The 104,130-nt window shown below is 63.6% G+C and carries 114 protein-coding genes, 2 pseudogenes and 1 riboswitch; of the genes and pseudogenes, 69 read left to right on the top strand and 47 right to left on the bottom strand.

Features of this window, described 5'->3' with window-relative positions; all coding sequences use genetic code 11:
* Positions 1-10: 10 nt before the first annotated feature.
* The 16 genes from DEIPE_RS21440 to DEIPE_RS21370 form a co-directional block, all read right to left on the bottom strand.
* Entirely contained in the window at positions 11-1,600 is a 1,590-nt protein-coding gene (locus tag DEIPE_RS21440; protein WP_015231629.1) for a PQQ-dependent sugar dehydrogenase, read from the bottom strand.
* A 10-nt stretch (positions 1,601-1,610) separates the two neighbouring features.
* Positions 1,611-2,936, bottom strand: coding sequence for a PQQ-dependent sugar dehydrogenase (locus DEIPE_RS21435; protein WP_015231628.1), 1,326 nt, complete (start codon positions 2,934-2,936; stop codon positions 1,611-1,613).
* Positions 2,920-3,465: a DUF1440 domain-containing protein gene (locus tag DEIPE_RS21430; protein ID WP_245557667.1), complete on the bottom strand. Its 546-nt coding sequence runs from the start codon at positions 3,463-3,465 to the stop codon at positions 2,920-2,922. The genes DEIPE_RS21435 and DEIPE_RS21430 overlap by 17 nt, the downstream gene beginning before the upstream one ends.
* A gap of 258 nt (positions 3,466-3,723) precedes the next feature.
* Positions 3,724-4,206, bottom strand: coding sequence for a hypothetical protein (locus tag DEIPE_RS21425; protein ID WP_015231626.1), 483 nt, complete (start codon positions 4,204-4,206; stop codon positions 3,724-3,726).
* 287 nt (positions 4,207-4,493) lie between these two features.
* Positions 4,494-4,673 (bottom strand): hypothetical protein, encoded by a 180-nt coding sequence (locus DEIPE_RS24580; protein WP_169316632.1) that lies wholly within the window; start codon positions 4,671-4,673, stop codon positions 4,494-4,496.
* Between the two features lie 92 nt (positions 4,674-4,765).
* Complete coding sequence (locus DEIPE_RS21415; RefSeq protein ID WP_041231859.1) at positions 4,766-5,014, bottom strand: DUF305 domain-containing protein; 249 nt, start codon at positions 5,012-5,014, stop codon at positions 4,766-4,768.
* Between the two features lie 18 nt (positions 5,015-5,032).
* The gene (locus DEIPE_RS21410) at positions 5,033-5,350 is read right to left on the bottom strand and encodes a DUF305 domain-containing protein (protein WP_157449136.1); all 318 of its coding nucleotides are present in this window, start codon (positions 5,348-5,350) and stop codon (positions 5,033-5,035) included.
* 291 nt (positions 5,351-5,641) lie between these two features.
* Positions 5,642-6,505: an urease accessory protein UreH domain-containing protein gene (locus DEIPE_RS21405; protein ID WP_245557666.1), complete on the bottom strand. Its 864-nt coding sequence runs from the start codon at positions 6,503-6,505 to the stop codon at positions 5,642-5,644.
* Positions 6,493-7,383 carry a WD40/YVTN/BNR-like repeat-containing protein gene (locus DEIPE_RS21400; protein WP_015231624.1) on the bottom strand — a complete coding sequence of 297 codons (891 nt, stop codon included), beginning with the start codon at positions 7,381-7,383 and terminating at the stop codon, positions 6,493-6,495. Before DEIPE_RS21400 ends, DEIPE_RS21405 begins: the two co-directional genes overlap by 13 nt.
* 3 nt (positions 7,384-7,386) lie before the next feature.
* The gene (locus tag DEIPE_RS21395; RefSeq protein WP_015231623.1) at positions 7,387-7,797 is read right to left on the bottom strand and encodes a DUF2933 domain-containing protein; all 411 of its coding nucleotides are present in this window, start codon (positions 7,795-7,797) and stop codon (positions 7,387-7,389) included.
* A complete protein-coding gene (locus DEIPE_RS21390) occupies positions 7,794-8,096 on the bottom strand; it encodes a hypothetical protein (RefSeq protein WP_015231622.1) in 303 nt (100 codons plus the stop codon). The genes DEIPE_RS21395 and DEIPE_RS21390 overlap by 4 nt, the downstream gene beginning before the upstream one ends.
* A 121-nt stretch (positions 8,097-8,217) precedes the next feature.
* Positions 8,218-9,153: a cation diffusion facilitator family transporter gene (locus tag DEIPE_RS21385; RefSeq protein WP_015231621.1), complete on the bottom strand. Its 936-nt coding sequence runs from the start codon at positions 9,151-9,153 to the stop codon at positions 8,218-8,220.
* 324 nt (positions 9,154-9,477) lie between these two features.
* A complete protein-coding gene (locus DEIPE_RS21380) occupies positions 9,478-9,726 on the bottom strand; it encodes a DUF2171 domain-containing protein (RefSeq protein WP_015231620.1) in 249 nt (82 codons plus the stop codon).
* A gap of 145 nt (positions 9,727-9,871) precedes the next feature.
* A complete protein-coding gene (locus DEIPE_RS24355) occupies positions 9,872-10,036 on the bottom strand; it encodes a hypothetical protein (RefSeq protein ID WP_015231619.1) in 165 nt (54 codons plus the stop codon).
* 69 nt (positions 10,037-10,105) lie between these two features.
* On the bottom strand, positions 10,106-11,248 hold the full coding sequence (locus DEIPE_RS21375; RefSeq protein WP_015231618.1) for a sensor histidine kinase: 1,143 nt from the start codon (positions 11,246-11,248) through the stop codon (positions 10,106-10,108).
* A complete protein-coding gene (locus DEIPE_RS21370; protein WP_015231617.1) occupies positions 11,245-11,928 on the bottom strand; it encodes a response regulator transcription factor in 684 nt (227 codons plus the stop codon). Before DEIPE_RS21370 ends, DEIPE_RS21375 begins: the two co-directional genes overlap by 4 nt.
* A gap of 230 nt (positions 11,929-12,158) precedes the next feature.
* Between DEIPE_RS21370 and DEIPE_RS21365 the strand changes: the two genes are divergently transcribed.
* The 5 genes from DEIPE_RS21365 to DEIPE_RS21345 all read left to right on the top strand — a co-directional run bounded on the left by DEIPE_RS21365 (position 12,159) and on the right by DEIPE_RS21345 (position 17,952).
* Entirely contained in the window at positions 12,159-12,896 is a 738-nt protein-coding gene (locus DEIPE_RS21365) for an MBL fold metallo-hydrolase (protein WP_015231616.1), read from the top strand.
* 2 nt (positions 12,897-12,898) lie between these two features.
* On the top strand, positions 12,899-14,170 hold the full coding sequence (locus DEIPE_RS21360; RefSeq protein WP_015231615.1) for an MFS transporter: 1,272 nt from the start codon (positions 12,899-12,901) through the stop codon (positions 14,168-14,170).
* On the top strand, positions 14,167-14,826 hold the full coding sequence (locus DEIPE_RS21355) for an ArsR/SmtB family transcription factor (protein ID WP_015231614.1): 660 nt from the start codon (positions 14,167-14,169) through the stop codon (positions 14,824-14,826). The genes DEIPE_RS21360 and DEIPE_RS21355 overlap by 4 nt, the downstream gene beginning before the upstream one ends.
* 101 nt (positions 14,827-14,927) lie before the next feature.
* Positions 14,928-15,983, top strand: coding sequence for a flavin-containing monooxygenase (locus DEIPE_RS21350; RefSeq protein ID WP_015231613.1), 1,056 nt, complete (start codon positions 14,928-14,930; stop codon positions 15,981-15,983).
* Between the two features lie 46 nt (positions 15,984-16,029).
* Complete coding sequence (locus tag DEIPE_RS21345) at positions 16,030-17,952, top strand: copper resistance CopC/CopD family protein (RefSeq protein ID WP_015231612.1); 1,923 nt, start codon at positions 16,030-16,032, stop codon at positions 17,950-17,952.
* A 328-nt stretch (positions 17,953-18,280) separates the two neighbouring features.
* Here the strand turns inward: DEIPE_RS21345 and DEIPE_RS25680 are convergent.
* From DEIPE_RS25680 to DEIPE_RS21325, 5 genes and pseudogenes are all read right to left on the bottom strand, one after another.
* Positions 18,281-18,436 (bottom strand): annotated as a pseudogene (locus tag DEIPE_RS25680) (FAD-dependent oxidoreductase); the annotation flags it as partial.
* Between the two features lie 8 nt (positions 18,437-18,444).
* A complete protein-coding gene (locus tag DEIPE_RS25360) occupies positions 18,445-18,636 on the bottom strand; it encodes an NAD-binding protein (protein WP_052326874.1) in 192 nt (63 codons plus the stop codon).
* 600 nt (positions 18,637-19,236) lie between these two features.
* Complete coding sequence (locus tag DEIPE_RS21335; RefSeq protein ID WP_015231611.1) at positions 19,237-19,542, bottom strand: hypothetical protein; 306 nt, start codon at positions 19,540-19,542, stop codon at positions 19,237-19,239.
* Positions 19,539-20,018, bottom strand: a complete 480-nt coding sequence (locus tag DEIPE_RS21330; protein WP_015231610.1) for a putative iron-sulfur cluster-binding metallochaperone — start codon at positions 20,016-20,018, stop codon at positions 19,539-19,541. Before DEIPE_RS21330 ends, DEIPE_RS21335 begins: the two co-directional genes overlap by 4 nt.
* Positions 20,019-20,059: 41 nt before the next feature.
* Entirely contained in the window at positions 20,060-20,473 is a 414-nt protein-coding gene (locus tag DEIPE_RS21325; protein ID WP_015231609.1) for a MerR family DNA-binding protein, read from the bottom strand.
* Between the two features lie 47 nt (positions 20,474-20,520).
* Between DEIPE_RS21325 and DEIPE_RS24770 the strand changes: the two genes are divergently transcribed.
* From DEIPE_RS24770 to DEIPE_RS21255, 15 genes are all read left to right on the top strand, one after another.
* Positions 20,521-20,850: a hypothetical protein gene (locus DEIPE_RS24770; RefSeq protein WP_041231856.1), complete on the top strand. Its 330-nt coding sequence runs from the start codon at positions 20,521-20,523 to the stop codon at positions 20,848-20,850.
* 40 nt (positions 20,851-20,890) lie between these two features.
* A complete protein-coding gene (locus DEIPE_RS21315) occupies positions 20,891-23,401 on the top strand; it encodes a heavy metal translocating P-type ATPase (protein WP_015231608.1) in 2,511 nt (836 codons plus the stop codon).
* On the top strand, positions 23,398-23,778 hold the full coding sequence (locus DEIPE_RS21310; protein WP_015231607.1) for a cupredoxin domain-containing protein: 381 nt from the start codon (positions 23,398-23,400) through the stop codon (positions 23,776-23,778). The genes DEIPE_RS21315 and DEIPE_RS21310 overlap by 4 nt, the downstream gene beginning before the upstream one ends.
* 4 nt (positions 23,779-23,782) lie before the next feature.
* The gene (locus DEIPE_RS21305; protein WP_015231606.1) at positions 23,783-24,010 is read left to right on the top strand and encodes an SHOCT domain-containing protein; all 228 of its coding nucleotides are present in this window, start codon (positions 23,783-23,785) and stop codon (positions 24,008-24,010) included.
* Positions 24,011-24,089: 79 nt separating this feature from the next.
* The gene (locus DEIPE_RS21300; protein ID WP_425387754.1) at positions 24,090-24,614 is read left to right on the top strand and encodes a TlpA family protein disulfide reductase; all 525 of its coding nucleotides are present in this window, start codon (positions 24,090-24,092) and stop codon (positions 24,612-24,614) included.
* Positions 24,615-24,727: 113 nt separating this feature from the next.
* Entirely contained in the window at positions 24,728-24,925 is a 198-nt protein-coding gene (locus DEIPE_RS21295) for a hypothetical protein (RefSeq protein ID WP_015231604.1), read from the top strand.
* A gap of 70 nt (positions 24,926-24,995) precedes the next feature.
* Positions 24,996-25,337 (top strand): urease accessory protein UreH domain-containing protein, encoded by a 342-nt coding sequence (locus DEIPE_RS25355; RefSeq protein WP_157449135.1) that lies wholly within the window; start codon positions 24,996-24,998, stop codon positions 25,335-25,337.
* Entirely contained in the window at positions 25,334-25,645 is a 312-nt protein-coding gene (locus DEIPE_RS25350) for a sulfite exporter TauE/SafE family protein (protein ID WP_052326872.1), read from the top strand. Before DEIPE_RS25355 ends, DEIPE_RS25350 begins: the two co-directional genes overlap by 4 nt.
* A gap of 367 nt (positions 25,646-26,012) precedes the next feature.
* Positions 26,013-27,614: a PQQ-dependent sugar dehydrogenase gene (locus tag DEIPE_RS21285; protein ID WP_015231603.1), complete on the top strand. Its 1,602-nt coding sequence runs from the start codon at positions 26,013-26,015 to the stop codon at positions 27,612-27,614.
* Positions 27,615-27,698: 84 nt separating this feature from the next.
* A complete protein-coding gene (locus tag DEIPE_RS25190) occupies positions 27,699-28,295 on the top strand; it encodes an SDR family NAD(P)-dependent oxidoreductase (protein ID WP_015231602.1) in 597 nt (198 codons plus the stop codon).
* A gap of 96 nt (positions 28,296-28,391) precedes the next feature.
* Positions 28,392-28,967 (top strand): DUF1684 domain-containing protein, encoded by a 576-nt coding sequence (locus tag DEIPE_RS21275; RefSeq protein WP_245557665.1) that lies wholly within the window; start codon positions 28,392-28,394, stop codon positions 28,965-28,967.
* A gap of 114 nt (positions 28,968-29,081) precedes the next feature.
* Positions 29,082-29,993 (top strand): ABC transporter substrate-binding protein, encoded by a 912-nt coding sequence (locus DEIPE_RS21270; RefSeq protein WP_015231600.1) that lies wholly within the window; start codon positions 29,082-29,084, stop codon positions 29,991-29,993.
* Positions 29,994-30,019: 26 nt separating this feature from the next.
* The gene (locus tag DEIPE_RS21265) at positions 30,020-31,180 is read left to right on the top strand and encodes an ABC transporter permease (RefSeq protein ID WP_245557664.1); all 1,161 of its coding nucleotides are present in this window, start codon (positions 30,020-30,022) and stop codon (positions 31,178-31,180) included.
* Positions 31,181-31,211: 31 nt separating this feature from the next.
* Complete coding sequence (locus DEIPE_RS21260) at positions 31,212-32,141, top strand: ABC transporter ATP-binding protein (protein WP_015231598.1); 930 nt, start codon at positions 31,212-31,214, stop codon at positions 32,139-32,141.
* A gap of 59 nt (positions 32,142-32,200) precedes the next feature.
* Positions 32,201-32,914 (top strand): ABC transporter permease, encoded by a 714-nt coding sequence (locus DEIPE_RS21255; protein WP_015231597.1) that lies wholly within the window; start codon positions 32,201-32,203, stop codon positions 32,912-32,914.
* Positions 32,915-32,997: 83 nt separating this feature from the next.
* On the opposite strand, the gene DEIPE_RS24330 is transcribed toward DEIPE_RS21255, so the two are convergent.
* Complete coding sequence (locus DEIPE_RS24330) at positions 32,998-33,201, bottom strand: hypothetical protein (RefSeq protein WP_041231855.1); 204 nt, start codon at positions 33,199-33,201, stop codon at positions 32,998-33,000.
* A gap of 16 nt (positions 33,202-33,217) precedes the next feature.
* Here DEIPE_RS24330 and DEIPE_RS21245 point away from each other — a divergent pair, with 16 nt between their 5' ends.
* Positions 33,218-33,547 carry a hypothetical protein gene (locus DEIPE_RS21245; protein WP_015231595.1) on the top strand — a complete coding sequence of 110 codons (330 nt, stop codon included), beginning with the start codon at positions 33,218-33,220 and terminating at the stop codon, positions 33,545-33,547.
* Positions 33,548-33,722: 175 nt separating this feature from the next.
* Here DEIPE_RS21245 and DEIPE_RS21240 read toward each other — a convergent pair whose 3' ends face one another.
* Both DEIPE_RS21240 and DEIPE_RS21235 read right to left on the bottom strand, forming a co-directional pair.
* Positions 33,723-34,181: a hypothetical protein gene (locus DEIPE_RS21240; protein WP_015231594.1), complete on the bottom strand. Its 459-nt coding sequence runs from the start codon at positions 34,179-34,181 to the stop codon at positions 33,723-33,725.
* A 110-nt stretch (positions 34,182-34,291) separates the two neighbouring features.
* Positions 34,292-34,750 (bottom strand): hypothetical protein, encoded by a 459-nt coding sequence (locus tag DEIPE_RS21235; protein ID WP_015231593.1) that lies wholly within the window; start codon positions 34,748-34,750, stop codon positions 34,292-34,294.
* A 927-nt stretch (positions 34,751-35,677) separates the two neighbouring features.
* On the opposite strand from DEIPE_RS21235, the gene DEIPE_RS22830 reads away from it, so the two are divergent.
* The 3 genes from DEIPE_RS22830 (at position 35,678) to DEIPE_RS21215 (ending at position 37,095) form a co-directional block, all read left to right on the top strand.
* Entirely contained in the window at positions 35,678-36,157 is a 480-nt protein-coding gene (locus DEIPE_RS22830) for a DUF1440 domain-containing protein (protein WP_157449133.1), read from the top strand.
* A gap of 126 nt (positions 36,158-36,283) precedes the next feature.
* Positions 36,284-36,571, top strand: coding sequence for a hypothetical protein (locus DEIPE_RS21220; RefSeq protein WP_015231590.1), 288 nt, complete (start codon positions 36,284-36,286; stop codon positions 36,569-36,571).
* Entirely contained in the window at positions 36,568-37,095 is a 528-nt protein-coding gene (locus DEIPE_RS21215; RefSeq protein WP_015231589.1) for a DUF1360 domain-containing protein, read from the top strand. Before DEIPE_RS21220 ends, DEIPE_RS21215 begins: the two co-directional genes overlap by 4 nt.
* Positions 37,096-37,432: 337 nt before the next feature.
* Here the strand turns inward: DEIPE_RS21215 and DEIPE_RS21210 are convergent, their stop codons facing one another.
* The 3 genes from DEIPE_RS21210 to DEIPE_RS24325 form a co-directional block, all read right to left on the bottom strand.
* Positions 37,433-37,765, bottom strand: coding sequence for a YnfA family protein (locus tag DEIPE_RS21210; RefSeq protein WP_015231588.1), 333 nt, complete (start codon positions 37,763-37,765; stop codon positions 37,433-37,435).
* A gap of 51 nt (positions 37,766-37,816) precedes the next feature.
* Complete coding sequence (locus DEIPE_RS21205) at positions 37,817-38,536, bottom strand: Crp/Fnr family transcriptional regulator (protein WP_015231587.1); 720 nt, start codon at positions 38,534-38,536, stop codon at positions 37,817-37,819.
* Positions 38,537-38,756: 220 nt separating this feature from the next.
* Positions 38,757-39,047 carry a hypothetical protein gene (locus DEIPE_RS24325; RefSeq protein ID WP_041231853.1) on the bottom strand — a complete coding sequence of 97 codons (291 nt, stop codon included), beginning with the start codon at positions 39,045-39,047 and terminating at the stop codon, positions 38,757-38,759.
* 24 nt (positions 39,048-39,071) lie between these two features.
* Here DEIPE_RS24325 and DEIPE_RS21195 point away from each other — a divergent pair, with 24 nt between their 5' ends.
* The 7 genes from DEIPE_RS21195 to DEIPE_RS21165 all read left to right on the top strand — a co-directional run bounded on the left by DEIPE_RS21195 (position 39,072) and on the right by DEIPE_RS21165 (position 46,203).
* Positions 39,072-39,905 carry an SDR family NAD(P)-dependent oxidoreductase gene (locus DEIPE_RS21195; protein ID WP_015231585.1) on the top strand — a complete coding sequence of 278 codons (834 nt, stop codon included), beginning with the start codon at positions 39,072-39,074 and terminating at the stop codon, positions 39,903-39,905.
* Positions 39,906-39,917: 12 nt separating this feature from the next.
* Positions 39,918-41,675 (top strand): glycoside hydrolase family 15 protein, encoded by a 1,758-nt coding sequence (locus DEIPE_RS21190; RefSeq protein ID WP_015231584.1) that lies wholly within the window; start codon positions 39,918-39,920, stop codon positions 41,673-41,675.
* Positions 41,672-42,037 carry a hypothetical protein gene (locus DEIPE_RS21185; protein ID WP_041231851.1) on the top strand — a complete coding sequence of 122 codons (366 nt, stop codon included), beginning with the start codon at positions 41,672-41,674 and terminating at the stop codon, positions 42,035-42,037. The genes DEIPE_RS21190 and DEIPE_RS21185 overlap by 4 nt, the downstream gene beginning before the upstream one ends.
* A 363-nt stretch (positions 42,038-42,400) precedes the next feature.
* A complete protein-coding gene (locus DEIPE_RS21180; RefSeq protein ID WP_015231583.1) occupies positions 42,401-42,685 on the top strand; it encodes a DUF427 domain-containing protein in 285 nt (94 codons plus the stop codon).
* 319 nt (positions 42,686-43,004) lie between these two features.
* The gene (locus tag DEIPE_RS21175) at positions 43,005-43,214 is read left to right on the top strand and encodes a hypothetical protein (protein ID WP_041231850.1); all 210 of its coding nucleotides are present in this window, start codon (positions 43,005-43,007) and stop codon (positions 43,212-43,214) included.
* Between the two features lie 66 nt (positions 43,215-43,280).
* Entirely contained in the window at positions 43,281-44,819 is a 1,539-nt protein-coding gene (lpdA, locus tag DEIPE_RS21170; protein WP_015231581.1) for a dihydrolipoyl dehydrogenase, read from the top strand.
* A gap of 28 nt (positions 44,820-44,847) precedes the next feature.
* Complete coding sequence (locus DEIPE_RS21165) at positions 44,848-46,203, top strand: FAD-dependent oxidoreductase (protein WP_015231580.1); 1,356 nt, start codon at positions 44,848-44,850, stop codon at positions 46,201-46,203.
* Between the two features lie 627 nt (positions 46,204-46,830).
* On the opposite strand, the gene DEIPE_RS21155 is transcribed toward DEIPE_RS21165, so the two are convergent.
* Both DEIPE_RS21155 and DEIPE_RS21150 read right to left on the bottom strand, forming a co-directional pair.
* Positions 46,831-48,045 (bottom strand): MFS transporter, encoded by a 1,215-nt coding sequence (locus tag DEIPE_RS21155; protein ID WP_015231579.1) that lies wholly within the window; start codon positions 48,043-48,045, stop codon positions 46,831-46,833.
* 165 nt (positions 48,046-48,210) lie between these two features.
* Complete coding sequence (locus DEIPE_RS21150; protein WP_015231578.1) at positions 48,211-49,158, bottom strand: succinylglutamate desuccinylase/aspartoacylase family protein; 948 nt, start codon at positions 49,156-49,158, stop codon at positions 48,211-48,213.
* A gap of 323 nt (positions 49,159-49,481) precedes the next feature.
* Here DEIPE_RS21150 and DEIPE_RS21145 point away from each other — a divergent pair, with 323 nt between their 5' ends.
* The 16 genes from DEIPE_RS21145 to DEIPE_RS21070 all read left to right on the top strand — a co-directional run bounded on the left by DEIPE_RS21145 (position 49,482) and on the right by DEIPE_RS21070 (position 66,003).
* Positions 49,482-51,053, top strand: a complete 1,572-nt coding sequence (locus DEIPE_RS21145; protein ID WP_015231577.1) for an ABC transporter substrate-binding protein — start codon at positions 49,482-49,484, stop codon at positions 51,051-51,053.
* Positions 51,054-51,118: 65 nt separating this feature from the next.
* A complete protein-coding gene (locus tag DEIPE_RS21140; RefSeq protein WP_015231576.1) occupies positions 51,119-52,057 on the top strand; it encodes an ABC transporter permease in 939 nt (312 codons plus the stop codon).
* Between the two features lie 109 nt (positions 52,058-52,166).
* Positions 52,167-52,967: an ABC transporter permease gene (locus tag DEIPE_RS21135; RefSeq protein WP_085931743.1), complete on the top strand. Its 801-nt coding sequence runs from the start codon at positions 52,167-52,169 to the stop codon at positions 52,965-52,967.
* Positions 52,964-53,965 (top strand): ABC transporter ATP-binding protein, encoded by a 1,002-nt coding sequence (locus DEIPE_RS21130; protein WP_015231574.1) that lies wholly within the window; start codon positions 52,964-52,966, stop codon positions 53,963-53,965. Before DEIPE_RS21135 ends, DEIPE_RS21130 begins: the two co-directional genes overlap by 4 nt.
* Positions 53,962-55,047 carry an ABC transporter ATP-binding protein gene (locus DEIPE_RS21125; RefSeq protein ID WP_015231573.1) on the top strand — a complete coding sequence of 362 codons (1,086 nt, stop codon included), beginning with the start codon at positions 53,962-53,964 and terminating at the stop codon, positions 55,045-55,047. The genes DEIPE_RS21130 and DEIPE_RS21125 overlap by 4 nt, the downstream gene beginning before the upstream one ends.
* Positions 55,040-56,050, top strand: coding sequence for a GntR family transcriptional regulator (locus tag DEIPE_RS21120; RefSeq protein WP_015231572.1), 1,011 nt, complete (start codon positions 55,040-55,042; stop codon positions 56,048-56,050). The genes DEIPE_RS21125 and DEIPE_RS21120 overlap by 8 nt, the downstream gene beginning before the upstream one ends.
* Positions 56,047-56,775: a creatininase family protein gene (locus DEIPE_RS21115; protein ID WP_015231571.1), complete on the top strand. Its 729-nt coding sequence runs from the start codon at positions 56,047-56,049 to the stop codon at positions 56,773-56,775. Before DEIPE_RS21120 ends, DEIPE_RS21115 begins: the two co-directional genes overlap by 4 nt.
* The gene (locus tag DEIPE_RS21110; protein WP_015231570.1) at positions 56,772-57,815 is read left to right on the top strand and encodes a ketopantoate reductase family protein; all 1,044 of its coding nucleotides are present in this window, start codon (positions 56,772-56,774) and stop codon (positions 57,813-57,815) included. Before DEIPE_RS21115 ends, DEIPE_RS21110 begins: the two co-directional genes overlap by 4 nt.
* Complete coding sequence (locus tag DEIPE_RS21105) at positions 57,812-58,579, top strand: SDR family NAD(P)-dependent oxidoreductase (protein WP_015231569.1); 768 nt, start codon at positions 57,812-57,814, stop codon at positions 58,577-58,579. Before DEIPE_RS21110 ends, DEIPE_RS21105 begins: the two co-directional genes overlap by 4 nt.
* Positions 58,576-59,967 (top strand): dipeptidase, encoded by a 1,392-nt coding sequence (locus DEIPE_RS21100; protein ID WP_015231568.1) that lies wholly within the window; start codon positions 58,576-58,578, stop codon positions 59,965-59,967. Before DEIPE_RS21105 ends, DEIPE_RS21100 begins: the two co-directional genes overlap by 4 nt.
* A complete protein-coding gene (locus DEIPE_RS21095; RefSeq protein ID WP_015231567.1) occupies positions 59,964-60,590 on the top strand; it encodes an RraA family protein in 627 nt (208 codons plus the stop codon). Before DEIPE_RS21100 ends, DEIPE_RS21095 begins: the two co-directional genes overlap by 4 nt.
* A 20-nt stretch (positions 60,591-60,610) precedes the next feature.
* On the top strand, positions 60,611-62,131 hold the full coding sequence (locus tag DEIPE_RS21090; protein WP_015231566.1) for a carboxypeptidase M32: 1,521 nt from the start codon (positions 60,611-60,613) through the stop codon (positions 62,129-62,131).
* Entirely contained in the window at positions 62,128-62,883 is a 756-nt protein-coding gene (locus DEIPE_RS21085) for an SDR family oxidoreductase (RefSeq protein ID WP_015231565.1), read from the top strand. The genes DEIPE_RS21090 and DEIPE_RS21085 overlap by 4 nt, the downstream gene beginning before the upstream one ends.
* Before the next feature lie 19 nt (positions 62,884-62,902).
* Positions 62,903-64,381: an ABC transporter substrate-binding protein gene (locus tag DEIPE_RS21080; protein ID WP_015231564.1), complete on the top strand. Its 1,479-nt coding sequence runs from the start codon at positions 62,903-62,905 to the stop codon at positions 64,379-64,381.
* Positions 64,382-64,484: 103 nt separating this feature from the next.
* Complete coding sequence (locus tag DEIPE_RS21075) at positions 64,485-64,682, top strand: hypothetical protein (protein ID WP_015231563.1); 198 nt, start codon at positions 64,485-64,487, stop codon at positions 64,680-64,682.
* Complete coding sequence (locus DEIPE_RS21070; protein WP_015231562.1) at positions 64,675-66,003, top strand: amidase; 1,329 nt, start codon at positions 64,675-64,677, stop codon at positions 66,001-66,003. Before DEIPE_RS21075 ends, DEIPE_RS21070 begins: the two co-directional genes overlap by 8 nt.
* 74 nt (positions 66,004-66,077) lie before the next feature.
* Here the strand turns inward: DEIPE_RS21070 and DEIPE_RS21065 are convergent, their stop codons facing one another.
* Both DEIPE_RS21065 and DEIPE_RS21060 read right to left on the bottom strand, forming a co-directional pair.
* Positions 66,078-66,899: an SDR family NAD(P)-dependent oxidoreductase gene (locus tag DEIPE_RS21065; RefSeq protein ID WP_169316631.1), complete on the bottom strand. Its 822-nt coding sequence runs from the start codon at positions 66,897-66,899 to the stop codon at positions 66,078-66,080.
* Positions 66,900-67,157: 258 nt separating this feature from the next.
* On the bottom strand, positions 67,158-67,841 hold the full coding sequence (locus tag DEIPE_RS21060; protein ID WP_015231560.1) for a tyrosine-type recombinase/integrase: 684 nt from the start codon (positions 67,839-67,841) through the stop codon (positions 67,158-67,160).
* Between the two features lie 2 nt (positions 67,842-67,843).
* Between DEIPE_RS21060 and DEIPE_RS21055 the strand changes: the two genes are divergently transcribed.
* From DEIPE_RS21055 to DEIPE_RS24315, 4 genes are all read left to right on the top strand, one after another.
* Positions 67,844-68,599 (top strand): ATP-binding cassette domain-containing protein, encoded by a 756-nt coding sequence (locus tag DEIPE_RS21055; protein WP_342663292.1) that lies wholly within the window; start codon positions 67,844-67,846, stop codon positions 68,597-68,599.
* Between the two features lie 65 nt (positions 68,600-68,664).
* Positions 68,665-69,861 carry a hypothetical protein gene (locus tag DEIPE_RS21050; RefSeq protein WP_041231848.1) on the top strand — a complete coding sequence of 399 codons (1,197 nt, stop codon included), beginning with the start codon at positions 68,665-68,667 and terminating at the stop codon, positions 69,859-69,861.
* Positions 69,858-70,052: a hypothetical protein gene (locus tag DEIPE_RS21045; RefSeq protein ID WP_015231557.1), complete on the top strand. Its 195-nt coding sequence runs from the start codon at positions 69,858-69,860 to the stop codon at positions 70,050-70,052. The genes DEIPE_RS21050 and DEIPE_RS21045 overlap by 4 nt, the downstream gene beginning before the upstream one ends.
* A gap of 210 nt (positions 70,053-70,262) precedes the next feature.
* Positions 70,263-70,466, top strand: a complete 204-nt coding sequence (locus DEIPE_RS24315; protein ID WP_041231846.1) for a hypothetical protein — start codon at positions 70,263-70,265, stop codon at positions 70,464-70,466.
* Positions 70,467-70,581: 115 nt separating this feature from the next.
* On the opposite strand, the gene DEIPE_RS24310 is transcribed toward DEIPE_RS24315, so the two are convergent.
* Entirely contained in the window at positions 70,582-70,728 is a 147-nt protein-coding gene (locus tag DEIPE_RS24310) for a hypothetical protein (protein ID WP_157449132.1), read from the bottom strand.
* 343 nt (positions 70,729-71,071) lie between these two features.
* Between DEIPE_RS24310 and DEIPE_RS21035 the strand changes: the two genes are divergently transcribed.
* From DEIPE_RS21035 to DEIPE_RS20990, 10 genes are all read left to right on the top strand, one after another.
* Positions 71,072-71,641 carry a hypothetical protein gene (locus DEIPE_RS21035; protein WP_015231554.1) on the top strand — a complete coding sequence of 190 codons (570 nt, stop codon included), beginning with the start codon at positions 71,072-71,074 and terminating at the stop codon, positions 71,639-71,641.
* A gap of 85 nt (positions 71,642-71,726) precedes the next feature.
* A complete protein-coding gene (locus DEIPE_RS21030) occupies positions 71,727-72,410 on the top strand; it encodes a metal-dependent transcriptional regulator (protein ID WP_041231972.1) in 684 nt (227 codons plus the stop codon).
* Between the two features lie 246 nt (positions 72,411-72,656).
* Positions 72,657-73,622 carry a metal ABC transporter solute-binding protein, Zn/Mn family gene (locus DEIPE_RS21025; protein WP_015231552.1) on the top strand — a complete coding sequence of 322 codons (966 nt, stop codon included), beginning with the start codon at positions 72,657-72,659 and terminating at the stop codon, positions 73,620-73,622.
* A 9-nt stretch (positions 73,623-73,631) separates the two neighbouring features.
* The gene (locus DEIPE_RS21020) at positions 73,632-74,387 is read left to right on the top strand and encodes a metal ABC transporter ATP-binding protein (protein WP_015231551.1); all 756 of its coding nucleotides are present in this window, start codon (positions 73,632-73,634) and stop codon (positions 74,385-74,387) included.
* Positions 74,384-75,340 carry a metal ABC transporter permease gene (locus DEIPE_RS21015; RefSeq protein ID WP_015231550.1) on the top strand — a complete coding sequence of 319 codons (957 nt, stop codon included), beginning with the start codon at positions 74,384-74,386 and terminating at the stop codon, positions 75,338-75,340. Before DEIPE_RS21020 ends, DEIPE_RS21015 begins: the two co-directional genes overlap by 4 nt.
* Positions 75,330-76,421, top strand: coding sequence for a metal ABC transporter permease (locus tag DEIPE_RS21010; RefSeq protein WP_015231549.1), 1,092 nt, complete (start codon positions 75,330-75,332; stop codon positions 76,419-76,421). Before DEIPE_RS21015 ends, DEIPE_RS21010 begins: the two co-directional genes overlap by 11 nt.
* Positions 76,408-76,803 carry a metal-dependent transcriptional regulator gene (locus DEIPE_RS21005; RefSeq protein ID WP_015231548.1) on the top strand — a complete coding sequence of 132 codons (396 nt, stop codon included), beginning with the start codon at positions 76,408-76,410 and terminating at the stop codon, positions 76,801-76,803. Before DEIPE_RS21010 ends, DEIPE_RS21005 begins: the two co-directional genes overlap by 14 nt.
* Positions 76,804-77,441: 638 nt before the next feature.
* Positions 77,442-77,565: riboswitch (SAM riboswitch) on the top strand.
* 208 nt (positions 77,566-77,773) lie between these two features.
* Positions 77,774-79,054, top strand: coding sequence for a carboxylate--amine ligase (locus tag DEIPE_RS21000; RefSeq protein WP_015231547.1), 1,281 nt, complete (start codon positions 77,774-77,776; stop codon positions 79,052-79,054).
* Between the two features lie 19 nt (positions 79,055-79,073).
* Entirely contained in the window at positions 79,074-80,114 is a 1,041-nt protein-coding gene (locus DEIPE_RS20995; protein ID WP_015231546.1) for an LLM class flavin-dependent oxidoreductase, read from the top strand.
* A 240-nt stretch (positions 80,115-80,354) separates the two neighbouring features.
* The gene (locus DEIPE_RS20990; RefSeq protein WP_015231545.1) at positions 80,355-81,284 is read left to right on the top strand and encodes an NAD-dependent epimerase/dehydratase family protein; all 930 of its coding nucleotides are present in this window, start codon (positions 80,355-80,357) and stop codon (positions 81,282-81,284) included.
* A 49-nt stretch (positions 81,285-81,333) separates the two neighbouring features.
* Here DEIPE_RS20990 and DEIPE_RS20985 read toward each other — a convergent pair whose 3' ends face one another.
* The 9 genes from DEIPE_RS20985 to DEIPE_RS20955 all read right to left on the bottom strand — a co-directional run bounded on the left by DEIPE_RS20985 (position 81,334) and on the right by DEIPE_RS20955 (position 89,098).
* Entirely contained in the window at positions 81,334-82,359 is a 1,026-nt protein-coding gene (locus DEIPE_RS20985) for a hypothetical protein (RefSeq protein WP_015231544.1), read from the bottom strand.
* A 712-nt stretch (positions 82,360-83,071) separates the two neighbouring features.
* Positions 83,072-85,576: a heavy metal translocating P-type ATPase gene (locus DEIPE_RS20980; RefSeq protein WP_157449131.1), complete on the bottom strand. Its 2,505-nt coding sequence runs from the start codon at positions 85,574-85,576 to the stop codon at positions 83,072-83,074.
* A 12-nt stretch (positions 85,577-85,588) separates the two neighbouring features.
* Positions 85,589-85,912, bottom strand: a complete 324-nt coding sequence (locus DEIPE_RS20975; RefSeq protein WP_015231542.1) for a hypothetical protein — start codon at positions 85,910-85,912, stop codon at positions 85,589-85,591.
* A 528-nt stretch (positions 85,913-86,440) separates the two neighbouring features.
* Complete coding sequence (gene msrB / locus DEIPE_RS20970; protein WP_015231540.1) at positions 86,441-86,866, bottom strand: peptide-methionine (R)-S-oxide reductase MsrB; 426 nt, start codon at positions 86,864-86,866, stop codon at positions 86,441-86,443.
* Between the two features lie 141 nt (positions 86,867-87,007).
* Positions 87,008-87,364: a hypothetical protein gene (locus DEIPE_RS20965; RefSeq protein WP_015231539.1), complete on the bottom strand. Its 357-nt coding sequence runs from the start codon at positions 87,362-87,364 to the stop codon at positions 87,008-87,010.
* Between the two features lie 127 nt (positions 87,365-87,491).
* Positions 87,492-87,914 (bottom strand): hypothetical protein, encoded by a 423-nt coding sequence (locus DEIPE_RS20960; RefSeq protein WP_015231538.1) that lies wholly within the window; start codon positions 87,912-87,914, stop codon positions 87,492-87,494.
* A gap of 162 nt (positions 87,915-88,076) precedes the next feature.
* Positions 88,077-88,244 (bottom strand): hypothetical protein, encoded by a 168-nt coding sequence (locus DEIPE_RS24305; protein WP_425387753.1) that lies wholly within the window; start codon positions 88,242-88,244, stop codon positions 88,077-88,079.
* Between the two features lie 68 nt (positions 88,245-88,312).
* On the bottom strand, positions 88,313-88,459 hold the full coding sequence (locus DEIPE_RS24300) for a hypothetical protein (protein WP_015231537.1): 147 nt from the start codon (positions 88,457-88,459) through the stop codon (positions 88,313-88,315).
* Positions 88,460-88,621: 162 nt separating this feature from the next.
* Positions 88,622-89,098, bottom strand: a complete 477-nt coding sequence (locus DEIPE_RS20955) for a hypothetical protein (RefSeq protein ID WP_015231536.1) — start codon at positions 89,096-89,098, stop codon at positions 88,622-88,624.
* 164 nt (positions 89,099-89,262) lie between these two features.
* On the opposite strand from DEIPE_RS20955, the gene DEIPE_RS20950 reads away from it, so the two are divergent.
* The 4 genes and pseudogenes from DEIPE_RS20950 (at position 89,263) to DEIPE_RS20930 (ending at position 92,749) form a co-directional block, all read left to right on the top strand.
* A complete protein-coding gene (locus tag DEIPE_RS20950; protein WP_015231535.1) occupies positions 89,263-89,865 on the top strand; it encodes a TetR/AcrR family transcriptional regulator in 603 nt (200 codons plus the stop codon).
* A 438-nt stretch (positions 89,866-90,303) separates the two neighbouring features.
* Positions 90,304-90,564: pseudogene (locus DEIPE_RS22825) on the top strand (transposase); the annotation flags it as partial.
* A 595-nt stretch (positions 90,565-91,159) separates the two neighbouring features.
* Positions 91,160-91,840 carry a hypothetical protein gene (locus DEIPE_RS24635; RefSeq protein ID WP_015231534.1) on the top strand — a complete coding sequence of 227 codons (681 nt, stop codon included), beginning with the start codon at positions 91,160-91,162 and terminating at the stop codon, positions 91,838-91,840.
* Positions 91,841-92,440: 600 nt separating this feature from the next.
* Entirely contained in the window at positions 92,441-92,749 is a 309-nt protein-coding gene (locus DEIPE_RS20930) for a hypothetical protein (protein WP_015231533.1), read from the top strand.
* A 198-nt stretch (positions 92,750-92,947) separates the two neighbouring features.
* Here DEIPE_RS20930 and DEIPE_RS25675 read toward each other — a convergent pair whose 3' ends face one another.
* The 4 genes from DEIPE_RS25675 to DEIPE_RS20915 all read right to left on the bottom strand — a co-directional run bounded on the left by DEIPE_RS25675 (position 92,948) and on the right by DEIPE_RS20915 (position 98,927).
* On the bottom strand, positions 92,948-93,211 hold the full coding sequence (locus DEIPE_RS25675) for an IS630 transposase-related protein (RefSeq protein WP_083865926.1): 264 nt from the start codon (positions 93,209-93,211) through the stop codon (positions 92,948-92,950).
* Between the two features lie 86 nt (positions 93,212-93,297).
* Positions 93,298-95,061: a discoidin domain-containing protein gene (locus tag DEIPE_RS20925; RefSeq protein WP_015231532.1), complete on the bottom strand. Its 1,764-nt coding sequence runs from the start codon at positions 95,059-95,061 to the stop codon at positions 93,298-93,300.
* 791 nt (positions 95,062-95,852) lie between these two features.
* A complete protein-coding gene (locus tag DEIPE_RS20920; RefSeq protein ID WP_015231531.1) occupies positions 95,853-98,219 on the bottom strand; it encodes an IPT/TIG domain-containing protein in 2,367 nt (788 codons plus the stop codon).
* A 204-nt stretch (positions 98,220-98,423) separates the two neighbouring features.
* A complete protein-coding gene (locus tag DEIPE_RS20915) occupies positions 98,424-98,927 on the bottom strand; it encodes a hypothetical protein (RefSeq protein ID WP_015231530.1) in 504 nt (167 codons plus the stop codon).
* 567 nt (positions 98,928-99,494) lie between these two features.
* Here DEIPE_RS20915 and DEIPE_RS24295 point away from each other — a divergent pair.
* The gene (locus DEIPE_RS24295; protein ID WP_041231840.1) at positions 99,495-99,791 is read left to right on the top strand and encodes a hypothetical protein; all 297 of its coding nucleotides are present in this window, start codon (positions 99,495-99,497) and stop codon (positions 99,789-99,791) included.
* 601 nt (positions 99,792-100,392) lie between these two features.
* Here DEIPE_RS24295 and DEIPE_RS20905 read toward each other — a convergent pair.
* Positions 100,393-100,650, bottom strand: a complete 258-nt coding sequence (locus DEIPE_RS20905) for a hypothetical protein (protein WP_015231528.1) — start codon at positions 100,648-100,650, stop codon at positions 100,393-100,395.
* A gap of 497 nt (positions 100,651-101,147) precedes the next feature.
* Here DEIPE_RS20905 and DEIPE_RS22820 point away from each other — a divergent pair, with 497 nt between their 5' ends.
* Together DEIPE_RS22820 and DEIPE_RS20895 are read left to right on the top strand one after the other, a co-directional pair.
* On the top strand, positions 101,148-101,915 hold the full coding sequence (locus tag DEIPE_RS22820; protein ID WP_015231527.1) for a hypothetical protein: 768 nt from the start codon (positions 101,148-101,150) through the stop codon (positions 101,913-101,915).
* A 197-nt stretch (positions 101,916-102,112) separates the two neighbouring features.
* Positions 102,113-102,703, top strand: coding sequence for a TetR/AcrR family transcriptional regulator (locus DEIPE_RS20895; protein ID WP_052326869.1), 591 nt, complete (start codon positions 102,113-102,115; stop codon positions 102,701-102,703).
* An 88-nt stretch (positions 102,704-102,791) separates the two neighbouring features.
* Here DEIPE_RS20895 and DEIPE_RS20890 read toward each other — a convergent pair whose 3' ends face one another.
* Entirely contained in the window at positions 102,792-102,983 is a 192-nt protein-coding gene (locus tag DEIPE_RS20890; RefSeq protein WP_015231525.1) for a hypothetical protein, read from the bottom strand.
* A gap of 365 nt (positions 102,984-103,348) precedes the next feature.
* Here DEIPE_RS20890 and DEIPE_RS25670 point away from each other — a divergent pair, with 365 nt between their 5' ends.
* Positions 103,349-104,122 carry an ISL3 family transposase gene (locus DEIPE_RS25670; protein ID WP_083865925.1) on the top strand — a complete coding sequence of 258 codons (774 nt, stop codon included), beginning with the start codon at positions 103,349-103,351 and terminating at the stop codon, positions 104,120-104,122.
* Positions 104,123-104,130: the final 8 nt, after the last annotated feature.

Genomic DNA, 104,130 nt, shown 5'->3' with positions numbered 1-104,130 from the left:
TACATTCCACTTACCTTCTTGCTCGCAGCGCCCAGCGCACCAGCCCCACGCCGACCGCAACGCCTGCCGCGAGGGCTCCGTAGATAACCGCGTTACGCGTTATGTACGAGATCTCCCTGGGTGCCTGCGGTTGCTCTCCCCGTGGCCCTTGCGTCCGCCGGACGCGCCACAGGGCGCCAGTGTGGAGGGGCATACGAATCCCACCCACTTCAGGCGCGATCTGAATCTGGCCCCAGTCCACGATGTACAATGCGCCGTCCGGTCCGAACTGACAGTGCGAAGGGCGTTCCAGACCCAGCTGCGGGAATTTCGAGGCGGGACCGGCGATCTTGTTCACCGCGAAGTCAAACACGCGTCCGGTATTCATCTCAACCCGCACGACCTTGAAACCGCGCGGTGAGGGCGAGCGGGCCGTGACGGGTGCAATGTCCCCGAACAGCGCGATGAACGCATCCCCGTAAAACCCGAAGCGTTCATCCCGGCAGAAGTCCAGGCCGTTCACGCCCGCGTGATCATCGAACGTCGCAAAGGGCTTGGGCGGGTTCGGATTCGGGTGGTTCGCAATCACCGGCTCTTGGCCCCGCCCCCTGAAGCGCGGGTCGTCCAGGCGAACACCCCCCGCGAAGTCCGGCCAGCCGTACCACTCGCCCTGCTTCACTTCGTACAGGTCCTCGGTGTCCCCGATGATCTGCCGGCGGCTGCGCTCGTCGATGTTGTGCTCCGTCGCGAACAGCCGTCCATCCGGGTGGAAGGCGACCCCGTACGGATTGCGGAAACCCCAGGCGACCAGTTCGAGGTTGCTGCCGTCCGGATCACAGCGCAGGACGGAGCCGTTGCACTTCACGGTGCCCTTGATCACCTGCCCGGGGTGGGTTTCCGTCCCGTAGGGCACGTACGCGCCAGTCTTCACGGTTTCCCGCAGGCTCCCCAGCACGTTCTGGGACTCGTAGTTCTGCCCGGTCAGGATGATGTCCGCGCCGGGGCGGTCGTGGAAGTCGGGGAAGAGCCTGAGCCACTCGTACGCGTAGTCATCCGGGCCGACCACCGCGAGGTTCGTCGCGGTGCCCTGACCGAAGTAGATCTTGCCATCCGGCCCGACCACCGGGTAGTTGGCCTGGTGATCGCCGCGTCCCGGCAGGTCCGTCACGAGGTCCTCGATGCTGCCGTCCTCACCCAGCCGTGAGAAGGTGTCAGTGTTCATGAAGTAAAAGCGGCCCTGATGCCAGCACGCGCCGGTGAAAGCGCCCGTCTTGATCCAGCGTTCCTCTGGCAGGTCGAAGAACGTCTCGTACTCCCCGGTCTGCGTGTTCACCTTCAGCACGCGAGGTTTCGAGTCGACCTTGTGTCCCGCCTCGCTCACGTAGCAGTTGCCCTGCTCATCGAAGCAGCAGTGCACGGGGGCATTGAACCCAGTGGCGACAACCTCCGCTTCGAATCCTTCCGGCAGCAGGATGTCTTCCGGGTTGTAGCGGCGATTCCCTTTGCGGGTGATGTGGATCTTGCTGAGGATCGGGTTCGCCGTCTTGCCCACGTACGCGAGGAGCGTGTCGACCATGGGAACCGTGGGGCTCAGGGGGCTGGGCTGCTTGCTGGTCGGCATGAATTCCTCCTCAGGGGCTTCCCGCGGTGAGTGGCACACGCCACAGCTTCCCGCTGCCCGCCAGGGCGTTCACGCCCTGCTCGCTCATTTCGAACTGCCCAAAATCCAGCACGTACAGCGCATCCCCACTCGGGTGGAAGCGCACGTCGATCGGGCGGGATAGGGATTCTTCTACGAATGGGTGCAGGCTCCAGTCGCTGGGGTCGACCCGAGCAACAGACCGGCCGGCTTTCGGTCCAGGCGGGGCGGTCATGGGCGCCTCGTCGCCAAACAGCGCAATGAAGAGTTGCCCGGCGAACTGCGGAGCGTGGGCGGGCGCGACGTCGAACTTCACCGCAGAGGTGTGGGTGGGGAAGTGCAGCAGGGGCGCTTCTGGTGGGGGGAACTCGTGATGGTTGGCGAGGACGAACTGCGGCGCTGGACCACGCGTGGGGTGGAACTTCGGGTCCGTGATGGGTTCATTCCCGATGTAGTCCGGCCATCCGTACCAGGCGCCCGGCCTCACTTCGATCAGGAGTTCAGGAACGTTCCCGACCGGCCGGCTGCCCCGGTCGTCCGCGCCCTGGTCCGTGGCGATGAGGCGCCCATCGGGGAGGAAGCCCAGACCGTAGGCGTTGCGAACACCCCACGCCACGAGTTCCAGTTCACTGCCGTCAGGGTTGCAGCGCATCACCGCGGCCGTGCAGGGCAGCCCGGCGGGAACGCGCTGTCCCGCGTGGCTGGATGTGCCGAAAGGCCGGAACGCGCCGGTCGTGGCGCGCGCACCGTTGCCTTCGAGGGGATTTTCGGTTTCGACGTTCACGCCGGCGAGGGTCACGTCGTACCCGGGGATGTCACGCGCGTGGGGAAGGCGTTTGAGCCAGCCGATCTCGTACGCGTCCAGCCCGATGATGCCGGTGTTGGTCATGGCACCCTGGCTGAAGTAGAGTTTTCCGTCCGGTCCGACCGCGACCATGTTGGTGTGGTAGTTGCCGGGACCGGGGAGGTTATCGAGGATAACCTCCCAGTCGCCATCCGGGCTGAGGCGGCTGAGGCGGCCCGGCTCGCCGGGAGAGCCGCCCTCGGCAATGTACAGGTTTCCCTCGTGGAACGTGAGGCCGTTGACGGGTGGGCGCAGATCACCCAGCAGCAGGGTTCTCCTGCCGTCCTGTTCCAGACGCAGAATCCGCCCGCCTCTCGGTACGCCACCCCAGGGCAGGCCGGATTCCGCGATGTAGGCCGTGCCGTCATCACCGAACGTCAGGCTCGTCGGAAAGGACAGACCTTCGGCGACCAGTTCCGCTTGCGGGTGATCTTTGACGCCTGCCTGCCCTGAAGCTTCAGTAGCGGGCCGCACTTCTGGCTCCCGCGGTCTGCGTGATGTCGTGCGGCTGGGGTGGATGGAGTTCACGGTCCATGACACGCAGCACGGCGTCGGTGACCATTCCCAGGACGACGTGCTCGACCAGACCACGCGCGTGCGCCTGCCAGGGATAGGCGCGTGGACCGCCGGACAGCTTCAGGAGCGGATTGGCGATTTCATCATTCATCATGAACAGACTCAGCCCGTACACAACGCCTTGCCCTTGCGATAACGTCGGCAGCCGGTGACGCAGCACCCCGTACAGCGCACCGGGCATCACACCAAGCGCAAAATGCACGACGATGCCCCATGGATTCGGCTGCTGTGGAATGAGTTGCTTGCCCAGGGCGTTCGCAAGTCGGTTGGCGATGACATGCGCGGGGTCCAGTCCGCCGGGGCGCGCTTCGATTTCCCGTTGCAGCGCGCTTTCGTCTTCCCGCAGGTACATGTACCAGCCGATACGGTCCATCACCCAGACGCCTGCGGCACCGGCGACGGCACCCTTGATCGCTTCATTCAGCACGTGTGTTCCTGCTGGCTGCATAGGCTCCTCGTTTCTCTGCCTTCGTTGGCCCCCGGATGACTTCAAAGTCAGCCCTTCGCCGTGATGCACCGGCCCCCGCAGGTTCAGGTTTCACCGTATGTGTCACCGGCATGGATCTTGTGTAGACGCCGTAAAGCGCGGTTTATTGAACTGGCTGACCTGGCGCTTCGCGTGGTGACCGGGCAAGCCCCTGGATTGCTCACCCGGTTCTCTCATCACGCGGCAGGAACTGTCACCTTATGAGGGACGTTCCGGGTCGAGCAGGTGATCGAAAATGACGCTGGTCGCGAGCACCTGCACGAACTTGTCAACGAGGTCAATCACCCACTCCTGGCGCGACCACTTCCACGGCTTGGCGAGACCAAGCAGGGTGATGTTGACCACGTCACTCGTGTAAATCGCGGCGAACGTCACCGCGATGGCCGGCATCCCACGCAACCCCTTGTACGCCGCGACCCCATAGGCCGCGCCCCACATCGCTCCAAGCGAGGTGTGGGCGGCGTAGTTGAGGCGCCAGCGTTCCTTGTCGTTTTTGGGTTCGATCGGAAGCAGCCTCTGGGCGAGCTGCGCGGGGGCGTAACTGTCCTCCCGCTTCGTGATGGGCATCTCGACCAGCTTCTGGAAGGCGGTCATCACCACGCTGCCAGCGATACCGGCAAGCACGGCTCGGCCCAACATCTGCGTCAAGGACGCGTTGTCACCCTGGTACGCATGTTTCATCGGTTGATCCCCCTCGGCGAGTCGTTTCGGCCATGAATCGGCTTCTGGCTTGGGCTTCTTTCACGGTGGCGAGCCACGGTCTTCTGGTGTTTCATGGTGAGCTCGTTTCTCCCAGTACGCTTGTCTCGACGTCCCCTCAAACTTCAGTTGGTCCTCTGACTAAGACTAAGCAGAAGCTCTCCCCGTGTTATCCGATCACGCTTCATGCCATCTTGAGCGCCAGCAGGGGAGGCGTGCTGCGCAGCAAACGAGAGCAGGTCATCACCACCACCTCCAGCTGTACCGGATCAGAGGTGTGTGCATGACCACCCTGAAAGACGTCGCGCGAACAGGAATGCGATCCGGAAAGCCGCTCGGGAATCTTCGCGTGAGACGCGCCGCCACGCCAGCGGCAAGGGCGCCAGGAAGGACCACGCGAGCGGCAGGAACACCAGGGCGAGCGTCACGCCAAACACGAGGGAAGTCATCTGGAACGCCATGCGGCCTGGCGTAGCGTTCTCTGGTGGTGACTGGGGGAGTACCTGCATGGGCGTGCCTGGCTGCTCAATCTTGCTGGGGGTTACTGGCGCTTCAGCCAGGCTTTCATGTCGATGATTTCGCGGGACTGCTCCACCAGGATGTTCCGCGCGATTTGCAGGACGCGCGCGTCATTCGATTTGCGCACCACGAGGTTCGCCATGTCCAGGCCGTTCGCGTGATACTCGATCAGCCGCTCGATGTACGCGCGTTGCGGGTCACCACCCTGCGTACCCTGCGGTGCTGGCCCGTCCATGACGCCATTCCCCTGCCCGTCCATCATCTGGCCCATTGCGCCCGCTCCGCCCATTCAGCCCGTCTGACCGGCGTTGGTGCTTGCATCGAGTGCTTCGGGCAGCTCGCGTAACTGCTGAATCTCCGTGCGTTGTGACTTCACGATGCCCACCGCCCACGCGCGCACTTTCGGGTCCTGCGCGCTGCCGGCGAGTTGCTCGCTGGGCGCGATGACGTCCCGGTGATGCTGAATCATTTGCCGTGCGACCGCCGGGTCAAATTCCCGCCCTGACACGTTCGCCAGTCCACCGGCGTGCATGCCGGAGCCGTGCATCATCTGCATCATGTCCTGCATGGTCCACGCGCCCATCGGCTTGGTCATCATGCCGCGCATGCGCATACCCCAGACGCTGAGTGCGGGTTCGTCTGCGCGAACACCACCCCACCCAGCGTCACTCCTGCCGTCAGTACCGCAAGCAGTGTCTTTTTCATTTGATCACCTCGCCGGGAGTCTGGGCAGGCGCTGTCAAATGCCGATAATGCTGCACCCCGGGGAGCCCCGAAGGCGCACAGCTCAAAGAAGCCCTTCCCGGTACGCGTTGTGAAGCGCACCCTGCTCGGGATGAGAGGCGCCACCCGTGTGAACGTGCGGTTCTGCGGTTCGCGCCTCGTTGGTCCCTCACCTTCACAGCAGCCAGTACACGAACGTGTCGTACAGGCCGGCCAGCAGGAACACCCCGCCCGCAATCGGGGTGGCGAGGCGGCGCCAGGTGCGCACGGCACGCAGGTACCGGCCCTGCCCTTGTGCGTTCCCGCCGGGCAGGAACGCCGCGAAGCCCAGCAGCGGGAGTGTCATGCCCAGCGCGAACACCGCGGGGTACAAAAACCCCAGGGATGAAGTCAGCGCGAGCGGCACCGTCAACCCGAAAAACAACAGAAACAGCGTCGGGCAGAACGCGAAGCTGAACGCGAGGCCCAACGCGAACGCCCCACCGTTCCCCGGCAGGGTCCGCGCGCGGTTCTCCAGGCGGGCGGACAGGCGCGCGCCGAACTCGAAGCGGGGCCGCAACCAGCCCAGCAGGACCAGGCCGATGATCAGCGTGAGTGGCCCGAGGACTTTCCGCACGCCCAGCAGGACAGGCCCGGGCGCTTCGAACTGACCACCGAGGGCGTACATCACGAACGCCCCGACCACGGCGTAGAACACCACCCGCGCGCCCAGGTACGCGCCCGCACTGGCGAGGGGGCTGCGTGAGTCACGGCTGACATACGCGAGGGCCGCGGCGCCCGTGGAGAGCTGGCAGGGTGCGGTGGCGGCCATCAAGCCCAGCAGCAGTGGCGCGAGAAGTGGCACGGTCGTGGTGAGGCGCAGGCTGTTCAGGGGCGTGGCCACCAGCGCGTTCAGGCCGCTGCCTTGCTGGTACAGCCAAAGCGCCGCGCCCCGCAACTGCGGGTGCAAGGACGGCCAGGCCAGCAGCACAGCGACGAGCAGGCCACTCGCCAGCCACCAGGCCAACGGGACGCGCCTCCAGCGGCTTACTTGATCCAAGTGCTCCCCCCATCGGTGCTGCGCTGCACCCTGCCACTTTCACCCACCGCAAAGAGTTGCTGCTCGTCCTGCGGGTCTGCCGTCACCAGCCGCGCACCTTCCGGGAAGGACAGGTCCTGCCAGGTGGCTCCCTTGTTCTCTGAGCGTGCCACGCCGTTCGGGCCGGCGATGTACACGTTGCCACTGACCGGGTGAACATCAAGCCCAGCCGCAGCGGCAGGTGGAGCTTCGCTGGCGGTCATCCAGCGGACACCGTCATCGGACACGATCAGGCCCTGGTTCATGGTCAGAGCATACAGGCGTGGCGTCTCGCCGGGACCAGCGGCGAGCGACATCGCGCTCGCTGTACCAGACGACAAGAACTGCCAGTCCTGCGCGTTCTCACTGCGGTACAAGCCGCGACCCGCGATGTTCGCGTACCACACGTGCGGCTTGCTCGGCGCGACCGTGAAGCCGTGAATGTCGGTGCCGGGCAGGTTCCCGAAGCTCACTTTCCGCCACGTCTCCCCGCCGTCCTCACTGACGTTGAAGACATCATGTCCGGCCATCACGATCTTCTCGGGCACCACCGGGGAGGTGCTGATGGCCATCGCGTCACCGATCCCGTTCGATTCGCTCCAAGTGCGGCCGCCGTCCTCGCTGATCGAGACTCCCGCGTGCTCGCCATACAGCAGCTTCCCGTCAGGAAGGACGCGCAGGGCGTGATAATCCCCGCCGAGTACCCCGACACTGGAAGTCGAGCCGGGGTCTTCACTGCTTGCCACCCAGACAGCACCGCCGGTAATGCCGACGACGGTGATGGCGAGGACGCCGAGAAGTAACTTGTTGTTCTTCGGCGGCCTAATGCTCCCCTGGCGCTTGGTGTTCTTCGTCGTCATGCCTTACTCCCGTCCGATGGCCATGGCCACCGGCGTGGCAAGGGCGGTTTCTTGCCTGGGGCTGTTCAACTCACGGAGTTGCGCGGTGAGGCGCTCCTGTTGTGACTGCATGTCCTGCAACTGCACGTGCAGCTGCGCGATCTGCTCTTCCCTGGAAAGGGTCTTGCCGGGCGCGCAGCAGGAGTTCTGCGTGGTGCCTGCTGATCCGGCAGCGGCAGCGTTGGCTTGCGCGTTCTGCTGCATTTTCCCCATGCCTTTCATCATCAGCAGCATCGACAGGGGGCAGATGGCGGCCACCAGGAACGGCAGTGCAGCCACGGCCACTGCCGGGGAGACGAGGACGAACAGTCCGGCGGCGACCACCGCGAGTCCGACCATGACTTTCCAGTTCAGGCATTTCTTGAAGATATTCATGCTTGCTCCTTGCGGTTTCCTCGTTCATCGGGGCGTTGCAGGGCGGCGAGTTGGCGCGCCACGTCTTCCTGCCGGGCGTTCAGGTCCTCAATTTTCGCGCGCAGTTCTGCGGGCATCACCCCGGTGGCGCCTTGCCTTGGGATGAATTGACGGTGCTCGGGGTCGCGGTGGAGCCGGGCTTCCCGCGCTTTGTCAAACCAGGTGGTCAGGTTCGGCCAGAACCAGATGAGCAGCATTCCGACGATGAAATACGGAACGTGGTGCGCGAGCGCGAACTGCCAGAGTTCTCCTGCACTCATGGGGCCTCCTTGATCGCGCACTGTAGGCAAATCGTGTTAAATGCCGATAAAGCGGGTGGGACCGCGAGGTGCTTCTCCATTCACTGATCCGCGGCGGGTACCCGCGCCTGCGGCTGGGCGCTCAAGCGTGCAGGACGTCACGCACTTCGCAGAGCTGGCCGTTCACTTCAAGTTGCAGCGTAACGTGCGTGATGCCGTACTGCTCGCTCAGTTCACGCTGCGCCTGGATCAGCACCTGGGTCGCGTCAGCGCGACCTTCGATTTCCAAGTGGGCCGTGAGGAGCGGCTGTCCAGCGGTGATCGCCCAGACGTGCAGGTCGTGCACGTCCAAGACCTGGGGGAGGCTTTTCAGCGTGGAGCGCACGGCGCGCACGTCCGTACCTTTGGGCGCACCTTCCAGGAGCACGTTCAGGCTCTCGTTGAGCAGGATCCAGGCACTGCGGATGATCAGCAGGCCGATCAACGCGCTCACGATGGGGTCGGCGATGGCGAGGCCGGTAAACAGCACCAGCAGGGACGCGATGATCGCCCCGACCGATCCGAGCAGGTCGCCCAGGACGTGCAGAAACGCGCCGCGCACGTTCAGGTTGTCCTGCTGTCCGCCGTGCAGGACGTAGGCACTCACCAAGTTGGCAATCAGCCCGGCGACGGCCACGGCGAGCATCACGCCACCCTGCACTTCGGGAGGCTCGGAGAGGCGCTGGTACGCTTCCAGCAGGATCCAGGCGGTGAGGATCAGCAGCGTTGCCGCGTTCACGAACGCCGCGAGGATCTCCACTCGGTAAAAGCCGTACGTCCGCTGGGGTGTGGCGGGCTTGCGAGCGAACCACAGCGCGAACAGGCTGAGCGCCAGCGCGGCCACGTCGCTCGCCATGTGGCCCGCGTCCGACAGCAGGGCCAGGCTGTTGGAGATGAGCCCGCCGATGATTTCAGCGATCATGAAGGTCGCCGTGATAATCAAGGCGACGGTGAGGCGTTTCTGGTCGGCACGATGAGCGTGCCCTCCCGGGCCGTGGTTGTGAGGGTGAGCGTCGTGATCGTGCGGGTGGTCGCTCATCGCTCCTCCTGACAGGATGGTGGGCGTTTCATTTGGTGCTTCCGTCACTCAGTACATTGTTCGCCCACTGTAATTGAACGGCGACGCAGAGGTAAGTCAGGTAGGAGCAGGAGGGATTCATACACCGCACGGTGGCGCCTTGCACCATCAGTAACCAACAGGCGCTGGACCCGAGGAACACCTGCTCAGCCAGGCAAAGGAGGCGAGACCGCCCAGGGACCCTGTCGATCCGCCGAACACGCCCTTCACCAGAACACCCTGAACATGCCGAGCGGTCCCCTGGTGGGACGGCTCGGCATTCGAAGTGGCAGCAGGCGTGGGCTGTTACGACTGGCGGTGCTGCGGGTGAGGGTCCTGGCTCAGCCACTGCTGGTGAAGCTGCTCGTGGTTGAGTTTCAGGTGCACGTGCTCGTCCACGTGATCCACGGCGCTGAGGGGCAGCCAATGGTGCTGACCGTGCTCATCACGGGTGACCTTGATGTACTCGCCGTCGATGCGGTCCACCAGGCCATGATCTTTGTTGTCGGCGCATTTGATCGGCATGTGCTCACGGATCGCGTTGTTCATCGTCATGAAGCACCTCCTTCGCGGCTTACGCTACCGCCGCGACTTTAGAAAGACGTGACCACAACCCAAAGAAATCTTGCCGAGGCGCTCCACTGGGCTTCAGCTTCGCAAGGACCCTGAACCTCACTGCCCAGCGTTCACTCCGGCAACGTCAACGGCCCTGCCCGCACGTGACCTCCTGGTCCTCACCGGAGCTCGCCTCCCACCTTTCGTGCTGTCGCGGTCCCGCGTCCCACAGCGCCCACAGCAGCGCCAGGAACCCCACCAGGAACAGCAGCGCGCACAACACGAACGCCGCGTTCACGAGCAGCTCCATGTCATCCGGCGGTTCGTCATGCTGCGCAGAGTAACGGGCACGTGTTAAACGCCGGTAAACGCCGCATGGTCACGCGGTCCGCTGGAGGGGAAGGTGCACCGTAAAAGTCGTTCCGGTATTCCGCTCGCTGCGCACGTGAATCTCACCGTTCATCGCTTCCAGCAGGTGCCGGCTGATGGTGAGGCCCACACCCGCACCCAGCGATTCCTCAGCATCCCGCGCACGCGACTTGTCCGAACGGTAAAACCGCTCGAACACGTGCGGCAGGTCGGACTCGGTAATACCCTCTCCGGTGTCGGTGACCTCCAGCACTCCCCAGGGCCCGCGCGTCTCGATCCTGACTGTCACACCCCCACTCACGGTGTGCCGCAGCGCGTTCGACAGCAGATTCACCAGCACCTGTGTGAACCGGTCCGGGTCGGCCAGCACCAGCACCTCCTCGGGCGCGTGCACGCTCAGCGTGAGGCTCTTGCGCTCGAAGGACCGCGCCAGCTGCGCGACCGTCGCGCGCGCCACCTCATTCAGGCTGACCGACTGCACGTGAATGGGAATGGCGCGGTCCTCCGCGCGGGTGACCAGCGACAGGTCGTCCACCAGCCGCTCCAGCCTCCGGATTTCACGGATGATGTCCGGCCCGGCCTCCTGAATTTCGAACACGCCGTCGAGCAGGCCTTCGGTGTATCCACGCATGCCTGCCAGGGGCGTGCGCAGTTCGTGTGCGACCGTGCCGATCAGTTCCCGCCGGCGGGCCTCGGTCGCTTCGAGCGCCGCGGCCATCTGGTTGAAACCACGGGTGAGTTCCCCAAGCTCGTCGTGGTCCCCTTCCGGAAGGCGCTCTCCGTAGTGCCCCGCGGCAATGCGGGTGCTCGCCTGGCTCACGCGCCGCACCGGTTCGATGATGCGGCGGCTCACGAAAAAACTCACCAGGAAGGCCAGCAGCAGCGTCACCAGACTCGCGACGACCAGCGCGCTGCCGAACGCGCCGTTGAAGCCTGCGGTGAGTTGCCGGCGCATCTCCGGGATGTTCTGGATGCCGAAGGTCTGCACCATCTCGTCGATGTGCTGCCGGTAGAAGAGCGGCGCGGTCAGCTGCGCGATCAGGATCAGCATCGCCGCGGCGAGCGCGATCACCGCCAGGTACGACAGCAGCAGTTTCAGACGCAAACTCAGGCCTGAAAGCCGCGTCCTCACCTCGCGCTGCGGTCTGTTCATCCTTCCGGGATGGAGAAACGGTAGCCGATGGTGCGGACCGTGTGAATGAAGCGGGGCGCGTCTCCCCGCTCGCCCAGCTTGCGCCGCAGACTTACCATGTGGACGTCCACCACGCGGTCCACGCCCGGAAAGTCATTCCCCCAGACGCGGCGGATCAGCTCGTCACGCGAAAAGACCTTCTCCGGTTGCTGCGCGAGGGTGTAGAGCAGATCGAACTCGATGGCGCTGAGGTCCACCCGTTGGTCGCCCACGTGCACCGCACGCGTCACCGGGTCCACGCGGAGGTCGGCATGCTGGAGGGACGCGGGTTCCTCCTCGCCGGCCGTGCGGCGCAGAATGGCCTTGACGCGCGCGACCAGCTCACGCGGGCTGAAGGGCTTGACCACGTAATCGTCTGCGCCGAGTTCGAGGCCCAGTACCCGCTCGAACTCCTCGCCACGTGCGGTGAGCATCAGGATCGGTACGTTCGATTTCTCGCGCACGCGCCGGCACACTTCGTAGCCGTCGAGCTTGGGCAGCATCAGGTCCAGTACGATCAACGACGGGCGACCCGAGGCAAACTCCTCGAGCGCCTGCTCCCCGTCCACAGCGGTCCGCACGGCAAAGCCTTCGCGTTCAAGGTACGCCGTGGCGATCTTGCGGACGCTCGGCTCGTCATCCACCACCAGCACACGGGTCACGCGGTGATGATATCGCGCTGGAGACACTGTCGGCGGTCACGCTGAGAGTTGGGTTTTGAGCGGGTGCGCGGCAGGTGTGCCGGACACTCGAAAATGGTCTTCGGGCGGGTTGCAGTGTCGTGCCCAGGCCTCGTAGTTGCGTTCCATGCAATAGGCTTGAGAACTTGACAACAGTATTCAAATAGTTTATTGAATATAAGAACAAGGTGAAACCTGGCAAGGAGTTCCGCATGTTCCTCCGCACCTACCCCCACCACGACCCCATCGGCATCTCCTACCTCTTCGGCTGCGTCGGCAAAGGACAAGCCGCCGTCATCGACCCCATCCACCCACCCCAGCACTACCTTCAGCAAGCCGCTGGACTCGGCGTGACCATCAAGTACGTGATCGACACCCACCTCCACGCCGACCACCGCAGCACCGCCCGCGACCTCGCCGCCGCGTGCGGCGCCCAGTACGTCCTGCACCAAAGCGCCACCACGAGCTTCACCTTCCATGCCGTTCGGGACGGCAGCATCCTTGAGCTCGGCAACGTCACCGTGCAAACCTGGCACACCCCCGGCCACACACCCGAGCACCTCACCCTGCTCGTCACCGACTACACCCGCGCCCCCGAACCCTGGCTGGCCTTCACCGGGCACACCCTGATGGTCGGCGATCTCGGCCGTACCGAACTCGCCAGCGATCCCGAAAGCGGTGCCCGCGCCCTCTACCACAGCGCTCAGCGACTCAAGACCCTGCCGGACTACGTGCAGATTTATCCGGGTGCGTTCAGCGGCAGCGTCTGCGGCCGCAAACTCAGCGGGAATCCCATCAGCACCATCGGCTTCGAGCGACGACACAACCAGGCGCTCAGCATCGACAACGAGGACGCCTTCGTCCGCCTGATGCTGCAAGACATCCCACCGCGTCCCGCGAACTTCGAACGCGTCCGCGCGCACTACAGCGGTCTCACAGTGGTCTCTTGAGCATGCGCACCACGAGCGCAGTCCCCCTGCGGCTCGGCCTCAGTGCGAACGCCCGGCAGTTCTGGCTGCTCGTCGCCGTGAATGCCTTCGTCGGAGCGATGATCGGCCTGGAGCGCACCGTTCCACCCCTCATCGCCGAACAGGAATTCAACCTCACTTCCAGCAGCCTGATCCTGTCGTTCGTTGCCGCGTTCGGCCTCGTCAAGGCCATCACAAACCTCTTCGCCGGGCGCCTCGGGGACAAGTACGGACGCCGGCCCGTTCTGCTCGCCGGTTGGCTGCTCGCCCTGCCCGTCCCCCTGATGATCATGCTCGCCCCCTCCTGGTCGTGGATCATCGCGGCAAACCTCTTGCTCGGCGCCAGCCAGGGCCTTACCTGGAGCACCACCGTCATCATGAAAATCGACCTGGTCGGACCGCAAGGCCGAGGCTTCGCGATGGGCCTCAACGAAGCCGCCGGGTACCTAGCCGTCGCCGCGTCCGCGTACCTGACCAGCGTCATCGCCGCGAATTACGGCCTGCGACCCGAGCCGTTTTACCTCGGCGTGGCGTTCGCCGCCGCCGGACTCGCCCTCACCGCCTTGTTCGTTCGGGAAACCCTGCCGTACACTCGTCTTGAGGCCGCCCACTACCGCGTTGCAAATGCACCCGCCGGGGCTACACCTTCACTGCTGACGCTCCTCAGGGAAGGCGTCTGGAGGAACCGCGCGCTTGCCAGTGCCAATCAGGCCGGCCTGGTGAACAACCTGAACGACGGCGTCGCCTGGGGCCTGCTGCCGGTGTACTTCGCCGCGCAGGGCGTGCCGCTCGTACAGGTCGGCCTCATCGCTGCCACGTACCCGGCCGTGTGGGGCTTCGCCCAGTTGCTCACCGGCGCCCTCAGCGACTCGTGGGGACGCAAGGGCCTCATCGTCACCGGGATGCTCGTGCAGGGTGTCGCTTTGCTCGGGATCGCCCTGCTGAACGGCTTCGTGCCCTGGATGCTGTCCGCCGCCCTCCTCGGTGTGGGCACTGCCATGGTGTACCCGACCCTGCTCGCCGCCGTGGCTGACGCCTCGTACCCCACCTGGCGCGGCACGGCTGTTGGCGCGTACCGCCTGTGGCGAGACGGAGGGCTCGCGGTTGGAGCGATCCTCGGCGGACTGCTCGCCGACGCCCTCAGCATTCCTGCCGCCGTGCTGATCGTCGCTGTGCTGACCGCCGCTTCAGGGTTGCTGGTTGCCGTCCGCATGCCCGAGACCCTTCCGCGTCCAGTACCATCGGAGGTGTCGTGAGCGATCACCGTCCTTTCAAGCGGGACCTGTACGAGCAATTTGCCCAGGTCGGCAAGGCCCTCGCCAGCCCCGCGCGCCTCGAACTGCTCGACCTGCTCGCCCAGAGTGAACGCACCGTGGAGGAACTCGCGCGTGAAGCGGGCCTCAGCGTCGCAAACGCCAGCCAGCACTTGCAAGTACTCCGTCAGGCGCGCCTCGTCGACGTCCGCCGTGAAGGCACCTTCGCGCATTACCGCCTTGCCGGCCGGGAAGCCTTCCAGGTATGGCAGTCCCTGCGGAACTTCGGGGACGCCCGAGTCGCGGAGATCCGGCAGGTCGTCCGGACGTACTTGAGCCAGCGCGACACGCTCGAAGCGGTCACCATCGACGAACTGCGTGAGCGTCTCGACGACGTCGTGATCCTGGATGTCCGACCGGAAACGGAGTTCCAGGCGGGTCACATTCCAGGGGCGCGTTCCGTGCCCGTCGAGCAGCTTGAGGATGTCCTGCCGGAACTCCCTCGTGAAGGCGTCATCGTGGCGTATTGCCGCGGTCCGTACTGCGTGTACTCGGACGAGGCCGTGAATCTGCTCCGGCAGCGGGGGTTCGACGCGCGGAGGCTCGACGTCGGCCTGCCGGACTGGCGGGCGGCGGGACTTCCCGTCGAAGTAAACTGACTGACCACGAGTGCGAGGGCAGGAAGACCTTCCTGAAGTGGAAGCAGCCTTCCTCGCGTGCCCTTTGGTGCAGTGGCCGGTCACGGGCTTAGAGTGACTGAATGAGCGATCTCCTGGATGTGCTCGTCATCGGCGCTGGGCAGGCCGGTCTCGCCGCCGGGTATTTCCTGCGTCACACGAACCTGCGCTTCCAACTGGTGGACGCCGCGCCGGAAATCGGTCACGTGTGGCAGACGCGCTACGATTCCCTGCGGCTCTTCACTCCCGCCAAACGCAATGCTCTGCCCGGCCTGCCCTTTCCGGGTGACCCCGAACACTACCCCGGCAAGGATGACGTCGCCGGGTACTTGCGCGCGTACGCGCGGACCTTCGCGTTGCCCGTGCAGCTTGCCACCCGCGTGACGCGACTGCACGCGCGTGACGGCACGTTCACCGCGGTGACCGACCGTGGGGCGCTGCGTGCCCGCCAGGTGGTGATCGCGGTGGGGGCGTTCGGCGTGCCGTTCATTCCACCGTTCGCGCGTCACCTCGACCCGGGCGTACTTCAGCTGCACTCCAGCGCGTACCGCCATCCCGCGCAGCTGCCTGCTGGGCGGGTGCTGGTAGTTGGCTGTGGGAACAGCGGCGCGCAGATCGCCGAGGAGCTGACGCGTACGCACCAGGTGACCGTTGCGCTCGGGCGCAGGCAGCCGCGCTTGCCGCAGCGTCTGCTGGGCCGTGACATTTTCGACTGGAGTGACCGGGTGAGGTTGTTCGACCGTTCCGTGGACACCCCACTGGGCGCGTTCCTGCGCGGGCATGACCCGCTGATCGGCACCAACCTGACGGCCCGGAAACTGAAGGTCAGACCACGCGTGACCGGCGCGGTCGGGCGCGTGGTGCACTTCGAGGACGGGACCGTAGCGTCCTTTGGCGCGGTCGTGTGGGCCACCGGCTACCGCGGGGGGTACGCATGGCTGGACCTGCCCGTCCTCAACGATCGGGGCGAGCCGCTGCACGCGCGGGGCGTGACGAGCGTGCCCGGCGTGTACTTCCTGGGATTGTCCTGGCAGCACACCCGCTCGTCGGCGCTGCTCGGCGGGGTAGGGCGCGACGCCGAGTACCTCGCTGAGCGGATTTTCGAAGAGCACCACCGCCGGTCCGCGCGCGACGGGTGAAGCACGGCTTTACCCGCATTTAACAGGGTCGTTCTAAAGTCAGCGTGTGCTGCTCGTGTCTCTCTCGACCCTCCTGCCGCGCGAAGTGCTGCCCTGGCTGGTACGGGTGGTGGTGCTGCTCGCCGTGCTGGGCATGCAGGTGTCCGCGCACGCGTTCCTGGTGGACACCGACCCGCGCGGCGGCGCGCGCAAGCCCGTCGGTCCGCCACAGGTGCTGCTGACCTTCAGCGAACCGTTCGCGGTGAACTCCCAGCGCGTGCGCCTGCGCACGTTGAGTGGGAAGGAGGTACCCTTGCCCCCCGCGCAACCCACCTCGGGCGGGCGGGAGCTCACCGCGCCCCTTCCGCCGCTGGACGAGGGTGTGTACGTGGTGGAGTGGCAGGTGCTGGCGTCCGACGGGCACCTCTCCGCGGGTGAGTTCGCCTTCGGCGTAGGGAACGCCGGAGCGGTTCCCACCGAAGCGCTCAGCAACGCGCAGCGCGTTCCCTGGCCTCCCGTGGTGGCCAAGGCGCTGCTGTTCCTGGGGCTCAGTTTGGCGCTGGGCGGGTTGATCAGCGAGCGCTTCGTGTGGCACGGCGCGCGTACGAGGCTGCCTCCGGCGTTCGTGGCTGCCGGGCTATTTCTCGCCGTGATCGGCGCGGTCGTCCAGCTGACCCTGCTGCTCAACGCGGAGGGAGTCGGTGGAGACGTGGGGTGGCGGGTGCTGTCCACTCACGCCGGGCGGGTCACGCTCCTGACGCTGGCCTGCACGGTCGTCGCGTTCCTGCCGCGCGGTCAGCAGCGGGCGTGGCCGGTTCTCGCTGCGTCCGTCGCGGCCAGTCTGGGTGGTCACGCCGGACAGCAGGGAGGCGTTCAGGCACTGCTGGCGACCGTTCACTTCCTGGCGGGGGCAGTGTGGCTCGGCGCACTCGCGCACTTCGCGCGCGTGATGGGCGCGCTGCGCGCCGGTGCATGGCAGGCGGACCTGCCGGGCCTGATTGCCCGGTACGCCCGGCTGGCCGGCTGGACGCTGGCGCCTCTGCTGCTCGCGGGGGTACTGCTCGGCGTCAGGCAGTTCACGACACCCGGTGAGCTGCTCGGCACGGCCTACGGGCGGACGCTGCTGGTCAAGCTCGGCGTGGTCCTCGGTGTGCTGCTCCTCGCGTTGATCGCGCGCCTGCGCGCCCTGCCCGCCTCACCTGGCAGATTGACACTGCTGCGCACCGTGACCTGGAGTGAAGCGCTGCTGCTGGGCGGGGTGGTGGTACTCAGCGCCACGCTCGTGACCGCCTCACCACCCAGGACCCTCGCGAGCGCGTACACGCTGGGCGCCCCGCCCCTGGAAGGACCGGCCGTGCGCGTCGCCGGCGGGGCAGGCTTCCTGACCGTGTACGCCGCGGCGACCGAACGTCAGCTTCAGGTGCAGGTGCTCAGCCCGCTCGGGATACCCGCGGAAGACGCGCGCGTCAGCATCGACGGACGCCGCCCGGACGGCCGGGGCCTCACCCTGTACCCTCGCTCATGCGGCCGCGGGTGCTTCGAAGTCACGTACGACTGGCCGGACGGGACGACGCAGCTGACCATTCACGCCAACGACCCGCAGGGCCAGGGCGGTCGTGCAGACCTGGCCGTGCCGTGGCCGCCGTCCGCGGACGCGAACGCGCGCCTGGAACGGATGGTGAGAACCCTGCGGCGCCAGGAGCGTCTGATCGTGCACGAGCAGGCGACCAGCGGCCCAAACCGGCGGTCTTACTCGTACCCGATTCACGTGCGGGATTTCCTGGCCTCCGATGCGCACGCCGGCGGGGGCGGAGTGGACGTGCGCGAACTGCCAGGCGGCGGCGCCCTGACGCGACTGTCGTTGTTCGTGCCCGGTTCGAACTTATGGTACGAATTTCAGGTGGATGACCACGACCGGCTGCGGCGGCAGGTGATCGTCGCGCCCGGCAACCAGTTCGAGCGTCGTATCGAGTACCCTGACGAGCGGTAAGCGGCACGCGGCTGCCGCGCCCGGTGACGTCGAACTCACCGTTCACGTGGGTGCTCCTGGCGGTACGTTTCGGGCTTCCCGATAACAGAAAAGGAAGGGATTCACGTCGTCCGGGCCTCTTCAGCTTGAAGCCCGCCTGACGGGCTTCCCGTTCGGACAGACCTACCCAACCGAGCTGCGGGTCGGTGAACACTCCCCACGGAGCCACCCGACCCTTGATGCTGAGGTCGGCATGCCTGATGACGTTCTGGTAGATGATGCGTGAATCATCCCGCGCGGTATGCGTGAACATCGGTCCGCCCCGCACGTCACCCAACGCCCAGAGACCCGGAGCGGTGGTTTGCAGCCGGTCGTTGATCTTGATGAAGCCACGCCCGTCGAGGTCCACGCCCGTGTGATCCAGCCCCAGCCCGTCGGTGTTGGGAACGCGGCCTGTGGCGATCAGCAAATGGGTGTGACTGAAGCTGCGGTCCTCGCCGTTCACGCTGGCACTCACTTCACGTGTCCTGCGCTGCCTTCCGCGCGTATGGCGCGAGCGTTCGCGATTACTTCGATGCCTTCAGCTTCCAGTGCTTCCTGGAGAGCTTCAGCAATGTCCTCGTCCTCACTGGCCAGCAGGTGCGGCGCGCTTTGCAGTATCGTGACGCGGCTGCCGAAACGGCGGTACATCTGCGCGAATTCCACCCCGATGTAGCCCCTCCGACAATTACCAGCGGCGGGAGGTCACGGAGTTCCACGGCGCTGGTGGAATCCAGAAATAGAACATGCTCCAGACCTTCACTCTGCGGGACACTGTTGCGCGTTTCCACGAATCAAAGTGACGTTTCGGTTCTGCGCGACATTGCGTTCCGACCCCTTGCGGACGCTGCGTACCAGCTCATCCTTGCGGCCTACCACTCGGCCGAGGTTCACGAGCACGTCGGGTGTTTCCACGCCCCACCGCTCGCTCAGGTATGCCTGATGCGCGACGCGCGGAAGCGATTATGGTTTTGGTGGAGATGGAGCGTCGAGTGAGACAGGTTCCTCCCAGCTCCGCCCGTTCGATCAACGCGACCCGCAGGCCCTTGGAGGCGAGGCGGTGCGCGAGCGGCACGCTGGCCACGCCGTCCCCTCAGACGATCGCGCCATAGTGTGCACCGCTTGCTGACCAAGGGCCTCCCTGCTTCTGCGCGTCCACCTCGCCGATTGGGCCGCTGGGACGGGCAACGGCTCCGAAGGTAGCTTGATCGCGGTATCCTTCGGTCTTGTTCACGTCAGGCAGAGGTGAGCGTAAATCGTCGCTGGTCATTCGGATCTGCTGGAACGCGAGGCGAGTGAGGCGTGTGGAACAGGAGCGCAGCAGTCGCCTGAATGATTCGCTGCTGGCTGGGGCGCCCGATCCTCCTTTTGGAGCAGGCGCGTACCAAACCACATGGCAAGTATGAAATACAAGCTCGCCAGCGCCATCGTCCAGGCCATGTTCTGACTGAGGAAAGTGACGACGGCGCCCCCACCCAGTCCACCGGCAAGCAAGGCGATCAATACGGGCAGATGGCAGGGGCACAGCAGCAACGCACTGCCGAGCAGCAGGGAGCGATGCAAGCGCTTCATTCCTGCGCCCTCAAAGGTGGTGGTTTGGCTTCTCGCAGCCGGGTGAGTGCTTTGTTCACGTTCCCGAGGCAGCAGGAGCCTTGCGGATTGTTCACTTCACAGCCGCAACGTCCTGCTTTGATGTGGTCCTGGATGACGCGCGGAATCTCGTGCGTCGACTCGTCGTGCGCGGCCAGTTCGAGGTTCCTTCTGGTGTACGCGAAGCAGTAGCAGACCGGGACGCTGTCGCCTGGATCCTTCTGGTAGACCGGTACCTTCACGTCCGCTCGACTGTACGCGCGGTGGTCGCTGAAGTACGTGACCTCGCATGCCGCGTCAGGGCAGAAGCGGTAGTGCTCGGCGGGTTCGAGGGTGGTGAGCGCGTGAGGGAGCAGGAGCGCCTTGAGGGTGATGAGCTTGATGGTTTTTCCTCTCGCACCACACGCCGGACAGCTTGTCAGCGCCTCGCTGGTGGTGCAGCAGCTGGGTTCGTTCATACCCTGAGGCTAAACACTCCCCTTTGGGGGAGAGTCAAGCGTCAGGCGGGAACCTCAAGGTAGACGCAACCCGCAGCATGGCACTCGGGGTCAGGATGCTCGTCCGCCCATTGCACTTTTGCTTGCAGTGCAGCTTCGAGCGCCTGAAGTTGCGCAATGTGTGCACGGACGTTCACAAGGTGCGCTTCGAGTTCCACCTTCACGTGACCGCACGGTTTGCGACCGTCAGCGCGGATCGCCAGCACGGTGCGCACCTCCTCCAGGGTAAATCCTGCCGCTTGGGCACAGCGGATGAAGCGGGCCTGCTCGATGGCCACCGGGGGGTAGTGCCGGTACCCGCTGGGCTGGCGCTCACAGGTGAGCAGGCCCAAGTTCGTCCAGTACCGCAGGGTCTTGATGGTCTCATTGGTCTGAGCGGCGAGCTGGCCGATCGGGAGGCTCGCGGTGTCGGTCATGCTTCCATCGTGCACGAGTCTGCGGGAGTCGAACGTGAGGTGCGGGCATGTCCCTCAACGCCGAAGCTGCAAAAGCGTTCGTTGTTGCGGATGCTATTGCTGCCCCGGAGCCCCAGTGCTTCCCCTTTCGGGGAATCAAGCGCTCCAGCATTCACGAATTAAAGCAACCCGTTCGTAGGAAACGGCTTCGCAAACAAGTACCCTTGCGCGACGTCACAAGGCTGTACTTCCCGGGAATGTCGTGGCAGCACACCCGCACTTCAGCGCTGCTCGGCGGGGTGGGGCGCGACGCCGAATTCCTCGTTGAGCGGATCTTCGAAGAGCACCACCGCCGGGCTTTATTGGCATTTAACAGGGTGGGCGTACCCTCACGGTGAAGGGCCGTGCCTACCGAGCGCGGCCACAGGAGGGAGCGACATGACGAAGCAGGGAAACGTGTCCGTACAGGCGGAGTTGCCGCTGGAAGGAATGACCTGCGCGAGCTGCGTCCGCCGGGTGGAACGCGCTCTGGAGAAACACGACGGCGTCGTCAGCGTGCAGGTGAACCTTCCGCAGGAGAAGGCGTACGTGCAGTACGACCCCGCGCGCACGAACGTGGAGCAACTCCGTCAGGCCGTGCAGGGCAGCGGGTACGACGTGCGCCTCAGCACCATGGACCTCACCGTGGAAGGCACCCAGCCGTTCACGGACGCAGCCGCCCTGCACCGGACGCTGCTGGACGCACCCGGGGTGACGCACGTGCAGGCGGACCCGCCACAACGAACGGTTCGCGTGACGTACGTATCGGGCGTGACAAGCTTCGCGGACGTGCAGGCGCACGCTGAAGCGGCCGGGTATCACCTGGCGCGTGAGGGCGCGCAGGAGGATGTGGATCCGCAGGTGGAAGCGCGCGCGCGCGAGTACCGCCTCCTGATGGCGAAATTCTGGTTCGCGGCGGTCGTCGCCGTTCCAGTGTTCGTGACGATGTTCATGGAGCTCAGCCCGGCCTTTGGGGAGGCGCTGATGGCGTACCACCGCGTGATCGGCATCAGCGCGTCGGTGCTGACGTTCGCGGTGCTCGCCTGGTCCGGCGGGCAGTTCTTCAGCGGCGCCTGGAATAACCTGCGCAACCACAACGCGAACATGGACACGCTCGTGGCGCTCGGCACGGGTTCCGCGTGGGCGTACTCCACCGTCGCGGTGCTCGCCCCCGGTTTGTTCCCCGCGGGCACCGCCGGGATGTTCTTTGACGTGGCGGTGGTGATCATCGCACTGATCGTCCTGGGGCAGGCGCTGGAACTGCGCGCGAAAACCCGTTCGGGCGCGGCGATCAGGAAACTGCTGGAGTTGCAGGCGAAATCCGCGCGCGTCGTGCGCGGCGGGCAGGAAGTGGAAGTGCCCGTCGAGCAGGTTGCGGTAGGGGAGACCGTCATCGTCCGTCCCGGCGAGAAAGTCCCGGTGGACGGCGTGATCCTCGACGGGCAGAGTGCGCTCGACGAGAGCGTCGTGACGGGCGAAAGCGTACCCGTGGACAAGAAGAACGGGGACAGCGTCATCGGGGCGAGCCTGAACACCACCGGCGCGTTCACTTTTCGCGCGACCAAGGTGGGCAAGGACACGGCGCTCGCGCAGATCGTACGGCTGGTGCAGCAGGCGCAAGGGTCAAAAGCGCCCATCGCGCGGCTCGCGGACGTGATCAGCAGTTACTTCGTGCCGGCCGTGATGATCATCGCGATTGTCACGTTCCTGGTGTGGTTCAACTTCGGCCCGGCGCCCGCGCTGAACTTCGCGGTCGTGACCGCCGTGACGGTCCTCGTCATCGCCTGCCCGTGCGCACTGGGCCTCGCCACCCCGATGGGCTTGATGGTCGGTATTGGCAAAGCCGCGGAGAACGGCGTGTTGATCCGCAACGGTGAAGCACTGGAGACCGCTACGCGGCTGGACGTGATCGTGCTTGACAAGACCGGCACGATCACCAAGGGCAAGCCGGAACTCACGGACGTCCAGCCGCACGGAAGCTACGGAGCGGACGAGTTGCTGATGCTGGCGGCCGTGGCGGATAAGCGCAGCGAACACCCCCTGGCGGAAGCCATCGTGCGTGGCGCGCGCAATCGGAATATCGACCTGGGTGAACCGGAGGCGTTCGGTGCCGTGCCCGGTCACGGGGTGGACGCGACGGTGGCCGGGCGGCGTGTGCTGGTCGGGAACGTGAAGCTGATGCAGCGCGAAGGCATCGACGCGGGCGTGTTCGAGCAGGACGTCGCGCGCTTCGCGGACGAAGGGAAAACGCCGATGTTCGTCGCAGTGGACGGCGCTCCCGCCGGGGTGATCGCCGTCGCGGACACCATCAAGGAGGACTCGGTAGAGGCGATCAAGGCCCTGCGCGCGCTCGGGTTGCGGGTGGTGATGATGACCGGTGACAACGAACGGACCGCGCACGCGATCGCCAGGCAGACGGGCATCAGCGATGTCCTCGCGGAAGTCCTGCCGGAAGACAAAGCCCGCAACGTCGCGGCGTTACAGAAAGAGAACGCTGCTGGCAAGGAACGCGGCGGGCGGGGCGCGCGTCTGATCGGCATGGTCGGGGACGGCATCAACGACGCTCCCGCCCTCGCGCAGGCGGACGTGGGCTTCGCGGTCGGCACGGGCACCGACGTGGCCATCGAAGCGGCGGACGTCACCCTGGTCGGTGGGAGCCTGCGCGGCGTCGTCACCGCGGTGGAGGTGTCACGCGCGACACTGAAGAACATCAAGCAGAACTTGTTCGGCGCGTTCATCTACAACCTGCTGGGCATTCCCATCGCGGCGGGTCTGCTCTTCCCGTTTGTGGGCATTCTGCTCTCCCCGATCCTGGCGGGCGCGGCGATGGCCCTGTCGAGCGTGACGGTCGTCACGAACGCCAACCGCCTGCGTTTCTTCAAGCCCCGCCTCGCGGAGGTGAAAGCATGACCGCCACGCAACTGATCGTGAACTTCGCCGGGCTCGGCGTGATCGCCTGGATCGTCTGGTGGTTCTGGCTTTACAAACGCGACAGCGTCCAGGCACAAACACAGGAGGGAGGCATGCAGGAAATTGACGTGACCGTGAAAGGCGGGTACCAGCCCGCCCTGATCGAAGTGAAAGCCGGACAGCCTGTCAGGCTGAACTTCACGCGACGCGAAGCGAGCACCTGCGGGGAGGAAGTCGTCCTGCCCGCCTTCGGACAGCGCGCCCACCTGCCGGAGAACGAGACCGTGACGCTGGAAGTCACGCCGCAAGGGCCGGGCGAGTACGAGTTCACCTGCGGAATGAACATGTACAAAGGCAAACTGATCGCGAGGACCTGACGTGATGGGCATGATGAACATGATGGGCGGCGCGTGCGGCATGAGCATGCTGCTCACCGCGCTGTTCTGGATCGCGCTGGTCGTCGCGGTGGTGTTCCTCGCGCGGTACGTGCTGCGTCAGTCCAGCCGCAGCGGCGAAGCGGACCGGGCGCTGGAAATCGCGCGTGAACGCTACGCCCGCGGGGAGATCAGCGACGAGGAATTCCAGCGCCTCAAACGCGGCCTGAGTTGAGGAACACCACGTTCCCGTATTGGAATTGAACACGCGAGTGACGTGATGACGCGAGCGCCGAGCAGTGCCGCGCTCGCCGGTGAGGTGCTTGCTGAGAAGATGGATACCGCCGATCCTGTCGGCATTGCTGGTGATCGTCCTGGCGGCCGCGCTGCTGCGTGGGGGTGCGGAAGGTGTGCCCCTGCTCGGTCAGGCCGCCCCGAACTTCAAGCTGGAGACGCTGGACGGCAGTTCGCTGGAATTCGCGCAACTGCGCGGCCGGCCGGTGCTGATCAACTTCTGGGCGTCGTGGTGCCTTCCCTGCCGTGAGGAAGCGCCCCTGTTGCAGGAACTCGCCGCTCGTCAGGACGACCGGGGCCTGGTGGTGGTGGGCGTGGTGTTCCAGGACACCCTCAAGAACGCGCGGGCGTTCCGTGACGAGTTCAACCTGACGTTCCCCAGCGTCTTCGACCCCGGCTCGCGCACCGCCATTGATTACGGCGTGTCCGCCATTCCCGAGACGTTCTTCGTGGACCGCCACGGGGTGGTGCGCGCTTTCGTGCAGGGAACCCTCACACGCGAACACCTCACGCGGGAGCTGCCGAAGATCGGCGTGACGCCATGACGCGCCTACGCCGGGGTTCTTCATCACCGCTTGAGGTTCGCGGGTCTTTATCGCCGCTGAACACGAGGTGGGTACGGTAAGCGCATCCCGGCCAGGCCGGAGAAGGAGAACCCATGAAGAAAGCCGTACTGACCGCCCTGATCGGCAGCAGCTTGCTCCTCGGCTTCGCGCACGCACAGACGAGCGACACCCCGTCCAGAGGGCCCGGCGCGTCCCATCACGAGCGCATGCAGACCGGCATGCAGCACATGAACGAGCGCGGCATGACGGAAATGATGCAGCACTGCCAGCGCATGATGGAGCAGCACTGAAAGGAAGGCGCCCCGCGTGATTCACGCGGGGCGCCTTCCTTTTGTTCCGTCAATCTCCCCGGGTGTCCGTGTGCCAGTCACGCCGCATGTGCAGGCGCAGCACCATCAGGATCACTTCGAAAACCGTGGTGAGGACCCCGAAGACATCCCACGCTTCCACCTCGCCTGCTTTCGGGCCGAGCAGGACCTGCGGGCTGGTCATTCCCGCGCGGGTGCGGCCGGGCCGATCGTGATGTTCCTGCTGGCGAAACTGATCGCGTACACGCTTCTGGGCGCGCTGCTCGGCGCGCTCGGGTCGTTCCTGGCGCTCACGCCGCTGATGCAGGCCGCCCTTCAGTTCACGGTGGGCGTGTTCATGATCGGGAACGCCTTGCGGTTGCGGAACGTCCACCCGGTCTTCCAGTTTTCGTGATTGAACCGCCACGGCGCGTGACGCGCTTTATCCGCCAGCGTTCCAACCGTCCGGGCGATCCGGCCACGCCACTGTCCCTGGGCGCGTTGACGGTGCTGATTCCCTGCGGAGTGACGCAGACGGTGATGGCCCTGGCGGTCGCGTCGGGAAGCGCGTGGAGCGGCGCGACGGTGATGTTCGCGTTCACGCTCGGCGCGTCCCCGTTGTTCTTCACCCTCGTGTACCCGGCCACGCGCCTCGGCCGGCACCTGAAGGGCGTGTTCTTGCGGGTCGTGACGTGTCCCTGCTGCTGGGCGTGTACGCCCTGAGCGGTGCGCTGGGCCCGCCGGGCGTGAGGCGTGGTGCACCTGAATGTTTTCCTCACTGAGGAGTTGCAAGAGTTCCGTGTCGTGTACGAACCACGCGCTCGTCATCTGCCCGCGTTGTACCAGAGGAGACGCGTTCCGGGATGCTGCTTTTCGTATCCTTCCTGAAGGCTGTTCTCAGTAAGGCTTCATCTTGATCGCTGACTTTAGACGATTGTCCTTGCTCATCGCTGTTTGTTCGACTGATGCGTTTTTACTGTTGCTTTATGCGCCCGGCTTAACGTCAGTACTGTCGTCCAGGCGACACAGCGATGAGTGCTCACGCTCTTACGCTGAACCTGACCAAATCATGAGAACAACAGGAGGAAAGATGATGAACAAAAGAAGCAGAAACGCCCTGGTGGTCACCCTTACCCTCGCCACAGCACTCATCGCCCAAACCGCCCTGAGCGGTGGAACAGAAGGCCCGTCAGCCAAGCAACAGTCCAACCAGCAGCAACAGACCTCCACCGCCCAGGGCGTCTTCGTCCTGCCGGACGGCTACAAGATTGAGAAGGTCGTGGACGGTCTCACCTACCCGACCGCCCTCACCTGGGACGATCAGGGGAAAATGTACGTCGCCGAGGCGGGCGGTGGCTTCCTGGAACAACTGAGCGCCTCACGCATCATGCTCATCGAGAACGGCAAGGCCAGACAAGTCGTGAACCTCACCGACCAGACCCTGCATGGCTCCGGCACGAATCGCGGGGTGCACAACCCGGTGGTCGGTCTCGTCTGGCACGACGGCGCGTTCTACTTCACCCACCGTGACCCCAAGGACCTCACCGGCGCGGTTTCACGCGTGACCAAGGACGGGAAGATGGAGCGGCTCCTCAGCGGCTTCATCGACAGCCAGACGGAACACCAACTCGATGACATCAAGATGGGCCCGGACGGAAAAATGTACCTGCTCTCCGGTCCTGCTGCGAATGCCGCCGTGGTCGGCCCGGACGAGAAACCCTACCTGATACGCAGTCCCAAAGCGCACACCACGCCATGTAAGGACATCGTCCTAAAAGGCCTCGACTTCCAGTCGGAGGACTTCCGAACGGAACAGAAGGGAGACATGGTGCGAACGGGCGCTTACGTTCCCTTTGGCACCGAAACAACACCCGGTCAGGTCATCAAGGGACGCACCAAGTGCGGTGGCGCCATATTGACCTTTGATCCCAAGGACCCGGAAGGCACCCTGGAGGTGTACGCCTGGGGAACGCGTAACCTGATCGGGATCGCCTGGGACGATCAGGGGAACGCGTATGCCGCGGAGAACGGCTATGACGTGCGCGGCTCACGGCCCGTCAACGATCAATACGACGCGACGTACCGCATCAAGAAGGGCGCCTGGTACGGCTGGCCTGACTTCTCTGCGGCGAAAGAGCCCGTGTCACTTCCCAAGTTCGCTCCACCAAAAGAGCACCTGGCTGAAGTGTTCGTCAACGGGAAATCGCAAGGCAAGATGGTCGGTACCGTCATCGACCATCAGGCCAGTGGACTCACCCCACCGGATCCCGCCCTGGTGGCGGGCCTGCACCCGGTGAACTCCTCGCCCTCCATGCTGGACGTCGCACCGGCGTCATGGGGTGACTGGGCAGGTCACATCTTCGTCGCTGAATGGGGTGACCTGGCACCTCCTACCAACCCGCTGCGCAAGCAACCCGTCGGCTCGCGCATCGTCCGGATCGACCCGAAGACCGGCCAGAAGCAGGTCATGCCCTTCATTCACAACCGGCGGCCCGGACCTGCTTCCACGCAGGGCGCGAAAGGCATGGGGCTGGAGCGGCCCTTTGACGTGAAGTTCGGACCGGACGGCGCGATGTACATCGTGGATTACGGACAAGTAATTACGGATATGGAGCGGGCGAAGCGGGGGCTACCACCCCATGAGCCGCAGGCGGGTACGGGCATCATCTGGAAAGTGACCAAGAGCAAATGACGCTGCAATGAACTGCTGACTGACGGGCAGGGAGCCGCTCCCTGCCCGTGCGCTGTCAGGAGCAACAGGCGAAGAAAGAGACGCATGAGCCAGGACAACCTGAAAACAGGGCGCCTTGAAGGGAAAGTCGCGGTGATCACCGGCAGCGACTCCGGGATGGGCCAGGCCATGGCCGTCGAGTTCGCCCGCGAAGGCGCGGACGTCGCCGTGACGTACCTGCACGACCAGCAAGGCGCGGACAAAACCCGCCAGGAAGTCGAAGCGCAGGGACGACGGGCCATCGTGGTACAGATCGACCAGCGTGACGAACAGCAGGTCGCGCAGCTTTTCCAGCGCACCCGGCAGGAACTCGGCACGCCCTTCATTCTCGTGAACGACGCTGGCGTCGACTCCACCGGAAAGCAGGTGGCGGAGATGCCCCCGAAGACTGGGAAAATGAGCTGCTACTCACCGCCGAACGCTCTCACGCTCCAGAGGACATCGTCAACCACATTTGAAGGACGCCGGATATTTCCGTGGCTCAAGCCCGACGTGACTCATGAATCCTGGTTCACATCCCACCCGGTGATCGTCGATAGCGACAATCACTTTGCCGGGCTCCTGCGAGCCGGCAGTCGTAACCTCATTCGCGCACAGCGCCCAACGCAAGGCGACATCGATGCTCTCCCGTGCCAAAGCTGAGTATCCAGCGGGTAGGGTGGAATGATGTGGAACCCGACAACTGAAGACCCAGGCTCCGAGGTCGCCTTTGAGACGCTGCTGGACTGGCGCAGGAGGGTGAATCACCTCTACGCGCGAGTGCATTCGTTGCTGCCCACTGACCCCGTCGCAGCCCACGCGCTGTGGCGTGCGGGCCGTGACGAATTATTCGCGCAGCACCCACAAAGCCCGCTTGCCCGGCAAGCGCGGCTTGGCTTCCAGGGCCTGCACGTCTGGCGGTACGATCCCGCTTTCGCCTTCACTGCCGTCATTCAGCCCGTGGAGGAGCAGCGCCTTGAGGTCCTCACCTCCACCGGGGCGCCGATGCCCCTCGTGCGTTTCGGGCAGGTGACGTTACCCATCGGCAGGCTGGAGGTGTTCTGGATCGACGTGTACGGCGGGGGGGTGTTCATTCCGTTTCGCGACGCGACGAGCGGTCGTGTCACTTACGGAGGTGGGCGGTACCTGCTGGACACCGCCAAGAGCGCTGACCTGGGTTCGACGGCGGGCGGGGAGCTCATCCTCGACTTCAATTTCGCTTACCACCCTTCGTGCTTCTACAACGACGCGTGGAGCTGCCCGCTTGCCCCGCCAGGGAACGTGTTGAGCGTTGAAGTTTGCGCTGGTGAGCGGGCCTCCCCTGTAGATTCCTGAAGAGTTGATTCCTGAAGAGAGCGTGGAGAAGCCGTTTTCATCTTATGTCGTCTGGAGAACACTAGAAGCGCCGGGCAGGCGATACAGTTCAACATCGAATCATTGGAGGTTCTGATGAAGCTGAAACATTTACTCGTACTGACCGCGCTCAGCGCCGGGACTGCCCTCGCGGCCGACCCGATCACTGTCGCCAGCAAAAGTGCAACCGAGGGTCAGCTGCTCGGTCAGATGATCATCCTCACCCTGGAGGACATGGGCCTCAAAACCGTCGATAAAACCGCCCTGGGTGACACGGGTACATCACGCCGCGCCCTCACGTCCGGCGAAGTCGACATCTACCCGGAGTACACCGGCACCGCGCTGAATGTGTTCTTCAAGGATCAGAAGTTCGACCCGTCCCTCGCAAAGAACGCGAGGAAGTCCTACCAGACGGTCAAGGAACTCGACGCGAAGAACGGTATCGTGTGGCTCGCTCCCGCCCCCGCCAACAACACCTGGGCCGTCGCGCTCCCCCAGAAATTCGCCAGTGAGCACAAGATCGCCACCCTGGCCGACTTCGCGAAGTACGTCAACGGCGGCGGGAACGTCAAGGTGGCCGGTAGCCCGGAGTTCTTCAACCGTCCGGACAGCTTCCCCGCCTTCGAGAATGCCTACGGCTTCCAGCTGAAACCCGACCAGAAACTCATCCTGGCCGGCGCCACCACCCCGCAAACGCAGTCAGCGGCGGCGAACGGCACGAACGGTGTGAACGTCGCGATGGCGTACGGCACCGACGGGAGCCTCGCGGCCCTGAAGCTGGTGGTGCTCAGCGACCCGAAGGGCGCGCAGCCGGTGTACCAGCCTGCCCCCACCGTGCGCGCCGAAGTGCTCAAAGCCCACCCGGAAATACGCGCACGCCTGGACAAGATCTTCACCAAGCTTGACCTCAAGACCCTGCAGGACTTGAACGGCCAGATCGCCGTGGAAGGCAAGAACGCGCGTGATGTCGCTCAGACGTACCTCAAGAGCAACAACCTCATCAAGTAACCGCCCTGCCCGTTCACCGGTAACCCTTGAAGCTTAACGTCACTCGCCACGCCACGTCCGGCCATGGAACAGTTCGCCTGATCCTGCTGGGCGTGGCGTTCATGCTGATCGGGGTCCTCCTGCCCTGGGTGATGCTGCGGCCCAACCGCCTCGCCGCCGGTGAAGCCGTCCACCTGGGCAGTCCCGCGTGGCTGCTGGCGCTCGCCGCGCTGGTCATCGCCGCCACGGCACGGCGGTCGCTCTGCGTGGTTGTGCTCGCCAGTGCCGCACTGATCAGCACCTTCGTGCTGTTCGGACACACCGCCGAACGAATCCTCGCAGAGCAAGGACCCATCGCGCGGGCATCCGCGAGTTCCGGGGTGTGGCTGTTCGGTTTGGGTGCGGCGGTGACGCTGTGGGGTGGCGCGTTCGAGCAGCGCGCACGTGGGGCGCCATATCGCTGGCTGCCCTGGTTGTGGCTGCCGGTGGTGGCCACGTTCGTGCTGCTGGGCGGGTTGAGCGGCTGGTCCGTGTGGCAGGAGGGACGCGTCGAGGCCGCACGGTTGACGCAGGAAGCGGCGCAGCACGTCCGCCTGGTCGTCACGGCGCTCAGCTTGGCGCTGGTCATCGCGGGACCCCTCGCAGTGTGGGCATCGCGCAACGCCCAAGTGGCCGGGGCAGTGCTGTCGTTCGCGGGTGCCGTTCAGGCGTTGCCCAGCCTGGCGTTGCTGGGTTTGCTGATCGCGCCACTCGCCGCGCTCGCCAATGCCTTTCCCGCGCTGCGCGAGCTGGGTGTGGCGGGAATCGGCGTGGCGCCCGCACTGGTCGCATTGACGCTGTACGCCCTGCTGCCCCTGCTGCGCAACGGCGTGACCGCCTTGCGCGGCGTTGATCCCGCGGTGCTCGATTCGGCGCGCGGGATGGGCATGAGTGACGCGCAGCGCTTCTGGCGCGTGCAACTCCCACTCGCCCTCCCGGTCTGGCTTTCAGGTGCGCGCCAGGCGACAGTGTTGCTGATCGGCGTCACCGCCGTCGCCGCCCTGATCGGTGCGGGTGGGCTGGGCGTATACATCTTTCGTGGTCTGAACAGCGCCGCCCCGGATTTGATTCTGCTCGGCGCGATTCCCGCGACCATGCTGGCGTTCCTCGCCGACGCGGCGTGGCGCCTGCTGGAGTGGCTGCTGGTCCGGCCCGCACGACAGCCATGAACGGGATCAAGGGAGGCGGGAAGGAACTGGCATGACGTCAATCGAGCTGCACCAACTGGACAAACAGTACGGAAGCGTATACGCGGTTCGCGACCTGACCCTGCACTTCCCGGAGGGACGCATCACGGCGCTGCTGGGCCCCTCGGGGTGCGGGAAAACCACCACGCTGCGCATGATCAACCGCTTGGTGGAACCCACGGGTGGGCGGGTGCTGCTCGGCGGACGCGACACGCGCGAACTCAAGGGTGAGGAACTGCGCCGCAACATGGGGTACGTCATCCAGCAGGTAGGCCTGTTTCCGCATTACTCCGTCGCGCAGAACATCGCGACCGTCCCGCAACTGCTCGGCTGGGACCGTGCGCGAATCACCCGGCGCGTGGATGAACTCCTCGACCTGGTCGGCCTGCCCCCTGACGAATTCCGCTTGAAACGACCCGCTCAACTGTCTGGCGGGCAGGCCCAACGCGTCGGGGTGGCGCGCGCCCTGGCCGCCGACCCGCCGGTCCTGCTGATGGACGAGCCGTTCGGGGCGCTCGATCCCATCGCCCGCGAGCGGGTTCAGGACGAGTTCCTTGCCATTCAACGGCAACTGCACAAGACGGTTGTGCTGGTCACCCACGATCTCGATGAAGCCTTACGCCTCGGGGACTACATCGCCCTGATGCACGCCGGTCAACTCGCGCAGTTCGGCACGCCCGACGAACTGGTCCTCACGCCTGGCAGTCCCTTCGTGGAACGCTTCCTGGGAGACGACGCGCACATCCGGCGCTTGGCGCGCAAGACGGTGCGGGACTTGATGAGCCACGAACGCGCCAGCACTGCTGGTCCGGGGATCGACGTGAACACCAACGCTCGCACCGCCCTGGCCTGGATGCTCCGCGAGGGCGTCGCGGAACTGCGCGTGATGGAAGGCGAGCGCACCGTGGGTCGCTTGACCCTGCGTGACCTGGGAGGGGCGTGAAGCAGCGTACCGCTCGGCGCGGACATCGCGCCAATTTACGACCGAGACGAGTCGGGCGCGTGCCCGTCAGCGTGCTGGTCTGGCCGGCATTATTGCTGGTCGCGCTCATCCCCGGGGTACTGCCCGCCCTGCTGGCGCCCCTCAACGCCGGGCAGTTGCCCCTCACCGACCGGCCGTTGTGGCGACTCACGGTGGAGCACCTTCAGCTGGTCATTCTTGCGGAATTTATGGTGATCACGCTGGGTGTTCCGCTGGTGGTGTTCGTGACGCGCTCGGGTAACCGGGCGTTTCTCAGCCTGGCAGAAACACTGGTCGGACTTGGGCAGACGGTACCTACCCTGGCAATTCTCGCACTGGCCGTTCCCATACTCGGCTTCGGTATGGCGCCAACCCTGCTCGGCCTGGTGCTGTACGGCTTGGTACCGGTGGTGTCCAACGGTATCGTGGGCCTGATCGGCGTGAATCTCGCGGTGCTGGACGCTGCGACCGGGATGGGCATGACCAAAGGGCAGCGGTTCTGGCGCGTCGAACTGCCGCTGGCCCTGCCGGTCTGGTTGGCCGGTGTCCGGACCTCCATGGTTTTCAACGTGGCCGTCGCAACGGTCGGTGCTGCACTCGGCGCAGGCGGCCTGGGACTGCCGATCATTCTCGGGTTGTCACAACAGGACACGGCGCTGGTCTTCCTGGGGGCATCAGTCGCGGCCCTCCTGGCTTTGTCACTTGACGCGCTGCTGGGCGTGCTGGTCGCGTTCACGGAAAGACACGCCCGATAGCACCGAGCGGTGAGCCTCAGTACCTCGAACAGCAAGGGCAGAAGTTCGTGGTGCGCGCAGCCCACCTGGACCGTCGAGTGAAGTCAGACTTCAAGCAGCCAGCCCGACCGGTACTGGAAGTCCTGAAGGACGCTCCTCTGTTGGCGACCATGCAGGTGAGCCGGCTGCTGTTCGACGAGAAAGCCAAACGGCGCCTGGACGTGCAGGTACAGGTGTTTGGCCGGCAGGTCTTCTTGCCCGATGCCACCACGGCTTCCCTTGACGGCGGTGCGCGTCGATGCGGGCACGAAAGTGGAAGGCTGAGTGCTGTTCAGCAACCTGCGCTTTCCTGACACGGCCTGGAAGGACCGGATGGAACTGACCCGCAGGATGGTGCTGGTGTACCGGCAGCGGTTTTCGATTGAGGATGTCTTCGCCTGGACCAAAGGGGCTTTGGACTGGGAGAGTGTGCGCGTGCTGGATGATCAGGCGTTGCGGGTGGTCGTGGCGTTCAGCTGGATCGCTGCGGCGTTTGTGTTCGAGTTGAGCGGAGAAATGGACCAGCAGGAGGTGTTGTTGCTGGCGGAGTTGGGTGGCGACGTGGGAAGGAACCGCCAGGGAAGCGGGCGACGGCCTTGGGCTTGGAGCGGCTGAGCGTTTACCTGAGTGTGTACAGCGCATTCACTGCTGTCGGCAGGAGCCGGGAGTTGGTTGCTCTCACCGCCAAGTTGTTCGGCTCAGTTGGCGGCGTCCAGCAGAACTCCAACGCTCCGTAATCACGAAGATGGTGATCTGGGCGCAATCAGCAGGCCCGGTGATGACGCTCGGGTCACTGTCGGGAGGGGGTTAACTTGAAGTTCAACACCGCGGGTTGCGCTTTGAGGGAAGAGCAACGCCACTGTGTTTGAGGGTAGGACTGGTAGCTTGTGGTCGCTTCGACATCTTGAGGTTGGTAACCGGGGGCGGAGATGGTGAAGCGGTAGGTCCCTTCCGGCCACCCGAACGCGCACGCGACGGTGCACTTGAGCGTCTCGCCGTCCAGCATCACGTTCCTGGCGGCGTTTTGGGCGCGTCCCGTGAACAAGCCGGAGGTGTCACTCAAGTTGCCTTGCTCGCCATTGATGGTGAGGTTGGTGATCAGCACTTCTCGAATGGCCGTGCCGCTGGTCGCGTCAACAGCACTTTGAATGTTCATGAGCTGCCCGGGATATGGGGGGACAGAGGCAGGACAGAGTACGCCACCACAAGCAGAGAGGGCCAGTGGGGCAAGACCGGCGACGATGACCATTCGCATTCCTCAGGTTACTCTTGCTCGTTCCTCGCAGCGCCTGCAAACCAGGCAGGATGAGGCCAACACGAAGCAGATCCATTGCCTGGCAAGGAAAAACGCTGCTGTCCTCAGCGGTGAAGACGCTTCAATACGAGGACAGCAGCGAGCAGAGCGACTCCGAAACAGAGCACCCCAACGAGGAGGTCCGTCAAGTCACGGGCGTCATCCAACCAGCCTTCATACCAGTTCCTGTAGAGAATGCCTCCTGCAAGCAACACCGCGGCCCCTCCGTACAGGTTCAGCAACCCAAAGAAAATCTCCTTTGCTCGCTCCTGCAATGATTCATCTCGCGGAAAATGAAGTGGAGTTGGACTGCGTTTCCACCAGATGGCAGCCACCACCCCACCTCCGATGACGACCATTGCAGCGAAGACGAAAAAGAAGTCCTCTTCCCGCCACTGACCGTGCCGCTGAAGCCAGCCCTGTGTTCCACCCAGCAAGCGGGCCAAGGAGGAGAGAACGATTGGGGCAAGGACAAATACGGCGAGGACCAGTTGCCAGTTGGGTTCGCGATGTCGCCGCTCCATGCCTCACAGTAGACGGCACGCCTTTCTGCGACCTTCACTGAACCGGGATGGTTGCCCCTCACGCCCGATGTGCGGTTCGGAGCAACAGCTCCGTTACGACGAAGACTTCTTCCGATTCCGTGTCGCTGTCGCTATTCAGTCGTCAGGGTAGAACCCGTTGGCGCTATTGGGGCTATACGTCGTTGCACTCGTCCTTTTCCGCTCTCCATGAATTTTGTCCGCATGTCAGAATACCGCTCCGGGACCAGCGATTGCCCTGCTGGTGATCGAGCACCGGGTTCTCGCCAAGCACCGAGGTGGGATGCGTGACTCCAGCACGAACCACATGCCGCACGCAGCGGGTGACTCGTGCTGGAGTTCATCTGGTGGCGGGTGGCTTTTCTCGGCATCCGTGTTCTCGCGTCTACACTATTGTGCGTCAATCCCCCAACGGGCAGGCTTGCGGTCTGGTTCACGGGATCCCCGGGGGTTCACGCGCCCCTCGCGCTCTACGTGAACCGTCGCAGTGTCTGTAGAGCTTCTCGTCGCGGCCGAAACGGAGATCATCGCTGTTCTCGTGCATTCTGAGCGTGCGGGTCGAGCCGGAACTCGCGCACCTCCGCGTCAACAAGCCCTGTGCGTTTTACGGCCCGCCTCGGCCCTCCGTTGCCGTTGAGCGGCACCTCTTCATCTGTCATGGCGTACCTCAAGTTCCTCTCACCGGCGAGTGATCTCTCCGTCGCCTTTGTGAGCATTCCGGGTTCCTGTTGCTCTTCCTTCTCGTTGTTGGTTTTTCATTGAGGCTTAAAGCATTTGACCCACCTTTACTTACGTCACCTCGATGACACAAGGCTCACCCTGAACACTTCTAAGCTCGGCTTGGCCAGCCCTGGCAAACACCGGGAAATCACGACAAGACACGAGACAGAAAGGACGGCGCCAATGAGCATGAACGACGCAGCCAAACCCGGCGCGATTGGCGGATTCGCCGGAGGGGCCCTCATGACCTTGATGATTCAGGAGGTCGCGCCGAAAGTGCTGCCGAAAGACATGGAGCCCGGGCACTTCGCCCCGAAGCTCGCGGTGCAGTGGGGCGAACGCCTCGTTGGACAACCGAACCTCCTCAACGACAGGCAGGAAATGCTGGCCGCCCTGGCCGTCCATCTCGGCTACAGCGCGTTCATGGGCTCATTTTACGGGCGGGTACGCGACGAGCATCGCAGTCTGCCAGTCCCAGCCGCGGGCGCTTTGTTCGGCTTGATCGTGTGGGCGATCAGCTTCGAAGGGTGGATGCCTGCCGTCGGCATCATGAAACGCACGACCGACGAACCCCCACGCAAGTGGCCCGCTCCCCTGATGGGTCACGTGATCTACGGTGTTGGAACCGCCCTCGTGTTCCACGCCCTGCACGGTAGACGCAAGAAGTGATAACCCGGAGGACCCAATGCCCGGACCACGGAATGAACAGGTGTCGTCTTGCCGGCGCTTCAAGTGGCATCGGCCGGGAAGCCGCCCTGATGTTCGCCGAGCGGGGCGCGAAACTCGTCCTGGGTAATGGGGAAAGCCACCACGTTCCTGTATCAGCAGGAAAGCGGGGAAGACCGCCAGCGCGAGAACGAAGCGCGTGACGGCAAGATGGCGTACGGGGTCGCGGCGGAGAAAGCGGCGGAGCGGGCCGGCCAGGAACTCACCGACGAGCAACGCAAACGCTATGGCTCGGACCTGCACTGGGCGTTCAGCCTCGACCTCGACCTCGCCTACGCACCCCGTTCAACAGCGTGCGGGATCCCGTACAGGCTGCTGCGACGCGCCCGACGCGGAAAGAAAGGAAGTGAAGCATGACGGAACAAGAGCAAGGTACGCAAAGCAACCAGGGGAACGTCTTTGCTGGGTACTCGCCGGACAAATCAAAGCCGCTCGGGCCATACGCCGGGCTGGTCGGTATTTACGGCGCCGCCTTCGCGGGGCTGATGGCCACCAGCCTGAACTCTCGGGGTGGCCTGCCGCACGAGGTGAGTACGCGCGATCTCCTGCTGCTGGGCGTCGCGACGCACAAGCTCACCCGGTTGATCACCAAGGATTGGGTGACCAGCCCCTTCCGCGCGCCGTTCACTCGCTACGACGGCAATGGCGGTGCGGGAGAAGTGAACGAGGAACCACGCGGAGAAGGCTGGCAGAAAGCCATGGGTCAACTCGTCACCTGCCCGTGGTGCACGGGACCATGGGTGGCGGGTGCGCTGGCCTTCGGTCTGGTGCTCGCGCCACGCCCAACACGCCTCATCGCGAGCATCTTCGTGGCGGTGACCATGTCGGATTTCCTGCATCACGCGTACGACGCGACGAAGAAAGCCGCGAAAGGCAAGTAATCCGTCAGGGTTCCTGGCGGGAAGTCGTCACCTCGTACAGTTTCGCTCGGCAGGCACTCACGCATGACCGTGAGCGGCCTGCCGGGCTGCTCTGGCGGGGCGCGACAGTAATGATCAATCTGTTCGGGTGGTACTGGCGGTCTTATTCCTGATTCGGGAACCACTTGAGCGGGGAGGGCGTGGCCGTTCGTTGTGGTGAACGTGCTGACGAAGGTCGCGGGTGGCGGGAGGCAAGCCTGCATTTACTGGCGGGCGACACCCTGATGCAGTTGTGGAGCCGCCTTGAGGTCGTCCACCACGGGATCAGTAAGCGAAGGTGGCGCTTGAGAGGGAACTTCTACCCGCGCGGCCAGTAGGCGATGATAAGCGCACCAGTCAAAGCGATGCCGGCGCCCCAGAGGCTCGGCTGGTCCGGCGTCTTGCCTTCAGCGGCCTTCCCCCAGAGCAGCGAGAATACGATGAACAGTCCTCCGTACGCCGCGTAGGTCCGTGCGAAATCAAAGGACTGCGGTTGCAGGGTCGGCAGGACACCGTACAGCATCAGCACCAGAGCACCCAGCAGCCCGACCCACCAGGAGTGGCCTTCGCGCAGCCACAGCCATACCAGGTACCCGCCGCCGATTTCCGGGAGGGCCGCGAGGACGAACAGGGCGATTGACGTGAGCAGCATGCCTCACGCGAGCGCGGACGGGGAGGGGAGACGCTGGCATGCCAGTGGTTTCTACTCGCGTTGCGGAGCAAATACCAGGCGAGCCCCTCTGCCCTCAGCCGCTTGTTCGAGAGCTGGGATGTTCAGCTCGTACCTCCCGCGGTGACCGCGCAGCATTCCGGCCGCGCGGAGTTCCGCCATGACTTCCGAGACGCTGACGCGCGCAGCATTCACGCGTGACGCGAGTTCCTCGTGGGTGAGCTGGCGTTCCAGGCGGGCCCAGCCGGCGTCATCCACCTGGCTGAATCGGCGGGCCTCGTGCACGAGGGCGTGAATCACGCGTTCCTTGAGGGGGAGTGACCTCAGGCCCAGCTGGTCGTGACAGTAGGCCAGGTGACTGGCGAGGACCTGCGTGAAGCTCACGACGAAATGCGGGGCGCGCACTGCCAGTTGCTGGTACTCCTCCATGCTGATCGGGCAGCTCACGACACGGTCACTGTCCGCGATCGCGTCCGTGTGGTGGCGGGCCTGGGACATCACGAACAGCTCGCCGATGAAGTCATTTGCGCCGCAGATGGCGACCACGCGCTCCTGAAGGCCTGCGCTGGGTGTGACGAGCTTGACGTGCCCACCGACGATGATGTGCAGTGCGCTGGCTTCCTCACCGGCCCGGTAGAGGGCTTCACCTTTGTGGTACGTCCGGTAGGTGCAGACTTCCTTGAGCACCCGAATGTCCTCGTCACTGAGGAGTTGGAAGAGTTCCGTGTCGTGTACGAACCACGCGCTCGTCATCTGCCCGCGTTGTAACAGAGGAGACGCGCTGCGGGGTGCTGATTCTCGTGACCTTCCTGAAGGCTGTTCTCAGTAAGGCTTCATCTCGATCGCTGACTTCGGACGATTGTCCTTGCTCATCGCTTGTTTGTTCGGCTGATGCGTTTTTACTGTTGCTTTATGCGCCCGGCTTGACGTCAGTAGTGTCGTCCAGTCGACACAGCAATGAGTGCTGACTCTCTTACGCTGAGCCTGACCAGAAGGTGAGAGCAACCGGAGGAAAGATGATGAACAAAAGAAGCAGAAACGCCCTGGTGGTCAGCCTCGCCCCCTCGGAGCGCTCCTCATGCAAACCGCCCTCAGCGGAGGTCCACCAGCCCGAGAGCAAAAAAGCACCGGGCACGCCTCCTTCAGCCAAACCAAGCAGCCGTACGAGCCGCAACCCGGGGCGGGCGTGATCTGGAAAGTCACCAAAACCAATTAAAACCGGCATCCCCGCCTGAATGACGGGCAGGGAAAGTTTCCCGCCCATGCAGCCAGGAGAAGCAGGAGACGCATGAGTCAGGACGACCTGAAAACGACCCCACTCCCCGAACCGCAGAACCACCCGAAAACAGGGCGCCTTGAAGGGAAAGTCGCGGTGATCACCGGCAGCGACTCCGGGATGGGCCAGGCCATGGCCGTCGAGTTCGCCCGCGAAGGCGCGGACGTCGCCGTGACGTACCTGCACGACCAGCAAGGCGCGGACAAAACCCGCCAGGAAGTCGAAGCGCAGGGACGACGGGCCATCGTGGTACAGATCGACCAGCGTGACGAACAGCAGGTCGCGCAGCTTTTCCAGCGCACCCGGCAGGAACTCGGCACGCCCTTCATTCTCGTGAACGACGCCGGCGTCGACTCCACCGGAAAGCAGGTGGCGGAGATGCCCCCCGAAGACTGGGAAAATGAGCTGCGTACCAACGTCTTCGGGCCGTTCTACTGCTGCCAGCACTTCATCCGCGCGCGGCGTGAAGCGGGCGGACGCGGGAAGATCATCAACATCACCAGCGTCCACCAGGAAATCCCAAGGGCGGGCGCCGCCGGGTACGACAGCGCCAAAGGCGCGCTGCGCAACCTCACGCGGACGCTGGCGCTGGAACTCGCGCCGGACCTGATCAACGTGAACAACATCGCGCCCGGCATGGTCCTCACACCATTCAACCAGCCAGCCAAGGATGACCCGGAAGTGTACGCCAAACAAGTACAGAGCATCCCCTTCAAGCGCGCCGCGCAACCCTGGGAGATCGCGCGCCTCGCCGTGTACCTCGCGTCGAGTGACGCGGATTACGCGACCGGTCAGACCTTCGTGCTGGACGGCGGGCTGATGATGAACACCGGCCAGGGCGCCTGATGGAGGAAGGGCGTGCCTGATGAGAGCAGCATGGCGGGAAGCGGGGAATCCGCGCGCTCCATACGTGACCTGGGGCTCCTGAGTGACCGGCGCACCAGCGCGCTGGTCACCAGGACCGGCGACATCATCTGGTATTCCCCGCAGCGCTTCGACGCCCCTACCCTGTTCGCAGCGCTCCTTGACGAGCAGGGGGGAGGGTGGACGCTGGACACGCCGGGGTTGCGACCTTCAGGGCGCGCGTACCTGGGGGACAGCGCCGTCCTGGAAACGCGCCTGCGCCACGAGCAGGGTGAGCTGGTCGTCACGGACTTCCTGATGTTCGCGCCGGACTTACCGCGCGGGCTGTGCCGGGTGTTCTCGGCCACGCCTGACGAATTGCGCTTCACGGTGCGTCCCGCGCCGAACTACGCCCGCGAACCCGGGCTGCTGCGCGCGGAGGGGAACGCGGTCGTCATCAACGACGGGCTGTACCTGTACGCCTCGCACCCCCTGCACGTTCAGGGCGCTGAGATTCACGGTCTCATTCCGGCCGGCGAGCCGGGCTGGGCGTTCCTGACGGGCTCACAGCAGGAGAGGCTCGATTGGGAGATCATGACGCGCTGGCGCGCAGCGACGCTCCTGCACTGGCGGGACGTCACCACCCACGCGACGTACCGCGGCCCCTACGAGCAGGAAGTGGCCGGTTCACTGCGAGCGCTACGCATGCTCACGTATCAGGAGTCCGGCGCGGTCCTCGCGGCCGCCACCACCAGCCTCCCCGAAATCGTGGGCGGTGAGCTCAACTGGGATTACCGGTACGTGTGGCTGCGCGACACCGGCATGATCGTCAGCGCCCTCACCCGGGCAGGCGGTGACGGTCGTGAAGGACGCGCCTTCCTGGATTTCGTCTGCCAGTACGGTCCCCGTGACGACGGCCACCTGCCGATTGCTCCGTTCCTCACCGCGGACGGCCAGCAGGCCCCCGAGGAGGAAGAACTCGATCTCGCCGGGTACGCGCTGAGTGCACCGGTGCGGATCGGGAACGGCGCGCGCGGTCAGTTGCAGCTCGACGCGTACGCGAACGTCCTGCTGGCCGCGAAACTCATCTACGATCACTTCGGGACGCGCGAGCACTGGGAGCTGGTGGAGTGCCTCGCGGAGTTCCTGTGCGAGCACTGGCGGGAAGATGACTACGGCATCTGGGAGGAACGCACCAAGCGGCCTTACGTGACGGGCAAGGTCGTGACGGCAACTGCCCTCAAGTACCTCCAGCAGTACGCGGTGAGCGACGAGCAGCGCGGGCGCTGGCAGAACACCGAGGAAGACATCCGCGCGTGGGTGAAGCAGTACGGGCTCACGAAGACGGGCGCGTACGCCTACATCGCCGGAGGTGAAGCGGTGGATGTCACGGCGGCCCTCTACCCGGTGTGGGGGTACTGCGAGGCGGACTCGCCGGAGATGCTCGCGACCATTGACGTGCTGGAACGTGATTACCGTGTGGGGAACCTGTACTGGCGGCACCTGGAGGCCGAGAGCGTCCGCCGGGAGGGCACGTTCCTGGCGGGCACGTTGTGGGTCGCTCAGTACTGGGTGATGCGTGACGTGCAGCGCGCGAAAGTCATTCTCGAGGCGGCGCTGGAGTACGCGAACGACCTGCACCTGTTCGCAGAGGAAGCCGACCCGCACACTGGGCGGATGCTGGGGAACTTCCCGCAGTCGTTCGTGCATGCCGCCTTCATTGGTGTCATCGTGGATTACAAGGCGGCCCTGGAGAAGGCCGAGGAGGCATGACCTTCCTGCTGCAAACCCTGCTTGCCGCCGGCCAGTTGCTCCTGGCCTTTTACGGCCTCTGGCTGGTCTGGCAGGTGCTGCTCGCGGTGCTTCCCGGCCCGCGTGACCCGGCACAGCGCATCGCCCGCTTCGCCGGGGACTTCCTTGATCCTTTCGTGGAGCTTCTCGCCCGAGCCTTGCACGTGCACGCCCGGTTCGTACCCGCCTTCCTCCCCATCGTGGTCGCGGCGGGTCAGGTGGCGCTCAGCCACCTGTCGCGGGATGCTCCCGGGAAACGCCTGGGCGCGTGCTATTCAGGTCTTCCAGCAGCTCAAGCTGCCCGTGTATGTTCCAGAGCTCAACGCCGACGCAAGCGGACCTGATTCCGGGGTTCTGGCAGGCTTGGAGGAACTCCGCGAGCACCTCGGGGACGCTTGACGATCACGCTCCTCGAAGGAATCGGCCATTCGGCGGAAGTGCACGAAATAAACCTTGACTTGCCGCGCGAGAGCATCGAGGCGCTGAAAAGCACCGTACACAAGGAGACGTAAGAATGCGATGACCGGACCGCTCAGCCCGCAGCCACTCCTCGACATTCACGCCCGTGCCCTGCTGCATCTGCACACAGCTCGGGCGGCTGCGCACAATGCTCCTTATCGAAGGCCCTTGCGCTTCCCTTGCGCCCGGCGTGCGGCAGGTACCGCGCGCGGTATTTTGAAGTTCTCTCCTCGACCTGGAGGTACCGTATGCGAGCAGTGTGGAACGGCACGACCATCGCGCAAAGTGACGAAACCATCGTCGTGGAAGGCAACCACTACTTCCCGCCTGAGGCTGTGAAAGGAGAGTACTTGAAGGACAGCTTCACGCAATCCACCTGCCCCTGGAAAGGCCGGGCCAGTTACTACAACATCGAAGTAGACGGAAACACAAATCCTGACGCCGCCTGGTACTACCCGAACCCCAATGATGCCGCGATGCAGATCAAAGGGTACGTCGCCTTCTGGCGGGGAGTGGAAGTCCTGCCTGACTGAAGCGACTCGCCTGCTGAGACGTGAAGGATGAATCGCCGGACGTACAGACTGGCCGCCGGTCGGTGGGCTCACCGGTTGAAGACGGATGGGAGCGCCGACAGCCGCTCCCCACTTTGATGCGGGTCCATACAACTGTCGCTGCCGTACTGAGACCCGAGGGGCTATTCGTGATGCCAGCGTTGCTGCACTTCATCCCCAGTCCTGGGGAGTCTGACGCTGTCACCCTCAAGGGACTGCGCCAGCGTTCCCCGGTGGCCTGGTGATGTGCACCGTCAGACAAGTCCTTACGGGTCAGGTTGATGAACCTGTCACCTTCCCAGTGGTACACCGTGCCAAGCTGCTGACCCTGCGCGTCGGAAAACCGGACCGACGGCACCGCGGAACTCCTGGCGCTCCCGCCGACACTGCCGGGGACGTCAGCCACGGCGAACACCAGACCGACCTCGGTAAGTTCAACGAGGAAGCCGTCCCCGCCGGGCACATTCGCGGAACTCCCTGTACACCTCAGCACGAGGACGTACCAGGGTGAGCCGCTCGACCACGGGCGGGACCCCTTAGCTCGCAGCAGCACGTTTTCCCCTTCGCGGAGGTCAGCATGACCGACAAAACGAACGATATGACTCAGGCGCAGCCCGACGTGAACAGGAACGAGAGCACCCGCGACCAAGCGACGTTTGAAGCGGTGGCTCGTCCCGGTGATCCGACCGGTGAAACAGATCCTCAGGCGCAGAGCAGCCAGGCAGCAGGGACCGGCCCGCACTACGACGCGATCGTCCTGGGGGGTGGCATGGCGGGTGTACCGCTCGCGCACCGCTTCGCGTACAAGGGCCTGCGGGTCGCGTTGATTGAAAGAGCGGAACTCGGCGGTACCTGCCTGAACTGGGGGTGTATTCCCACGAAGGCGATGATTGCTTCCGCTCGCGTGGCGCACCAGGCGTACCTGAGTGAGCAGTGGGGCGTGGAAACGTCCGACGTGCGCGTGAACCTCAGTCGCGTCGTGGACCGCAAGAACCAGCTGGTGGAAAGCATCCGCAGCGGGTCCGAACGGAACGTCGAGCAGAACGAGAACGTCACCCTGATCCGCGGTGAGGCGCGCTTCACCGGGGAACGCACTCTCGAAGTGAACGGCGAAACCGTCAGCGCCGACAAGATCTTCATTGCGGTAGGAACGCGCAACAACGTCCCGCCCATCGAGGGTCTGGAGCAGCTCCCTTTCCTGGACTCCACCACGGCAATGGAACTCCGCGAGATTCCACCACACCTCGTGATTGTCGGCGGGGGGTACATCGGGGTGGAGTTCGCGCAGATGTACCGCCGTTTCGGCAGTCGGGTGACGGTCCTGCAAAGTGCGTCGCACCTCCTTCCAAACGAGGATGAGGATATTGCCGAGGTTCTTCAGGAAGCACTGGAAGCCGAAGGCATCGAAGTGATCGTGAACGCCCGCGTGACCCGCGTCTCTGGTAACGAAGGGAGCGTGCGGGCGACGGCCACGGTCAGCGGTGGGGAGTGCACGTATCAAGGCACGCACCTGATGATCGCCACAGGCCGCGTCCCCAACACCGACGGGCTGGGGCTCGAGCACACGGGCGTGGACCTCGACGGGCGTGGCTTCATCAAAGTCAACGACCGGCTGGAAACCAGCGCTCCGGGTCTCTGGGCGTTGGGAGACGTGCGGGGCGGGCCGATGTTCACGCACACCGCACGGGATGATTCCCGCATCATCTACCAGAACGTCATCAAACACGCCGACCTCAGCATCAAGGACCGGGTGGTGCCCTGGGGAGTGTTCACCGACCCGCAGCTCGGCCGGGTGGGGCTGTCCGAACGGGAAGCCCGTCAGGCGGGCTTCAAGTTGAAGATCGGGAAGTATGAAGCGCGTAAGGTCGCGAAAGCGCGGGCGATCGGTGAGACACGCGGCCTGATCAAAGTCGTCGCGGACGCTGAAACCGACCGGATTCTTGGTGCTTCGGTCCTCATCGCGGACGGCGCGGAACTTGTGCATGAGTTCGTCACGGCCATGCAACTCGGTGCGAAGTACACTGACCTGCAGGACATGATCCACATCCACCCTACGCTCGCTGAAGGGCTCAACAACGCGTTGGGCGGCGTGCACTACGAAGAAGGTCTGGAATGAACGTACTGTCTGGGTGCGGAGGTGCCGGGTGAAGCGGCCTCGCTTTCTTGTGATCGGCGCGGACGCGGCGGGCATGAGTGCCGCGAGTGAAGCCAGGCGGGTGAATCCTGAGCTGCAGATCACTGCGTTCGACAAAGGGAATTTCGCGTCGTACAGCCAGTGCGGGATGCCGTACTGGCTGGGTGGGGTGGTGAAGCGGCGTGAACAGCTGATGGCGCGCAGCGTCGCGGGTTTCGCCCGGCGGGACATTGAGGTGCGCTTACGGCACGAGGTGCTGGAAATCGACACGCAGCGACAGGTGCTGCACGTTCGGGACCTGGAAGCCAGGCGGGTCCTCGTCGAGCCGTTCGACCACTTGCTGATCGCGACGGGGGCCAGTCCGGTGGAGTTCCCCCTGCCCGGCCGCGATCTCGCGGGGGTGTTTCACCTGGACGTGCTGGAAGACGCGATTCGTATTGATGCTTTTCTGCAAGGCCAGCAACCCCGGCGCGCGGTCATCGTCGGTGGTGGATACATCGGGCTGGAGCTCGCCGAGAACCTGACCCGGCGTGGCTTACAGGTGGCGCTGGTGCAGCGGGGTGAGCAGGTGTTCCATGCGGTCGACCAGGAACTCGCGGAAGCGCTGCATGAAGAGCTGGACCGTCATGGCGTGAACCTGAAGTTGCGGGACAGCATCGTCCGGGCCTGCGCCGGGCAGGATGGGCGGGTGCGGGAAGTCCAGACGAACGACGGGAATCTGGCAGCGGATCTGGTGATCCTCGCGACCGGGGTGCAGCCGAACGTGGATCTGGCACTCAGGGCCGGCATTCCGTTCGGTGTCACGGGCGCGCTGGCCGTCGATGCACACATGAAGACGAGCGCGGCGGGCGTGTACGCGGCAGGGGACTGCGCCGAGCATTACCACCGGGTGCTCGGCAAGCCTGTGTGGATTCCGCTGGGCACCACCGCGAACAAGCAAGGCCGGGTGGCGGGACGGAATGCCGCCGGGGGAAAGACGAGCTTCGCGGGTATTGTCGCGACGGCCGTCGCACAGGTGTTCGAGCTGGGAGTCGCCAGAACGGGCCTGAACGAGTGGGAAGCGCAGGCGGCCGGGCTGAAATGCGAGACGGTGCTGCTGAAATCCACGGATCAGGCGGGCTACATGCCAGGTGCTGAGGACCTGAGGGTCAAGCTGGTGGTGGAGCGTGGGACGGGGCGCTTGCTGGGCGGTCAGGCCATCGGGAAGCGCGGCGCAGACAAACGCATCGACGTGCTGGCCACGGCCCTGTACGCAGGGATGACGGTATCGCAGCTGGAGGAGCTGGACCTGGCGTACGCGCCGCCATTCAATTCGGTGTGGGACCCAGTGCAGGCTGCGGCGACCCGGATTCGGCGGCAAGGTTAAGGGCCGTGGCGCACTTCCTGCACCGGTTGATCAAGGTTACGGCGCGACGGGTTCTGCCGAGGAGCGCAATGGTTCGTGAGCCTCCTGCCCGCCTGCCCTCGGGCCGAACCGGTCAGTTTTTACCTGAATGCAGCCGGGAACGGGTTGCGCCAGGGAGTTTGATCTTGAAGCGACTGTTGAGGCACCGCAGCCTCCTCCGCACGGGCCTGAGGAACGGCGCGTGGGGGAGAGTGATGAAGTGCCTGGGTTGCTGGTGACGCCCGGAGTTCTGCTGCTGATGTTCCTCGCGTGGGATGTGCTGCTGACCGTGTTCGCCCCATTCAGCCGGTCAGGACCGATGACGCGTTGCCTTGACCTTAAAGCGGCTGTCAAAGACATGGATAGGTTTTTGATCCATGTCTTTGACCGAGCGGAGAGCGCGCAGTGCCCGAAACCGCTTTTGGGCACGCTGTCAGCGCGGGGAGCGAGTGACCTTGACCAGGAGCGTTTGGAAGCGGGCAGGCGTCCTTCAGGGCGTCTTGCGCAGGACAGCCCTCAAAGCGGTTTGAGGGCTTGCGCGCGTCCATTCTGCCCAGGTCAATGGCATTGATGGCGTGTCTTCCTCCAAGGGTGGAATGGACAAACGTTCTAAGTGACGTGTGTTTGCTTTGGCGTTCTTTCGTGGGGTACGCGCAGGTGCCACCACAACCCGAGCGCCGTAAGCGCGCCAAGTGCAGCGAACGTCAGCCAGGGCAGGGCGGGGAAATGCAGGTGGTTGCCCAGGTCGTACAGTCCTCCACCAAACGCGTTCCCCAGGGCTCCTCCGACGCCCATCGACAAGGCGCCGAAACCGAAGTACGCGCCATACAGACCAGGCTGTGCGAGCTGTGCCGTGAGGGTCTGCTGGGTCGGTTGGCCGAGCATCATGCCCAGCGCGAAGACCGCGACGCAGCCCAGCAGCATTGGGAAGGTGGTGGCCAGCGCCATCCCGGCCAACCCCGCAGTGGCGAAACCTACCCCGAGGATCAGCACCAGCGGTAAGGGCAGCAGCCGTTCGGCGAGACGGAGCAGCGGGTACTGGAGCGCGATGGCCAGGCCGGCATTCACTCCGTACAGCCACGGAACAGCGACGCTTCCCGCCATCGCGCTGCCCTTCAAGGTGACCGCGACGTTCAGTTGCACCACCAGCACGCTGTACCCCATCAGCAGCACGGTAAAAATCACGAAGCGCCGGTCGCGGATGACGATTCCGAGTCCTGCCAGGCCTGCGGTTGTCGCCGTCGTTCGCAGCTGCGGCAGGGCGGGAGCCAGCAGAAAAAAAGCCAGTACATAAACGAAGGCGGAAGCAAGGGCGACCGTTTGGAAGTCGGTGTGAAGCAGCGCGGCGCCGATCAACGGTCCGATGACCATCCCAAGGTTTCCCGTCACGCCCATCAGGCTGAAGGCACGCGTACGATCTGCAGTTGAGGTCAGCGCAGCCACGGCGGCGTTTTTTGGCGCGTCGAACAGGCTGCCGCCCACTCCGGAGAGAAGGGCAGCGGCGAGCAGGGTGGTGAAGTCGTTCGCCCAGCCCATGGATCCGAATCCAAGCGCGCGCACCAGCAAGCCCGTCAGGATCAGTCCGCGTGGGCCAAGCCGGTCTGAGAGCGCGCCTCCAAATACCGTCAGGCCCTGCTGGGTCATCTGACGGGCGGCGAGTACCAGCCCGATGGTTCCGGCAGCCCAGCCGAGGTCGTTCACGTAATGCACGCTGATCAGCGGGATGACCATGAAGAATCCGCCGTTCATCATGAGGTTGGTCAGCAGCAGCGCGACGAACCCTCGGGTTTTCGCGGTATCGGGCAGGTGCGCAGGAGTGGTCAAGGCAACAACGCTTCTTGCCAGTCGGTCCGGCTTTGGCACTTCAGGTGTCGTGACGGGCGCTCGGAGAAGGGGGTTTTGGTGCCGGGTGCGACGACAGGCAGGTTCGTGGTGGAGTGTCGGCAAAGCAGGGAGTTGGTTGGTCGCGGTGCACTCGGAGCCAGCTTCTCAGCCGTGGTCATCGTGCGTTCCTGCACCGATACCGATCAGGGGATCACCTTCATTCATGGCGAGGCTGGACACCAGAAACAGCACGACGCCTGCGTTTGGCGCCATGAAGGTCTGCTGTTCGCTGTCGAGCAGGCTGCTGAGCGTTCCGAGGTGCTGTCCGGCCTGAACGTGTTCTCCTACCGTGACCTGCGGGCGCCAGAGGCCCGCTCGTGGTGCGTGAAGCCAGGCAAACTCATGGTGCTCGGTGATGGGAAGCGCCTCGGCTGCACCGGTGATCATCCCCAAGCTGGTCATGACACGAAAGCAGCCGTCGGTGAGCCTGCGCACATCCTGGGTTGTCCAGCGGCCCTGTCCTCCGGCTTCCGCGATGATGGCGGGAATGTTATGGCTGGTGGCGATACTGATGGACACGCCTGCACTGGAGCTTGGCAGCAGGTGCGGTAAGCCAAAGGCACGACCGAGGTCGCGAGAAGGTTGGTGGTCGCGGGTGTAGACCGAAAAGGGTTCAAGGGCTTCGACGAGATCCCCGCCGTGCAGATCGAGCAAGGCGTCTGTCCGGGTGAGGTAGTGCTCGTGCAGCCAATACGCGAGCCGTTCGGCGTAGGTGCCCTGGGCCCGACCGGGGAACATCCGGTTGAGGTTTTTTCCGTCGATGGGGTTGATGTAGATGCTGCGCTCGAAGAAGGCGGTGGGATTGACAATGGGCAGAACCACCAGGGTGCCCGTGAGGTTGAGCGGGTCGGTACGCGCCATCTGGTAGGCGGCTTCGATGGAGGCGTATTCAGCGCCATGAACACCGGCGGTGATCAGCAGCGTCGGGCCGGGATGTGGACCTCGGATGACATGGACAGAAATTTGGGTTGCGGGATTGACAGGTGCGGTGAGAAAGCCGTGATGGGTGGTTCCGGGTTTCGTGGCTTCAAGCAAGGCGGGAAGTGAAGTCATGTTTGTCATCTTTCAGGATTCAGGCAAAGCCCAGGGCCTGAGAGGCCGGCCGGGTTGGAGCGTCGTTCCGGGTTTACCTTTTGGCATCAAATCAGGTGTATGTTGAAGGCACAAGTGTAATGGTCTAGATGTACGGCTGCTCCATTCCAGGGGTCGCCCTGCGCATTGTCATGTTTTCAAGTGACAGTGCGCGCTAAAACCGTGGATTCTCCGTAAAATATCCCAAAATATTTGCGCATTGTCACACAAGTTTTGACACATCGACCTTGTAGCGTTATGCTTGTTCATAACAGTAATCTCAGCTGCGGTAACCAGGAGGAACTATGAACGGTTTCGCTCGAACGACGCTCGCCCTCGGTGCAGTTTTGTCTCTCACCCAGGCTTTGGCCGCAACCCGCGGAGGAGAACTCAGATACGGTCGGTACGCCGACTCACTGTTTCTCGACCCGGTTCTCAACGACGCGAACCTCGACATCTGGATCCTCACCAACCTGTACGACACGCTGCTGCAGCCCACCAACGACGGTAAAGGCGTTCAGCCTGGCCTGGCATCCGCCTACACGGTTGCGGCGGATGGCAAGAGCATGCGGCTCACCCTGCGTCCCAACCTGAAATTCGCTGATGGCAGCGCCCTGACCGCGCAAGACGTCAAATGGTCGCTTGACCGTGCCCGCAAGCCCGACAACGGCGCCTGGAGCGGGTCGCTGGAATCCATCGACACCATCACCGCCAGCGGCAATACCGTCACCCTCAACTTGAAGCGTCCCGACCCGACCCTGCCCGCTGCCCTGGCGACCTTCAACACCGGGATCATGCCGCAAAAACTCTTCACGGCTGCGCCCGGCAGCAATGACGCTGCGAAAGCCAAAGCCTTCGCAGAAAAACCCGTCGGATCCGGACCGTTCGTGCTGAGCGAATGGAAAAAAGGCTCCAGCATGGTCCTCAAGCGCAACCCGCACTACTGGAAGAAAGGCGAGGATGGCAAAGCCCTGCCGTACCTCGACTCGATCCGCTTTGAAATCATCCCGGACGACAACACCCGCATCCTCAAACTGCAGGCCGGCGAACTTGACGGAGCGGAATTCATTCCACTCAGCCGCGTCAACGAACTCAAGGCCAACCCGAACATCAACATGCAGCTGTTCCCGTCCACCAAAGTGAACAGCGTCCTGATGAACAACCGGCCGAAACTCAAAGACGGGACGGCCAACCCGCTCAGCGACGTTCGGGTACGTCAAGCCCTCAACTACGCCACCAACAAAGAAGCGCTGGTGCAGATCGTGACCTTCGGAACGGGCAAGCCGATGAAGTCCTTTATGTCCACCACCACTCCGCTGTACGCCGCGCAGACCGGCTACCCGTACGACCTCAACAAAGCCAAGCAGCTGTTGACGGCCGCTGGCTTTCCCAACGGCTTCGAAGTGACCAGCATGGCCACCAGCGGCAGCGCCGACGACCTGGCACTGCTCACCGCGCTGCAGCAGATGTGGGCAGCGGCCGGCGTGAGGCTCAAAATCGAGCAACTCGACGCGGCCACCAAAACTGCCCGGTACCGCGCGGCGGATTTCCAGATGCGCACGGCCGCCTGGACGAACGACATCAACGATCCCAGTCAGATCACCCGGTACTTCGCGATTTTTGACAATATCGAGTCGCTCTACACCGGCTTCAAAAGCCCCGAAATCGACAAGCTCTTCGCGCAGAGCCAGCAGGAAACCAACCGCACCAAGCGCGCTGACCAGTACAAGCAGATTCAAAGCATCTACATGAACGCGGCGCCCATCGTGTTCCTCTACGAGACCCCATACCCGGTCGCGTTGTCGAAGAACGTCAAAGGGTTCGTGCAGATTCCGCTTGGCAACAACATCTTCGCTTCCACCTACCTCGAGAAGTAACCTCACCGAAGGTGCCGCTCTCCACGCTGGAACGCGGGGGAGCGGCACCTGTTCAGGAGGAAGTGATGCGCGCTTCGTACGTCGCCAAACGCCTGCTGCAGACCATCCCGACGCTGTTCGCGGTGCTCCTGCTGACCTTCCTGCTCGTCCGCCTGCTGCCGGGCGATCCGGCAAGCGCCATCCTCGGAGACCGCGCCACCCCCGAAATCGTCGAACGCACCAACCGTCAGCTCGGCCTGGACCGCCCGCTGCCCGTGCAATTCGGCATCTTCTTGCAACGCCTCGCGCAAGGGGATCTGGGTGAAAGCATCAGCTTGAAAGTACCCGTGCTGCGCCTGATCGGCGAACGCCTGCCCGTCACCTTGTTTCTCACCGCCTACGCCGCAGTGCTCGGCGCGCTGCTCGCCATTCCCCTGGCCGTGCTGGCGGCCGTACACCGCAACCGCTGGATCGACAACCTGATCCGCGCGGTCTTTCAGGTGGGCCTTTCACTTCCAGTGTTCTACATCGCCCTGCAGTTGCTCACGCTGCTCGGCGCGCGGCTGCACTGGTTTCCGATCGGCGGGTACGGCGACACGTTCGGTGAGCACCTCTACCACCTGTTCCTGCCCGCATTCACGCTGGCGTTCAACCTCGCCGCGGTCCTGATGCGCACCTTGCGCAACAGCGTCATCGAGGTTCTCACGGCGGAGTACGTCGAATTCGCCCGCGCCAAAGGCCTGCGCGGACGCGTGGTCATGACGCGTCACGTGCTGCGCAACGCCATGATCTCCACCGTCACCCTGCTCGGCATGAACATCGGGGCGCTCATCGGCGGCGCCGTCATCACCGAAACCGTCTTTGCCATTCCCGGAGTGGGCCGCTTGATGGTCGACGCCATCTTCGGACGGGACTACCCCGTCATTCAGGGCCTCACCATGACCTTCGCGGTCCTGGTGTCACTGGTCTTTTTGATCACCGACCTGCTGCACGCCCGCCTCGATCCACGCATCGAGCATTCATGAACATCGCCGTCCGTTTCCCCACCCTCACCGTGCGAACCCCCGAGAGGAGGAATCCGTGACCACTGCCCTGCAACCCATCGCGCCCAACACACCGCCCACAACGCGCCGCATGCCCAAACCCACCCTGCTGATCGGCCTGCTGATGCTGCTCGTGCTCCTCACCGCGGCGTTCGTGCCGCGCCTCCTGGCGCCCTACAGTCCCACCGACTTCGACTACAACGCCATCCTGCAACCCCCGAATGCCACGCACCCTTTTGGAACGGACAACTTCGGCCGTGACGTGCTGAGCCGCGTCATTCACGGAACCCGCATCGATCTGCAGATCGCGCTCTTCACCACCATGTTTCCGTTTATCTTCGGCAGCCTGCTCGGCGCGCTCACCGGCTTTCTGGGCCGCTGGTCAGACGCGCTGGTGGGCCGCATCGCCGACATCGTGGTGGTGTTTCCCTTCCTGGTGCTGGTCATCGCCATCGTCGCCGTGCTCGGTCCAGGCCTCACCAACATGTACATCGCCGTGAGCGCCGTCGGCTGGGTGACCTACTGGCGTCTGGTGCGCGGTGAAGTGCTCGCGCAGAAAAAAGCCGAGTACGCCCAGGCCGCGCGCGTGCTGGGGTACAGTCCCACCCGGGTGTTGCTGCGTCACATCTTTCCGAATGCCGTGACGCCGGCCGTCGTGTACCTGATGACCGACATGAGCCTCGGCATCCTGCTGGGCGCATCGCTCGGTTACCTCGGCCTCGGCGCTCAGCCTCCCACGCCTGAATGGGGTGTGATGGTCGCGGACGGCAAGAACTTCATGGCCACCGCCTGGTGGATCTCCACCTTTCCCGGTCTGGCCCTCACCTTCGCCGGGGTGACCTTCAGCCTCATCGGCGACGGGCTCGCCGACGCCTTGAGGCCCCGCGCATGACGGTTGCCACCAGCCCCGCCCTGGGCGTGCGTGACCTCAATGTCCGCATTCCCACGCCGAGCGGCGAACTGCACGCCGTGCGCGGCGTGAATTTCGATTTGCGTCCCGGTGAAGTGCTCGGCCTCGTCGGGGAAAGCGGAAGCGGCAAAAGCGTCACGCTGCGCGCGCTGCTCAACCTTCACCGCCCACCGATCAAGGTGAGCGGCACCATCGCCTACCAGGGACTCGATCTGCTCAGCTTGCCCGAATCCAGACTCCGCACCGTTCGGGGAGGGCAGATCAGCATGATCTTTCAGGAACCCATGACAGCCCTGAATCCCGTCCTGACCGTTGGTGAGCAGATTCGCGAAAATTTGCGTGAGCATCGGCGTCTCACCGGCAAGGCTGCCGTGGAGCGCGCAGCGGAACTGCTCGACCTCGTCGGCATTCCCAGCGCCCGGGCGCGCCTGACGGACTATCCCCACCAGTTCTCCGGCGGCATGCGGCAACGCGCCATGATCGCCATCGCCCTGGCGTCCGAACCGCAGATTCTGCTGGCCGACGAACCGACCACCGCGCTGGATGTCACCATTCAGGATCAGATTCTTCGGCTGATCCTGCGCTTGCGTGAACAGCTCGGCATGAGCGTGATCCTGGTGACCCACGATCTCGGGGTCGTCGCGCAGACCTGCGACCGCGTCGCCGTGATGTACGGCGGGAAACTCGTCGAGACGGCGGAGGTCAGCGAGCTGTTTCAGCAGCCACGGCACGCGTACACGCTGGGACTGCTGCGGAGCTTGCCCGGCGGGGGGGCACGGCGGCTTCCCCTGCTGCCCATTCCAGGAGCGCCACCCAATCTGCTGCACCTTCCCGAGGGCTGCCCGTTCGCGCCGCGTTGTACCTACCAGACCCCCGCCTGCGTGAACGGTGAGCCGCCGCTGATCCCCATCACCACTTCCCGGCACAGTGCCTGCGTTCATCATGCCGAGTTGCCCGCACCACAGCAGGTGACCGGATGAGCGCGTCTCCGCTGAGCATTCACGGTCCGTTGCAGTCCTCGTCGGAGGTGCTGATGGACATTCGCAACCTCACCAAGACCTTCCCGGTGCGCCACAGCCTGCTCGAACGCTGGCGCCAGCAGCCCATGAGAAAAGTCCGGGCGCTCAGTGACGTGAACCTCGACGTTCGCAAAGGCGAGACGCTCGGGATCGTCGGGGAAAGTGGCTGCGGCAAATCGACCCTGGCGCGCTGCCTCGTGCGCCTCTACGAGGCGGACAGCGGCAGCGTCAGCTACCAGGGGCAGGACGTGCTGGCGTTGCGCGGCGCTCACCTGCGCGACTACAACCGCCGTGTGCAGATGATCTTTCAGGATCCCTTCTCGTCCCTCAATCCCCGCATGACCGTCCGGCAGGTGCTGCGCGAAGTGCTTTCCGTGCACCGCATGCGCCCAAAAGATCAACTCGACGCGCGGGTGCGTGAGCTGCTCGAACTGGTGGGCCTGCCCGCCGAAGCCGCGCAGCGTTACCCGCACGAATTCAGCGGCGGGCAGCGCCAGCGCATCGGCATCGCCCGCGCCCTGGCCCTCGAACCCGAATGCCTGATCGCCGATGAGCTGGTCTCCGCGCTTGACGTGAGCGTACAGGCGCAAGTCGTGAATCTGCTGCTGGAACTGCAGGAACGCCTCAAGCTCACCGTGCTGTTCGTCGCGCACGATCTGCGTCTGGTGCGGCACCTGTCGCACCGTGTCGCCGTGATGTACCTCGGACGCGTCGTGGAGGTCGCGACGACGGACGCCTTGTTCGAGCAGCCGCTCCACCCTTACACCCAGGCGCTGCTGGCCGCCGCGCCCGACCTCGATCCGCAGCAGCGTGTCACCACACCCGCCTTGCAGGGAGAGCTGCCCAGCCCACTCCACGTTCCGAGTGGCTGCCCGTTTCGTACGCGTTGCCCTCACGCCTTTGACCGCTGCGCGACTGAGCGGCCGGACCTCACGCCCACCAGCAGCGAGCAGACCGTCGCCTGCCATCTCTACACCCACCCGCCGGAACACCCGGTTCGTGGGGCCAGCGCCGAACCGCACAATGTAAGGCGTCATGCATAACACCCCCGACTCGAAAACACCCCGCTTCACCCTGGATCGCTCGCTCAACATCCCCGTGGTGGTACAGCTGCGCGGTCAGATTGAATACGGCATCGCCTGCGGTGAAATCGCACGCGGTTCGCGGCTGCCGAGCGTACGTGAACTCGCGCAGGAACTCGGCATCGGCCACGTCACTGCCGCGCAGGTGTACAAAGACCTCATGGCACGCGGCATGATCGTCACGCACCCCGGCAAGGGCACCTTCGTCGCTCCCGCGACCTCGGCCGCCCGGAGTGCCGCGCCTAACTTCCACCGGATCCGCGCGATGCTGAGTGACGTCCTCGAGCGGGCGGAGCGCGACGGCATCACACCCGAGCAGGTGGCCGAGCTGCTCAACACGCTGCTTTCACGCAGCGCCACGCTTCCTGCGCGCGGCGTACGGGTGGTCATCATCGGCCTCTTTGACGAAGTCACCCGCGCGTACGCGGAGGATCTGCACGCCGCGCTGCTTCCAGAAGATTACGTGCAGGCCGTGACCCTCGAGCAGCTCCGCCATGGGCAGCTGCGAACGGAGATTCAGCAGTCGGACGTGGTCCTCGCGCTCGCGCACCGCGTGAACGAAGCGCGTCAGCTGCTGCCCGGCGTGGACGTCCTGCCCGTCGGATTCATCGCAGCGCCCGCGACCCGCACGGCCCTCGCCGCCCTCGATCCCCGGGTCAGCCTGGCGGTCATCGCTACCTTCGAGGATTTCCTTCCGACCTTCAATGTCGGCGTGAAGCGCTTCGCTCCGCACGTCACCACGGTTCGCGCGACCCACATCAACGCCGCTGACCTGACGGAGTTGCTCGCCTGGTGTGACGTCGCGGTGTACGCCAGCGGCTCGGAACGGATTGCCGAGCTGCTGCCCACCCCAAAGCACGCTTTCGAATACCGCCACACCATTGATCCGCGGGATGTGGAGCAGCTGGTGCTGCCGGCCGTGCATGCCCGCCGGAGCCACGCGGCACAAAGGATAAAAACATGATCCGAAACCTGAACTGGATGCACGTTGAAGCGTACCTGCAGCACGATGACCGCTGCGTGCTGCCCCTCGGAAGCACCGAACAGCACGGCTACCTCAGCTTGTGCGTGGACAACACCCTGCCCGAGAAACTCGCGCTTGACGCCGCCGAACCCCTGGACGTTCCGGTGTTTCCGGTACTGCCCTACGGCATCACCCCTTACTTCCGCGCGTACCCTGGCAGCGTCACGCTGCGCGTACAGACGTACCTCGCCGTCGTACGCGACCTGCTCGACGGGCTGCACGAACAAGGGTTCCGGCGCATCCTGATCGTCAACGGTCACGGTGGCAACTCGCCCGCGCAGGGCTTCGTCGGGGAATGGATGGCCGATCACCCGGGCACGCAGGTGCAGTTTCACAACTGGTGGAACGCCCCGCAGGTGTGGGCGCACGTGCAACGCACGGACAGCAACGCCTCGCACGCTTCCTGGATGGAGAACTTTCCCTGGACCCGCCTTCCGGGCGTCACGCTTCCCGAAGAAGAAAAAACAGCCTTGAACCTCAACCGGTTGCGGCTGCTGGCACCGCAGGAACTGCGTGAGTACCTGGGGGACGGCAATTACGGCGGGAAGTATCAGCGTCCGGATCAGGACATGCTGGCTCTCTGGGACACGGCCGTACGGGAAACGCGCAGCCTGCTCGAAAACGGTTGGGCCGTGACCGAGCGCGTTCAGGCAGGGCAGGGATGAAGCTGCTGATCTGGGGCGCGGGCGCCATTGGCGGCACCATTGGCGCCTACCTTGTGCGCGCCGGCCATGACATCACCTTCGTGGACCGTGCGCCGGAGCACGTGCAGGCCATTCAAGTGACCGGATTGCAAATCACAGGACCCATCGAGGAGTTTACGGTACAAGCGCCCGCCTTCACCCCTGACGAACTCCAGGGGCAGTGGGATACCGTGCTGCTGTGTACTAAAGCACAGGACACACGCAGTGCCGCGCGGGCGCTCGCACCGCACCTCAGCGACAGCGGCAGCGTGGTGTCCGTGCAGAACGGCCTGAACGCGCTGGTACTCAACGAGGAAGTCGGTGCTCACCGCGTGCTGGCCAGCTTCGTGAATTTCGGCGCGGACTACCTGGAGCCCGGGGTAATTCATTACGGCGGGCATGGCGCCGTGGTGATCGGCGAACAAGACGGACAGCTCACACCACGTGCCCGTGCGCTGCACACCCTGCTGCGCCAGTTCGAACCGAACGCCGTCCTGACACCCAACATCAACGGTTACCTGTGGAGCAAACTTGCTTACGGTGCGCTGCTGTTCGCGACCGCCCTCACGAATGACGGCATCGCGGACGCCCTCAACCGCCCTGAGGACCGTGAACTGTACATCGCGCTGGCCCAGGAGGTGCTGCGCGTTGCTGACGTGCACGGCGTGACTCCCGAAGCGTTCAACGGCTTTGATCCCGCCGCGTTCACCCCGGGTGCGTCTGTCGCGGCGGCCCGACAGTCGATGCAGGACATGGTCGTACATAACCGCAAAAGTGCCAAGACGCACAGCGGCATCTGGCGTGACCTGGCCATCCGCAAACGCCGCACGGAAGTCGACGCGCAAGTCGGCTGGGTGGTGCACTTCGGTGAGCAGCACCAGCTGCCAACACCGATTTCCACCCGGCTGATCGAGCTGATTCACGACATCGAGGAAGGACGGCGTGACCAGAGCCGCGACAACCTCGCTGAACTTCACGCCGTGCTGCCGAACAGCTTCCAGACCACCGGAGAAAGTGCGTGAACGTCACTTTCGAGCAGCAGAGCGTGATCGTGACCGGCGCCGCGCATGGCTTCGGGCGCGCCATTGCGCTCGCCTTCGCGCAGCGCGGCGCGGTCGTCTGGGCGTGCGATGTGCAAGAAGAGCGGCTGCACGAAACCGCCCACCTCGCCCGGCAGGGCGCGACGCCCCTTCACACCCGCGCGGTGGACGTGACGTCCCGTGACGCCGTACAGGCCCTTGTCGACGGCGTGCAGCAGCACACGGGCCGTGTTGACGTGCTGGTCAACAATGCCGGAGGAGTGCTTGGGCAGGTGGGCCGTCCCATCGAAGCGATCACCCCGCAGGACTGGCACGCGATCTTCCAGGTGAACGTGGACGGCGCGTTCTACTGCGCCCAGGCGGTCGCGCCGATCATGAAGCAACAGGGACGCGGGCGGATCATCAACATCTCCAGCGGCGCCGGCTTGGGAATCAGCCTGACCGGCATTCAGGCGTACGCCAGCGCGAAAGCCGCGCAGATCGGCCTCACCCGGCAGCTCGCCCATGAACTCGGCGAGTGGGGCATCACCGTGAACAACGTCGCGCCTGGCTTTGTGCGCAGCAATCCCACCACCGAGAAGCAATGGGAAAGTTACGGTGAGGATGGCCAACGGCGCCTGCTGCAGAACATCGCCCTGAAACGCCTTGGCTCTCCCGAAGACATCGCGCACGCCGTGCTGTTCTTCGCGTCGGACTACGCGGGCTGGGTGACCGGGCAAGTGCTCAGCGTGGACGGTGGCAAATGAAGACACTTCCCGACGTGCAGACCGTGCTCGACGCGCGCCGTGACGCGTCCCTGGTGGATCTGGTGGCGTTCGCGAGCATCCCGAGTGTCAGCGCTCAACACCAGCATCGCCACGACCTGCTGCGCGCGGCAGAATGGCTCGCGGAGCGCCTGCGGGCCTGCGGAGAACTCACCGTGGAAGTGTGGCCCACCGCCGGCCATCCGGCAGTGTACGCTGAATGGCTCGGCGCACCCGGGGCGCCCACCGCGCTGATTTACGGGCATTACGACGTGCAACCGCCGGAGCCGCTGGAACGCTGGAACACCCCACCCTTCACACCCACCGTGCGAGACGGCAGGCTGTACGGACGCGGCGTGAGTGACGACAAAGGCCCGCTCTTGATTCCCGTGCAGGTCGCTGACGCTTTTTTCACCGCGCAGGGCGCTTTGCCGATCAACGTCAAGTTCCTCTTCGAGGGTGAGGAGGAAGTCGGCAGCGCGCACCTCGACGCGCTCGTGAGCGAACGCCGTGAACGGCTGCGCGCGGATTTCGTGCTCAGCGCGGACGGCGGCATGTGGAGTGCGGACACGCCTTCCTTGACCGTCAGCGCGCGCGGCATCGCCGCGCTCGAATTCACGCTGCGCGGCCCCGCGAAGGATCTACACTCCGGGCGTCACGGTGGCGCGCTGCAAAACCCACTGCACGCCCTCGCGGCCCTCGTGGCGAGCCTGCATGATGAAAGCGGACGCGTCACCGTCGCGGGCTTTTACGACGGCGTGCAGGACCGCACCCCCGAGGAACGCGCGGAAACGCAGCGGCTGCCTTTCAGTGACGAAGCGTACCTGCAGCAGACCGGAGCGAACGCCACTTTTGGCGAAGCTGGCTACAGCACCCTGGAACGCCAATGGTACCGCCCGACGCTCGAACTGAACGGTCTGTGGGGCGGCTACACCGGCGAAGGCAGCAAAACCGTCCTGCCGTCCGAAGCGCACGCCAAAATCACCTGTCGTCTCGTTCCCGGGCAGGATCCGCAGCACGTCACCCGCCAGATCATCGCTCATCTTCACGCGCAGCTGCCGCCGGGCGTCACGCTGGAGGTGCAGCCCAGCTCGCATGCCGCCCCCGCCTACCACCTGCCCACCCAGCATCCCGCACGCAGCGCCGCGAAAGCCGTGCTGCACGAACTGTACGGCACGCCTCCACTGGAAGTCGGCATGGGCGGCAGTATTCCGGTGCTGGACACCTTCAGTCGGGTGCTCGGCATCGATACCGTCTTCTTCTCGTTCGCCGTCGGTGACGAGGACATTCACGCGCCCAATGAATTCTTCCGGATCGAGCGTCTCGCGCAGGGCCAGCGGGCCTGGGCGCTGCTCTGGCAACGCCTCGCACAGGAGGGCAGGCGCGCATGACGAACGAAGAGGTCATGCGTGCCTTCCGGTCGCTGCTCGACGACGGTGACCTGACCTGCACCGTCAGTGACGCCCTGGGGCGCACCGGAGCGCTCAGCGCGGACTTCCGGCCCGTCTGGCCGGGCGCGCGCCTGATCGGTGAAGCGGTGACCGTGCGCACCTTCGGTACCGACCTGAGCGCGGTCTTCGACGGGATCCAGGCCGCGGTGCCGGGCAGCGTCCTCATCATCGACTCGCACGGAATTCGCAATGCGGCTTTCTGGGGCGAGCGCACCACCCGCATGGCGCAGGCGCGCGGACTGGCCGGTACGGTCATCGACGGAGCCTGCCGGGATGTTGTCGCCATCAGTCGCCTGCAGTACCCCGTGTTCAGTACCGCCATCACCCCGAACGCCGGTCTGCCCGGTGGGCGCGGAAGCGTCAACCAGACCGTTCAGGCCGGCGGAATTCCCGTGCAGCCGCAGGACCTGGTGATCGCCGATGAAAACGGTGTAGTGGTCATTCCCCAGGCCCTCGCTTCGGAAATACTGCAGCGCGTACACGCGGCCCTCGACGATGAACGAAAAGCGTTCGTGCTCGCCGCACAGGGCGCGTCCGTGCCACCCTCCAACCCTCGCGAATAAGGTTCGAAAGGCAGGCTGCCGTGAGTGAATTTCAAGATCGAGCTGCAGAAATCAACGATTTGCTGTGCGTACTGAATGTCCTCACCTGGGACGCCCGCACACAGATGCCCAGCGGCGGCAGCGCCACGCGCGCACAACAGCTGGCGACGGTCAGTGCCATCGCCCGCGCGCGCCTGCTCGACCCGGCCTTCGAGCAGGCCGCGCTGCGCGCCCAGCAGCAGGAAACCACCCGGCGGGCCGCTTCTCAGGCCCTGGGCGCGACCCGCGCGATGAAACGCATTCCCGAACGGCTCACCCGCGAACTCGCGCTCACCAAAAGCGCCGCGCAGGACGCCTGGGCGCGGGCCAAAGATGCCAATGATTTCGCGAGTTTCGCGCCGCACCTGCAGCGCATGATCAGCCTTTCACGCGAACTCGCCGACGCCCTCGGGTACCAGGACCATCCTTACGATGCGCTGCTGGGACTCTACGAACCCGGGCTCACCAGCCGCAGCCTCCATACACTCTTTGAGGGTCTGCGCGCGCACCATGTCCCTTTGCTCAAGGTCATCAGGACGCGACCACAGCCACGCACGGATTTCCTGAGGCGCTGCTACCCCAGTGAAGGACAACGGACGTTTTCCCTCGGCGTCGCGCAGGCTTTCGGGTACGACCTGACACGTGGCCGCCTGGACGCGTCCGCGCATCCTTTCGAGATCAGCTTCACCCGTCAGGACGTGCGCATCACCACCCGCTACCGTGAGCACTTCCTGCCCGCCGCGCTGTTCGGCACGCTGCACGAAACAGGCCACGCGCTGTACGAACAAAACGTCTCACCGGAACTGACCCGCAGCGTGCTCGCCAGCGACCTGCTCGGTTTGTACGCGGTGGGCGGCGCGAGTTACGGTACGCACGAAAGCCAGTCGCGCTTGTGGGAGAACCGCATCGGCCGCTCCCGCACTTTCTGGGAACTGCACTTTCCGCACTTGCAGGATCACTTTCCCGAACAGCTCGCGGACGTCACCACCACCGAATTCCACCGCGCCGTCAATGTCGTCGAACCCAGCCTCATCCGCGTTGAAGCCGACGAACTGACCTACGACCTGCACATCATGCTGCGGGTCGACCTCGAGATGGCGCTCATTCAGGGTGACCTCGACGTGCAGGATCTGCCGGACGTCTGGAATGAACGCCTGCAGTCCGATCTGGGCCTCACCCCACCCGACGATGCGCGCGGAGTGCTGCAGGACATTCACTGGTCCGCGGGCCTGTTTGGTTCCTTTCCCACCTACACCATCGGGAACGTCATGGCCTCGCAGTTTTACGAAGCCGCACAGCGCGCGATTCCCGAACTGAACGGGCAGCTCGAACGAGGCGACTACGGCACGCTGCGCACGTACCTCACCACGCAGGTCTACCAGCATGGCCGCACCTTCACCCCGCACGAACTGCTGGTGCGCAGCACCGGACGCGGCCTGGATCCGCAACCCTACCTCGCTTACCTCACCGGCAAGTACAGCGAACTGTACGATCTGCCGACCGCCCACCGGGAGCACGCATGAACTCCACGCCAGGAAAACTCAGCGGAAAAGCAGCCATCGTCACCGGCGCCAGCAGCGGCATTGGCGTCGCCACCGCCCTCGCGCTGGCTGGCGAAGGCGCGGCGGTCGTCCTGACAGCCCGCCGCGAAGAGCGCCTGCAGGACGTCGCGCGCCGGATCCGCACGGCCGGCGGTCAGGCGGAAGTCGTCGTGGCTGACGTGGCGAAGGAAGCGCAGGCCCAGGAGATCGTACAGCGCGCCATGGACGCTTTTGGCCGAATTGACATTCTGGTGAACAACGCCGGGCTGATGCTGCTCGGCCCTGTCGTGGGCGCTGACACCACCGACTGGCAACGCATGATCGACGTGAACCTGCTGGGCTTGATGTACGCCACCCACGCTGCGCTGCCCCACATGCAAAGGCAAGGTGAAGGGCACATCGTGAATATCTCATCCGTTTCCGGTCGCGGCGCCAGCCCGACGTCCGCCGGATACAGCGCCAGTAAATGGGCAGTGGGCGGCTTCAGTGAAGGTCTCCGCCAGGAAGTGCGTCTGCACGGTATTCGCGTCACGGTCATCGAACCGGGCGTGGTCGCCACGGAACTCACCGACCACATCACGCACCAGGCCACCAAGTCAAGCTACGAAGAGCGCATCAAGACCATGACCCCCCTCGAGGCCGAGGACATCGCCGCGGCCGTCACGTACGCCGTCACGCAGCCCAAACGCGTCAACGTCAACCAACTGCTGATCCGCCCTCTCGACCAAGGCTGACCGCCGAAAGGAGCATTTCATGCTGAGCACTCCGCGCGCACTCCTCACGCTTGCCCTGCTGACCGTCAACGTCGCAACCGCGCAGACCCTCACCGTCGGACTCGACGCGGACCCCGTGCGCCTCGATCCCACCTTCAGCGCCGCCGCGGTGGACCGTCACGTGCTGTATCAGGTGTTCGACCGCCTGGTGGACGTCGATGAGAACCTCAAGATCATTCCCTCCGTCGCCAAAAGCTGGAAAATCAGCCAGGACGGCCTGACCTACACCCTCAACCTGCACAGCGGCATCAAATTTCATGACGGCACGGTGCTCGACGCAGCCGCCGTGAAGTACTCGCTTGAGCGCAGCATGACCCTCGAAGGCAGCGCGCGCAAGAACGAACTGTCCGTCATCAAGAGCGTCACGGCCGTCAACCCCACCACCGTCCGGCTGGACCTGAATGCGCCCTTCGGACCCTTGCTGGCCATTCTTGGCGACCGTGCAGGCATGATTGTCTCCCCGCAAGCCGCCCGCAGCGCCGGAGCGGACTTCGGCCGCGCGCCCGTTGGCAGCGGCCCCTTCAAATACACCAGCCGAACCCAACAGGACAACATCACCCTCAGCGCCCACGAAGGCTACTGGGCAGGCGCACCAAAAATCGACAAGCTGGTCTACCGGCCTTTCCCGGACGGTGACATCCGCTACGCCAACCTGATCTCCGGCGCCGCGCAGGTGGTGGTGCTGGACGCCAAGGACGTGGCGAAGCTCGAAAGCAACGACCGCTTCAGTGTGGTCAACATCCCCACGCTGGGCTTTCAGGGCATCTGGCTCAACACCCGGCGCGCCCCGTTCAACAACAAGCTCGTCCGGCAGGCCCTGTCGCAAACGATTGACCGCAACGCCGTCACGAACGTCGTGTTTCGCAACACTGCCAAACCCGCCGCAGGGCCCTTCCCGCCCGGAACGCCCGCCTACAGCAGCAGCATCAAGGTGCCCACTCCCAACGTCCCGGAGGCCCGCAAGAAACTTCAGCAAGCCGGTCAGAGCAATCTCAGCTTCACCTTGATCGCCGCGACCGGAACCGTCACCTCCCAACTCGCGCAACTGTACCAGGCGATGTTCGCGCAGGCTGGCATCACCATGAAAATCGAGCTCGTGGACAACGCTGCCCTTGGGGCCCGCGCCCAAACCTTTGATTTCGATGCGGCGCTGCTCAACTGGAGCGGGCGCATTGACCCGGACGGCAACATCTTTGATTGGGTCAGGACCGGCGGGACGTACAACTACGGCCGTTACAGCAACCCGGAAGTCGATGCCCTGCTCGCCAAGGCACGCCTGCAAAGTGCCATGAGCGCCCGAAAAGCCACCTACAACGTCGCGCTGGGCAAAGTCCTCGACGACTCGCCCTACATCTGGGTGTACCACCAGGCACACCTGTACGGCGCTTCCAAAGCCCTCGGTGGACTCAAGCTGATTCCTGACGGAATCTTGCGTTTCAACACCGTCACCCTGCGTTGAAGGTCGGTCGAGGCCGATATAAACAGTCGGCCTCGATCGAAGCGCCACGTCCTCGACCTTTGAAGTCCGTTGCGGGCTCGCTTCACCTGACCGGGAGGTCTGCATGACCGAACCCCACCTCACGTCAGAACTCATTCAGGCGCTCACCCGTCTCGCCGGGCTGGAGTTGCCAACACCGCGCGCAGAGCAGCTGATCGTGCTGCTCGGACCACTGCTTCACGGCGACGCGAGCATTGCTGCACTTCCGCTGGGAGTGACCAGTGCCGCCGGTTCCCTCTGGCCGGAGGAGACGCGTGACTGACGTCCTGATGAGCAGCATCACGGCCATCGCCCGGCAGTACCGCACGCGGGCCCTCTCTCCTGTCGACGTCGCCAGCGAAGCGCTCAGGCGCGTGGCAGCGCTCGATCCCGTCCTGAACGCCTTTATCACCGTCACCGCCGAGGAAGCCCTCGCGCAGGCGGCGCGCGCCGAGTCAGAGCTGCATTCCGGCGTGGACCGCGGTCCACTGCACGGCATCCCCATTGCCCTCAAGGACCTGATCGACGTGACCGGAACACCCACCACCTGTGGATCACGTATCCGCGCGCACGACGTTCCACAGCAAAGCGCCCGTCTGGCAGTGCGGCTCGAAGCAGCCGGCGCCGTGCTTTTGGGAAAAACGAACATGCTGGAGTTCGCGTACGGCGTCGTGCATCCCGATTACGGTCAGACCAACAATCCGCACGATCCGCAGCGCACTGCGGGAGGTTCGAGTGGAGGCTCTGCCGCGGCCGTTGCCGCCGGCTGCTGCTTTGCCGCGGTCGGCACTGACACGGGCGGCTCGATTCGTATTCCCGCCGCTTACTGCGGTATCGCGGGACTCAAGCCGACTTACGGCCTCGTGAACCTCGACGGGGTCTTTCCGCTGTCCTGGTCGCTCGACCATGCCGGACCGATGGCGCGCAGCTGCCAGGATACCGGTCTGCTGCTCGAAGCCCTTACCGGGAAGTCACTTCCCATTCCTGACCTTTCCCGGCTGCGGCTGGGCGTGCTCACCGCCCACGCGCAAGGACACGATCTGCACGGGGATGTCGCTCAGGCGTTTTCGGAGACCTGCGAGACCCTCAGGCGTCATGGCGTCACCCTCAGCAACGTCACCATCCCGGATCTGGAATACGCCGACGACGCGCTGATGAACGTCCTCCTGCCCGAAGCCAGCGCGTTGCACGCTCCGTGGCTGCAATCCCGCCCTGAGGACTACGCACCCTTCACCCGCACCCAGCTGGAACTGGGATTCGCTGTTCCTGCCGTAGCTCACGTGCGCGCCCAACAGTACCGTCGGCTGCTGGCGCGCCATTTCCTCGAGGCGTTCGAAAGCGTGGACGCTCTTCTCACGCCGACGGTCGCGTGGGAAGCGCCGCACGAAGACCCGGTCATCGCCGGTGAGGAAGGGGCCTCTGAAGCGCGCCGCACCGCTCCCTACAACCTCACCGGCTTCCCCGCGCTCTCCGTTCCTGCGGGCGTGGGCGCGCATGGCCTGCCGGTCGCGGTACAGGTGGTCACCCCACCCCATCAGGACGCGCTGGCGCTGGCCATCGGCGCCTTGATCGAAGGTCTGCGCGGCGCACCAGCTGGCGCATGAAGAGGACGGGCCCCGGACCAGATCCTCAGAGAGGGGCAGACGCGGAACCCCATGGTTTCAAGCGTGGGATGTCCTTACCGGCTGCCATGGTAGAAGGTCGACGTGCAACCCCCATCCACCGGAACGATGGCGCCTGTCATGAACGAACTCGCGTCCGACGCGAGGAACAACGCCGCGCGGGCAATTTCGTCCACGTGCGCTTGACGTCCCAGTGGTTGCAGCGCCGCGTTCGCTTCCCGCTTCGCTTGGGCGGCTGCGGCCAGCTCAGGTCCCAGTCGCGCGCGATTGCCGCCCATGTCGGTGTCGACGTAGCCCGGGCAGATGGCATTGACCCGCACGCCAAAAGGGCCGTAATCCACCGCGAGCTGACGCGTAAGGTTCACCAGCGCACCTTTTGACGCGCAGTAAGCAGGCGCCAGTGGAGCACCGATCAAACCATACGTCGACGCGATATTGAGGATGACACCCCGACTGCGCATCAGGTGCGGCAGCGCGTACTTCGCGCACAGAAACGGTCCACGCAGATTCACGTTGATCACCTGATCCCAGGTATCCTCGTCGAGTTCATGAAGCAGACGCGCTCCTCCCGAAATTCCAGCGTTGTTCACCAGCACGTCCAGCTGCCCGAACGCCGTCATGGCCACTTCGACGAGTTGCTGAACCTGCCGGGCGTCGGCCACGTCGCACGGCACCCAACGCACTTCATGACCGGCAGCTTCCAGCAGATTCATGGTCACCTGCGCGTCCTGTACATCAGCGATGACCACACGGGCACCCGCCCCCGCCATCTGGAGCGCGATCGCCTGCCCGATGCCGCTGGCCGCTCCGGTGACCAGCACCACCCGTCCCTGCAACCCGCCCATGGTGGCGCTGCTTCCTTGGCTTTCTGCGTTCATGGCTCACTGTACACAGCAGACCGCCTTGACGCCGTTCGCCGGCCATCCAGCAGGAAATTTCCCAAAGATGGATCGCTCGTGGCGACCCCACCGCCTTGTGGGGTACGGACGCTCTGGACGTGGCAGGAGTGGGGTGAGCTTGCGCATGCCCGGGCTGTTCTCTGTTCTTCCAGGGTACGTTTCAGGGTGTCATCCGCCGGTTTCGCGTACGTCTGGGTGGTTTCGATGCTGCTGTGCCCCAGGCGGCGTCGTGCAAACTCAAGCGGGAACGCACCATGCGCGTTCCCGCGTAGTGCCGCAGAGCGTGCGCGCCACGGTACGCGACACCGCGCGGGTGCAGGCCAGGCGAAGGCGCTTTCTGGCCGCGTGCGCGTTCGCACCGATCACGAACGTCTCGAGGTTGACGGCACTCGGCCGCAAGGCTGCGAGTGCGGTCAGCAGTGAGCGGCTCAGGTTCACCGTGCGAATCTTGCGGCCCTTGCCCGTGACGTGCAGCGTCCGGGCGGCTAGGCTGACGTCGCTCAACCTCAGCGTGACAATTTCCTCGACACGCAGTCCGGCATGAGCGCCGAGCAGCACGAAGGCGCGGTGGCGTGGGTCAGCCTGAGCCAGCAGGGCCTGGATCTCGTGTTCCTCGTAGGGTTGGCGTTTCTCCCAGGCGGGTGTTGTGGCTCGTGCCGCTTTGGCGTCCGCGAAGGGATCAAGTCTGTAGCGCCGGTCCAGCGCAGCGCGGCGTTCAGGGCGCGCGCCGGCCAGGTACGCCCGCACGCTGGAAGGCTGCAAGCCGCGACTTTCCAGGGTGCGGGTGAAGAGCGGGCCGCTGTTGCGCGTGGGGCGCAGGATGGGCGTGGCGCGCTGCCGGGCATAGCCGAGCCAGTGATGCACCCCGACCCGGTAAGCGCGCAGGGTGCGGGGGCTGATTTGTGCGCCTTCGCTCGGCAAGAATGGAAACGCTATTACGCGTTTCCATTCACTACTCCAGTATTGATTTCCCCGAGCGTCAACTCGCTTGTCATAATGCAGGTTCCACGATGCCCACGCACCCCGCCTTACAGGTCGACAAGTTACACGTGACCCTCTCAAGTCAGACCCTCCTCCAGGACGTGTCGTTCACTGTCCAGCCTGGGACCCTGCTGTGGCTGACCGGTGCGAATGGCGCTGGGAAGAGCACACTGCTTCGGGCGCTCGTCGGACTGCTCCCGCACAAAGGAAACGTGCTGGTTTCAGGTGTTTCACCGACCACGCTTACAGGGCGTAAATGCTGCGTGTTCGTTCCTGACGAGCCAGCCCTCTACGATGACCTGACGCTGCGCGAGCACGCTCAGTTCACTGCCCGGGCTTACCAGGACGAACAGGCTGAATCACGCACCATCGACTTCCTGCAACGCTTTCGCTTGACGCACCACCTGGACGAATTTCCAACCCTGCACTCAAAAGGTATGCGGCAGAAACTGAGTCTCAGCCTGGCACTCGGACTCTCGGCGCCGCTGCTGCTGCTCGACGAACCATTCAACGGACTCGACGCCGAAGCGCAGCAGGTCCTCCGCCTGGCGTTGATCAACCGTGCTGAGCACGGAGGGGCCGTCGTACTCAGCGCCCATCAGGCGGAGATCGGTGAAGCACTGACGCAACACGCCAGCCGGGCGCGTGTCGCGGTACTGCGCGAGGGCACCTTCGTCGAGCGAGGCCTTCCGCTGTGACGCCGAGTGCGCAGGCAATCAAAGGGTCAGCGGACCCGGTCCCTGAGGCAGCCCACTGGTTAAGAATGACCACGCTTCACCGAGCGACTCGTGAGTACTTCCGGTGGGCGAGGGAGACCTTCGGCTGGGCCACCCTGGTGTACCTGCTGTTCTGGCTGGGCATCGGGATTGTGACGACCATCGAGACGGTTCAGGCGACTGATTCCTTGGGCCTCTCAGGCGTTCACCTGCCGCTGGGTGCCGGCGTATTCACGCTGCTGGGTGTCCTGATCGGCTTGACGTCCCGGCTTCCTCCGGTGACGTTGAACCGCCGGGATGTGTACCGCCTGGCTTTGGCTCCCATCATGCCCGCGCAGGTGCTGGCCTGGCCGTTGCTCCGAGCTCGCGCCGTGCGTTTCCTGATGGGCCTGTGTGCCGGTGGGGCCTGGGCGCTCCTCGCGCCCATGGTCTTCGGGGTACACGCGCCCCTGGCGCCCCTGGCGTTGGCGCTGGTTCTTACCGTCGGAGTGGACATCGCCTGGTTGAATTACGCTGCGCGCGAAGGCAACCCGGTCGCGCGCCGAAACGTGGCGGTGCTGACAGGGCTGACGGTCGTGCTGGCGCTTCTCGGCAGCTTCAGTTCCTTCGGATTGGCGAGTGCGCTGTACCAAACGACACCTTGGGCGCTGCTGGCCCCAGTGTTGTTGCTGTGGACGACCATCAGTGCTGCGAAACGCACCCAGATCGAGTCTTTTCCCCGGTCATTCGTCGAGCAGTCACTCATCCTGGGGCAGTTGCAGGCCGTGAATCTGAATGCCGGGTGGCTTCAGGGAGACGAGGATCCGGATGTGGTCCATCGGTTGCGCGCCCAACTGCGCGGTGACGCGCGAGCCATTCGCCCTTCGCGCTTCCTGCCGCCTCCCGGTTTCCGCCGGGGTGTGACGGGCGCGTTGATCTGGCGTGGATTGACGTTGCTGTGGCGCCGTCCAATGCTGGAGCAAGCGGTCCTTGCGTTGCGTTTTTCCCTCACGGCATCGTTGGTGCTGCTCGCTTCGGGGAATGTCGTGGTGCAGGGATTTCTGGCATTGTCGCTGGCGAAACTCGCACAACGTCTCCTGGTTTCGCTGTCTGCGCGCAGTTTGCTGCCGATGACCGTGCGGGCACGAACGCTCGGGAGGGCCACGCCTGGAAGCATCCTGACCGTGCTGCTGGGTCTGATCGGAATGAGCGGGGCGCTGGCATGCGGTTTCACCCCGTTCGCTCTGGCCGTGCTGCGGCCATGATGCAGGTCATTTTTACGATTGTCGCCCTGGAGAAACTGACCCACTGGATCGGTTCGGGCAAAGCGAATCTGGAATCGGCATTTGGTGTTGGCCTGGTGGCGACACTGTGTGGAGTGTTGCTGCCGCTGCCGCTGGCTGTGTTGTTGCTCGTGATCGCGACAGGGCTGATGCTGACGCTCAGCTGGCTCTGAGCAACTCAGGCTGCGCCGAAAGGAACGATGATTGCACAGGACTGATCAACCCCGGCGACGTGGCAGGCTCTTGCTGCAGTCAGGAGTAAGTACTTCCTGCCGGGCCCCGAATGATCGCCCCATGCTCGTGAGTATTCGTCACGAACTTCCTGCGCTCGTTCCATGCGGCCATGCTGCAGCTGCTTTGCGAGGGTTCTTGCGTGATGACAGGTGTGGGCGCAGAGCGTAACCGCCAGAAACGCACGGTTCACCCGGACGAAATTTGAAAAACAAACGTTTGAATTTGAAGCGACGCTGGATGGTCAGCCGACCACGGTCACGCCAAGCAGCGTGGAGGCCGTTACCGGGATCGATAGGGTGTACAACGCGCAGGTCACCTTCTCAGAGGGCAAGGTGATCCACGCGCGTGCTTGATCTTCAGAGCTGTCAACGCGCGTAGCCATTCCGGGCGCTGCCCGCACCGAACCCATCCCGCACCGCCTCATCGGTCCCTGACTTCAGGGTGAAATGGCGGCGTTCCAGCGTAAGTTCACTTTGTGCCGGGCGTGAGGTTGATTTCTTTTCGTGCGTCGCGGTGCGTGAAAATGCTGAGCGGCCGACCTTTGTGACCTTTGTGTGTGGTCGGGCGGTACGGTGCGCCCATCCTGGACAGCACGAATTGTTCGGTGGTGGGCATGCGCCTCGCCTGAGCGGGTTGCGTGGGCAGAATTATCGGACAAGTAAAACCGAGAACGTGACCTTTTACGACTTGTGTAGGGATGATCCCAAAAGAGCGTCTGCTGGTCCTGCGTTCTTTCGGCTCGGTAGGGCGGGGCATCTTGTACCGCTCCCCCGTGAGGAATGGCTCAACGCCACGCTCAATCCTGGCCGTTGCGGATTTAGCTTACGCGAATTAAATTGTTTGCATGACCTAAAATAATCGTCCCCTTGATTTTGCGAGTGCCAGTCCCGCGCGGCCACGTGCCTTCCGGATCACAACCTCAACGCTGGAGTATCGCGACTCCCTCAAGGAAGCTTTGATGCAAACAACCAAAACACCATCGGCCTTTGCCCCACGTGTCGCACAACCCGCCTGGACGCTTCTTCCCAGCCTCTTTTTTGCCGTCCTGCGAAGTCTGTACGGCGTCGCCTGGATGCTCGCCGGGTTGACCAAAGAAAGCGAGAAACACTGGTTCAGCGAGCCCGGAATTTTTTTACGTCACTACCTGCTCGAAGCCCTCGAGAAGCCGAACGTGCCTGAGCCGTACCGGCAGTTTCTGCAGGGTTTCGTCCTGGAACATGTCCTGTTCTTCAATTACGCCATCCCGATCAGCCAGGTCATCGCGGGCACCCTGATCGTGTTCGGACTGTTGACGCTGCCCATGCTGCTGGTCTGCCTGTTCATGCACGTCAACTTCGTGCTGTCAGGCAACATGAATGACATCAGCCTGGTGCTGTACACCACCGCGTTCCTGCTTCTGCTCGGCTGGCGCCACACGCTGGCGTTCAGTACGGACGCGCTGCTTCGCGCCTCACGAACTCAACAGCACCCTGTGGGTTCGCCAACCACTCAGTTCCTGAAAGATGCCCACGCTTCGGCACACGACTGAAGCCCACCTGCACCGGCATGCGGGAGGTGCCGTAAGGCGCTTGAAACAATTCGAGTCGCCTGGGACGTTGCGCTACCATAAGGGCGTGCGCGAGCGACTCACTCCGCAGTCCGAGGACTGCCTCAAGGCGATCTACCTCCTGTCCCGCGAGGGCAGGGCCGGAACGCAGGACATCGCGCAAGCGCTTGGGATCACCTCGGCCTCGGTGACGGGAATGCTCAAGCGACTGGCCGAACTGCAACTTGTTTCCTACCAGGCGTACAAAGGCGTCGAGCTCACGGCAGCAGGCGAAACAGTCGCACTCGAGGTGCTGAGGCACCACCGGATCATTGAGGCCTTCCTGCACCGCGCGCTGGGTGTACCCCTGGAGGAGTTGCACGAGGAGGCGGACCGGCTCGAGCATCACATCTCCGAGTCCCTGGAAGCGCGGCTGTTCGCGGCACTGGGCGCACCGACCCATGATCCGCACGGTGATCCGATTCCTTCGATGGCGGGCGTGATGCCACGTGAGGCGAAGCGTTCATTGCTGGAGGTGCGTGCCGGTGAAGTGGTGACGGTGGGACGCCTGGCTCAGAACGATGCCCCTCGGCTGGGCGCCCTGGCGGCGCTTGGGGTGGTTCCCGGTGTCATGCTGGAGGTGCTGGAAACCGAGGCGCTCGGGGTGATGCGCGTCCGGCCGCTGGAGGGTGAGCCGGTGGTGCTGGGAACTTCGGTCGCGGAAGGCATCTGGGTCGAGGACGTTGAGGACGAGGCGCTGTCACCTTCCTGACCGGCGACTGAGTGGACGGTCAGGATGTTCCTGACCGTTTTCCCGTTTTCGGACTTCGGGCGCCTGCTCTCCGGGTGAGGGTAAGGTCCGAGTCAGCACGGTCTCCCGTGGCCTGCTTTTCCGACGCGACCAGAGTATGCCCCGAGTGGCGTCCGTTTCTCTGAAGTTCTGCTTAATGCCGCAACTTTAAGAATGGTCAATGGTAACTTTTCAGCTCCCCACCAATAAGTTAGGATACCCTAACTTATGAACCGCCTATCTCCTAAAGCTTTGGCTCTCTCCGCTCTCATCACCCTCTCGGCTGCTGCTGGCGCCGACGAAGCAACGCCCAAACTTGACACCCTCAAGCCCGCCCAGCTGCAAGGCGGCAAGGTCAAGGTCACCACCACGGTCAACATGATCAGCGACCTCGTCCAGAACGTCGGCGGCAACCGCGTCGAGGTCACCGGGCTGATGGGCCCGGGTGTCGATCCTCACCTTTACAAGGCCAGCGCAAAAGACGTGCGTGCGCTCCAGGATGCCCACCTGATCGTCTACAACGGCCTGCACCTGGAAGGCAAGATGGTCGACCTGCTCGAACGCAGCCCCAAAGCCATCGCCGTCACCGACGCCATGCCGAAAAACCAGCTCATCACCCCTCCGGGCGGTTTCATCGGCATCGCCGGCCTGCAAGACCCCCACGTCTGGTTCGACGTGCCCCTCTGGAAACACAGCGCCACCATCGTCCGTGACGCCCTCACCCGCATCGACCCGGCCGGCAAGACCACCTACGCCAAGAATGCCGCCGCCTACCAGAAGCAGCTCGACGCCCTGCACACGCGCGTCGAGAAAATGATGAACCGCGTTCCCAAAGAGCAGCGCGTCCTCATCACGGCGCATGACGCCTTCAGCTACTTCGGACGCAAGTACGGCGTGGAAGTTCGCGGAATTCAGGGAATCTCCACCGTCGCCGAGGCCGGCACCAAGGACATCCAGGAGCTCGCGAAGTTCGTCGCGGACCGCAAGATCCACGCGGTGTTCATCGAGAGCAGTGTCCCCCGGCGCACCGTGGAAGCGGTCGTCCAGGCCGCCAAAGCGCGCGGCTGGAACCTCCAGATCGGCGGCGAACTCTTCTCCGACGCTGCAGGCGAAAAAGGCACCAAGGAAGGCACCTTCATCGGCATGGTCGAACACAACGCCAGGATCATCAGCGAAGCGCTGCTCGGCAAGTAAGGGGATACGATGACCGCCACTGCCCATACCGCCCCGCTGGCCGTCCGTGACCTGACCGTCGCGTACCACGAAACACCTGTTCTGTGGGACATCGACCTCGAGTTCCCCGCCGGGCAGCTGTGCGCCATCGTCGGTCCGAACGGCGCGGGGAAAAGTACGTTTCTCAAAGCCGTGCTGGGTCTGCTCCCGAAAGCCGCAGGAACCGTGCGCTTCTTCGGCGAGCCGCTCAAGAACGCGCGACACCGCGTCGGGTACGTCCCGCAGCGCACCAGCGTCGACTGGGACTTTCCCACCGACGCCCTGGATGTGGTGATGATGGGCCTCTACGGGCGACTCGGCTGGATCCGCCGTCCCGGCAGGCGCGAACGCGAACTGGCCATGCAGGCCCTCGAGCGCGTCCGCATGACCGATTTCGCCCAGCGGCAGATCTCGCAGCTTTCGGGCGGGCAGCAGCAGCGCGTCTTCCTCGCCCGCGCCCTCGCCCAGGACGCCGACGTGTACTTCATGGACGAACCCTTCGCGGGCGTGGACGCCACCACCGAGCGGGCCATTCTGGACGTCATGCGCGACCTTCAGGGTCAGGGAAAGACCGTGGTCGTGGTGCACCACGACCTCGACACCGTACGCGAGTACTTCGATCACGTCTCGCTCCTGAACGTCAGCGTGATCGCCAGCGGCCCCATCCAGACAGCCTTCACCCCAGAACTGCTGCGCAAAACCTACGGCGGAAAAGTCGCTTTCCTGAGAGAGGCGACACCCGCATGAATTTCGAATTCCTCCTGAGCGTCTTCACGGACTACACCCTGCGCAACGTGGCCCTGGGCAGCGCCCTGCTCGGCATCACCGGCGGCGTGATCGGCGCGTTCGCGGTGCTGCGCCGCCAGAGCCTGCTGGGGGACGCCCTTTCACACGCCGCGCTTCCCGGCATCTGCTTCGCCTTTCTGCTCTCCGGCGGCAAGCTTCCCTTGTGGCTGCTGCTGGGCGGCGGGCTCACGGCATGGCTCGCCGCGCTGGCCATGATCACCGTGCTGCGCTTCACCCGCCTCAGCGAGGACGCCGCGCTGGGCACCATGCTCGCCAGTTTCTTCGGTTTCGGCATCGCGCTGCTGACCTTCATTCAGAACGGCGGCAACGCCAACCAGTCCGGACTCGACAAGTTCCTGTTCGGCCAGGCCGCCACCATCGTCGCGTCGGACGTGACGCTGATGGCCGTGCTGGCCGCGCTGGCCCTGGGCACGGTCGTCTTGCTCTTCAAGGAGTTCAAGCTGGTGTCGTTCGATCCCGCCTACGCCGCCACGCTCGGTTTGCCCGCCCCGCTTGTCGGAACACTGCTGACCTCGCTCGCGGTGGTGGCGGTGATGATCGGTCTGCAAAGCGTCGGCGTGGTGCTGATGGCCGCCATGCTCGTCGCGCCCGCGGTGGCGGCCCGGCAATGGACGGACCACCTGGGGAAGATGCTTTTTCTCAGTGCCGGTTTCGGCGGGGCGAGCGGTGTCAGCGGCGCCCTGCTCTCCGCGGCCGTCACGAACCTTCCCACCGGGCCCGTCGTGATCGTCGCGATCAGCGTGATCATGATTCTGTCGCTGCTCTTCGCGCCCCTGCGAGGTCTGCTGTGGGCACGGATCAGTCACGCAAGGCGCGACAAGAGCCTCAGGGAACAGCAGCGCGCCCCCAAACTCGGTCAGCTGCACGATCGGGCGGTGCCGCATGAACGCTGACCTGGTGATCGTCCTCACGGCCTGCCTGGTCGCCGTTGCCGGCAGCCTGGTCGGCGTGTTTCTGGTTCTGCGGCGCCTCAGCATGATCAGCGACGCGATCAGCCACTCTGTCCTGCCCGGTATCGTCGCGGCCTTCTGGTTCTCCGGCGGTGAAGCGGCCACGCTGCCGGCCCTGATTGGCGCGGCCGCCATGGGTCTCCTGACGGTCGTCGCGGTCGAGCTGCTGGTGCGCAGCGGACGCGTCAAGAACGACGCCGCCATTGGGGTGGTGTTTCCGCTGCTGTTCTCCATCGGCGTGATTTTGATCTCGATGTACTTCCGCAACGCTCACCTCGACCTCGACGCGGTGCTGTACGGCGAGATCGCCTACGCGCCCTTCAACAACATGCTGGTTTTCGGGCGGGAACTGCCGGAATCACTGGTGCTGATGGGCATCCTGGCGCTCCTGAATGCCGTCTTCGTGAGCGTGTTCTTCAAGGAACTGCGCCTGTCGACTTTCGACGCGGGTCTCGCGGCCTCACTGGGTTTCGCGCCGGGCGTGCTGCACTACGCCCTGATGACGCTGCTGTCCTTCACCACGGTGGGCGCCTTCGAAGCGGTGGGTGCGGTGCTGATTGTCGCCTTCGTGATTGTTCCCCCGGCAAGCGCGTACCTGCTGACCCGCAAACTGGCGGTGATGCTCGCCCTGAGCCTCACCATCGGCGTCCTTTCGAGCATTCTCGGCTACTTCCTGGCCGTGGCGGTAGACGCCAGCATCGCCGGAATGATCGCGAGCATGCTGGGGCTGGTATTTTTCCTGTGCCTGCTCTTTTCACCGCTCGATGGAGTCCTCGCGACGCTCGCCCGGCGTCAGCGTCAGCGTGACTCGGTCGCCGCCCGGCAGCTCGTGGCGTACACGGCAGCCCACGGCGCCCGGATCAGCCTCCACGAGGCCATGCAGCGCTTCGAGTGGAACGCCTCTCAGATCAGGCGGGCCCAGCAGCACGCCCGCCGCAACGGTTGGCTGACCGGTGAAGGCGAAACGATCAGCCTCACGCCGCGCGGCTCTTCGGTGTCGAGTCAAGGGCATGCCGCAGACTGAAATCACGCCCGCCCGCGGTGACTACCTCAAGCGGTTGCTGCAGCTGCAGGCGGACGGTGGTATGGCGTGTGTCACGACCGGAAGTCTCGCAAATGAGCTGAATGTCCGGGACGCGTCCGTGACCGGGATGCTCGAGCGGCTGGCACAGGCCGGGTGGGTCGAGTATCACCCCTACCGGGGCGCGCGCCTCACCGAGGAAGGCAGGGAGATCGCACGTGAGCTCGTCCGTGCCCACGGCCTGTTGATGGTTTTTCTGCATGACGCGCTCGGTTACACGCCAGAAGCAGCCCGGGCCGAAGCCGAGCATCTGGAGCACCACGTCAGCAGCGTGTTCCTGGAACACCTCGAACGGTGGATGAACAGCAAAAGCGGACAGCACTGACGTGGTTTCGTCGCAGGTTCACCCGGATATCCAGCCCAAACTGAGGGAACGCACACGCGCGAGCGAAGTCCAGGTGCCGGACGATGCCGGTCAGTCGAACTGGATCTTGGCCCGACACCAATCCAGCTCTGCTCGGGCACCCGCTCGCCGGCAGCAGAGGAGCGCAGCATGAAGCAGGAGCGCTCCACGCGAGCAGTGCCTGAAAGGAAAATGTAGTTGAGACCATCCAGTGCCGCGTGAGAAAGGAAGCCCTGCGGCGGACTTGTGACTCATCAGCACATCTGACCCGTACTGGCCGGGAACAAGGGTGAGCCACCTGTCGTGACGCTGGTGTTGTTCACCATCGCACGAGGACGTCTTGAAGTCCGCTCCGTTCGCCCTTCCCGGTTGCACGTCCGGTTTGCCAACACGCCGTAAAGATATTGAGTAACGGTGATCCCTCCTGACCGGTCCGCATGGAATGGTCCAGCCCGTCAGCTTTTACGAAGCTGCCTCCAAACCGAACGCGCCAGAGCGACTCACCCTGCAGGCCTCCGGCAAGGAGCGGAAAATCGCCGATCCATAAATGTGTGACCCACACTTTCGGGCGGTGGGTTGCGCGCTACTTTTTGCCTGTTGCCGCTCGTCAGCGCGCGACACTCTTATCCAGAGCGCGTGAGGGAACTGGCCCGATCAAACGCGCAGCAACCCGCCTTCATTCCGGCGTGGTGCTCACCAGCCCGCTTCACGCCAACGATGGCGCAACGACGGGAATGATAAGAGAAGGGGTGAATGCACTCAACGTTCCTTCTCGATCAGCGGGAAGGGATTTTTTTGTCCTCCTTGCCGTTGCCTTGCGTGAGGAGGATAAACTGCGTGACTCAATTTCGGCATACTGAACACCGGCGTGGTGATTCCCCCGCCCCGAGCAACCTCTATGTGACCGTGCCACCCGGCAGCGTCTTCGGCGCTCGCCGCTGATGGGAGCCTCTTGATTACCGAACGCCAACACCTGCTGGACGCCATCCGCAGTCTGAACGAGCAAGGCCGTCCGGCAGCGCTCACGTTCAACACCCATATCACTGCGCTCGCCATTGCCCGCAGCCTCGGCCGCCAGGGCGTTCCCATCCTGGCCCTGGACCGGGAGGGCGGCGGCCTCGGCCAGCACAGCAAGTACCTCAGCGCCCTGGCCCTTTGCCCTGACGTGGATGACGGTGGAGAAGCCTTCACGGACTTCCTGATGGATATCGGTCCGCACTTCCAGGAGCGCCCAGTCCTGTTTCCCACCAACGACGACTGGGTGTTCGCAGTTGCCCGGCACAAGGGCCAGCTGGAACGTTTCTACCGTGTGCCGTTCAGCGGGCAGGATGTCATCGACACCGCCCTCACCAAGACAGCCCTGTACCGTCAGGCCGAAACCCTCGGCATTCCTATCCCGCAAAGCTGGTACCTCGACCAGGCGTCACTCACGGAACTCGCTGCAGGACAGTCTGATGTCCTGGAACGCACCATCGCACAAGTGCCGTACCCGGTGATCCTGAAACCCGATGAATCACGCGCCTTCTACGAAGCCTTCAAAGCCAAGGTGTTCGTCGTGAATACCCCAGAGGAATTCCGTGCACGCGTCCGTGAAGCCGCCAGCCAGAATCTCCGGTTGGTCGCGCAGCGCATCATCGACACGCCACCCGGCGGGTTTTACAGCGTGTGCAGTTACCTGGACGCGAACAGTGAACCGCGTGGCGTGTTCGTGGGCCGCAAGCTCGAACAGTACCCGCCCACCTTCGGTACGTCCTGCCTGGCCGACTCCCGCTGGGTGCCCGACATCGCGCAGCGCGGCGTGCAGGTCCTGCAGGCGCTCGGCTTTCACGGCATCAGTGAGATCGAGTTTGTGCTGGACCCAAACACGGGCAAGCAGCTGCTCCTGGACGTGAACACCCGCAGCTGGAAGTGGATCGGCCTGCCCATCGCGAGCGGCATCGACCTGCCGCTGCTGGCGTACCAGGACGCGATTGGTGCTCCATTCGACGCGCCTCAGCAGCAGGACGGCATCCGCTGGACCTTCCTGCGCGATTACGTGAAACTCGTGCGTGAACGAAGCGGCGTCATTCCCGAGGAGCACGTGACACGCGAGGAGTGGCTCGACCTCATCAGCGGACAGCGCCCGGCAGGCGGCACGCTGGTGGACGGAATTCTTGATCCCGACGACCCCGCACCGTTCTATGACGTCCTTAAGGGTGAGCTGTTCGGTTTCCTGTACGCCTGCGCCTGCTAGCGCAAAGGAGAAACAAGGTATGAGATTCGGATACTGGATGCCGATTTTCGGCGGTTGGTTACGGAATGTCTCCGACGAAGGCATGAGCATCGACTGGAGTTACCTGAAGGCGCTGGTGCAGGAATCTGAGCGGGTCGGTTTCGACCTGAGCCTGATCGCGGAGCTGAACCTCAACGATATCAAAGGACCCCAGGCACCCAGCCTGGATGCCTGGACCCTGGCGCCTGCGGTGGCCGCCGTAACGGAACGTCTGGAACTGATGCTGGCCGTCCGGCCCAACTACCACGCTCCTGCCTTGACCGCGAAAGCCATTTCGACACTGGAAACCATCGCGCCGGGGCGGGTGAGCCTGAATGTGGTGTCGAGCTGGTGGGCCGAAGAAGCCCGTCAGTACGGTATGCCCTTCGATCAGCATGACGCGCGCTACGCCCGCAGTGAAGAATGGCTGTCCGTGCTGTCACGCTTGCTGACCGAGCCGATGGTGCAGCACGAAGGCGCGCACTACCAGTTACACGGAACCCGGATGGAACCCAAGCCCGCCGCGAAAGTTCCCGTGTACATGGGAGGCGAGTCGCCCCGCGCCAAACAGCTGATCTCGCAGGTAGCCGATGCATATGTCATGCACGGCGACTCGCCGGAAGTCATCGCGGGCAAAATCGCTGATATGCGCGCGAAACGCACCGATGCCGGCGAACCACCGTTGCGGTTCGGAATGGCCGGATACGTGATCTGCCGTGATACACCCGAGGAAGCCCAGGCAGAGCTGACGCGGATCACCAACGTCCACTCCAGCCCCCAGGCTTACGCATCGTACCAGGACTTCGTGCAGGGAAGCCAGCTGGAAAGCCATGTCAGCCTTGAAGAGTACAGCGTATCGAATCGTGGACTGCGCGCTGGCCTCATCGGGACACCCGAGCAGATTGCCGAGCGCGTTCGTGAGTACGAGGCAGTGGGCCTGGACTTGCTGCTTCTTCAGTTCTCTCCACAACTTGAGGAGATGCGGCGCTTCGGCCAGCAGGTCATCCAGCCCTTCTTCCAGGGCGCAGCGAGATCCTCCTGACCTGCGCCTTGCTGCAAGATGTCGAATTTGAATTGGGGAGGGTGGTTTCTTTCAGGCATCGTGGTTTCCACCTTCCTGCCAGGCTGCTTGCTGGCCCTCGGAAACCTCCCTTGCCCCTTGGGCTGAAAACGAGGGTCATAGCCGTATTCCCCCTGACTCTGGCCATCAAGGGAACTGCCGAAGTTGATGTCAACCCGGTCCTGGCTGGGCCGACCACGACACAAGAGGAGGGCTGAGCGAATGAAGGTACTGATCACGGGCGCGGGCGGCAACCTGGGACGCGTGCTCGGCCCAGCATTAAAGGACAGCGGGCATACCCCGATCCTGATGGACTTCCGTCCGATCGACACACCCTATGAATTCATTCAGGGAGACGCGACGCGTCGATCAGACGTCTTTCAGGCGGCTGAAGGGGCAGATGCCATCGTGCATGCCGCCGCCTTTCACGGCATTCACCTGGCCAACCATTCCAGGGATGAATTCTGGAAATTGAATGTGGAAGGCACCTACCACATCTACGAAGCGGCAAGAGAACACGCCATCAAGAAAGTCCTTTTGTGCAGCACCATGGGCGTCTACGGCGAAAGTGTTTCCGTTTCCGAGGATGGTTTCGCGGTGGTCACGGAGGACCTGCCCACGCGGCCAAAAGACTTCTACGGACTGACCAAAGTGCTCTGCGAGGAGAGCGCGAAGTTCTATCACCGCCAGCATGGCATCCAGACGATTTCCTACCGGCTGGGGATGTTCGTACCGGAAGGCTTTTTGCGCTACGGATTCCGGCTGCTGAAGGGTGGGGTGGATGACCGTGATGTCGCCCAGGCGTTCCTGCTCGGGTTGCAGAACGACACGATCGGTTATGAGGCTGTCAACATCATGGCCCAGGTGCCCTTCGACCTGCACGAACTCGCGCGATGGCGTCAGAATCCCCTGGAGTTCATGGAGTCACGCTACCCTGGCATTTCGCAGCTTGTTGAGCAGCGTGGCGACAATATTGACGAACTGCTGAATTTATGGGGTCAGGTGTACTGGTCCGTTGAGAAAGCCAGGCACATCCTCGGTTATCAGCCGCGATACAACTTCCCCGAGTTCTACGCCGCGCTGAAAGCGGGAAATGATGCACATTACCCGTACGCGAACCTGCCCTGGTGGGGCGTGGATCAAGAACACTGAATCAGTGACCAGCACACGCTGGTCACTCGGAACGAAGCGCCGTGTATCCCTATGAACGTTTGGCAGGCAAGCCCTCCTTCCGAAGTCCGCTGACCCATAACGTGCGGCTTTCCTGACCGGGCATCCACATCAACAACACCACCATCACCCCAAAGAACGGCAGGTGATTCACGAGTTCCGTCGAGTCGAACACGGTCAGGGTCAGGTTGAAGAACAGCCAGGCCACCGCACTGATCTCCCGGGTGAAGATATTGAACACCAGAAACAGTCCGATGAGGAGTTCCATCCCACCCGCCCCCGCGAGAAAGACATTGTCCGGCAGCGGGATACCGACCTGCGAAACGAAATTCAGCGGAAACTTCTCGATGAACGCCGTGGCGAGAGGCGCGTTGGCGAGTTTCTCGGTGAAGGCCACGACGATGAGGCTGACCCCTGTACCGATCCGCAGGGCGCTCACTGCCCTGACCATCATGGCGTCGGTCGGAACGGACTTCGGGAGGATCACCCGGTCCACCGAGACGGGGCCCCGTCCGGCCAGAAAGAAAAAGGCGGCGACGCCAAGGTACAAGCTGTTTTCAAGCATGGCGGGGAGTCCGAGCAGCAGCACGCCCAGCAACCACAGGGCGCCCAGCACCACGGCCGCGATGCGGGTGAAGAGTCCGTAGAAGAACGCCAGGGCGATGCTGAACTGCACAAGACCCAGCACGCTCGGGGGAAGATCGTTATTCGGCGAGAACAACTGGGTATGAATACCGTTGATCAGTAACGGTATGGCCACATGGACGGCGAGCAGCAAGGGCAGCAGCCCGTACAGTCGGCTGAGCTGTACACGCTCGGCACCAAATGCGGCCGGGCCGGGTAAGAATCCTCTGCCGCCGCGTCTGCGCTGAAGCCAGGCTGCGGCGAGGGTGGTGAGCAGCACCAGGACCGTGATGGTCAACGGAAGTGGCTGCAGGAATGACGACCAGCCCGGTGGGTAAGGCGCAGCGTCGATGAACCAGGACTTGTGCGCGTAGGCGGATGAGCCGAAGAGGAACGCCGCCAAAGACGGGAAGCTCGGCAGTAGTGCATTCATCAGGCTCCTCGTCTGAACGCATGACGCTTGGCTGCGACGCGGGTGTGCTGGGGTCATGTGGCTCTCCATCTGCACTAAGGCACGCTCTGGCATGGCTGCCAGAGCAGGCTGGTCGGCTGTCGAATCTGCGAGTGCCGGTACGCTGAGACAGGACAGGGCGAACTCTGTAGGGTTATACGGGCTGTACGGCTCAGCGGATGCTTTCTTGCTTTCATCGATTCGTCACCTTGGGCGGGGTCAGCAGAGTCCCGTCCGTGCGATTGAAAGCCACGTCGGCGTCAGCACCGGGCAACTCCCCAAGACGGCGCTTCGCGCTGGACCAGCCTGCGCCGAACACTACGGCGTTTCGAGGCATGCCAGGAGCCCCTGACGCGGCCGCGGATACCTCCAGGGAATAAGAGCTCGTGTCAAGAAGTCTTTTGTTGTGTCCACCTTCAGCCGTCAAAAATTCACGCGGGTGTGGGCTGAGGTGTGCCGGACGGCGCACCTCAGCGCGTCCTGAGCCAAGCTGGTCAGCGGCTCCTTCGTAAGCGGTGCCCGACACTGAGAGGCCGAGTTCGGGTGAGCCCGCCGCGGAGCCACGCTGGCCGGTATCGGCAGGAAGGCCCGGTGATGCCCGCGCAGGGTTTCTCACCTTCGTGATCTGCTCCGCGCTCGCGCCTGAACCAGAATGGCAGCCGGAATGCCGCTCAAGTGATAGCCGGGCAGCGGATTACATGCTGCGCGTTGTCCTGCCAGCACGCGAGGGGACATCGCCTGGCGGGGAAGCTGAAGGGAGGACCGGCTGGCTTTTCGGGAAGAGCGGACGTAAGCCGTTCAGTCCCGCAACAATCGTCGTACCGTGACTGATCACGGTCGACATGAGCGGCGTGGTACGTCCCATCACCGCCATGGCAATCCCAAGTGCGGTCGGCCAGACGACGATGTTCACGTTCTGCTTCAACACCTGCATCGCCTCTCGTGATAAGTCCAGCGCCAGCGGCAGGCCGCGTAAATCGCCGTCCAGCAGGATCACGTCCGACACTTCCCTCGCCACGTCCGCCCCCTGAGGCAGCGAGATGGCGACGTTGGCGCGCGTGAAGGCCGGCGCGTCATTGATGCCGTCACCCACGAAAGCGACCGTGTAGCCCTCATCACGCAAGGCCTGAATGACCTCGGCTTTCTGTTCAGGGCTCGCCTCGGCGATCACGTCGGTGATGCCGGTGCCCCTGGCGATGGCGTGCGCCGAACGTTGGTTATCGCCTGTCAGCATCACGATGCGTTTGACACCGCGTTCCAGTAACGCCTGAATTACTTCTGCGCTCTCCTCGCGCCGTGGGTCGGTGTAGGAAAGCAGCCCGACGAGACGCTCGCCCACTGCAATGAAAACGAGGGAGTTGGCCGACATGTGATTCTCTGCCGTCAGAATCGCTGCGTGCGAGATATCGATTCCACAGTGCTGCATGTAGCGCTCACTGCCCACCTGCAAGGTGTGTTCACCGACGATGGACCGTACACCCAAGCCCATGCTGTAGTCCATCTGCGTGGGTGGCGTGATGACCAGTCCGCGCGTGAGCGCTTCTTTGACAATCGCGTGTGCCGCGGGATGCTTCAGGTTCGCTTCGGCGCAGGCGGTGAGACGCAGGACCTCATCGGCAGTCCACTCCGCATCAAGCGCATGCACCGCCTGAACGACAGGCTCCCCGCGCGTGAGCGTTCCGGTCTTGTCGAACACCACCGCGTCGACCTTCACGAGGGTTTCCAGCGCTTTGCCGCCTTTGATGAACAGGCCTTGCTTGGCGGCGCCGGTCATCGCGCTCAGGATGGTCGTCGGCGCGGAAACGCGAATGCCAGAAGCAAAATCGAGAATCAGCACACCCGCAACGCGCAAGGAATCTGCTCCCAGCAGATAGGTCACCAGCGCAAGAGCGAAAATCGGACCGACCAGCCGGTCTCCGATTTTGGCAGCGTAATTCTGGATGCGCGTGTCGGACAAGGGAGCGTTTTCGATCAACTCCACGATCCGGCCGGCCCGTGTCTCTTTTCCGATGTGCTGCACCTGCACGGAAATCTGCCCGTCAACCATCATGGTCAACGCGAATACCAGGTCGCCAGTTGACTTATGGAGTGGTCTGGCTTCACCACTGAGCATTTTTTCGTCCACCAAGGCGTCACCTTGCGTGATGACCCCATCCACGGGAATCTGATCACCGGGATACACGACCACCGTATCGCCCGGCCTGAGCAGATGCACCGGGATGGACACCACGGCCCCGTCCCGTTCGATCCAGGCTTGCTGATGGGCGACTGATATCAGGTGACTGACTTCCCGACGGGCGCGCGCCATGGTTTTCGACCGGATGACGTCCCCCAGCGCCATCAGCCAGGTCATGATGCCGACAATCAGGTAGTCACCCCGCCAGGTGAGCACGATCAGCGCCGTCAGGTCCAGCTGATCCACGTTGAGCCGCAATTCCGACGCACCCCTCACGGCTCGTCTCGCCAGCGGGAGCGCTGCCACAATGATGACTCCCCGCATCACGAGGGCAGGCCAACCGCCCGTGACGGCCAGCACAATGGCCGCAGTGGGAATCAGTAAGCTTCTGAGTCCCTGAGTGTTGGTCGGGGGCGCCGATTGGGCATGAGTCACCTCACCCGCAGGGGAAGATGTCGTGGGTTGCACCAGCAGCTGCTCGACCAGCTTCAAGATGGTGGGTGCGTCGCTCGTGGACGCGTCATAGCCGACGATCAGAAAACCTTGTCGCTGCTGCACCTCAACGGTCTGCACGCCCCTGAAGCCCTTCAGGGCAGTGTCAAGCTGGGCCGCCAGCGCGGAACGGGCACTCAGGGCGGCGATGTGCAGGCGCAACCGACCGGGAAGCGAGTGAATGACCCGCATGTTCGCCTGAGGGGACCAGCGCTCCGCATGATTGGAGACGGGAAGGCTGCTGGAAGGCCCCGCACTTCCAGGAAGGCGCTCTTCGAGGACCTTGGTCATCTCTGTCAGTACGGCCGCCAGCTCCTGCCGTGCGGGGTCATACCGGACGAGGATGCTGCGAGCGCCCGTCTGAAGCGAGCTTTCTTGTACGCCCGCAATAGAGCTGAAGCGCTCGGCAGTCACCTGCAACCGCTCCTGATGGTGCCGTGAACTTTCAGCCCGGTGACGGATCAGTTGCACGCGGACGCGACCAGGAAGAGCGGAAATGACCCTGAATGCCGGGCCGTCAGTTGCGCTCATGAGCTTTGCGGGTCATCCATTACGGTCTTGCGGTTCAGCCGAGCGGTCATTGCCCGAATCAGCTGGGGTTGTGTGCGCGGTCTGTTGAGCGTACATCTGGCGCAGCTGATGTTCCCGCCAGCGGGCTGCAGTCTCGCGTTCGTGTTTGGCTTCAGCAACAGCGTCGCGCATGCCTTCACGCATTCCGGCCGTCCAACGGCTGGTCACGTCCTCGATGGCCATGAAGCCTTTCGCAGCGGTCTTGGCGATCCCTTTGGCGTTGGCGGTGGTCACCGCGCCGATAACGACGCCGAGGAGAACCGTGGGCATGGACGACATGGACTTGTTGTGTTTCATCGAGAAGCCCCCTTGGCTGGTACTGTACCAGCCAGCCTGGAGGAAAGATGAGGACTTCAAGGGAGCTTCCCTTCATGCCGCTCTACCTTCAGCTGGAGTGCTTCCGCGAGGATGTGCCCGGCTGGCCTGCCGGCATTGTTCATGGACGCCGGAGCGATCAGTGCAGGCAGCCTGGCAGGAAGCAGGAGTGCACGTGCGCCTCAATCTCCGAGTCCGGGGGCTCCTCTGCGTGCACGACGAACATGATGAGACGCGACCAGTCCGGGCTCTCGTGCAGTTGCCCGTCCGGCGCCTCAACCCGGGCGCCGGGGATGTCCGGGAGAACCGAGGGGGAGTCAGGGCTGAGTCATGCGCCGCTCAAGGCGGCCTCTACCAACTTGCGCGAATACGGCAGAAGCAGGCGAGGAACTCATAAGAATTCCTCGCCTGCTTCTGTGGTGCCGTCCAGGTCGCTCCGGTGGAGTTGTCGAGCTGCTACAACCGCACGGGTGGTCGGGAGCCCACTCACGCCCGTGTGCTACACACCATTCAGCGTTCTTCGAGATTCAGCGCGACGCTGTTCATGCAGTACCGCTGGCCTCCGCGGTCACGTGGGCCGTCATCGAAGACGTGCCCGAGGTGCGAGTGGCAGCGGGCGCAGCGCACTTCCGTGCGGATCATGCCGTGCGAACGGTCCTCGAGGAGTTCCACGGCGCTCGGCGCGACGGCTTCGGTGAAGCTCGGCCAGCCGCACCCCGAGTGGTACTTGCTGCTGCTGTCGAACAGCAGATTTCCACAGGCGGCGCAGTGGTAGCTGCCTTCCTCGTCAGTGTCGACGTACTCGCCGGTGAAGGCGCGTTCCGTGCCCGCCTGGCGGAGCACGCGGAACTGCTCGGGGCTGAGCCGTTCACGCCATTCGGCTTCCGTGCTGGGCAGACCGGTCAGGAAGGTGTCGTTGTCAGTGGAGTTCGTCATGGTTTTCTCCTTGGTCTGGTGTTTACAGCGCTTGAAGTGGTCAGCTTCACTTCGGCCTCCAGTGTGGCGCAGGGGCAACCATCACCGGCACCGAGGTTCCAGGCATTGAGGCTGCAAGGACCGGAACGTTGGTGCGCAGCTTCAGAACGTCAATACGGTGTACCCTTCACGGACCAGCGCCGGGAGGCTGGCGTGCTGCTTGTACTCGCTCAGCAGCGCAATCCCTGCCGCTTCCGTCACGTCCGCCACCCTGTGGGACCGGGCGCAGTGCTTGCACGCACCACGCACGTGGGGACGGATCCGCTCGAACAGGGTGTGCAACCGGCTGTCAGGGTCGAGTACGGCCGCGAGGCTTTCCGTGCCGCTCCCGTCGAACACCACCGTCACGTCCTCACCCGCCTCGATCAGCTCTTCGGCAGTGATGAGCGCGCGGTATACGCGACCGCTGTCGCGTTTGATGTCTTCGAAAATGACAACGGCAATCTTGAGGGAGGGCATCAGATGTAGGTCCTTTCATCGAGGAGCGTCCGTGGGGTCAAGAGTGAGAAGGAAAGAATACCCGGGAAGACCCGGGTATTCTTTCAAAATTGAATTAATGGCTTACTGAATGGGCTGGGAGTGCAGGTCAGCGGCCTTTGGCGTTCTTACCGCCGTTGTTGTTCCCGTTCTGGCCGCCCTGGTTGCCACCATTATTGTTGCCGTTCTGGCCGCCCTGGCCACCGCCGTTGCCGCCCCGGTCGTCCTTGCGGTCATCCTTGCGGTCATCCTTGCGGTCGTCCTTGCGGTCGTCGCCGTTTCCACCGTCGCCGTTACCGCCACCACCGCCACCGTTGCCGCCCTTGCCGGCTTGACGGTTCATCTCGGCAGGCTTGGCAATGCAGATGGTCTTCCCGTTGGCGTTCATGACTTCCACTTTCATCTGCCCGTTCCCCATCTTGTGCCCCATGTTCATGCACATCTTCATGTCGGGTTCGGATGATTCGGTGGCTTGCGCGGTGGTCGCTCCAAAGGCGAGGGCCGAGAGGATCAAGAGCATTCGGTATTTCATGGTGTACCTTTCGCTTTCTCCGTGGCGTCACTGTGCATGACGGGTCCTGGGTTGTGTTGTGACTTCTGACGTCCGGAATTTCACTGTAGGGAGCGAAACTCGTTGTTTCGTGTCATTCGCGTAAAACCCCACTTAGCCAACTGACTGACTGTGTGAGAAACCTCACGGCCAACCCAAAGACCAACCCACTCTCCTCTCTGCCACATCACGCTTCCCGCCGCACAGGCCCCTTCCAAGCACCACCGACGCGCCCAGAATGCCCAGCTTCGCTGCGCTGAGCGGCGCATCCGACGAAAACGCCAACCCGGCGATAAACTGCGCCATCGTCAAACCAATGCCGAAGGGTGAAGGGCGTCAGGAACTGCTTCACGCACCCGGTCATGCCTGACCTCGCTCCTTCACGCGCTGATCAGCCACCATGCGGTGCCTCCCAGAAGCATCAGCACCACCATGACGATAAAAATCCATTGCAGTTCCCGGCTTTCAATGGCTTCTTCTCGCGCTTGTCGCGGCTCGCCGGGCGGATTGTCGGGGTCATCGGGCACTTGAACCTCAGTGGATCCCCCAGGGTCGAGGGCCCCAAAAGGCGATCGCTTCAAGGGTGGACGCGGTGTTCGTAGGGTGACATTCACGCTGCTGATGACGCCTGCGGGTGCCGTTGAGGGACGCGCGATTCCAGCTTGCGCTTACGTTCGCCGCCCCGAGGGTCAGCCGCCCATTGAGTGGAACAGTGCGTAGAGGATGGCGGTGGAGAGACCGAAGATCAGGTGCCCCATGAAGGAGGTCACGACATCCAGCGCGCCGTAGTTCTTGTAGGCAAAGCCCTGCGCGCCGATTCGCCCGGTACTGGGATCGAGGGAAGGGATCTTCGCGACGACCGGTCCGGCAATCAGGTAGTGGATCAGGCCGCCGAGGAGTCCCCACAGCCAGAGGTGATGCTGCGCGCCGACAAGGTCGAAGAACAGCGCGTACAGCACGGCCGCGACAAGCGCGATGAGTTCGTGGAAGAGGAAGCCGGCGACGTACCCCGCTCCTCCCTTGATGCCGAGCAGGTTCTGGCCCCAGGTGCGCAGGATGTTCTGTTTGACCGGCAGCCCCAGGGCTTTCTGGAGATAGACGGGGCCTTCCATGATGGCCCCGGCGATCAGTCCGGCGAGCAGGGCGGGCAGGAGTTCGAAATTCATAACGGGTCCTTTCTTCCTGTCAAGTCGAGGGAGGCGGCGTGGTGCTGGTCTAGGGTTGATCTTCAGTTGGCTGACTGAGCGCAGGGTAGGACGCCCTATACTCAGTAATAAGTGCCTCACCTGAACAGCCCTTCACTCTCCTTGCGCTATCTCCGAGGTTTCGCATGAACACCAACATCACCACCGAACCTGTCGGGAAACGTGACCGGCTGATCCGCGCCGCCCGCCGCTCCTACTACCAGCTGGGCGCCGCACAAAGCACCCTCAAGGTCATCGCCCAGGAGGCCGGCGTTCCGCTCGGCAACGTGTACTATTACTTTCCCACCAAGGACGACCTGGCGCTCGCCGTTGTCACGGACACCGAAAGCTGCCTCACCGCGGCCTTACAGTCGTTTGAGGTGAATCCCGACCCACGAGAGCGGATCACGGCTTACCTGGACGCCTGCGCCGGGCAGGCCGAACTTGCCGTGCAGTACGGGTGCCCGGTGGTGACGCTGTCATTGGACCTGCACAAGATCGGCAGCCCGGTCGCGGCTTTGGCCGCTGAGTGCGTCCGCGTGTACCAGGGGTGGCTCGAGCGGCAACTCCAAGCCTTGCCAGTTGAGGATCCTGCCGTGCTGGCGGAGGAGCTGTTCGCGGGCATTCAAGGAGCCTACGCGGTGTCGAGCGCCACGCGTGACCCGGACACGTTCGCTCGGCAGTTGACGCGACTGCGCGAGCGTGTCCGCAACCTGCCTGCCCCTGAACCCGAACTCGTTGAAGGGTGAAGGCGACGGAGAAACTCAGTGCGTGTTTGTGAACTGGTTCGGTCAAGAGACGCCCGCAGAACAGCATTTGAGGGGCGAATCGCGAGCGGTACCACAGTGACCTGACAAGATGGCCGTTTAGACGCCTCGACCCGTTGTTGCCGGCGGCGCCGGGTGGATGACCTCGCAATGTCGACCTTCACAAGGTGATGCGCGCGGTCTTCTGCGCTCCGGCCAACGGCTGTCCCTGTCTTGGGCAGCGCAGGCCACGAAGCAGTTTGTGTCCTTGCCCGGTGCCCTTCCCCGACCCACCACTTCCCAGTGGTAGATCGTCTATGCCTGCCTCCGCCGCTTCGAACGTGATGGTCGCTGGAAAGCCATGAACAGCGTGCGCCTGCGTCAAACCCGTGAGGCCATACACCGAGACCCGAGGCGAGTGCGGCCCAGCTTGACGCCCAGACCGTTCGCTGCGCTCCGCACGCAGTGCCCAGGGATGCAGACGCCGCAAGAGAGACCAGTGGACGTAAACGGTCTGTGTTGGTCGATACCCTTGGCTTGGCGCTGGCCGTCGTGGTCACAAGTGCTCACATTCAGGATGGCAGCGGCGGGACATTGCTGCTGGCCTACGCCAAGCGGCGCCTTACCCGTCTTGAGCGGGTGTGGGCCGATCAGGGCTGCCAGCACGGTCTGAAAGAGTGGGTGAAGCGCTGGTGCAAGTAGGCGCTGAAGATCGTTTGTCCTCGTGAGGGGAGCCCGGCTCTCGCGTTCTGTCTGGACGTTGGTTGGTGGAGCGCTCCTAAAATGGTTCTTCCTTGCCAGTACCCGCTTCATGCTCCGACGCCCTGATCCTGCTGCGAACTTTCACGACCACACTTCGGGACCTCTCCGCTTTGTCGGTGAAATAAGGTGCTCGCTGTGTTTGTGTGGTCGCCTCCACGAGGGGGCTTGGTCGTGAAGGTGCGTTTACGCCGGAGGGATAATCATCATTCTGGTGGGAACTACTCTTGGATAAGTCAGCCGACTGACCTGCTGGGGTTCCGGCGGGGTCTGGTGCGGATACACCTCGAGTCTATAGCATTAGTGTCCGTAAAATGATGATCTGCATGATTTCAATTGGGGATGGCTCCCCAATTGAAATCATGTTTTATTATGAACTTCGGACGTGAATAATACAACATCGCACACTTATAAACAAAAGACCTGACTTGACTATGATGAACACTAAAGAGGGAATAACTTCCTTCTCGCGTGCACGAATACCACAACGTGCCCCACCCGGGCGCCCCGGCCCCACCGTTCGACAGGAGGAGATTCAATGAAGCGCTCGATCACCCGTTCATTCCTGCCCCTGCTCACCCTCGCTCTGCTCGCACCGCTCGCCGCCGCATCCACCTCGGTCATGACCGTGGAACGGGGCGGCAACGTCGTCCAGATCGTCTGCTCCGGTAACGGCGGCCACGGCGGCAACGCCACCGGCGGAAATGGCGGAGTCACCGACAGTGGAAACGCCAATGGCGCAGACGCCACGGCCGGCGACGGCGGTCCAGCAGGGTACGCCAGAGCCTCGTACCATGGCCCAACACGCAACATCATGCAGATCGCCTGCGCTGGCGACGGTGGGAACGGTGGCGACGCCACCGGCGGCAACGGTGGCACGACCAACAACGGTGGAGACGCCAACGGCGGCGAAGCGCACGGCGGTGAAGGCGGCGCCGGTGGAGACGCGAACGCAACCTATCACGGCGACGCGCGCAACGTACTCCAGATCGTCACCGGCGGCAACGGTGGGAACGGTGGCGACGCCACCGGCGGCAACGGTGGCACGACCAACAATGGTGGAGACGCCAACGGTGGCGAAGCGCACGGCGGTGAAGGCGGCGCCGGTGGAGACGCGAGCGCTTCGTTCACAGGCTCAGCCCGCAATTTCATCCAGCACATCATGTCCGGCAGCGGCGGAAATGGCGGCAACGCGACTGGCGGTCACGGCGGCAAGTAGCGCCAGGTGACGGGGCATTGAGCCGGGTGCCTCCTGTTGAGCGGCTCCGGCGCAGACCCGCGACCCGCGAAAGGCGACGAAGATGATCGAGCTCACGATGACCATCATCTGCCTGGCATTGGCTCCGCTCACCTTCCCTGAGCCCAGCTGCACGGTTCAGCGCCAGGTGCACCACGACCATTCCGCACTTGGGCGAAAGGACGATCACACGCAGCCCCGTGGCCCGATCGGAAATCATGTGGTGAATATCGTGGTGTGCAAAGGTCGCGATGGCCGTGATGGCAAAGCGGCTCAAGGTCAGAATGGGCGTTCAGCTGTCGGAAACAGAGGCGCTGATGGTACTGCCGGTCGGGGAGGCAAAGGCGGCACTGGCAGCTCCGTGACCGTCAAAGGTGATTCGCAGCCCACCAGCGACCCATGCAACCCGCAAAGCAACACGCTTGGTCCGCGCAGATAACCCCCAGCAACGCTCGCCCAGAGACAATCGTTTTCTGGACCTTATGTGCCCTGCCTCGTGATCTTCACGAATGACCTCATTGAACAACACGCGCCCTTCACCGTGCCAGCCACCTCCACACGCAGGGCGCTCAAGGTGGTGTGATGACCAAAGACGAAACCCAGCACTTCGCTTCACTTCCTTATAGAGAAGTGCCACCACAAGTTGAGCCCCCCGAGCGTGAATTTCAGCCTCCAAAACTGCGAAATCACCTGCCGGACGGGACAGACACCACGCTCCGCACGGTCGGACGTGGCGAGGGACGAATGCAGCAACCGCGCGACCAGCTGAACGTGCGTTTGCCGAAAATGCTCAAACGGCTTGCGGCTTCTCAGGCGGCGCTGGAAGGCATCACTGTCGGCGAGCTGATCGAGCGGCTCCTCACCGAGTACCTCGAGGACCGCCAAGACTGAAGTGGAACCAGCTGTTTCCCTACCGCGACGTACGCGTTGAACACTCTGCTCAAATGTCCAGCGGTGGCTTCAAGAAAGGCTTGGCGCTCCTGTTCCTGCTGCCGGCAGGCGCGGACGGTCTTTTTTTCCCGTGATGCCAACACGTTCCAACATCCGGTCCATGGTTTTGAAACTCACCCGCACCCCGGTCCGCTCGACCTATAAGTCTGCGTGTTCCTGCAGGGTCCGGTCGGGATGCTGTTCCACCTGACGGCGGAACAACTCATGTTGCTCCGGCTTCATCAGGTGAGGTTTGCCGGGCGAGCTGCGTCCTATGCGCGACTCGCCCCGTCGGTGTGGGTGTAGGGAGCGCCATACCGTCGCTTCTCCCACCCCGAACATCTCCGCTACTTGCGCTGCAGGTTGTCCTGCTTCGTGCGCCGCCACGATTCGCTCCCGCAAGTCCAATGAGTACCCTCGCATCCCTCAATCATCACGACAACCGCTTTAAGACGATGGCCCATTTCGGATCATGGGTGACTTTCCGATCAATGCGATGAACGGCTGCCTCAGGGCAGGGGCAAAGCGCCCGCCAGCCGCTTTGGAGCGTCCGACCGCAACTCGAACTTACGGTCCCAGGGCTCTTGCATCCTGGGATCGCTCCAGATCGAGGAGCTGCTCATCCGTTTCCCGTTGATGGTGACCTTGCGTTCGCCGTCCAGCTGGTAGTAGACGTTGCCGCTTTCATTGATCGGGCCGTCCGTCCACACGGTGTCCTTGCTGGCGTTCCGCCTGGTGACAATGATGTTGTCCTTCAACGTCAGGATGCCTTCGTTGCAGCCGTCACCGCAAAATACGCCCAGGTTGCTGTTGAAGACCGTGTTGTTGTTGAACACCGTGCCGGGGTTGCTGCCCCACTTGCTTTCGCTGCCACGCACAACCAGCGCTTCGCCGCGCCCGTTCGTGTCCAGGGGAGCGTATACGTTGTACTCGAAGCGGTTGTACTCGCTGCGGTTGTCACGTGAGCCGCCCAGCTCCGCGAAGGTGGTGTCGTTGATGCTGGTGTTGTGGTGAAAGTAGTTGCGCTTGGCGTAATACAGCTCCAGGGACGCACCTTCCACCCCGTAATCCTCGCTGCAGGCCGTGTTGCCTTCGAAGTAGTTGTAGGCCACCTCGTTGTTGTCGCCGTTGATCAGCACACCCCACGCGCCGCTGTCGTTGTTGCCGTTGTCGTTGTTGTTCTTGCTCATCACGGTATTGTCGGTCAGTCGGTTGCGCAGAACGCGGTTGCTGGTCGCGCCGTCTTCGAGATGCACACCTGCAGTGAGACCCGAAGCCTGGCTGTTCTGCACGGTGTTATGGTGGCTTCCCGACGTGAACGAGAATCCGACGGTCCAGCCGACCGGACCGTTGCAGCGTCCTGTGTCCCGCGAGTCGGGTTTGTCGGCCGTGACGCGCACGTTCTGAATGGTCTTGTACGAACCGCGAATGGTGATCGCGCCTGGCAGGCCATTGCGGATCAGCGGCAGGTTTCCGCTGCCGTAAGCGTCGATGACGATCCGGGCGTCACTTTTCCCGCTCCAGTGGGCGTTCAGTGGTCCCGCCCAGCTGCAGCCACGTTTCAGCAGCAACCGGTCGCCAGGATCAAGGTCGCTGCGGTTGACTTTGTGCAGGCTGGCCCATGCCTCACCACTGGTTTTGCCATTGTCGCTGTCGTTGCCGTTGTCGCAGTCGACGTAGTACGTCTGGCCGCTCGAGCTGGGGGTGTCGTCTCTGCCCTTGTCGTCACCGTTGCTGCTGGCGCTGTGTACGACCACTTCGGTAATGCCAATCGCGCTGTTTTCGCTGTTGCCGTGATTGACGACGCGAACGTAGCGGGCTTTCTGGTCGTTGATGTTGTAGCGCTCCAGGTCAAGGCTGCGGCCACTGCTGCTGGTGTTGTCGCTGGCTTTGCTCCAGGTTTCGCCGTCTCTGGAAAGCTCGATGTCAAAGCGGGCGGTGCGCTGGTCGCCACGGTACCAGGCGAGGGACAGGGCATCGACGGTTTTCTCGCTGCCAAGGTCAAAGCGGACCCACTCTCCGAGTCCGTCGGCGCCCCACCAGGTGCTGAGCTGATCATCCCAGGCGTTGCTGGTCACCGCGTGGTCACCGTTGCTGCTGCTGGCGCTGGTCGCTTGTATGGGGTGCGCGTCACTCGGCAGCGCCAGGGCGCCGATCACGGATGGTGCAGTGGTGCCAGACGGAGATGCAGGCGCCTGGCTGCTGGTACCGCAGCTGGCAAGTAAGGCAGTCAGGCCGATCAACGTCAGGGTGGGGCGCAATGAATTTGACATGGGTTCTCCTCAGCGCACAGCGTGACTGCTGCCGCGCAAGTCTGAATGGATAAATCTCGGGGAAGAAGGCAGATATGGTGACAGCCAGGTCAGGACATCTCCAGCTTTCCGGCTGCACAAAGCATCACTTAAACAAAAATTAAAAGTATTTGCAGCTTTTCGCATCTCCAGTCAGAAAACGGAAAACTCATGTTCCCCAGGTAATCTACTGACCCCCGATTTCAAGGCCATCTTAAGAATTCGCTGAATATGCTGTGTTCACGCGATTCGACCCACCTGGGATGCCTGTCAGAAAGATTAATAAGTCTTCATCTTTGGATTTGACGAGATTCTCTCATGTTTGAGTAGTGAGCCGGAGCGCCTGATCCACCTGGCGGGCGTCATGGCATTCAACCCGTTCGGCCAGCGTCCGCACCCATCCACGTCGTGTCGGGGGTGTGACGTTCACGCTCGACGGAACGCGGGTCAGGGTGAAGAACCTGGACTCCTGCTCGAGTTCAGGAGACCCGCGGTCCTTACCGAACGGTTTGTTCGTTTACGCGCCCTGGACACCGCCACGGGGTACGCGCACGCTGTTGTCCGGCCCTGCACCCTGAGGGCAGCGAGCGGCGTCTTGGTCTGGCCATTGACTGTTCCGCCCGGTTGTGAAGCAGCAGGTTGCGGTTGTAGGAGCGCGATTCGGAGAACGTGACGTACCTCCCAGGGGGTCACCACGGCGACCAAAGTGACGGGCCAATACGAACGGCACAACAGGAAGGCCGGATTGCTCCGGCCTTCCTGTTGCTTGACGGTCACTGCATGCCAGTGTTCGCGCCGACATTGACGCGGTCGTTCCGGCCGCCGTCCGCCTTGTGTTTGCTGACCCCGCCACTGCCCACGTTCGTGAGGGTGTTCGCGCCAAAGTTGATGACACTCGGCGCAGCGTCCGTGCCCTTGTACGCGGCCAGGCTCAACCCACTCCCACTCGGGCCAGTCATTCCATCAAATACGTTGAAGGTGTTGTCCGTGGCGGTCACCGTGGCTTGGTACGCGTCCACGTATACCTTCCCGGAACTCCTGAAGGTGTTCGCGCCCAGCGTCGCGTCACCCCAGCCGAACGCGCCGTAGAAGTACGAGGACCCCGAGCCGAGGGTCAGGAAGCTGTTCCCCGTGACGGTATGGTTCTGCCTGGCCGCCGTGGTGCTGTAGTGATCGAAGAACAGGTCGATGCGGCTGGTGGTCGAAGCGTTTGTCGCGTTCGCCGTCAAGGTGTTGTCCGTGACGGTGCAGGTCCGCGCTTCCCGGCAGTACACCTGTAATTTCGGGTGACTGTTGCCGATCACGCTCACGGCGTTCGCGCTGAGCGTCACGTTGCCGTTGTCCGCGTCGAGGATGACCTGGTCGTCCGCCTTCACGGTATTCCCGCTGAAGGTGACGTCGTTGAACACGCCACGGGTGTTGCCGCTGGTGAACACGTGCAGGAATCCCGCGTCCGTCTCGGCTGAGGCGGAATCCACGCGCACATCCGGATTACCGTTTATTCTGACGTGCCCGAATTTGGTGTACACCTGCATGCCGTTGCTGGACGTCAACTTCGCGTTGCCACTCACGGTCACGTCGCCAGTGTGACTGTAGATTCCCAGGTACGCGGGCAGGCTGGCGGGACTGGCCGCGCCATCTCCTGCGGAGATTTCCTGGTTGTTGCGCACCACCAGCTGATCGTTGCCCCGCTGTGCGCTGGAAGTTTCGGTCTTGCTGCTGTCACTGTAGAGTTGCAGGTTCGCGGTGGAGTGAATGAGCCCGTTGTTCTCGATGGTGGTGAGATTGCGGATCGATCCGATGAACACGAAGGCGTTCGTGGGTTTCCCGTCATTGCTGTCACCGTCGGTGGCGTTCACCTTGCTGCCCGTGATGGTGACCTGGCCGGTGTTGCTGCCCACGTCCGTGAGGCTGTAGCACGCGGGTGTCGTCTGGCAGGTGACGCTGTTCGCGGCGCTGTTGTGCAGCGCGCTGTCCTGGATGGTGACGTTCCCGCTCTCGGAGTACGCGTTGAGCCACATGCTGGAGTAAATGGCGCTGCCGTGAATGGTGACGTTCCCGCTGCCCGCTTCGAGGTCCACTCCACTGGCGGGCCCACCCTGGCTTTTGAGGGTGCTGTTCTTGACGGTGAGGTCATTCCCGGATTCACCGAGGCTGATGTAGTCGTTCAGTTCGATGGTGGAGTCGGTGACGGTGACAGAGGAGAGGGACGCGTTGTTCTCCAGGTACCCGCGTCTGGCGTTCATCTCCTTGATGCTCACGTCAAGGAAGTGGAAGCCGCTCGGGCCATTCTGGTTCAGGGCGGCCGCGTTGACTACCGGGGCTCGGCGGATGCGGTGTGCCGTGACGTCCGCTGCGCGTGCGTGCGGTCTGACTCGCCGGGACTGGTCGCGGCTCGCGCCGACGTCGTGGCCCTCCGGCGCGAGGGACTGCACGGTCGAGGGTGCGGGCAGGGTGAAACGCGGGTTCCTGCGCCGCTCAAAGCGATTCTGGCGTTCGCGCGAGAGTTGCGTGCTGAGGGCCGAGAGGCTCGCGGGGCTGTCCTTGACGGCGTTGACCAGGTAGTAATTGTCGCCCGTCAGGGTGAGGGACCCGACCGTGACGACATTCCGTTCGGTGGCGTGCAGGTAGACGTCGCCGTTCACGCTCGTTTGGTCCTGCCCCTGGCCGTAGAGGCTGCGGTTGTTCAGGTACAGGGGCGCGCTGGTGGCCGTGTACGCTTTGGGGCCCAGCAGGAGCGCCGCGCCTGCCGGAAGGGCGTTGAGGGCGGTTTGAACGTCGGTGGTGGTGGTCGCGGAGGGATTAATGGCCTGCCCGACAAACAGTTTCATGGGGGCGGTGATGCTTTTCCCGTTGGTGATGAGTTGCAGGTCGTTGTGAGCCCAGCGTGCGTTTTGGGGAACTGTGAAGGTCACGCTGGTGTTGGTGTAGCTCGTGACGCTGGCCGTCGTTCCGCCGAGCAGGACGGTGCCGTTTGTGCCGAGGTTGACGCCGGTGAGGGTGACGGTGTCACCGGGCATGGCCACCGTCCTGCTGAGCGTGGTGACAGCCGGTCCCACCGCACCGGGGGCGCCGCAAGCAACGAGGAGGGAAGCGCCGAGCAGTGCGGTCGACGTGGGCCGAAGCAATGAGGGTTTCATATGTTTTCTCTCCTTGGCGGAACGGCGTGAATCTGGGCGCATCATCTTGCGATTCGGCCGGCCGAGCCTGGCATTGGGACGGTAAAAACAGGCGTCCACTGATGCCCTGGCAAGCCAGGTTGGTGGACGTTGAAGTGGATGGCTGGTTAGTTGTGGGGGAGGAGCGCTTGAGCGCCCGTCATGGCGTTGGTATTCGTGCTTGGATTACTTGAAGAGGCTGGTGAAGCTGTCGGTGAACGATTGCGTGGTGATGGTTGAATGGTGGCTGCTGGCGGTCATTTTGGTGAGGGTGACGTTGCCTTTGGCACTGCCGGAACCGCTGATGGCGGTGGTGTGGCGTCCGTTGAAGGTGTTGCCGTTGAACGTGCCGTTGATGTCCATTTTGCCGCTGCCGTCGGGGGTGGTGAGGGTCCATTGGGCGGTGTTGCCGTTAATGGTGCCGGTAATGGGTCCGACCCGGTTGTATTGCTTGGTTTTTTCGTCGTAGCCCTGCAGCTCTCCGCTGAGGGTGTTCTGGTTTTGCGTGAACATGACGCGCAGTTTGGCGTTGAAGGTGGTGCTCGCGTCGTTGGTCAGGGTGCCTTCCCAGGTGCCGGCGACGTTCGTGACGGCGGGGGGGCTGGCGGCCGGGGGATTGGTTGGGCTGGCCTGGTTTCCGCACGCAGCGAGGGTGACGGTAAGCGCGGTCAGGTACATGATGTTTTTCATGTCTCACTTGTACTATGCGACGCGTCTATTTTCGAGTGAGAGGCATAAAGCGTGAAGTGTGCGTCAAATGAAAGTCAACCCGTCTTTAATTGCTAGCACTGCGAGCAATGCTACTTTGAAATTGTACAGCACACCGACGATCGTCCTGTGTTTTAAGGTAGTTGTCTAACTCCATGTGGATCCATGTGGAATGACTAAACAAAGGCCAACGTGTTGCGGTAAGTCAGAGCGCAGACGGCGTCTTAAGGCCGACTCGCGCCAAGTCGGCCCTGCAATACGCCCTGCACCCGCTGATCAGACGCTCGCGCCCGTTGTATTGACTCGCTCACCGGGATTGACTCCGCGCGTGCCTTGTATTGCTGGGGAGCAGGCCGGACACTTGCCTGCGAACGGATGGGCGCCTTCAGCGCACCCGTTGCTTCGCTTTCACGCCGTGCTGTCGTTTGCGTTTTGATCACTTCGGCTGGTGTCGTTATCCGTGGCTGGGTCTTCGTGGTTGTCGTGAGTGATGGGGTTGCCTTGAATGCCGCTGGAGTTTGTACGAGCGCCCTGTGCGGGGTGGCACCTTTGGCTGAGCTGGCTGGTGATGAGGAAGACGCTTTCCGGTTCGCCTGTTTCGCTCTGCTGACGACCCGCGAGGAATTCACCTTTGAATCCCGAGCCCCAGCTTTTGCTGGGGTTGTTACCCTTGAGGGCCTGGCGGGGTCGCTGCTGACGCTTGCCTTTGAAGTTTCTGATGTGAAGGGGACGTTTGTTGCCCGGCTGCCACTCCGGGCCGCCGTGGTTGCTTTGGGGGGTAAGGCTGGTGTGGCCATCTTTCTGGTACTCATTGGGGACGGCTTGTTCCTGAGCGCCGCGTCTTGACGCCGAGTCACGGCCGCATTCGTCGACGAGCGTCTGGAGGGCCTGGCCTGTGTTGACGGAGGCGCTGCTGGAGCCGCCTGTTTTGCGCTCGTCGCGACTTGCGGTGTTCTCTCACGTGATTCCCGATTGCCAGGGTTGGTCCTGGCATCTGCTGCCGACGGCTTGGGCGGTGTACTGCTGACGCCCACGCTGGACAGGGCCACGTTGCCTTTGGCGACGCCGGATCCAGTGATGGCCGTGGTGTGACGCCCGCGGAAAGTCTTGCCATTGAAGCTTCCGTTGATGGCCATGGTTCCATGGCCGTCGGCCGTCACCAGCACCCAGCTCGCAGTGGTGCCATTGACTGAGCCCTTGATCGGTCCGACGCGCAGATACCGGTTGGTTTTCTGGTCGTAGCCGTACAGCTCGCCCGTCAGGCTGTTCCGGTGCTGCACGAACGTCACCCGCATTTTGGTATGAAAGGTGGTATTACCGTCGTTGGTGAGGGTCCCCTCCCAGGTTCTGGGTGGCACGCTCGCCGTGGATGTCTTGTTCGTCTGTGCGATGGCGCCTGGTGTGAGGGTGACGATCAAGAGCACGGTCAGGGTTTGCCGTAGGTGTCTCATACGTGCCTCCGCACTTCACGCGCCAGATGATGTTGAGTGCGGCGCCGGATGGGCTTTGATGGTTCGTGGGCGTGCAGTTCTTCCAGAAGGCGCTCGGCCTCTTGCAGGACAGCATTCCAGCGGGAGCTGGGGAGCGTGTGAACGAGGGCGAGCAGTTCCCTGGCTTTGTTCAGTGCGTCCCGGTCCTGGTGGTGGGGTGCGGTGGAGATGACCGTGTTGAGTGTCTGGGTGATCGCTCGTGTTCGTACGCTCATTCCGGTTCCTCGCTTCCTGCTGGTGCTGCGTCGGCCCTTCCTTTTTTGCCACTCGCTTGTTGCGAGTTTCTTATATGAGTATTGATTTTCTTGTTGATGGCCGGGATGAAAGAATGTGCGGCGTTTCGCTCATTCTTTTGTTTGGTGGGATTGTTCTGGTCTTATAGGTGCCTGCTACGCCGCGTTAGTGCTAGCAATAAAACAATTCTGTCTTTCATAATTTGTCTGCCGCTGCTAGCGATGCTTGAGTGATGCAAATGCTTCGATGCTGTCACTCCCGATTAAGTTGAGTTACTAACTACTTCATGATCAAAAAGACTGAGGATTATCATCCCTGTAATAAATTACACGCCAATACTTGACACAAGAGACGCAGAGAAGCAAGAAAGCGTCGAACGCAAGTCGATACAAAGGAGGACCGTTTGGACTAAGAACAAAAGACGGTTCAACAATAACCCTACGCTTTTTTTCTTAATCACCGAACTGGAGACATCACCATGAAACAACCCAAAGCACGCATCCTGGCTTCCTTCCTCGCCCTCAGCCTCGCCGGCGCCACCACCGCCTTCGCCCAAACGAACACCGACACGTCCAGCAACTGGATGAAAGGCATCGTTCAGGAAGTCAAAGCCGGACACGGCGGCAACGGCGGTGACGCCACCGGCGGCAACGGCGGCACCGCCGACAACGGCGGACATGCCAACGGCGGCGAAGCCCACGGCGGAAACGGCGGTAAGGGCGGCGACGCCAACGGCCGCGTCGACTCCAACAAGAACCTTGACGTAGACGTCGACATCGACATCGACAAAGACATCGAAACGGACGACGGCAGCACCGACACCAGCGGCAACGCCAGCAGCACCGGCAGCTTGATGGGCGCCGAGTGGATGAAGTCCATCATGCAACAAGTCCACGCTGGCAACGGCGGTAACGGCGGCAACGCCACTGGCGGCAACGGTGGCACCACCGGCTCCGGTGATGACGAAGGCGATGACGAAGGCGAAGAAGACAGTGACTCCGACAACAGCGGACACGCCAACGGCGGCGAAGCCCACGGCGGTGACGGCGGCGAAGGCGGCGACGCTGACGGCCACGTCGACGCAGACGAAGACGTGAGCATTGACGTCGACGTTGACTTTGACAAGACCGTCGACTCCGATGACGACGAGGACGACGGCGACGACGAAGGCGATGACGGCGACGGCGGCGACGACGGCGATGACGGCGACGACGGCGAAGACGAAGAAACCGACGGCGACTCGTAATAATCTGAGCCCCCAGCGCCCAGCAGCCCGTCCCTTGGCTCCAAGGACGTAGCACAAGCCCCGCCCCTCCTCGTGAAGGGTGGGGTTCTTTCTTCCTCTGGCAGTCCGTACGCCCCGACAAGGGATACTTACCTGTACACGCCTACCCCTTCGCCATTTATCCCACCAAGCGCCACCAGGAAGGCCAGGCTGAGCACGTGAAGGCACCCAGACAAGGTGACATGCGGCGCACCGACAAGCGCGAGCGCCTCATTCAGGCGGCGAAAACCCTGTACACCCAGCAGGGCGTGCAAAGCACGACCCTCGCGCAAGTCGCCCTGACTGCCGACGTGCCCTCCGGGAACCTCTACTACCACTTCAAAACCAAGGACGCGCTGACCGAGGCGGTCATCGCCGCGCACGGCAAGGACATCCTGGATGACCTCAGCCGCTTCAACGCCGAGCGCGACCCCAGAAGGCGCCTCCTGGCGTTCTTGCAAGGAAGCCTTGCCACCAAGGAACAGCGGGCCCGCCATGGCTGTCCCTACGCCGCCCTGATGCTGGAGCTCGAGAAGATCTCGAGCAGCGCCGCGAGTTCCGCGGCAAACCTGCTGGGACTGCAACTGTCCTGGCTGGAGCTTCAGTTCCGGGCGCTGGGAAGAGAAGACAGTGAGAAGCTCGCATTGCATTTCCTCGCGGGACTCCAGGGGTCATACTTGCTGAGCCTCAGTCGGCACTCCACACAGCTACTCGAGCAACAGGTCGAGCAACTGGAGCGCTGGGTCGCGGAACTCGTTGCAGGCCCGTGAGAACACGCTCACCGGAATGGGGCAGGCTGAACGGCGGATGACACAGGTAGGGTACTGATGCGAACGGGAAACGTTCCCGATGCACCGGTCAGGATCCGGAAGGCTCTTCAGCTGTCCGTAACTGCTGCAACTCTGTGCGGATCAGAATGGTCATCCAGCCGGCGTTCGTTCCTCGCTTCTCGTTGACCAGCTTCAACGCGTCTTCGAGGGAAGTTGATAAGTCCAGTACCAGATCCCGGAGTTCCTTGCTCAGCAGGGACTGCCGGGTGACATGGCGCATGGCAGCAGCCAGCTGGATCAGCTCATCGTCGTAATAACGGGTGGGATGACGCGCAGGCGTGACGAGGGATGGTCAACCGTGGTCAGGTCCTCTGTGGTGTGTTCAGGGTGGGTGAAGTTGCCGGAGGTGACGAGAGGTGTCCAGTTCTGAGACGGTTCGGCAGTTCGTGCGACAACAGCCGTTGCGTGCGATGAGGCGTGGCTGGTGGCGCTGTGAAGCTTTTGATCTTCAAGTTCAGCAGGATTGCTTGAAGCGGAGGTGTTCAGAATTTAGGGTCTCCCGCGCTTTACGGGAAGGATTCAGGCAACCAGCAGAACAGGCGTTTGGGCACGGTATGGAGAATGCACTGACGCTTCACTGCCCGAGTGACCATACCGAATGCGCTCCAGCAAGCCTTTCCTGCTGATTTGGCACTTGAAATCACTGCTTCACGCACCCTTGACGGGCAGTCGCTTCTGGCCCTGGGCAGTGGACGCTCCAGTGTGACCTGCCCGGCCTGTGAGACGGAGACCGGGAGTATTCACGACCGCGCCCTCCGCACTGTCCGGGACCTCGCCTGCTTCGGTCAGGAAGTCATCCTCCAACTCCGCTCCCGGCGATTCCGCTGCCGCAATGCCGCCTGCCCCAAACGCACCTTCGCAGAACGCTTCCCCGACCTCGTCGCTTCCTACGGCCGAGTCACCACGCGGGTCCAGCAGCTGCTCCGTACGCTGGCCCTCAGCGTGGGCGGAGTAGCTGGAGCTCGGCTTGCCCGGCATCTGGCGCTTCGGGTCACACCGGATCGTCTCCTGCGTAGCCTACACGCTTTGGAAGTCGCGCCACGTCTTGTACCAGAAGCAATAGGCGTGGATGACTTTGCCTTCAGGCGCGGCTTCTCGTATGGCACGATCATTGTGGATCTCCTTGCCGGTCAGCCCGTTGATCTCCTCCCAGGCCGCAAAGTGGAAACTGTCGCTGACTGGCTGGCACGACACCCGCAAGTGAAGTTTGTTGCTCGGGACCGCTCGAAGGAATATGCGCGTGGCATCACCCTGGGGGCACCCCAGGCTCAGCAGGTTTTGGACCGCCCAACGGGTCGGGCGAAGCCCGTCCCTCGACTGGCACGTCCTGAAGAATCTGGTGGAAGCCATGGAGCGTGACCTCGGTC

Source organism: Deinococcus peraridilitoris DSM 19664 (genome assembly GCF_000317835.1).
Lineage (GTDB): Bacteria > Deinococcota > Deinococci > Deinococcales > Deinococcaceae > Deinococcus_A > Deinococcus_A peraridilitoris.
The sequence above is the reverse complement of the archived record's forward strand: the minus strand, read 5'-3'. Positions and strand labels throughout refer to the sequence as shown.

Bases quoted from the DNA above. Each gene is read 5' to 3' on its own strand.
- DEIPE_RS21440 (WP_015231629.1), bottom strand. From the start codon at position 1,600: ATGCCGACCAGCAAGCAGCCCAGCCCCCTGAGCCCCACGGTTCCCATG.
- DEIPE_RS21425 (WP_015231626.1), bottom strand. From the start codon at position 4,206: ATGAAACATGCGTACCAGGGTGACAACGCGTCCTTGACGCAGATGTTG.
- DEIPE_RS24580 (WP_169316632.1), bottom strand. From the start codon at position 4,673: ATGACTTCCCTCGTGTTTGGCGTGACGCTCGCCCTGGTGTTCCTGCCG.
- DEIPE_RS21415 (WP_041231859.1), bottom strand. From the start codon at position 5,014: ATGGGCCAGATGATGGACGGGCAGGGGAATGGCGTCATGGACGGGCCA.
- DEIPE_RS21410 (WP_157449136.1), bottom strand. From the start codon at position 5,350: ATGCGCGGCATGATGACCAAGCCGATGGGCGCGTGGACCATGCAGGAC.
- DEIPE_RS21400 (WP_015231624.1), bottom strand. From the start codon at position 7,383: ATGACGACGAAGAACACCAAGCGCCAGGGGAGCATTAGGCCGCCGAAG.
- DEIPE_RS21395 (WP_015231623.1), bottom strand. From the start codon at position 7,797: ATGAATATCTTCAAGAAATGCCTGAACTGGAAAGTCATGGTCGGACTC.
- DEIPE_RS21390 (WP_015231622.1), bottom strand. From the start codon at position 8,096: ATGAGTGCAGGAGAACTCTGGCAGTTCGCGCTCGCGCACCACGTTCCG.
- DEIPE_RS21385 (WP_015231621.1), bottom strand. From the start codon at position 9,153: ATGAGCGACCACCCGCACGATCACGACGCTCACCCTCACAACCACGGC.
- DEIPE_RS21380 (WP_015231620.1), bottom strand. From the start codon at position 9,726: ATGACGATGAACAACGCGATCCGTGAGCACATGCCGATCAAATGCGCC.
- DEIPE_RS24355 (WP_015231619.1), bottom strand. From the start codon at position 10,036: ATGGAGCTGCTCGTGAACGCGGCGTTCGTGTTGTGCGCGCTGCTGTTC.
- DEIPE_RS21375 (WP_015231618.1), bottom strand. From the start codon at position 11,248: ATGAACAGACCGCAGCGCGAGGTGAGGACGCGGCTTTCAGGCCTGAGT.
- DEIPE_RS21365 (WP_015231616.1), top strand. From the start codon at position 12,159: ATGTTCCTCCGCACCTACCCCCACCACGACCCCATCGGCATCTCCTAC.
- DEIPE_RS21360 (WP_015231615.1), top strand. From the start codon at position 12,899: ATGCGCACCACGAGCGCAGTCCCCCTGCGGCTCGGCCTCAGTGCGAAC.
- DEIPE_RS21350 (WP_015231613.1), top strand. From the start codon at position 14,928: ATGAGCGATCTCCTGGATGTGCTCGTCATCGGCGCTGGGCAGGCCGGT.
- DEIPE_RS21335 (WP_015231611.1), bottom strand. From the start codon at position 19,542: ATGAAGCGCTTGCATCGCTCCCTGCTGCTCGGCAGTGCGTTGCTGCTG.
- DEIPE_RS21330 (WP_015231610.1), bottom strand. From the start codon at position 20,018: ATGAACGAACCCAGCTGCTGCACCACCAGCGAGGCGCTGACAAGCTGT.
- DEIPE_RS21325 (WP_015231609.1), bottom strand. From the start codon at position 20,473: ATGACCGACACCGCGAGCCTCCCGATCGGCCAGCTCGCCGCTCAGACC.
- DEIPE_RS24770 (WP_041231856.1), top strand. From the start codon at position 20,521: ATGTCCCTCAACGCCGAAGCTGCAAAAGCGTTCGTTGTTGCGGATGCT.
- DEIPE_RS21315 (WP_015231608.1), top strand. From the start codon at position 20,891: ATGACGAAGCAGGGAAACGTGTCCGTACAGGCGGAGTTGCCGCTGGAA.
- DEIPE_RS21310 (WP_015231607.1), top strand. From the start codon at position 23,398: ATGACCGCCACGCAACTGATCGTGAACTTCGCCGGGCTCGGCGTGATC.
- DEIPE_RS21305 (WP_015231606.1), top strand. From the start codon at position 23,783: ATGGGCATGATGAACATGATGGGCGGCGCGTGCGGCATGAGCATGCTG.
- DEIPE_RS21295 (WP_015231604.1), top strand. From the start codon at position 24,728: ATGAAGAAAGCCGTACTGACCGCCCTGATCGGCAGCAGCTTGCTCCTC.
- DEIPE_RS21285 (WP_015231603.1), top strand. From the start codon at position 26,013: ATGATGAACAAAAGAAGCAGAAACGCCCTGGTGGTCACCCTTACCCTC.
- DEIPE_RS25190 (WP_015231602.1), top strand. From the start codon at position 27,699: ATGAGCCAGGACAACCTGAAAACAGGGCGCCTTGAAGGGAAAGTCGCG.
- DEIPE_RS21270 (WP_015231600.1), top strand. From the start codon at position 29,082: ATGAAGCTGAAACATTTACTCGTACTGACCGCGCTCAGCGCCGGGACT.
- DEIPE_RS21260 (WP_015231598.1), top strand. From the start codon at position 31,212: ATGACGTCAATCGAGCTGCACCAACTGGACAAACAGTACGGAAGCGTA.
- DEIPE_RS21240 (WP_015231594.1), bottom strand. From the start codon at position 34,181: ATGGTCATCGTCGCCGGTCTTGCCCCACTGGCCCTCTCTGCTTGTGGT.
- DEIPE_RS21235 (WP_015231593.1), bottom strand. From the start codon at position 34,750: ATGGAGCGGCGACATCGCGAACCCAACTGGCAACTGGTCCTCGCCGTA.
- DEIPE_RS22830 (WP_157449133.1), top strand. From the start codon at position 35,678: ATGAACGACGCAGCCAAACCCGGCGCGATTGGCGGATTCGCCGGAGGG.
- DEIPE_RS21220 (WP_015231590.1), top strand. From the start codon at position 36,284: ATGGGGAAAGCCACCACGTTCCTGTATCAGCAGGAAAGCGGGGAAGAC.
- DEIPE_RS21215 (WP_015231589.1), top strand. From the start codon at position 36,568: ATGACGGAACAAGAGCAAGGTACGCAAAGCAACCAGGGGAACGTCTTT.
- DEIPE_RS21210 (WP_015231588.1), bottom strand. From the start codon at position 37,765: ATGCTGCTCACGTCAATCGCCCTGTTCGTCCTCGCGGCCCTCCCGGAA.
- DEIPE_RS21205 (WP_015231587.1), bottom strand. From the start codon at position 38,536: ATGACGAGCGCGTGGTTCGTACACGACACGGAACTCTTCCAACTCCTC.
- DEIPE_RS24325 (WP_041231853.1), bottom strand. From the start codon at position 39,047: ATGGGCGGGAAACTTTCCCTGCCCGTCATTCAGGCGGGGATGCCGGTT.
- DEIPE_RS21195 (WP_015231585.1), top strand. From the start codon at position 39,072: ATGAGTCAGGACGACCTGAAAACGACCCCACTCCCCGAACCGCAGAAC.
- DEIPE_RS21185 (WP_041231851.1), top strand. From the start codon at position 41,672: ATGACCTTCCTGCTGCAAACCCTGCTTGCCGCCGGCCAGTTGCTCCTG.
- DEIPE_RS21180 (WP_015231583.1), top strand. From the start codon at position 42,401: ATGCGAGCAGTGTGGAACGGCACGACCATCGCGCAAAGTGACGAAACC.
- lpdA (WP_015231581.1), top strand. From the start codon at position 43,281: ATGACCGACAAAACGAACGATATGACTCAGGCGCAGCCCGACGTGAAC.
- DEIPE_RS21150 (WP_015231578.1), bottom strand. From the start codon at position 49,158: ATGACTTCACTTCCCGCCTTGCTTGAAGCCACGAAACCCGGAACCACC.
- DEIPE_RS21145 (WP_015231577.1), top strand. From the start codon at position 49,482: ATGAACGGTTTCGCTCGAACGACGCTCGCCCTCGGTGCAGTTTTGTCT.
- DEIPE_RS21140 (WP_015231576.1), top strand. From the start codon at position 51,119: ATGCGCGCTTCGTACGTCGCCAAACGCCTGCTGCAGACCATCCCGACG.
- DEIPE_RS21135 (WP_085931743.1), top strand. From the start codon at position 52,167: ATGCCCAAACCCACCCTGCTGATCGGCCTGCTGATGCTGCTCGTGCTC.
- DEIPE_RS21130 (WP_015231574.1), top strand. From the start codon at position 52,964: ATGACGGTTGCCACCAGCCCCGCCCTGGGCGTGCGTGACCTCAATGTC.
- DEIPE_RS21125 (WP_015231573.1), top strand. From the start codon at position 53,962: ATGAGCGCGTCTCCGCTGAGCATTCACGGTCCGTTGCAGTCCTCGTCG.
- DEIPE_RS21120 (WP_015231572.1), top strand. From the start codon at position 55,040: ATGCATAACACCCCCGACTCGAAAACACCCCGCTTCACCCTGGATCGC.
- DEIPE_RS21115 (WP_015231571.1), top strand. From the start codon at position 56,047: ATGATCCGAAACCTGAACTGGATGCACGTTGAAGCGTACCTGCAGCAC.
- DEIPE_RS21110 (WP_015231570.1), top strand. From the start codon at position 56,772: ATGAAGCTGCTGATCTGGGGCGCGGGCGCCATTGGCGGCACCATTGGC.
- DEIPE_RS21100 (WP_015231568.1), top strand. From the start codon at position 58,576: ATGAAGACACTTCCCGACGTGCAGACCGTGCTCGACGCGCGCCGTGAC.
- DEIPE_RS21095 (WP_015231567.1), top strand. From the start codon at position 59,964: ATGACGAACGAAGAGGTCATGCGTGCCTTCCGGTCGCTGCTCGACGAC.
- DEIPE_RS21085 (WP_015231565.1), top strand. From the start codon at position 62,128: ATGAACTCCACGCCAGGAAAACTCAGCGGAAAAGCAGCCATCGTCACC.
- DEIPE_RS21080 (WP_015231564.1), top strand. From the start codon at position 62,903: ATGCTGAGCACTCCGCGCGCACTCCTCACGCTTGCCCTGCTGACCGTC.
- DEIPE_RS21075 (WP_015231563.1), top strand. From the start codon at position 64,485: ATGACCGAACCCCACCTCACGTCAGAACTCATTCAGGCGCTCACCCGT.
- DEIPE_RS21065 (WP_169316631.1), bottom strand. From the start codon at position 66,899: ATGAACGCAGAAAGCCAAGGAAGCAGCGCCACCATGGGCGGGTTGCAG.
- DEIPE_RS21055 (WP_342663292.1), top strand. From the start codon at position 67,844: ATGGAAACGCTATTACGCGTTTCCATTCACTACTCCAGTATTGATTTC.
- DEIPE_RS21050 (WP_041231848.1), top strand. From the start codon at position 68,665: ATGACCACGCTTCACCGAGCGACTCGTGAGTACTTCCGGTGGGCGAGG.
- DEIPE_RS21045 (WP_015231557.1), top strand. From the start codon at position 69,858: ATGATGCAGGTCATTTTTACGATTGTCGCCCTGGAGAAACTGACCCAC.
- DEIPE_RS24310 (WP_157449132.1), bottom strand. From the start codon at position 70,728: ATGCCCACCACCGAACAATTCGTGCTGTCCAGGATGGGCGCACCGTAC.
- DEIPE_RS21035 (WP_015231554.1), top strand. From the start codon at position 71,072: ATGCAAACAACCAAAACACCATCGGCCTTTGCCCCACGTGTCGCACAA.
- DEIPE_RS21025 (WP_015231552.1), top strand. From the start codon at position 72,657: ATGAACCGCCTATCTCCTAAAGCTTTGGCTCTCTCCGCTCTCATCACC.
- DEIPE_RS21020 (WP_015231551.1), top strand. From the start codon at position 73,632: ATGACCGCCACTGCCCATACCGCCCCGCTGGCCGTCCGTGACCTGACC.
- DEIPE_RS21015 (WP_015231550.1), top strand. From the start codon at position 74,384: ATGAATTTCGAATTCCTCCTGAGCGTCTTCACGGACTACACCCTGCGC.
- DEIPE_RS21010 (WP_015231549.1), top strand. From the start codon at position 75,330: ATGAACGCTGACCTGGTGATCGTCCTCACGGCCTGCCTGGTCGCCGTT.
- DEIPE_RS21005 (WP_015231548.1), top strand. From the start codon at position 76,408: ATGCCGCAGACTGAAATCACGCCCGCCCGCGGTGACTACCTCAAGCGG.
- DEIPE_RS20995 (WP_015231546.1), top strand. From the start codon at position 79,074: ATGAGATTCGGATACTGGATGCCGATTTTCGGCGGTTGGTTACGGAAT.
- DEIPE_RS20990 (WP_015231545.1), top strand. From the start codon at position 80,355: ATGAAGGTACTGATCACGGGCGCGGGCGGCAACCTGGGACGCGTGCTC.
- DEIPE_RS20985 (WP_015231544.1), bottom strand. From the start codon at position 82,359: ATGAATGCACTACTGCCGAGCTTCCCGTCTTTGGCGGCGTTCCTCTTC.
- DEIPE_RS20980 (WP_157449131.1), bottom strand. From the start codon at position 85,576: ATGAGCGCAACTGACGGCCCGGCATTCAGGGTCATTTCCGCTCTTCCT.
- DEIPE_RS20975 (WP_015231542.1), bottom strand. From the start codon at position 85,912: ATGAAACACAACAAGTCCATGTCGTCCATGCCCACGGTTCTCCTCGGC.
- msrB (WP_015231540.1), bottom strand. From the start codon at position 86,866: ATGACGAACTCCACTGACAACGACACCTTCCTGACCGGTCTGCCCAGC.
- DEIPE_RS20965 (WP_015231539.1), bottom strand. From the start codon at position 87,364: ATGCCCTCCCTCAAGATTGCCGTTGTCATTTTCGAAGACATCAAACGC.
- DEIPE_RS20960 (WP_015231538.1), bottom strand. From the start codon at position 87,914: ATGAAATACCGAATGCTCTTGATCCTCTCGGCCCTCGCCTTTGGAGCG.
- DEIPE_RS20955 (WP_015231536.1), bottom strand. From the start codon at position 89,098: ATGAATTTCGAACTCCTGCCCGCCCTGCTCGCCGGACTGATCGCCGGG.
- DEIPE_RS20950 (WP_015231535.1), top strand. From the start codon at position 89,263: ATGAACACCAACATCACCACCGAACCTGTCGGGAAACGTGACCGGCTG.
- DEIPE_RS24635 (WP_015231534.1), top strand. From the start codon at position 91,160: ATGAAGCGCTCGATCACCCGTTCATTCCTGCCCCTGCTCACCCTCGCT.
- DEIPE_RS20930 (WP_015231533.1), top strand. From the start codon at position 92,441: ATGACCAAAGACGAAACCCAGCACTTCGCTTCACTTCCTTATAGAGAA.
- DEIPE_RS25675 (WP_083865926.1), bottom strand. From the start codon at position 93,211: ATGCGAGGGTACTCATTGGACTTGCGGGAGCGAATCGTGGCGGCGCAC.
- DEIPE_RS20925 (WP_015231532.1), bottom strand. From the start codon at position 95,061: ATGTCAAATTCATTGCGCCCCACCCTGACGTTGATCGGCCTGACTGCC.
- DEIPE_RS20920 (WP_015231531.1), bottom strand. From the start codon at position 98,219: ATGAAACCCTCATTGCTTCGGCCCACGTCGACCGCACTGCTCGGCGCT.
- DEIPE_RS20915 (WP_015231530.1), bottom strand. From the start codon at position 98,927: ATGAAAAACATCATGTACCTGACCGCGCTTACCGTCACCCTCGCTGCG.
- DEIPE_RS20905 (WP_015231528.1), bottom strand. From the start codon at position 100,650: ATGAGCGTACGAACACGAGCGATCACCCAGACACTCAACACGGTCATC.
- DEIPE_RS22820 (WP_015231527.1), top strand. From the start codon at position 101,148: ATGAAACAACCCAAAGCACGCATCCTGGCTTCCTTCCTCGCCCTCAGC.
- DEIPE_RS20890 (WP_015231525.1), bottom strand. From the start codon at position 102,983: ATGCGCCATGTCACCCGGCAGTCCCTGCTGAGCAAGGAACTCCGGGAT.